103 protein-coding genes, 5 tRNA genes and 1 riboswitch are annotated in these 112,840 nt (G+C 72.8%); of the genes, 30 read left to right on the top strand and 78 right to left on the bottom strand.

The window, feature by feature from the left end:
* A partial coding sequence (locus ACGFZP_RS18835) for a hypothetical protein (protein WP_392934018.1) occupies positions 1-665 on the top strand: 665 nt, incomplete at its 5' end.
* A gap of 112 nt (positions 666-777) precedes the next feature.
* Here the strand turns inward: ACGFZP_RS18835 and ACGFZP_RS18830 are convergent.
* Both ACGFZP_RS18830 and ACGFZP_RS18825 read right to left on the bottom strand, forming a co-directional pair.
* Positions 778-1,413, bottom strand: coding sequence for a GNAT family N-acetyltransferase (locus tag ACGFZP_RS18830; RefSeq protein ID WP_392934015.1), 636 nt, complete (start codon positions 1,411-1,413; stop codon positions 778-780).
* A gap of 135 nt (positions 1,414-1,548) precedes the next feature.
* Positions 1,549-2,361, bottom strand: coding sequence for a hypothetical protein (locus ACGFZP_RS18825; RefSeq protein WP_392934012.1), 813 nt, complete (start codon positions 2,359-2,361; stop codon positions 1,549-1,551).
* A gap of 178 nt (positions 2,362-2,539) precedes the next feature.
* On the opposite strand from ACGFZP_RS18825, the gene ACGFZP_RS18820 reads away from it, so the two are divergent.
* On the top strand, positions 2,540-4,666 hold the full coding sequence (locus ACGFZP_RS18820) for a tetratricopeptide repeat protein (RefSeq protein ID WP_392934009.1): 2,127 nt from the start codon (positions 2,540-2,542) through the stop codon (positions 4,664-4,666).
* 120 nt (positions 4,667-4,786) lie between these two features.
* Positions 4,787-6,928, top strand: coding sequence for a tetratricopeptide repeat protein (locus tag ACGFZP_RS18815; protein ID WP_392934007.1), 2,142 nt, complete (start codon positions 4,787-4,789; stop codon positions 6,926-6,928).
* A gap of 112 nt (positions 6,929-7,040) precedes the next feature.
* Here ACGFZP_RS18815 and ACGFZP_RS18810 read toward each other — a convergent pair whose 3' ends face one another.
* Positions 7,041-7,988 carry a zinc-binding alcohol dehydrogenase family protein gene (locus ACGFZP_RS18810; protein WP_392934004.1) on the bottom strand — a complete coding sequence of 316 codons (948 nt, stop codon included), beginning with the start codon at positions 7,986-7,988 and terminating at the stop codon, positions 7,041-7,043.
* A gap of 170 nt (positions 7,989-8,158) precedes the next feature.
* Between ACGFZP_RS18810 and ACGFZP_RS18805 the strand changes: the two genes are divergently transcribed.
* The 7 genes from ACGFZP_RS18805 (at position 8,159) to ACGFZP_RS18775 (ending at position 18,411) form a co-directional block, all read left to right on the top strand.
* Positions 8,159-8,623, top strand: a complete 465-nt coding sequence (locus ACGFZP_RS18805) for a MarR family winged helix-turn-helix transcriptional regulator (RefSeq protein WP_392934002.1) — start codon at positions 8,159-8,161, stop codon at positions 8,621-8,623.
* 112 nt (positions 8,624-8,735) lie between these two features.
* A complete protein-coding gene (gene fxsT, locus ACGFZP_RS18800; protein WP_392933999.1) occupies positions 8,736-11,114 on the top strand; it encodes an FxSxx-COOH system tetratricopeptide repeat protein in 2,379 nt (792 codons plus the stop codon).
* A gap of 218 nt (positions 11,115-11,332) precedes the next feature.
* Entirely contained in the window at positions 11,333-12,259 is a 927-nt protein-coding gene (locus ACGFZP_RS18795) for an NADP-dependent oxidoreductase (protein ID WP_392933996.1), read from the top strand.
* Positions 12,260-12,322: 63 nt separating this feature from the next.
* Entirely contained in the window at positions 12,323-13,258 is a 936-nt protein-coding gene (locus tag ACGFZP_RS18790) for an AraC family transcriptional regulator (protein WP_392933994.1), read from the top strand.
* Positions 13,259-13,361: 103 nt separating this feature from the next.
* Entirely contained in the window at positions 13,362-15,464 is a 2,103-nt protein-coding gene (locus ACGFZP_RS18785) for a tetratricopeptide repeat protein (protein WP_392933991.1), read from the top strand.
* Positions 15,465-15,582: 118 nt separating this feature from the next.
* A complete protein-coding gene (fxsT, locus tag ACGFZP_RS18780) occupies positions 15,583-17,928 on the top strand; it encodes an FxSxx-COOH system tetratricopeptide repeat protein (RefSeq protein ID WP_392933988.1) in 2,346 nt (781 codons plus the stop codon).
* Positions 17,929-17,988: 60 nt separating this feature from the next.
* The gene (locus ACGFZP_RS18775; RefSeq protein ID WP_392933985.1) at positions 17,989-18,411 is read left to right on the top strand and encodes a hypothetical protein; all 423 of its coding nucleotides are present in this window, start codon (positions 17,989-17,991) and stop codon (positions 18,409-18,411) included.
* 72 nt (positions 18,412-18,483) lie between these two features.
* Here ACGFZP_RS18775 and ACGFZP_RS18770 read toward each other — a convergent pair whose 3' ends face one another.
* Positions 18,484-19,722 carry an MFS transporter gene (locus tag ACGFZP_RS18770; protein ID WP_392933983.1) on the bottom strand — a complete coding sequence of 413 codons (1,239 nt, stop codon included), beginning with the start codon at positions 19,720-19,722 and terminating at the stop codon, positions 18,484-18,486.
* 56 nt (positions 19,723-19,778) lie between these two features.
* Between ACGFZP_RS18770 and ACGFZP_RS18765 the strand changes: the two genes are divergently transcribed.
* On the top strand, positions 19,779-20,780 hold the full coding sequence (locus ACGFZP_RS18765; RefSeq protein ID WP_392933980.1) for a helix-turn-helix domain-containing protein: 1,002 nt from the start codon (positions 19,779-19,781) through the stop codon (positions 20,778-20,780).
* Positions 20,781-20,936: 156 nt separating this feature from the next.
* On the opposite strand, the gene ACGFZP_RS18760 is transcribed toward ACGFZP_RS18765, so the two are convergent.
* The 3 genes from ACGFZP_RS18760 to def all read right to left on the bottom strand — a co-directional run bounded on the left by ACGFZP_RS18760 (position 20,937) and on the right by def (position 24,002).
* Complete coding sequence (locus ACGFZP_RS18760) at positions 20,937-22,382, bottom strand: RsmB/NOP family class I SAM-dependent RNA methyltransferase (protein ID WP_392933977.1); 1,446 nt, start codon at positions 22,380-22,382, stop codon at positions 20,937-20,939.
* Positions 22,383-22,477: 95 nt separating this feature from the next.
* The gene (gene fmt, locus ACGFZP_RS18755; protein ID WP_392933976.1) at positions 22,478-23,413 is read right to left on the bottom strand and encodes a methionyl-tRNA formyltransferase; all 936 of its coding nucleotides are present in this window, start codon (positions 23,411-23,413) and stop codon (positions 22,478-22,480) included.
* A gap of 43 nt (positions 23,414-23,456) precedes the next feature.
* Entirely contained in the window at positions 23,457-24,002 is a 546-nt protein-coding gene (def, locus tag ACGFZP_RS18750; protein ID WP_392933974.1) for a peptide deformylase, read from the bottom strand.
* A gap of 244 nt (positions 24,003-24,246) precedes the next feature.
* Between def and ACGFZP_RS18745 the strand changes: the two genes are divergently transcribed.
* Positions 24,247-24,849 (top strand): hypothetical protein, encoded by a 603-nt coding sequence (locus ACGFZP_RS18745; RefSeq protein ID WP_392933972.1) that lies wholly within the window; start codon positions 24,247-24,249, stop codon positions 24,847-24,849.
* Positions 24,850-24,933: 84 nt separating this feature from the next.
* On the opposite strand, the gene ACGFZP_RS18740 is transcribed toward ACGFZP_RS18745, so the two are convergent.
* The 14 genes from ACGFZP_RS18740 to pyrR all read right to left on the bottom strand — a co-directional run bounded on the left by ACGFZP_RS18740 (position 24,934) and on the right by pyrR (position 41,673).
* Positions 24,934-27,021, bottom strand: a complete 2,088-nt coding sequence (locus tag ACGFZP_RS18740; RefSeq protein WP_392933969.1) for a primosomal protein N' — start codon at positions 27,019-27,021, stop codon at positions 24,934-24,936.
* Positions 27,022-27,166: 145 nt separating this feature from the next.
* On the bottom strand, positions 27,167-28,375 hold the full coding sequence (metK, locus tag ACGFZP_RS18735; protein ID WP_392933968.1) for a methionine adenosyltransferase: 1,209 nt from the start codon (positions 28,373-28,375) through the stop codon (positions 27,167-27,169).
* A gap of 151 nt (positions 28,376-28,526) precedes the next feature.
* Positions 28,527-29,762 carry a bifunctional phosphopantothenoylcysteine decarboxylase/phosphopantothenate--cysteine ligase CoaBC gene (coaBC, locus tag ACGFZP_RS18730; RefSeq protein ID WP_392933965.1) on the bottom strand — a complete coding sequence of 412 codons (1,236 nt, stop codon included), beginning with the start codon at positions 29,760-29,762 and terminating at the stop codon, positions 28,527-28,529.
* A gap of 212 nt (positions 29,763-29,974) precedes the next feature.
* Entirely contained in the window at positions 29,975-30,241 is a 267-nt protein-coding gene (rpoZ, locus tag ACGFZP_RS18725) for a DNA-directed RNA polymerase subunit omega (protein ID WP_387952142.1), read from the bottom strand.
* Between the two features lie 37 nt (positions 30,242-30,278).
* Positions 30,279-30,836 (bottom strand): guanylate kinase, encoded by a 558-nt coding sequence (gene gmk, locus ACGFZP_RS18720; protein WP_392933962.1) that lies wholly within the window; start codon positions 30,834-30,836, stop codon positions 30,279-30,281.
* A 48-nt stretch (positions 30,837-30,884) separates the two neighbouring features.
* Positions 30,885-31,211 carry an integration host factor, actinobacterial type gene (gene mihF / locus ACGFZP_RS18715; RefSeq protein WP_030056187.1) on the bottom strand — a complete coding sequence of 109 codons (327 nt, stop codon included), beginning with the start codon at positions 31,209-31,211 and terminating at the stop codon, positions 30,885-30,887.
* 327 nt (positions 31,212-31,538) lie between these two features.
* A complete protein-coding gene (pyrF, locus tag ACGFZP_RS18710; protein WP_392933959.1) occupies positions 31,539-32,372 on the bottom strand; it encodes an orotidine-5'-phosphate decarboxylase in 834 nt (277 codons plus the stop codon).
* 124 nt (positions 32,373-32,496) lie between these two features.
* Entirely contained in the window at positions 32,497-33,597 is a 1,101-nt protein-coding gene (locus tag ACGFZP_RS18705) for a quinone-dependent dihydroorotate dehydrogenase (protein WP_392933956.1), read from the bottom strand.
* A gap of 117 nt (positions 33,598-33,714) precedes the next feature.
* Entirely contained in the window at positions 33,715-37,026 is a 3,312-nt protein-coding gene (gene carB / locus ACGFZP_RS18700) for a carbamoyl-phosphate synthase large subunit (RefSeq protein WP_392933953.1), read from the bottom strand.
* Complete coding sequence (carA, locus tag ACGFZP_RS18695; RefSeq protein WP_392933952.1) at positions 37,019-38,176, bottom strand: glutamine-hydrolyzing carbamoyl-phosphate synthase small subunit; 1,158 nt, start codon at positions 38,174-38,176, stop codon at positions 37,019-37,021. Before carA ends, carB begins: the two co-directional genes overlap by 8 nt.
* Entirely contained in the window at positions 38,173-38,739 is a 567-nt protein-coding gene (locus ACGFZP_RS18690; protein WP_392933949.1) for a hypothetical protein, read from the bottom strand. Before ACGFZP_RS18690 ends, carA begins: the two co-directional genes overlap by 4 nt.
* Positions 38,736-40,040 (bottom strand): dihydroorotase, encoded by a 1,305-nt coding sequence (locus tag ACGFZP_RS18685; RefSeq protein ID WP_392934677.1) that lies wholly within the window; start codon positions 40,038-40,040, stop codon positions 38,736-38,738. The genes ACGFZP_RS18690 and ACGFZP_RS18685 overlap by 4 nt, the downstream gene beginning before the upstream one ends.
* 26 nt (positions 40,041-40,066) lie before the next feature.
* Entirely contained in the window at positions 40,067-41,044 is a 978-nt protein-coding gene (locus ACGFZP_RS18680; protein WP_392933947.1) for an aspartate carbamoyltransferase catalytic subunit, read from the bottom strand.
* Between the two features lie 5 nt (positions 41,045-41,049).
* On the bottom strand, positions 41,050-41,673 hold the full coding sequence (pyrR, locus tag ACGFZP_RS18675; protein ID WP_392933944.1) for a bifunctional pyr operon transcriptional regulator/uracil phosphoribosyltransferase PyrR: 624 nt from the start codon (positions 41,671-41,673) through the stop codon (positions 41,050-41,052).
* A gap of 328 nt (positions 41,674-42,001) precedes the next feature.
* On the opposite strand from pyrR, the gene ACGFZP_RS18670 reads away from it, so the two are divergent.
* Entirely contained in the window at positions 42,002-42,505 is a 504-nt protein-coding gene (locus ACGFZP_RS18670) for a transcriptional regulator (RefSeq protein ID WP_031072501.1), read from the top strand.
* Positions 42,506-42,645: 140 nt separating this feature from the next.
* Here the strand turns inward: ACGFZP_RS18670 and ACGFZP_RS18665 are convergent, their stop codons facing one another.
* The 6 genes from ACGFZP_RS18665 to ACGFZP_RS18640 all read right to left on the bottom strand — a co-directional run bounded on the left by ACGFZP_RS18665 (position 42,646) and on the right by ACGFZP_RS18640 (position 48,158).
* Positions 42,646-43,623, bottom strand: coding sequence for a hypothetical protein (locus ACGFZP_RS18665; protein ID WP_392933941.1), 978 nt, complete (start codon positions 43,621-43,623; stop codon positions 42,646-42,648).
* 167 nt (positions 43,624-43,790) lie between these two features.
* On the bottom strand, positions 43,791-44,618 hold the full coding sequence (locus ACGFZP_RS18660; protein WP_392933938.1) for a thioesterase family protein: 828 nt from the start codon (positions 44,616-44,618) through the stop codon (positions 43,791-43,793).
* 127 nt (positions 44,619-44,745) lie between these two features.
* Positions 44,746-45,183 (bottom strand): transcription antitermination factor NusB, encoded by a 438-nt coding sequence (nusB, locus tag ACGFZP_RS18655; protein ID WP_350521226.1) that lies wholly within the window; start codon positions 45,181-45,183, stop codon positions 44,746-44,748.
* Between the two features lie 4 nt (positions 45,184-45,187).
* Positions 45,188-45,751: an elongation factor P gene (gene efp / locus ACGFZP_RS18650; RefSeq protein WP_392933936.1), complete on the bottom strand. Its 564-nt coding sequence runs from the start codon at positions 45,749-45,751 to the stop codon at positions 45,188-45,190.
* An 83-nt stretch (positions 45,752-45,834) separates the two neighbouring features.
* Positions 45,835-46,941 carry a M24 family metallopeptidase gene (locus ACGFZP_RS18645; protein WP_392933934.1) on the bottom strand — a complete coding sequence of 369 codons (1,107 nt, stop codon included), beginning with the start codon at positions 46,939-46,941 and terminating at the stop codon, positions 45,835-45,837.
* Positions 46,942-47,018: 77 nt separating this feature from the next.
* Positions 47,019-48,158, bottom strand: coding sequence for a HoxN/HupN/NixA family nickel/cobalt transporter (locus ACGFZP_RS18640; protein ID WP_392933932.1), 1,140 nt, complete (start codon positions 48,156-48,158; stop codon positions 47,019-47,021).
* Between the two features lie 32 nt (positions 48,159-48,190).
* A riboswitch (cobalamin riboswitch) is annotated at positions 48,191-48,385 on the bottom strand.
* Positions 48,386-48,480: 95 nt separating this feature from the next.
* On the opposite strand from ACGFZP_RS18640, the gene ACGFZP_RS18635 reads away from it, so the two are divergent.
* On the top strand, positions 48,481-48,882 hold the full coding sequence (locus tag ACGFZP_RS18635; protein WP_392933930.1) for an ArsR/SmtB family transcription factor: 402 nt from the start codon (positions 48,481-48,483) through the stop codon (positions 48,880-48,882).
* A gap of 71 nt (positions 48,883-48,953) precedes the next feature.
* On the opposite strand, the gene ACGFZP_RS18630 is transcribed toward ACGFZP_RS18635, so the two are convergent.
* Positions 48,954-49,433 (bottom strand): SRPBCC family protein, encoded by a 480-nt coding sequence (locus ACGFZP_RS18630; protein WP_392933928.1) that lies wholly within the window; start codon positions 49,431-49,433, stop codon positions 48,954-48,956.
* On the bottom strand, positions 49,430-49,909 hold the full coding sequence (locus ACGFZP_RS18625; RefSeq protein ID WP_392933925.1) for an RNA polymerase sigma factor: 480 nt from the start codon (positions 49,907-49,909) through the stop codon (positions 49,430-49,432). Before ACGFZP_RS18625 ends, ACGFZP_RS18630 begins: the two co-directional genes overlap by 4 nt.
* 171 nt (positions 49,910-50,080) lie before the next feature.
* Between ACGFZP_RS18625 and ACGFZP_RS18620 the strand changes: the two genes are divergently transcribed.
* Positions 50,081-50,542 (top strand): DUF3995 domain-containing protein, encoded by a 462-nt coding sequence (locus ACGFZP_RS18620; RefSeq protein WP_392933922.1) that lies wholly within the window; start codon positions 50,081-50,083, stop codon positions 50,540-50,542.
* Between the two features lie 96 nt (positions 50,543-50,638).
* On the opposite strand, the gene ACGFZP_RS18615 is transcribed toward ACGFZP_RS18620, so the two are convergent.
* The 8 genes from ACGFZP_RS18615 to mltG (ACGFZP_RS18580) all read right to left on the bottom strand — a co-directional run bounded on the left by ACGFZP_RS18615 (position 50,639) and on the right by mltG (ACGFZP_RS18580) (position 58,300).
* Positions 50,639-51,448: an Fpg/Nei family DNA glycosylase gene (locus ACGFZP_RS18615; RefSeq protein WP_392933920.1), complete on the bottom strand. Its 810-nt coding sequence runs from the start codon at positions 51,446-51,448 to the stop codon at positions 50,639-50,641.
* Positions 51,449-51,527: 79 nt separating this feature from the next.
* Positions 51,528-52,430 (bottom strand): AAA family ATPase, encoded by a 903-nt coding sequence (locus ACGFZP_RS18610; RefSeq protein ID WP_392934676.1) that lies wholly within the window; start codon positions 52,428-52,430, stop codon positions 51,528-51,530.
* Positions 52,431-52,581: 151 nt separating this feature from the next.
* Positions 52,582-53,010 (bottom strand): type II 3-dehydroquinate dehydratase, encoded by a 429-nt coding sequence (locus tag ACGFZP_RS18605; RefSeq protein ID WP_392934673.1) that lies wholly within the window; start codon positions 53,008-53,010, stop codon positions 52,582-52,584.
* Between the two features lie 8 nt (positions 53,011-53,018).
* Positions 53,019-54,107 (bottom strand): 3-dehydroquinate synthase, encoded by a 1,089-nt coding sequence (gene aroB, locus ACGFZP_RS18600; RefSeq protein ID WP_392933918.1) that lies wholly within the window; start codon positions 54,105-54,107, stop codon positions 53,019-53,021.
* Positions 54,100-54,621, bottom strand: a complete 522-nt coding sequence (locus tag ACGFZP_RS18595) for a shikimate kinase (protein ID WP_392933915.1) — start codon at positions 54,619-54,621, stop codon at positions 54,100-54,102. Before ACGFZP_RS18595 ends, aroB begins: the two co-directional genes overlap by 8 nt.
* The gene (gene aroC, locus ACGFZP_RS18590; protein WP_392933913.1) at positions 54,618-55,802 is read right to left on the bottom strand and encodes a chorismate synthase; all 1,185 of its coding nucleotides are present in this window, start codon (positions 55,800-55,802) and stop codon (positions 54,618-54,620) included. Before aroC ends, ACGFZP_RS18595 begins: the two co-directional genes overlap by 4 nt.
* A 190-nt stretch (positions 55,803-55,992) precedes the next feature.
* Positions 55,993-56,823 carry a shikimate dehydrogenase gene (locus ACGFZP_RS18585; protein WP_392933911.1) on the bottom strand — a complete coding sequence of 277 codons (831 nt, stop codon included), beginning with the start codon at positions 56,821-56,823 and terminating at the stop codon, positions 55,993-55,995.
* Between the two features lie 34 nt (positions 56,824-56,857).
* A complete protein-coding gene (gene mltG, locus ACGFZP_RS18580) occupies positions 56,858-58,300 on the bottom strand; it encodes an endolytic transglycosylase MltG (protein ID WP_392933909.1) in 1,443 nt (480 codons plus the stop codon).
* Here mltG (ACGFZP_RS18580) and ACGFZP_RS18575 point away from each other — a divergent pair.
* Positions 58,286-58,825 carry a hypothetical protein gene (locus tag ACGFZP_RS18575; protein ID WP_392933906.1) on the top strand — a complete coding sequence of 180 codons (540 nt, stop codon included), beginning with the start codon at positions 58,286-58,288 and terminating at the stop codon, positions 58,823-58,825. The two genes, mltG (ACGFZP_RS18580) and ACGFZP_RS18575, sit on opposite strands and share 15 nt — an antisense overlap.
* A gap of 148 nt (positions 58,826-58,973) precedes the next feature.
* Here the strand turns inward: ACGFZP_RS18575 and mltG (ACGFZP_RS18570) are convergent, their stop codons facing one another.
* The 5 genes from mltG (ACGFZP_RS18570) to ACGFZP_RS18550 all read right to left on the bottom strand — a co-directional run bounded on the left by mltG (ACGFZP_RS18570) (position 58,974) and on the right by ACGFZP_RS18550 (position 64,395).
* A complete protein-coding gene (gene mltG / locus ACGFZP_RS18570) occupies positions 58,974-60,230 on the bottom strand; it encodes an endolytic transglycosylase MltG (RefSeq protein WP_392933904.1) in 1,257 nt (418 codons plus the stop codon).
* A gap of 89 nt (positions 60,231-60,319) precedes the next feature.
* The gene (ruvX, locus tag ACGFZP_RS18565; protein WP_392933902.1) at positions 60,320-60,805 is read right to left on the bottom strand and encodes a Holliday junction resolvase RuvX; all 486 of its coding nucleotides are present in this window, start codon (positions 60,803-60,805) and stop codon (positions 60,320-60,322) included.
* On the bottom strand, positions 60,805-63,474 hold the full coding sequence (gene alaS / locus ACGFZP_RS18560) for an alanine--tRNA ligase (RefSeq protein WP_392933899.1): 2,670 nt from the start codon (positions 63,472-63,474) through the stop codon (positions 60,805-60,807). Before alaS ends, ruvX begins: the two co-directional genes overlap by 1 nt.
* Positions 63,474-63,914, bottom strand: a complete 441-nt coding sequence (locus tag ACGFZP_RS18555) for a DUF6167 family protein (RefSeq protein ID WP_392933897.1) — start codon at positions 63,912-63,914, stop codon at positions 63,474-63,476. The genes alaS and ACGFZP_RS18555 overlap by 1 nt, the downstream gene beginning before the upstream one ends.
* Positions 63,915-63,918: 4 nt before the next feature.
* Positions 63,919-64,395 (bottom strand): DUF948 domain-containing protein, encoded by a 477-nt coding sequence (locus tag ACGFZP_RS18550; protein ID WP_392933895.1) that lies wholly within the window; start codon positions 64,393-64,395, stop codon positions 63,919-63,921.
* A 228-nt stretch (positions 64,396-64,623) separates the two neighbouring features.
* Between ACGFZP_RS18550 and ACGFZP_RS18545 the strand changes: the two genes are divergently transcribed.
* Both ACGFZP_RS18545 and ACGFZP_RS18540 read left to right on the top strand, forming a co-directional pair.
* Entirely contained in the window at positions 64,624-66,837 is a 2,214-nt protein-coding gene (locus ACGFZP_RS18545; protein ID WP_392933893.1) for an ATP-binding protein, read from the top strand.
* 80 nt (positions 66,838-66,917) lie between these two features.
* Positions 66,918-67,211 carry a tetratricopeptide repeat protein gene (locus tag ACGFZP_RS18540; RefSeq protein ID WP_392934670.1) on the top strand — a complete coding sequence of 98 codons (294 nt, stop codon included), beginning with the start codon at positions 66,918-66,920 and terminating at the stop codon, positions 67,209-67,211.
* Between the two features lie 92 nt (positions 67,212-67,303).
* Here the strand turns inward: ACGFZP_RS18540 and rpsD are convergent, their stop codons facing one another.
* The 4 genes from rpsD to ppk2 form a co-directional block, all read right to left on the bottom strand.
* Positions 67,304-67,918 (bottom strand): 30S ribosomal protein S4, encoded by a 615-nt coding sequence (gene rpsD / locus ACGFZP_RS18535; protein ID WP_063346792.1) that lies wholly within the window; start codon positions 67,916-67,918, stop codon positions 67,304-67,306.
* Positions 67,919-68,270: 352 nt separating this feature from the next.
* Positions 68,271-69,620 (bottom strand): replication-associated recombination protein A, encoded by a 1,350-nt coding sequence (locus ACGFZP_RS18530; protein ID WP_392933891.1) that lies wholly within the window; start codon positions 69,618-69,620, stop codon positions 68,271-68,273.
* Between the two features lie 99 nt (positions 69,621-69,719).
* The gene (locus ACGFZP_RS18525; RefSeq protein WP_392933890.1) at positions 69,720-70,331 is read right to left on the bottom strand and encodes an antibiotic biosynthesis monooxygenase; all 612 of its coding nucleotides are present in this window, start codon (positions 70,329-70,331) and stop codon (positions 69,720-69,722) included.
* A gap of 118 nt (positions 70,332-70,449) precedes the next feature.
* On the bottom strand, positions 70,450-71,289 hold the full coding sequence (gene ppk2 / locus ACGFZP_RS18520) for a polyphosphate kinase 2 (protein WP_392933888.1): 840 nt from the start codon (positions 71,287-71,289) through the stop codon (positions 70,450-70,452).
* Between the two features lie 208 nt (positions 71,290-71,497).
* Between ppk2 and ACGFZP_RS18515 the strand changes: the two genes are divergently transcribed.
* A complete protein-coding gene (locus tag ACGFZP_RS18515) occupies positions 71,498-72,439 on the top strand; it encodes a LysR family transcriptional regulator (protein WP_392933885.1) in 942 nt (313 codons plus the stop codon).
* 23 nt (positions 72,440-72,462) lie between these two features.
* Here ACGFZP_RS18515 and ACGFZP_RS18510 read toward each other — a convergent pair whose 3' ends face one another.
* The 4 genes from ACGFZP_RS18510 to ACGFZP_RS18495 form a co-directional block, all read right to left on the bottom strand.
* Positions 72,463-72,969, bottom strand: coding sequence for a GNAT family N-acetyltransferase (locus ACGFZP_RS18510; protein ID WP_392933883.1), 507 nt, complete (start codon positions 72,967-72,969; stop codon positions 72,463-72,465).
* A gap of 92 nt (positions 72,970-73,061) precedes the next feature.
* Positions 73,062-74,852 (bottom strand): aspartate--tRNA ligase, encoded by a 1,791-nt coding sequence (aspS, locus tag ACGFZP_RS18505; protein ID WP_392933880.1) that lies wholly within the window; start codon positions 74,850-74,852, stop codon positions 73,062-73,064.
* A complete protein-coding gene (gene hisS, locus ACGFZP_RS18500) occupies positions 74,849-76,111 on the bottom strand; it encodes a histidine--tRNA ligase (protein WP_392933878.1) in 1,263 nt (420 codons plus the stop codon). The genes aspS and hisS overlap by 4 nt, the downstream gene beginning before the upstream one ends.
* 11 nt (positions 76,112-76,122) lie before the next feature.
* Entirely contained in the window at positions 76,123-76,830 is a 708-nt protein-coding gene (locus ACGFZP_RS18495) for an MBL fold metallo-hydrolase (protein ID WP_392933876.1), read from the bottom strand.
* A gap of 279 nt (positions 76,831-77,109) precedes the next feature.
* Here ACGFZP_RS18495 and ACGFZP_RS18490 point away from each other — a divergent pair, with 279 nt between their 5' ends.
* Together ACGFZP_RS18490 and ACGFZP_RS18485 are read left to right on the top strand one after the other, a co-directional pair.
* On the top strand, positions 77,110-77,946 hold the full coding sequence (locus ACGFZP_RS18490) for a peptidylprolyl isomerase (protein ID WP_392933874.1): 837 nt from the start codon (positions 77,110-77,112) through the stop codon (positions 77,944-77,946).
* 262 nt (positions 77,947-78,208) lie between these two features.
* The gene (locus tag ACGFZP_RS18485) at positions 78,209-79,438 is read left to right on the top strand and encodes a DUF349 domain-containing protein (protein WP_392933872.1); all 1,230 of its coding nucleotides are present in this window, start codon (positions 78,209-78,211) and stop codon (positions 79,436-79,438) included.
* 70 nt (positions 79,439-79,508) lie between these two features.
* Here the strand turns inward: ACGFZP_RS18485 and ACGFZP_RS18480 are convergent, their stop codons facing one another.
* From ACGFZP_RS18480 to pgsA, 16 genes are all read right to left on the bottom strand, one after another.
* Entirely contained in the window at positions 79,509-81,926 is a 2,418-nt protein-coding gene (locus tag ACGFZP_RS18480) for a RelA/SpoT family protein (RefSeq protein WP_392934667.1), read from the bottom strand.
* Between the two features lie 179 nt (positions 81,927-82,105).
* Positions 82,106-82,657 carry an adenine phosphoribosyltransferase gene (locus tag ACGFZP_RS18475; RefSeq protein WP_392933870.1) on the bottom strand — a complete coding sequence of 184 codons (552 nt, stop codon included), beginning with the start codon at positions 82,655-82,657 and terminating at the stop codon, positions 82,106-82,108.
* Between the two features lie 24 nt (positions 82,658-82,681).
* Entirely contained in the window at positions 82,682-83,794 is a 1,113-nt protein-coding gene (gene secF / locus ACGFZP_RS18470) for a protein translocase subunit SecF (protein ID WP_392933869.1), read from the bottom strand.
* A gap of 4 nt (positions 83,795-83,798) precedes the next feature.
* The gene (secD, locus tag ACGFZP_RS18465; protein ID WP_392933867.1) at positions 83,799-85,592 is read right to left on the bottom strand and encodes a protein translocase subunit SecD; all 1,794 of its coding nucleotides are present in this window, start codon (positions 85,590-85,592) and stop codon (positions 83,799-83,801) included.
* Between the two features lie 146 nt (positions 85,593-85,738).
* Positions 85,739-86,146, bottom strand: a complete 408-nt coding sequence (gene yajC / locus ACGFZP_RS18460; RefSeq protein ID WP_392933864.1) for a preprotein translocase subunit YajC — start codon at positions 86,144-86,146, stop codon at positions 85,739-85,741.
* 237 nt (positions 86,147-86,383) lie between these two features.
* Positions 86,384-87,460, bottom strand: coding sequence for a Holliday junction branch migration DNA helicase RuvB (gene ruvB, locus ACGFZP_RS18455; protein WP_392933861.1), 1,077 nt, complete (start codon positions 87,458-87,460; stop codon positions 86,384-86,386).
* 53 nt (positions 87,461-87,513) lie between these two features.
* Entirely contained in the window at positions 87,514-88,125 is a 612-nt protein-coding gene (gene ruvA / locus ACGFZP_RS18450) for a Holliday junction branch migration protein RuvA (RefSeq protein WP_392933859.1), read from the bottom strand.
* Entirely contained in the window at positions 88,122-88,694 is a 573-nt protein-coding gene (ruvC, locus tag ACGFZP_RS18445) for a crossover junction endodeoxyribonuclease RuvC (protein ID WP_392933857.1), read from the bottom strand. The genes ruvA and ruvC overlap by 4 nt, the downstream gene beginning before the upstream one ends.
* Before the next feature lie 138 nt (positions 88,695-88,832).
* On the bottom strand, positions 88,833-89,591 hold the full coding sequence (locus ACGFZP_RS18440) for a YebC/PmpR family DNA-binding transcriptional regulator (protein WP_392933855.1): 759 nt from the start codon (positions 89,589-89,591) through the stop codon (positions 88,833-88,835).
* Between the two features lie 78 nt (positions 89,592-89,669).
* Entirely contained in the window at positions 89,670-90,290 is a 621-nt protein-coding gene (pdxT, locus tag ACGFZP_RS18435) for a pyridoxal 5'-phosphate synthase glutaminase subunit PdxT (RefSeq protein ID WP_392933853.1), read from the bottom strand.
* Positions 90,291-90,385: 95 nt separating this feature from the next.
* Entirely contained in the window at positions 90,386-91,297 is a 912-nt protein-coding gene (pdxS, locus tag ACGFZP_RS18430; RefSeq protein ID WP_392933851.1) for a pyridoxal 5'-phosphate synthase lyase subunit PdxS, read from the bottom strand.
* A 172-nt stretch (positions 91,298-91,469) separates the two neighbouring features.
* Complete coding sequence (locus ACGFZP_RS18425) at positions 91,470-91,970, bottom strand: hypothetical protein (RefSeq protein ID WP_392934665.1); 501 nt, start codon at positions 91,968-91,970, stop codon at positions 91,470-91,472.
* Positions 91,971-92,044: 74 nt separating this feature from the next.
* Complete coding sequence (locus tag ACGFZP_RS18420; protein WP_392933849.1) at positions 92,045-92,410, bottom strand: 5-carboxymethyl-2-hydroxymuconate Delta-isomerase; 366 nt, start codon at positions 92,408-92,410, stop codon at positions 92,045-92,047.
* 110 nt (positions 92,411-92,520) lie between these two features.
* Entirely contained in the window at positions 92,521-93,705 is a 1,185-nt protein-coding gene (locus tag ACGFZP_RS18415) for a glycosyltransferase family 4 protein (protein WP_392933847.1), read from the bottom strand.
* A gap of 17 nt (positions 93,706-93,722) precedes the next feature.
* Positions 93,723-94,694: a phosphatidylinositol mannoside acyltransferase gene (locus ACGFZP_RS18410; RefSeq protein WP_392933845.1), complete on the bottom strand. Its 972-nt coding sequence runs from the start codon at positions 94,692-94,694 to the stop codon at positions 93,723-93,725.
* Between the two features lie 17 nt (positions 94,695-94,711).
* Complete coding sequence (gene pgsA, locus ACGFZP_RS18405; protein WP_392933842.1) at positions 94,712-95,359, bottom strand: phosphatidylinositol phosphate synthase; 648 nt, start codon at positions 95,357-95,359, stop codon at positions 94,712-94,714.
* A 391-nt stretch (positions 95,360-95,750) separates the two neighbouring features.
* Between pgsA and ACGFZP_RS18400 the strand changes: the two genes are divergently transcribed.
* Positions 95,751-97,829 carry an elongation factor G-like protein EF-G2 gene (locus ACGFZP_RS18400; RefSeq protein ID WP_392933839.1) on the top strand — a complete coding sequence of 693 codons (2,079 nt, stop codon included), beginning with the start codon at positions 95,751-95,753 and terminating at the stop codon, positions 97,827-97,829.
* A 17-nt stretch (positions 97,830-97,846) separates the two neighbouring features.
* Here the strand turns inward: ACGFZP_RS18400 and ACGFZP_RS18395 are convergent, their stop codons facing one another.
* Positions 97,847-98,272, bottom strand: a complete 426-nt coding sequence (locus ACGFZP_RS18395; RefSeq protein ID WP_392933837.1) for a thiol-disulfide oxidoreductase DCC family protein — start codon at positions 98,270-98,272, stop codon at positions 97,847-97,849.
* Positions 98,273-98,454: 182 nt separating this feature from the next.
* Here ACGFZP_RS18395 and ACGFZP_RS18390 point away from each other — a divergent pair, with 182 nt between their 5' ends.
* Positions 98,455-100,104 carry a hypothetical protein gene (locus ACGFZP_RS18390; protein WP_392933835.1) on the top strand — a complete coding sequence of 550 codons (1,650 nt, stop codon included), beginning with the start codon at positions 98,455-98,457 and terminating at the stop codon, positions 100,102-100,104.
* 62 nt (positions 100,105-100,166) lie between these two features.
* On the opposite strand, the gene ACGFZP_RS18385 is transcribed toward ACGFZP_RS18390, so the two are convergent.
* From ACGFZP_RS18385 to ACGFZP_RS18370, 4 genes are all read right to left on the bottom strand, one after another.
* A complete protein-coding gene (locus ACGFZP_RS18385) occupies positions 100,167-100,727 on the bottom strand; it encodes an HIT family protein (RefSeq protein ID WP_392933832.1) in 561 nt (186 codons plus the stop codon).
* A gap of 77 nt (positions 100,728-100,804) precedes the next feature.
* A complete protein-coding gene (gene thrS, locus ACGFZP_RS18380) occupies positions 100,805-102,784 on the bottom strand; it encodes a threonine--tRNA ligase (protein ID WP_392933830.1) in 1,980 nt (659 codons plus the stop codon).
* An 87-nt stretch (positions 102,785-102,871) separates the two neighbouring features.
* Positions 102,872-104,026, bottom strand: a complete 1,155-nt coding sequence (locus ACGFZP_RS18375) for a hypothetical protein (protein ID WP_392933828.1) — start codon at positions 104,024-104,026, stop codon at positions 102,872-102,874.
* A 31-nt stretch (positions 104,027-104,057) separates the two neighbouring features.
* A complete protein-coding gene (locus tag ACGFZP_RS18370) occupies positions 104,058-104,612 on the bottom strand; it encodes a DUF4365 domain-containing protein (protein ID WP_392933825.1) in 555 nt (184 codons plus the stop codon).
* Positions 104,613-104,759: 147 nt separating this feature from the next.
* On the opposite strand from ACGFZP_RS18370, the gene ACGFZP_RS18365 reads away from it, so the two are divergent.
* Entirely contained in the window at positions 104,760-105,527 is a 768-nt protein-coding gene (locus ACGFZP_RS18365) for an exonuclease domain-containing protein (protein WP_392933822.1), read from the top strand.
* A gap of 66 nt (positions 105,528-105,593) precedes the next feature.
* Here ACGFZP_RS18365 and ACGFZP_RS18360 read toward each other — a convergent pair.
* From ACGFZP_RS18360 to ACGFZP_RS18350, 3 genes are all read right to left on the bottom strand, one after another.
* Positions 105,594-105,665 (bottom strand) — tRNA-Val (locus ACGFZP_RS18360).
* A 209-nt stretch (positions 105,666-105,874) separates the two neighbouring features.
* Positions 105,875-105,946: transfer RNA gene (locus ACGFZP_RS18355), tRNA-Val, on the bottom strand.
* 124 nt (positions 105,947-106,070) lie between these two features.
* Positions 106,071-106,595, bottom strand: a complete 525-nt coding sequence (locus tag ACGFZP_RS18350) for a TIGR02611 family protein (RefSeq protein ID WP_392933819.1) — start codon at positions 106,593-106,595, stop codon at positions 106,071-106,073.
* Between the two features lie 194 nt (positions 106,596-106,789).
* Between ACGFZP_RS18350 and ACGFZP_RS18345 the strand changes: the two genes are divergently transcribed.
* Positions 106,790-107,203, top strand: a complete 414-nt coding sequence (locus ACGFZP_RS18345; RefSeq protein ID WP_030056266.1) for an SsgA family sporulation/cell division regulator — start codon at positions 106,790-106,792, stop codon at positions 107,201-107,203.
* Between the two features lie 369 nt (positions 107,204-107,572).
* The gene (locus ACGFZP_RS18340) at positions 107,573-108,142 is read left to right on the top strand and encodes a CGNR zinc finger domain-containing protein (RefSeq protein WP_392933816.1); all 570 of its coding nucleotides are present in this window, start codon (positions 107,573-107,575) and stop codon (positions 108,140-108,142) included.
* A gap of 96 nt (positions 108,143-108,238) precedes the next feature.
* Here ACGFZP_RS18340 and ACGFZP_RS18335 read toward each other — a convergent pair whose 3' ends face one another.
* Positions 108,239-108,700, bottom strand: a complete 462-nt coding sequence (locus ACGFZP_RS18335; protein WP_392933815.1) for a hypothetical protein — start codon at positions 108,698-108,700, stop codon at positions 108,239-108,241.
* A gap of 135 nt (positions 108,701-108,835) precedes the next feature.
* On the opposite strand from ACGFZP_RS18335, the gene ACGFZP_RS18330 reads away from it, so the two are divergent.
* Positions 108,836-109,336, top strand: coding sequence for a DsbA family protein (locus tag ACGFZP_RS18330; protein ID WP_392933812.1), 501 nt, complete (start codon positions 108,836-108,838; stop codon positions 109,334-109,336).
* Positions 109,337-109,343: 7 nt separating this feature from the next.
* Here ACGFZP_RS18330 and ACGFZP_RS18325 read toward each other — a convergent pair whose 3' ends face one another.
* The 3 genes from ACGFZP_RS18325 to ACGFZP_RS18315 form a co-directional block, all read right to left on the bottom strand.
* A complete protein-coding gene (locus ACGFZP_RS18325; protein WP_392933809.1) occupies positions 109,344-110,186 on the bottom strand; it encodes a GNAT family N-acetyltransferase in 843 nt (280 codons plus the stop codon).
* A 57-nt stretch (positions 110,187-110,243) separates the two neighbouring features.
* On the bottom strand, positions 110,244-111,074 hold the full coding sequence (locus ACGFZP_RS18320) for an aminotransferase class IV (RefSeq protein ID WP_392933807.1): 831 nt from the start codon (positions 111,072-111,074) through the stop codon (positions 110,244-110,246).
* Positions 111,075-111,145: 71 nt separating this feature from the next.
* Positions 111,146-112,195, bottom strand: a complete 1,050-nt coding sequence (locus ACGFZP_RS18315; protein WP_392933805.1) for a chorismate-binding protein — start codon at positions 112,193-112,195, stop codon at positions 111,146-111,148.
* Positions 112,196-112,528: 333 nt separating this feature from the next.
* On the opposite strand from ACGFZP_RS18315, the gene ACGFZP_RS18310 reads away from it, so the two are divergent.
* The 3 genes from ACGFZP_RS18310 (at position 112,529) to ACGFZP_RS18300 (ending at position 112,820) form a co-directional block, all read left to right on the top strand.
* Positions 112,529-112,601 (top strand) — tRNA-Gly (locus ACGFZP_RS18310).
* 40 nt (positions 112,602-112,641) lie between these two features.
* Positions 112,642-112,715, top strand: a tRNA-Cys gene (locus ACGFZP_RS18305).
* A gap of 33 nt (positions 112,716-112,748) precedes the next feature.
* Positions 112,749-112,820: transfer RNA gene (locus ACGFZP_RS18300), tRNA-Val, on the top strand.
* The last annotated feature ends 20 nt before the right edge of the window (positions 112,821-112,840 follow it).

Below are 112,840 nucleotides of genomic sequence, written 5' to 3'. Positions count from 1 at the left end.
ACGCGGGGCTGCCGGACGGCTCCTCGCAGGTGCTGGCGATCGGCAACGACGGCAACGTCTACCACCAGACCCGCTTCACCAACGGCAGTTGGAGCGGATTCGCCCCGCTCCCCGGGATCGGCACCCCGACCATGGCGGCCTGGGACGTCGCCATCGCCGGCCTGCCCGACGGGTCCGCCCAGGTGCTGGCGATCGGCAACGACGGCAACGTCTACCACCAGACCCGCTTCACCAACGGCAGTTGGAGCGGATTCGCCCCGCTCCCCGGCGTCGGCACCCCGACCATGGCGGCCTGGCGGGTGGCCCTCGCGGGGCTGCCGGACGGCTCCTCGCAGGTGCTGGCGATCGGCAACGACGGCAACGTCTACCACCAGACCCGCTTCACCAACGGCAGTTGGAGCGGGTTCGCCGCGCTCCCCGGCAACGGCACGCCCACCACGGCCGCGCGGACGGTCGGCATCGCCGGCCTGCCGGACGGTTCGTCCCAGGTGGCGGTGGTCGGCAGTGACGGCAACGTCTACCACAAGACCCGTTTCAAAAACGGCAGTTGGTCCGTTTTCGGCGCCGTCCAGGGCCCGTACGGCGCGAGCACCTTCCCGGCCCAGCGCGCCGCCATCGCCGGCCTGCCGGACGGCTCCAGCCAGCTGGTGGTCACCCGGAGCTGACCCGGGCACGCCCGGCCACCCGACGCGCCCACCTCGGCACCCGCCCCCGCCCCGGCAGTTCCCAGGGCAGGGGCGGGTGCGGACGGCGAACAGCTCACGCCCGGCCGACCGACTACCCCCGCGCCGAGCGGGCGGCGACGCGCTTCTCCAGCCGCGCCCGGCAGTCCGGCCACTCCTCGGCGGTGATCGAGAACATCGCCGAGTCCCGCAGCCGACCGGCCTCGCCCGGCGCCCACGACCGGGACCAGTTCCGCAGCACGCCCTCGAACCGCGCGCCCACCCCGCTGAGCGCGGCCCTCGAACGGCTGTTGCGCGCATCCGTCTTCAAGTCCAGGCGCGCCACACCCCAGTTCTCGAACGCGTGCCGGAACAGCAGCAGCTTGGACTCGGAGTTCACCCCCGTGCCCTGGGCCGACGCCGCGAGCCAGGTGTAGCCGACCTCGACCGCGAACAGTCCCTCGCCTTCACCCGGAGCCCAGACCCGCGGATCCAGGAAGGCCGTGGCACCGACCACCCGGCCCGTCGCCCGCTCCACCTGCGCGTACGGCACCACCGTTCCGGCTGCGGCCTTGGCCAGTTGGGACTCGACGTACTCGCCGACCTCGGCCGCCCTGGGCACCCAGGTGAACCGGTACCCGCTCCGCTCCTCCTCCGCCGCCTCGGCCAGGCCCGCCGTGTGGCGGCGGTCCAGCGGCTCCAGGCGCACCAGCGCGCCTTCAAGTTCCGGCCCCTCAAAGGCGAAAGCCATCGATCCCCACTCCGTGCCGCTCCGAGCGATCTTCACTGACGGCCCGAAGGCTGTCAGACCCGCCCCGACACGTCATGCGAATTACGGACCGGAACCACCAGCCCACCAGTCGGAGACACCCACGACGCCCACCGCTCAGGCGGACTTGGGGAAGTCCTTGCGCTTGATCTTGGCCCGCCGCCCGTCCGGGTGGTGGAACACGATCCCCTCGGCCAGGCTGCCCGGCGCGTACCGGCTCTCCAACTCGGCGAGGTAGTCGCGCAGTTCCCTGTAGCTGCGAGGCACGTCCCCGTATGCCGGGATCTCCAGGTTGAACGGCACACAGCGGTATTCGTCCAGCTGAAGCGGGTTGCCCTGGATCCGCGGCCCGAGCGCCTCGCAGGCGTGCTCGCCGTCCGGCCACCCGGCGACGTCGGTGTTGCGGGCCGCGGTCAGGATCCACCGGTCCTCGGGGCCGTGCTCGTCCGTGTCGACGTACCAGCCGTCCGTGATGCCCTGCTGCTTCTGCGCCTTGCTCGGGTTGCGCCGCTTCTCCACCCGCACCAGCCGCCCGGAGCGGGTGGTCAGCCGGACGTTGGTGCCGTCGAGCTTCTCGGTCGGCGTGCCCTCGCCGTCGAACACCCAGGCGCACTCGGCGCGGGGGCGGTCCACCACCCGGAAGTCGCCGTCCCGCTCGAACAGCGTGGGGATCTTCTCCATGACCTGCATGCCCTTTCTGACCTGGCCGACGAGTTCCTCATGGGTGATCGCCCCGCCGGCCAGTCCGGCGGCCAGTGCGCGGACCAGGTCCGCGACCGAGACCTCGGCCTCGACGGCGACGCGCTTCAGCGCCTTCTTCTCCTCGGGCGACACCCAGGCGACAAGACGGGACCACCCCTCGGGCGGAGTCCACCGCGCGAGCCGCTCCGGATCCTTGCGTGGGCGTCCGCGGCCTTTGACCTCATCCATGGCGGTCAGCGTAGGGATTCTTTTGATGTTGTGTCAATTGGCATAACAGAAAATAGCTGCCCTCTCGGAGCCGCCCAAGCGCCACCCACTCCCGCCACCGATGCCCCTCCCGCGCCCACCACCCCGGTGCGAGAATGGCCACCACTACGTCGGCCGACTTCTCCTCGGGGTGGATCTGTTGAGCGACACACCGGCCGTCACCGCGTCCGGCGCCAGGTCGGCCGCCGCCCAGCACATCGGCGCGGCCTTCACCGGCGACCTCCACATCGTGCTGCCCGTCGACGTCCTCAACGCCACCCGCACCATCACCATCGAGCGCGGTACCGGCAACCTCGCCCCGCGCCCGGTCTGCGTCGGCCGCGACGAGGACCTCACCTGGCTGCGCCGCGTCCTCACCAGCGACGGCAGCTCGGCCGTCACGCAGTCCCCCGCCGTCCACGGACTCGGCGGCATCGGCAAGACCACCCTCGCCCTGCACTACGCCCACCGCTACCGCGACAGCTACACCCTGGTCTGGTGGATCAACGCCGAGTCCCCGGCCCGCATCGAGCAGTCCCTCGCCGCGCTGACCATGCAGCTCTACCCCGCATGGGCCGACGCGGCGTCCGAACTGGCCCGCACCGCCTGGGCCACCACCTGGCTGCACTGCCACCGCGACTGGCTGCTGATCTTCGACAACGCCGAGGACCCGGCCGACCTGCGCCCCTACACCGGCGCCCTCGCCGGCGGCCACCACCTCATCACCACCCGCCGCGCCACCGGCTGGCCGCGCACCACCCCCACCCGGCCGCTGGGGACCCTCGCTCCCGAGGAGGCCGCCCAACTGCTCTGCGCCCACGCCCTCGGGGACACCGAACCGACCCCGGACGAGCTACAGGACGCCCGCCTGCTCGCCGCCGACCTCGGCCACCTCCCGCTCGCCCTCGACCAGGCCGGCGCCTACCTCGTCCAACACCCCACCGTCACCCTCGACTCCTACCGGCGCACCCTGGACAGCAAGTTGGCCAAGGCCGCCGACGGAGTCGACCCCGAACGCACCATCACCCGCATCTGGACGCAGACCCTCAAAGCACTCGAAGACCGCAACCCCCTCGCGATCACCGTGCTGAACACCCTCGCCTGGCTCGCCCCCGACGACATCCCCCTCACCCTCCTCCGCCACCTCGACACCGAGGAGCAACTCGCCGAAGCCCTCGGCCTCCTGCGCACCTACAGCATGGTCACCCTCACCCGCGACACCGTCGGCGTCCACCGCCTCGTCCAGACCGTCCTGCGCAAGCAACCCGGCCACCCCGGCCGGCTCGATGCCGAACACGCCCTCGACACCGCCCTCGACGCCCTCCCGGAACCCCCCGACCTCGCCCCGGCCCCCGACTGGGACCTCCTCATCCCCCACCTCACCGCCCTCGCCGACAGCACCCCGCCGGACCACCACGAGGACCGCGCCGGACTGCACTACGGCACCGCCGCCCAGTACCTCTACCGCCAAGGCCACGACGCCCGCACCATCCCGTTGCGGCGGGCCCACCTCAGGCAGTGCGAGCTGATCCTGGGCAGCCTTCACCCCTACTCCCTCTCCGCACGCAACAACCTCGGCGCGGCCCATCGAGCCGCCGGCGACCTCGAACGCGCCACCTCCCTCTACGAGACCACCCTCGCCCAGAGCGAGCAGGTCCTCGGCCACGCCCACCCCGACACCCTGCTCAGCCGCAACAACCTCGCCGCCGCGTACCAGCAGTCCGGCGACCTCGAACGCGCCATCCCCCTCTACAAGGCCACCCTCGCCCAATACGAGGAGGTCCTCGGCCACGCCCACCCCGACACCCTGCTCAGCCGCAACAACCTCGCCGACGCGTACCAGCAGGCCGGCGACCTCGAACGCGCCATCCCCCTCCACGAAGCGACCCTCGCCCAACGCGAGGAGGTCCTCGGCCACACCCACCCCGACACCCTCACCAGCCGGCACAACCTCGCCCACGCCTACACATCGGCAGGCGATCCCGAACGCGCCATCCCCCTCTACGAGACGACCCTCGCCCAACGCGAGGAGGTCCTCGGCCACACCCACCCCGACACCCTGATGAGCCGCAGCAACCTCGCGGGCACCTACGGACTGGCCGGCGACCCCGAACGCGCCATCCCCCTCCTCGAAACCACCCTCGCCCAGTGCGAACAGATCCTCGGCTCCACCCATCCCCAGACCGCCAACACGCGGAACAACCTCGACTTCCTCCGCCTGCAGCCCGCCCCGACCCAGCCCACCCGACCCCGCTGGTGGCAGTGGCGCAGGCGCAAGGCCGACTGACCCGCCGCCGCCCCCGATCCGCCCGATCCGGTGCGACAATGACCCCCGACCTTTCGGCCAACTTCTCCTCGGGGTGGATCTGTTGAGCGCCGCACGGGCCAGCACCAGGGCAGTCGCACCGTGACCGACCCCTACCAGCCGATCACGGCGGCGGGCGACCGGTCGGCCGCGGCCCACACCATCCACACCGCCGTCACCGGCGACCTCGTGCTGCCCCTCGACGTCCTCAACGCCGCCCGCACCATCGGCACCGAACGCGGTACCGGCAACCTCGCCCCGCGACCGGTCTGCATCGGCCGCGACGAGGACCTCGCCTGGCTGCGCCGCATCCTCACCAGCGACGGCAGCTCCGCCGTCACCCAGGCACCGGCCGTCCACGGCCTGGGCGGTATCGGCAAGACCACCCTCGCCCTGCACTACGCCCACCACCACCGGGACGCCTACACCCTGGTCTGGTGGATCAACGCCGAATCCCCGGCCCGCATCGAGCAGTCCCTCGCCGCCCTCGCCCGGCTCCTCTACCCCGCCTGGGCGGACGGGGCGTCCGAGCAGGCCCGCGCCGCCTGGGCCACCCACTGGCTGCACTGCCACCGCGACTGGCTGCTGGTGTTCGACAACGCCGAGGACCCGCAGGACGTCGCCCCCTACACGGGCGCCCTGGCCGGCGGCCACCACCTCATCACCACCCGCCGCGCCACCGGCTGGCCCCGCACCACCCCCACCAGGCCGCTGGGAACGCTCGCCCCCGAGGAGGCCGCCCAACTCCTGTGCGCCCACGCCTTCGAGGACACCGAGCCGACCCCGGGCGACCTGCACGACGCCCACCTGCTCGCCGCCGACCTCGGCCACCTGCCGCTCGCCCTCGACCAGGCCGGCGCCTACCTCGCCCAACACCCCACCGTCAGCATCGACGCCTACCGGCGCACGCTCGGCACCAGACTCGCCCAGGGCGCCGACGGCATCGACCCCGAACGCACCATCGCCCGCATCTGGACCCACACCCTCGCGGCGCTGGAGGAGCGCAACCCGCTCGCCGTCACCGTACTAAACACGCTTGCCTGGCTGGCCCCCGACGACATCCCCCTGAGCCTCCTCGACCACCTCGGCACCGAACAGGAGCTCGACGAGGCCCTCGCCGCACTGCGCACCTACAGCATGGTGGCCCTCACCCGCGACACCGTCGGCGTCCACCGACTCGTCCAGACCGTCCTGCGCGGCCAACCCGACCACCCCGGCCGCCAAGAGGCCGAACACGCCCTCTGCCAAGCCCTCGACACCCTCCCCGATCCCCTCGGCTACGACCCGGCCCCCGACTGGGACCTCCTCATCCCCCACCTCACCGCCCTCGCGGACACCACCCCGCCCGACTCCTACGACAACCCCGCCACCCGGCACTACTACGTCGCGGCCCAGTACCTCTACCGCCAAGGCCACGAGGCCCGGACCGTCCCGCTCCGGAGCGCCGACCTCGCGTACTGCGAGCAGTCCCAGGGCGAGCTCCACCCCGACACCCTGCTCAGCCGCAACAACCTCGCCTACGCCTACGAGTCGGCCGGCGACCTCGACCGTGCCATCCCCCTGTTCGAGACCACCCTCGCCCAGAGCGAGCAGGTCCTCGGCCACACCCACCCCCAGACCCTCACCGCCCGCAACAACCTCGCCAGCGTCTACGAGACGGCGGGCGACCTCGACCGCGCCATCCCGCTCTACGAAGCCACCCTCGCCCAGAGCGAGGAGACCCTCGGCCACACCCACCCCGACACCCTGCTCAGCCGCTGCAACCTCGCCTACACCTACTACGTGGTAGGCGACCTCGACCGCGCCATCCCGCTCCTCGAAACCACCCTCGCCCAACGCGAACAGGTCCTCGGCCACACCCACCCCGACACGCTGATCACCCGCAACAACCTCGCCAGCGCCTACGAGACGGCGGGCGACCTCGACCGCGCCATCCCGCTCTACGAAGCCACCCTCGCCCAGAGCGAGGAGACCCTCGGCCACACCCACCCGCAGACCCTCACCGCCCGCAACAACCTCGCCTACACCTATAGTTCGGCCGGCGATCACGGCCGCGCCATCCCCCTCCTCGAAACCACCCTCGCCCAACGTGAACAGGTCCTCGGGCCCACCCACCCCCAGACCGCCACCTCCCGCGACAACCTCGCCTCCGCCCTCCGGCAACGCGACGCCGACCAGCCCGTCCACCGCCTCCGCCGCCTCTGGCGGCAGTGGCGGCAGTGGCGCGGACGCAGGCCCCGCTGACCGGCCCGCTGCGCCCGCTCACAGGCGGACCGCCGGACGGGGAGGCGTCCTCAGGCACAGGCCGCAGCACCCCATGGATCCGGCAGGCCCCCGCCCCGTCCCCGGCGGCTCGTCAGGCGACGCGGATGACGCTCTTGCCGAGGATCGCCCCCTCGGCCAGGCGCTGGACCGCGACGGCAAGCTCCGCCAGGTCGTACTCGGCCGTGACGTCCACCTGCACCCGGCCGTCGGCGACGAGGCCGAGGGCTCGGCGGGCGCTGTCGGCCAGCCGCTCGGGGTGGGTGCGGCTGAGCAGGTTGCTGTTGTAGGTCAGGAGTGAACGACCCTGCATGAGCAGGTCGTTGGCGTCCGCGAGGACCGGTTCGTAGGTGGCGAGGTTGCCGTAGGCGACCAGGCGGCCGTGTGCCGCGAGCCGGTCGAGGCCGGACCGGCGGGTCGGACCGCCGACCGGGTCGAGGATCACGTCGAAGGGCTCGTCGTCCGGCCCGGCCGGGAGCTCCCCCCGCAGCACCAGCCGGGTGTAGCCGAACCGGGCGGCGTAGTCGGCCCGGGCGGCGCTGCCGACCACTCCGACGATCCGGTCGGCCCCGGCCAGTCGGGCGAACTGGGCGGCGAGCGTGCCGACCCCGCCGGCGGCCGCGTGGATCAGCACGCTCTCGCCGGGCCGGACGCGTGCGGCGGTGTTGACCAGGTCGTAGGCGGTCGGCGCGGCCCATCCGAGGCCGGCGGCGGTCCGCAGCGACAGGTCGCCGATGCCGAGGGCGAGCTCGGCGGAAGCCAGCACCACCTCGGCACAGGCGCCGGCGGTGGTCAGTGCGGTGACGGGCTCGCCGACGCGGTTCGGGTCGACGCCCTCGCCGGCCGCGGTGATGTGCCCCACCGCCTCGAAGCCGGGCACGAAGGGGCGCGGCACCGGAAAGTGGCCGTCCCGGACCATGATGTCGCCCCACTGGATCCCGGCGTAGGCGACGCGGATCGCCACCTGGCCGGGGCCCGGGGCGGGCTCGTCGAGGTCGACGACGCGGTAGCGGTCCTCGGCGTCCAGAATGACAGCCTTCATCGTTACATCCCCCTGCGCTGACTCAGTATCCTTATAGTCGAGACCGTAGATGTGTAAGGTACCTGTGTCAACACATGGATCTTCCATTGGGCGGGAACCGGCAGCCGGTCTTCGACAGCCGGAAGTCAGCAGGCAGCAGGCAGCAGGCTGAAGCCAACGGATGGGAGTACATGGTGGGATCCCCGGTCGAGGACGACCTCTGCACCCGGATCAGGCGGTCCGAGCAGGCGCTGATGGCGCACCACGAAGCGGTGCTGCGCACCTACGGACTGACCATGACGCAGTACACCGTGCTGCTGGCCCTCGCGCGCGAGGGCGGCCTGTCCGGCTCCCAACTGGCCCGCTCCTGCGGGGTGACCCAGCAGAGCATGAGCAGCGTGCTCGCCACCATGGAGACCAAGGGCCTGATCCGCCGCGACACGTCCCCGGTGCACGCCAAGGTACAGATCGCCAGCCTCACCGACGAGGGCCGGGCGCTGCTGGATCAGGCCTTCCAGGAGGTGGTCGTCCTGGAACGCGCGCTCAGGGAGGCGTTCACGCCCACCGAGCACGCCTCGCTCTGCGAACTCCTGGAACGGGCCACCACCGTGCTGGTGCAGCAGACCCGCCGCGCGGGCGCCCGGCCCGCCTCCTGAGCGCCCAGGCCCCGCCCCCATCCTGAGCTCCCCCGACCACCGCACCGGGGAGCGTCCCGGGTGCGAGAATGGCCGCCACGTCCTCGACCAACTTCTCCTCGGGGTGGACCTGTTGAGCGACACACCGGCCGTCACCGCATCCGGGGCCCATTCGGTGGCCGCGCACACCATCGGCAACGCCTTCGCCGGCGACCTCGTCCTGCCCCTCGACGTCCTCAACGCGGCCCGCACCATCGAGACCGATCACGGCACCGGCAACCTCGCCCCGCGACCGGTCTGCGTGGGCCGTGACGAGGACCTCGCCTGGCTGCGCCGCGTCCTCACCAGCGACGGCAGCTCCGCCGTCACCCAGGCGTCGACCGTCCACGGCCTGGGCGGCATCGGCAAGACCACCCTCGCCCTGCACTACGCCCACCGCTACCGCGACCACTACGCACTCACCTGGTGGATCAACGCCGAGTCCCCGGCCCGCATCGAACGGTCCATGGCCGACCTGGGCCTCCTGCTCTACCCGTCCTGGGCCGGCAAGGCCGCCGAACAGGAACGCACCGCCTGGGCCATCCACTGGCTGCACTGCCACCGCGGCTGGCTGCTCGTCTTCGACAACGCCGAGGACCCCGCCGACCTGCGTCCCTACACCGGCGCCCTGGCCGGCGGCCACCACCTCATCACCACCCGCCGCGCCACCGGCTGGCCCCGCACCACCCCCACCCGGGCCCTCGGCACCCTCGCGCCCGAGGAGGCCGCCCGACTCCTCTGCTCCCACGCCTCCGGGGACACCGAACCGACCCCGGGCGACCTCCGGGACGCCCGCCTGCTCGCCGCCGACCTCGGCCACCTCCCGCTCGCCCTCGACCAGGCCGGCGCCTACCTCGCCCAACACCCCACCGTCAGCATCGACACCTACCGGCGCACCCTGGACAGCAAGTTGGCGAAGGCCGCCGACGGCGTCGACCCCGAACGCACCATCACCCGAACCTGGACCCACACCCTCGCGGCGTTGGAGGAGCGCAACCCCCTCGCGATCACCGTGCTGAACACGCTCGCCTGGATCGCCCCCGACGACATCCCCGTCACGCTGCTCGGCCACCTCGACACCGAGGAGCAACTCGCCGAAGCCCTGGGCCTCCTGCGCAGCTACAGCATGATCACCCTCACCCGCGACACGCTCGGCATCCACCGCCTCGTCCAGACCGTCCTGCGCAAACAACCCGACCACCCGGGCCGCCGCGACGCCGAACGCGCCCTCGACACCGCCCTCGACGCCCTCCCCGAGCCCGAGCAGCACCGACCCGCCCCGGCCTGGGACCGGCTCGTCCCCCACCTCACCGCGCTCGCCGCCACCACTCCGCCCGACCACCGGGAGGACCTCGCCGCCCGGCACTACTTCACCGCCGCCCAGTACCTCTACCACCAGGGCCACGACGCGCGCACCATCCCGCTGCGGCACACCGTGCTCGCCGACTGCGAGCAGCGGCTGGGGGACACCCACCCCGACACCCTCACCAGCCGGCACAACCTCGCCGCCTCCTACGACTCGGCGGGCCACCTCGACCGCGCCGTCGCCATGTACGAGGCGACCCTCGCCCAGAGCGAGACGATCCTCGGCCACACCCACCCCCACACCCTCGCCACCCGGAACAACCTCGCCGCCGCCTACGAGTCGGTCGGCAGGGTCGAACTCGCCATCGCCCTGGCCGGGCAGAACCTCGCCCAGTGCGAGGCGGTCCTCGGCGAGACCCACCCCAACACCATCGCCGCCCGCAGCAACCTCGCCCACATCCACGCCTCCACCAACGGCCTCTCCCGTGCCATCCCCCTGCTGGAGTCCACACTCGCCCAGTGCGAGGCGGTCCTCGGCGAAACCCACCTCGACACCCTCGTCACCCGCAACAACCTCGCCACCGCCTACGCCACCGCGGGCGACCCCCACCGCGCCATCCCCATCTACGAGACCGCCCTCGAGCACTCCGAACAGATCCTCGGAACCGCCCACCCCCAGACCCTCGCCAGCCGCAGCAACCTCGCGCACGCCTACCGGAAGGCCGGCGACCTCGACCGCGCCGTCGCGCTGAGCGAAGCCAACCTCCCCCAGTGCGAGGCGGTCCTCGGCGAAGCCCACCCCGACACCATCGCCAACCGCAGCGACCTCGCCTTCATCTACTCGCTGCTGGGCAGGCTCGACCGCGCCCTCCTGCTCTACGAGACCGTCCTCGCCCAACGCGAACAGACCCTCGGCACAACCCACCCCGACACCCTCGTCACCCGCAACAACGTCGCCTACATCTGCCAGGAGCTCGGCGACCTCGACCGCGCCATCCCCCTGTACGAGAGCGTCCTCGCCCAGGCCGAGCAGGACTTCGGCCCCACCCACGCCAACACCGTCGTGACCCGCGAGAACCTCGCCCGCGCGCAGCGCGCCGGCCGCCGGTCGGGGCTGCGCCGCCGGCTGGCCCACTGGTGGCGCCGCGGACCAGACGCCTCCGGCTGACCGGCCCCCGAGGCCCGCGCGAATCGGACACTCAGGCGACTCGGGCGACTCAGACGCTCGGGCGACTCAGACGACCTGGAGGCTCAGACAGCAAGACGCTGGGACATCTTCGGGAGACAGAAGGATATTCATCAGATCGTTCGATCTTCCTAGAGTTGAGGACATCGAGAACGAAGCGGCCGGACGATCCGGCCGACCGATCACCAAGGAGTCCTCCCATGCGTGCAGTCGTCCAGAAGACCTTCGGCGGCCCCGAGGTCCTTGAGACCGTCGAGATCGAGCGCCCCACCCCGCTCGGCGGCGAGGTCCTCGTCCGCGTCCACGCGAGCGGCATCAACCCGGTGGACGTGGCGGTCCGTTCGGGCGGGTACCAGCTGCTGGGCGAGCCGCCGTTCGGCGTCGGCTGGGACATCTCCGGCGTCGTCGAGGAGGCCGGCCCGGGCGCCCGGTTCAAGCCCGGCGACGAGGTCTACGGCATGCCCTTCTTCCCCCGCGCCGCCACCGGGTACGCCGACTACGTCGCCGTCCCCTCGCGGCAGGTGGCCCGCAAGCCCGCCACGCTCGACCACGTCCACGCCGCCGCCATCCCGCTCGCCGCCCTCACCGCCTGGCAGGGCCTGGTCGACGCGGCCCGGCTGGGCGAGGGCCAGCGGGTCCTGATCCACCGTTCGGCCGGCGGCGTCGGCCACTTCGCCGTCCAGATCGCGAAGGCCCGCGGCGCCCACGTCATCGCCCTGGCGAGCGAGGCCAAGCACGAGTTCGTCCGCGGCCTGGGCGCCGACGAGGTGATCGACTACCGGACCACCGACTACACCCAGGCGGTGCGCGACGTCGACGTCGTCTTCGACTCGTCCTCCGAGGGCACCCGGGCCCTCGACGTGCTGAAGCCCGGCGGCACCCTGGTCAGCATCATGGAGCACTGGAACCAGCAGCTGGCCGCGGAGATCGAGGCGGCGGGCCGCCGATTCGCGGGCATCTCGGTCGAGCCCGACTACGCGTCCCTGGAGGCCATCGCCGCCCTCGTCGACGCGGGCCGCATCCGCCCGCACGTCACCGAGACCTTCCCGCTCACCGAGGCCGCCAAGGCCCACGAGCTGGTCGGGTCCGGCAGCGTCCAGGGCAAGGTCGTGCTCACCGTCGTCTGAGCGGCGTCCTACAGTGGAGACCGGACAAGGGGGCGGCGTCGGCCGCGGCAGGAGGGGGACGGCGTGGACATCCTGAGCGAGGCGCTGAGTTCGATGCGGACGGGACACCCCACGTCCGTCCGCACCGAGGGCCGCGCCCCCTGGGGCCTTCGCCTCCCCCCGGTCGCGGGCGCCGGGTTCCACGTGGTGCTGTACGGAACGTGCTGGCTGGTCCCGCTGGCCGACGCACCCGACGCGGAGCCGATCGCGCTGAGCCCCGGCGACGTGGTCTTCCTGCGCGACGGCCGCGGCCACATCCTCGCCGACCACCCCGCCACCCCGGCCGAGCCGGAGCGCCCGGAGCAGTACCGGCCGAGCACCCCGATCGGCACGGTCACCCTCGGCGGCGACGGCCCCCGGACCAGCCTGCTCTGCGGCAACTACCACCTGGACCAGGGCCGTCCGCACCCGTTGGTCCGTCAGCTGCCCGAGATCATCCACCTGCCCACCCGGCACGGGCGGCACCCCGAGCTCAGCGCGGCGGTCCAACTCCTCGGCACGGAACTGGAGAACCCCCGAATCGGCTCGACCGGCATCGTCCCCGCGCTGATCGACTCGCTCCTCCTCTACATCCTGCGCGCCTGGTTCGAGGACCAGCCCCCGGCCGCCGCCGCCGGCTGGGTCGCCGCGCTCGGCGACTCCGCCGTCGCCCCGGCGCTCTCCGCCATCCACGAGGCCCCCTCGACCCAGTGGACCGTCGAGTCGCTGGCCGACCGGGCGGGGCTCTCCCGCGCGGCCTTCGCCCGCCGCTTCACCACCATGGTCGGCGAACCGCCCATGGCCTACCTGACCCGCTGGCGGATGACCACCGCCGCCCGGCTGCTGCGCGAGTCCGAGACCTCGCTGACGACCGTCGCCGCGCGGACCGGGTACGGCTCCGAGTACGCCTTCGCGAAGGCCTTCAAGCGCGAGTACGGCCAGGCCCCCGGCGGCTACCGCCGCGAGGCGCGCGCCGCCTGAACCGGGCCCCGCGGGTGCGAGAATGGCCGCCGGACTTCGGCCGACTTCTCCTCGGGGTGGATCTGTTGAGCGCTGCACGGGCCGGCACCACGGCGGGCACACCGTGACCGAGCCGCACCAGCCGATCGCGGCGTCGGGCGACCGGTCGGCCGCGGCCCACACCATCGGCACCGCCTTCACCGGTGACATCGTGCTGCCGCCCGAGGCCCTCAACGCCGCCCGTGACATCCAGGCGCCGCCGTCCACCAGCAACCTCGCCCCGCCGCCGCACTGCGTGGGCCGCGGGTACGAACTCGGCTGGCTGCACGGCACCCTGAACACCAACGGTGGCACCGCCGTCACCCAGGCGCCCACCGTGCACGGCCTGGGCGGCATCGGCAAGACCACCCTCGCCCTGCACTACGCCCACCGTCACCGGGACGACTACACCCTGGTCTGGTGGATCAACGCCGAATCCCCCGCCCGGATCGAGCAGTCCCTCGCCGCGCTCGCCATGCAGCTCCACCCCGCCTGGGCCGGCCGGGCAGCCGAACCGGAGCGCGCCGCCTGGGCCGTCAACTGGCTGCACTGGCACCCGGGTTGGCTGCTGGTCTTCGACAACGCCGAACACCCCCGCGACCTCCGGCCCTACACCGGTGCCTTCTCCCACGGCCGGCACCTCATCACCACCCGCCGCGCCACCGGCTGGCCCCGGAGAGTCCCCACCCTGCCCCTCGGCACCCTCGGCCCCGACGACGCCGCCCAAGTCCTCTGCTCCTACGCCTTCGAGGACACCGACCCCACCCCGCGCGACCTCCACGACGCCCGCCTGCTGGCCGCCGACCTCGGCCACCTGCCGCTCGCCCTCGACCAGGCCGGCGCCTACCTCGCCCAGCATCCGACCGTCAGCATCGACGCATACCGCCGCACCCTGGACACCAAGTTGGCCAAGGCCGCCGACGGCATCGACCCCGAACGCACCATCGCCCGCATCTGGACCCAGACGCTGCTCGCCCTCGACGAGCACGACCCCCTCGCCGCGACCGTCCTGAACACGCTCGCCTGGTTCGCCCCCGACGACATCCCCGTCACCCTCCTCCGCCACCTCGGCAGCGAGGAGGAGCTCGCCGAAGCCCTCGGCGCCCTCCGCAGCTACAGCATGATCACCCTCACCCGCGACACCGTCGGCGTCCACCGCCTCGTCCAGACCGTCCTGCGCGAGCAGCCCGACCACCCCGGACGCACCGAAGCCGAACACGCGCTCGACCTGGCGTTCAACGCCCTTCCCGAGCCCCTCGACTACGGCCCGGCCCCGGTCTGGGACCGCCTCGTCCCCCACCTCACCGCCCTCGCCGCCACCACCCCGCCCGGCCACCACGACCTCCTTGTCAACCGGCACTACAGCACCGCAGCCCAACACCTCGACCGTCAGGGCCACAACGCACGCACCATCCCGCTACGGCAGGTGCTCCTCACCTACTGCGAGCAACTCCTGGGCGAAGCCCACCCCCACACCCTGACCAGCCGCAACGGCCTCGCCCTCGCCTACAGGTCGGCCGACGAGCTGGACCGCGCCATCCCCCTCTACGAAACCAACCTCGCGTATTTCCAGCAGGTCCTCGGCGTCACCCACCCACACACCCTGACCGGCCGCAACAACCTGGCTGCTGCCTACAGGTCGGCCGGCGACCTCGAACGCGCCATCCCCCTCCTCGAAACCACCCTCACCCAACGCGAACAGACCCTCGGCCACACCCACCCCCACACCCTCATCAGCCGAAACAACCTCGCCCTCGCCTACAGGTCGGCCGGCGACCTCGAACGCGCCATCCGGCTCCACGAAACCACCCTCACCCAACGCGAACAGACCCTCGGCCACACCCACCCCAGCACACTCCGAAGCCGCAACAACCTCGCCCTCGCCTACAGATGGGCCGGCGACCTCGAACGCGCCATCCCCCTCCTCGAAACCACCGTCACCCAACGCGAGGAGGTCCTCGGCCACACCCACCCCGACACCCTCGTCAGCCGCAGCAACCTCGCCCTCGCCTACAGATGGGCCGGCGACTTCAAACGCGCCATCCCCCTCCTCGAAACCACCCTCACCCAACGCGAGGAGGTCCTCGGCCACACCCACCCCCACACTCTCCGAAGCCGCAACAACCTCGCCCTCGCCCTCCAGCGAGCCCTTGCCAACCAGGCCGGCCACCACCAAGCCCCCGACTGACCCCGTCCACACCAGCCGACCCGGAACAGCCCCCACCCGGCCCCACCCCGCCCGGCCGCCCACCCCGGTGCGACAATGACGGCGAGAATCCGTCCAACCTCCGTCCAAGGTGGGTCCCTTGACAGCCGACGACCGCCCGGACGCCGCCCCGGGCCCGCGTTCCATCACCGCGCAGCACATCACCACCGCCATCACCGGCGACATCGTGCTCCCCGCCGAGGCGTTCAACACGGCCCGCACCATCGAGGCCCCGCCCGGCGCCGCCAACCTCGCCCCGGCCCCCGCCTGCCTCGGCCGCGAGGAGGAACTCGCCTGGATCCAGCGGACGCTGGCCTCCGACGGCGGCACCGCCGTCACCCAGGCCCCCGCCCTCCACGGCCTCGGCGGCATCGGGAAGAGCACGCTCGCCCTGCACTACGCCCACCGGCAGCGCCACGCCTACACCCTCACCTGGTGGATCAACGCCGAGTCCCCGGCCCGGATCGAGCAGTCCCTCGCCGGCCTCGCGCTCTTCCTCCACCCCTCCTGGGCCGCCCAGGCCGCCGAGCAGGCCCGCACCGCCTGGGCCTCCAACTGGCTTCAGTGGCACCCGGGTTGGCTGCTCGTCTTCGACAACGCCGAGTCCCCGCAGGATCTCGCCCCCTACACCGGCGCCCTCTCCGGCGGCCACCACCTCATCACGACCCGCCGCGCCACCGGCTGGCCCCGGGGAGTCCCCACCCTGCCCCTCGGCACCCTCGCTCCCGACGACGCCGCCCAAGTCCTCTGCTCCTACGCCTTCGAGGACACCGACCCCACCCCGCGCGACCTCCACGACGCCCGCCTGCTGGCCGCCGACCTCGGTCACCTGCCGCTCGCCCTCGACCAGGCCGGCGCGTACCTCGCCCAGGTCCCCACCACCATCGACGCCTACCGCCGCACCCTCGGCAGCAAGCTCGCCAAGGCCGCCGACGGCATCGACCCCGAACGCACCATCGCCACCATCTGGGCCCACACCCTCGCCACGCTCCGGACCAGGCACCCGCTCGCCGTCACCGTCCTCAACGCCCTCGCCTGGTTCGCCCCCGACGACATCCCCCTCACCCTCCTCGCCCACCTCGACGAGGCCGGGGACCAGGACGACCTCCACGAGGCCCTGGCGGTCCTGCGCACCTACAGCATGATCACCCTCACCCGCGACACCGTCGGCATCCACCGCCTCGTCCAGACCGTCCTGCGCGCCCAGCCCGAGCACCCCGGGCGCGAAGCGGCCGAGCAGGCCCTCGGCCGGGCCCTCGACAGCGCCCCCTCGATCGGCGCGGCCTGGGATCCCCTGATCCCCCACCTCACCGCCCTCGCCGCCACCACCCCGCCCGGCCACCGCCCGAACCCCGCCGCCCGGCACTACACCACCGCGGCCCAGTACCTCTGGGCGCAGGGGCTCGACGCCCGCACCATCGCGCTCCGCGAGGCCGATCTCGCCCACCGCGAGGAGACCCTGGGCGACACCCACCCCGACACGCTCGTCTCCCGTTGCAACCTCGCCGCGGCATACCACGAAGCGGGCGACCTCACCCGCGCCATCCCCCTGAACGAGACCGCGCTCGCCCAGTGCGAACAGGTCCTCGGCCCCACCCACAACGACACCCTGAGCAGCCGCAACAACCTTGCCAACGCCTACGAGACGGCCGGCCGCCCCGGCCGCGCCATCCCCCTGTACGAGGCCAACCTCGCGATCCGGGAGCAGGTCCTCGGACCAACCCATCCCGACACCCTCGTCAGCCGCTACAACCTTTCCACCGGCTACCACGCGGTCGGCGACCTCGACCGCGCCATCCCCCTGGCCGAGCAGACCCTCGCCCAACGCGAACAGACCCTCGGCCCCGCCCATCCCCACACCCTGAGCAGCCGCGGCCAGCTCGCCCTCGTCTACGCGTCGGCCGGCGACCTCCACCAGGCCATCGCCCTCTACGAGACCACCCTCGCCCACCAGCAGCAGGTCCTCGGCGACGCGCACCCGGACACCCTGAACAGCCGCCACAACCTCGCGTTCACCTACGCGTCGGCCGGCGCGCTCGACCGCGCCATCGCGCTGTGCGAGTCCAACCTCTCCCAGAGCGTGCAGGTCCTCGGCCCCGCCCACCCGGACACCCTGAACAGCCGCAACCACCTCGCCAGCGCCTACGCGTCGGCGGGCGACCTGGACCGTGCCATCCCGCTCTTCGAGGCCAACCTCGCCCAGAGCGAGCGGGCCCTCGGCGAAACCCACCCGCAGACCCTGGCCAGCCGCGCCAGCCTGGCCAGCGCCTACACGTTCGCAGGCGACCTCGACCGCGCCATCCGCGTCCTCGAAACCACCCTCACCCAACGCGAACAGACCCTCGGCGCCGACCACCCCGACACCCGGACCACCCGCGAGCGGCTCCTCCGCGCCCGCGCCCAACGGGACGCGGCCCACCCCGACGCCGGCGGCCGCCAAGGCTAGGGTCCCCGGGTGCCACAATGGACGCCCGACACTCGCCGACTTCTCTTCGGGGTGGACAGCTTGAGCACCGAGATCGCCGAACTGATGACCCAGGCCGGCCCGTACCTGTCAGCAGCCGTGAGCGCCTACGGCACCGCCGTCCTGACCCGGGCGGAGGACTCGGCCGTCGACGCGACCGCCAACCTCGGCCGCCGCATGCTGCAGCGCGTCTGGCGTCGCGGCTCCGCGACCGAGCAGTCGGCCCTCGCCGTGGCGGTCGAGGAGGCCGCCGCCGACACCGAGGACTCGGACGCGGCCGCCGCCCTCCGCCAGCAGATCAAGCGGGCCCTGCGCGAGGACGCCGAACTGCTCGCCGAGATCGCCAGGTTGGTCGCCGACCAGCCGAGGCCATCGATCTCGATCAACGCCATCGGCACCCGCTCCATCGCCGCCCAGCACATCGGCACGGCCATCACCGGCGACGGGCACCGCCCCGCGCAGTGACCGCGACTCGCCCGCTCCACGGAGTCCACCACCGCCGCGTCGAGCCATCAACCCACTGACTCCGCACACCCGTTACCGGCACTCCACCACAGCGGCGGACCGGCCGCCCACTCGCACCGCGCCCAGGTGCCGGGCGAGGGCGGCCGCCGCCGTCAGCGCGACCACCCCGCACACCCCGGGCCACCCGACCGCCCCGTAGGCCCGCGCCCCCGTCCAGGAGCCGAGGGTTCCGCCGAGGTAGCCGCAGGTCATGTACGCGGTGTTGAGCCTGCTCCGCGCGTCGGGGCGCAGCGCGTAGATCCGTACCTGGTTCGCGACCATCCCGCACTGCATCCCGAGGTCGAGCAGCAGCGTGCCCGCCACCAGCGCCGCGAGCCCGACCGTCCCGCCTGCGCCGCCGGCCAGCAGGACGACGGCCGAGCCGGCGACCGCGAGCAGGCAGACCAGGTTGACGGCGTCCGGCCCCCGGCGGTCCACCTGCCGTCCGGCGAACGGCGTGGCCAGCATCGTCGCCGCGTTGACCAGGGCGAGGGTCCCGACGGCCGGCGTGCCCAGGCGGTAGGCCGGGCCGGTGAGGAGCAGCGCGACCCCGGTCCAGACCGCGGAGAACCCGGCGAACACCGCGGCCTGGTAGAGGCAGGAGCGACGCAGTTCGGGCTCGGCGCGCAGCAGGCGCAGCGGTTCGGCGAGCAGCGCAGAGTAGCGCTGCCGCGAGGTCGGCGTGGTCGTCGGGAGCAGCCGGGCGAGCACGGCCGCGAGGAGGAGGGAGAGGGCGGCCGCCACCAGGTACGGCGCTCGCCATCCCAGCCACTCGCCGAGCGGTGCGCCGACGGTGCGGGAGAGCAGCATGCCGCCGATGGATCCGCTGAGCAGGGTGCCGCTGACCACTCCGCGGCGTTCCTCGCCGACCAGCCCTGCGGCCATCGGGCCGATGACGGGGGCGGCCACGGTCGCGGCGCCGGTCAGGACGGCGGCACCGGCCAGCGGTGGCAGGGCGGGTGCGGCGCCGGCGGCGGCCAGTCCGAGGCCGGCGAGGCCGAGCAGGGTGGCGATCAGCCGGCGGTGCGGGATCCGGTCGCCGAGCGGTACGAGGAGGAAGATCCCGGCCGCGTAGCCGAGTTGGGTCGCGGTGACGACCAGGGCCGCCGATCCGGGGGACACCTGGAGGCCTTCGGCGATCAGCGGGCTGATCGCCTGGGGGAAGTAGACGTTGCCCACGGCCACCCCGCAGGTGAGGGCCAGGAGCAGGATCATCCGGCGGCCGGTGAGTGCCTCCGCCCGCTCGGCGGGCTGTGCGGTTCGCTCTGTCATGCTCCGTAGTCCAGGCCACGGCGGCGCCCCGGCCAAACGATGTAGCTTTCCGCTTAATGATCCGTTTCCACCTCGACGTCGAGGACCTCACCGACACCCGGTTCGCGATCTCGCCCCTGCAGGAGGTGATGGGCAGCCTGTGGGCGTTGCGCGATCCGGGCCGCTTTCCGCTGCACCGGCCGTGGCGCGGGTCCGTGCTCGACCGGATCGACGCTTCCGACCTGCGGCTGCTGTTGTCTCTGGTCGGGGAGAGCCGCGCCCTGCCCGACTTCCTGACGCCGCGGCCGTCGACCTTCGCGCCCGTCTTCGAGGAGCAGTTGGCGGTCGTCCGCCGCACGCCGCTGGAGCTGGTCCGCCGCGACCTGCTGGCGACGCATGCGCCGGGCCCGCTCCCCGAGGCGCTGCGTGCGGCAACCGCCCCGGGGAGCGCGCCCGTTCGCGCGCTCCTGCACGCGCTCTGCGAACTCCTGCAGCGCTACTGGGAGCTGGCCCTGCGGCCGGTCTGGCCGCAGCTGCGGCTCGTGCTGGAGGGTGATGTCACTTACCGGGCACGGCAGTTGGCGACGGGTGGCGCGCGTCTGCTGTTCTCCGACCTGCACCCGAACCTGCGTTGGCACGGCGGCGTGCTGCACATCGACCGGATGATCGGCCGGCACCAGGTGGCGGCCGGCGGCCGGGGCCTGCCGCTGGTGCCGTCCGTGTTCGCCTACAAGCCGGTGCCGCCGCTCGACCGGGACGAGCCGCCGATGCTGACCTACCCCAGCCGCGGCATCGCGACGCTCTGGCCGGGCCCCGAGGCGCCCGCCCCCGAGGCACCCGCCCCCTCGGCGCTCTCGGCCCTCCTCGGCGCACCGCGCGCCCGGTTGCTCACCCTGCTGGCCGAGCCCCTGACCACCGGCGAACTCGCCCGCCGCCTCGGCGTCACCCCTAGCGCCGTCTCCCAGCACCTGCGCGCCCTGCACGCCACCGGCCTGCTGACCCGCATCCGCGACGGCCGCCACGTCCTCTACCGCCGCAGCCCCCTCGGCGACCAGCTGACCGGCCTCCCGAGCCCCTGACCACCACCGCGTCGCACACGCGGTCCGGTTCGCCGGGGCCTGCGGGCTCGGCCGCCCCGTCACAGGACGTCGGACCGGCCGGCCTCCCAGGACGAGGCCTCCCGGACGTCCCGTCACGAGACGCCCGGGAGGCCTCGCCGCCCCCGACCGACAGGGTCAGGCCGTACGGCGCAGCAGCGCCAGGTACATCGCGTCCGTGCCGTGCAGGTGCGGCCAGAGCTGGACGTCCGGCCCCTCGCCGAGGGACGGGACGCCGGGCAGGAGCGGCCGGGCGTCGATCCACTCGACCCGGCCGCCCTCGGCCCGCAGCACGTCGTCCACGACGGCGCGGGTCTCGGCGAGGTGGGGCGAGCAGGTGGCGTAGCCGACGACGCCGCCGATCCGGGTGGCATCGATGGCCGAGCGGAGCAGGTCGCGCTGGAGCGGTCCGAAGCCGGCGACGTCCTGCGGACGGCGGCGCCAGCGGGCCTCCGGCCGGCGGCGCAGCGCGCCCAGGCCGGAGCAGGGCACGTCCACGAGGACGCGGTCGAAGCCGCCGGACCGCCACGCCGGGCGGGTCCCGTCGGCGGCGATCACGGTGTAGGGCCCGGGGTTGCCCTCAAGGGTCCGCGCGACGAGCCGGGCCCGGTGCGGCTGCTTCTCGCTGGCGACCAGGGCGGCGCCGCGCTCGGCCGCGAGCGCGGCGAGCAGGGCCGCCTTGCCGCCGGGGCCGGCGCAGCCGTCCAGCCAGAGCCGGTCGGGGCCGTCCAGCGGTGCCGCCGCGAGGGCGAGCGCGACGAGCTGGCTGCCCTCGTCCTGGACGCCGGCCCGGTTCTCCTGGACCGCCGCCAGCGCGCCCGGGTCGCCGCCCTCGGCGAGCCGCAGCGCGAACGGGGACCAGCGGCCGGGCTCGGCCTCGGGGAGCGCGTCGGCCAGCTCGCCGACGGTGGCCCGGCCGGGGCGGGCCACCAGGGTGACCTCGGGGCGCTCGTTGTCGGCGCGCAGCAGCTCCTCCAGGGCGGTCCGCCCGGAGGCGTCGGGCTGCCAGCGGCCGAGCGAGTCCCAGAGCGCGGAGACCACCCAGCGGGGGTGGGAGTGGACGACGGCGAGGTGGTCCTCGGCGTCCTTGTCGTACGGCGGGGCGACCTTCGCGATCCACTCGTCCAGGTCGTGGGCGCTGATCCGGCGCAGCACGGCGTTGACGAACTTCGCCTTGCCGTCGCCGAGCACCACCCGGGCCAGTTCGACGGTGGCCGAGACGGCGGCGTGGGTGGGGATGCGGGTGGTGAGCAGCTGGTGGGCGCCGAGCGAGAGGACGTCCAGGACCGGCGGGTCGACCTTGCCCAGCGGGCGGTCGATGCAGGCGGCGATGATCGCGTCGTAGGTGCCCTGGAGCCGGAGGGTGCCGTAGACCAGCTCGGTGGCGAGGGCGGCGTCGCGCCGGTCCATGCCCTTCTGCTCGGCCTCGCGGAGCAGGGAGGGCAGGATCAGGTTGGCGTAGGCGTCGCGCTCGTCGACGGCGCGCAGCGCGCGGAACGCGACGATCCGGGCCGGGTCCTTCTTCGGACGGCGGTGCGGACGGGGGGCGCGCTGGGCGCCGGAGCCGGTGGTGGGCGTGGTCATGGAGTGCCTCAACGTGCTACGGGGGTTATCAGTCGAACAGTAACGCTAAATCCGGGCGCCGGCCGCCGGGCCCGGCCCGGGGGTCCCGGGCCCGGTCAGCCCTCGAACCGCTCGCCGGACTCGATCCGGGCGCCTCGGGCCCAGTCCGCGGCGCGCATCGGCTTCTTGCCCTGCGGCTGGACCTCGCCCAGCTCGATCTCGTGGCTGCCGGTGCCGACCCGCACGCTGTTCTTGGCGATGGCCAGCTCGCCGGGGGCGAGCGTGCTCGCGTCGGTCAGCAGCCTGACGGCGCCGGAGACCTTCAGCCGCTCGCCGCGGAACACGGTCCACGCACCCGGCGCGGGGGCGCAGCCGCGCACCAGGCGGTCGACCCGCAGGGCGGGGTGGGTCCAGTCGATGCGGGCGTCCTCGACGCTGATCTTCGGCGCGAGCGTGACGCCGTCGGCGGGCTGGGCGACGGCGTGCAGGGTGCCGTCGGCGATGCCGTCCATGGTGGCGGTGAGCAGCCGGGCGCCGGAGTGCGAGAGCCGGGTGAGCAGTTCGCCGCTGGTGTCGGTCGGGCGGATCTCCTCGGTGAGGATGCCGTACACCGGGCCGGAGTCCAGGCCCTGCTCGATCAGGAAGGTGGACGCGCCGGTGACCTCGTCGCCGGCCAGCACCGCGTGCTGCACGGGAGCCGCGCCGCGCCAGGCGGGGAGCAGCGAGAAGTGCAGGTTGACCCAGCCGTGCTTGGGGATCTCCAGCGTCCCGGGGCGCAGCAGCGCGCCGTACGCGACCACCGGGCAGCAGTCGGGGGCGAGTTCGGTGAGCCGGGCGACGAACTCGGGGTCGCTGGGCTTCGCGGGCTTGAGGATCTCGATCCCGGCCTCCTCGGCGCGCTGGGCGACGGGGCTGGCGACGAGCTTGCGGCCGCGCCCGGCGGGGGCGTCGGGGCGGGTGACCACCGCGACGACCTCGTGCCGGTCGGAGGCGAGCAGGGCGTCCAGGGCGGGGACGGCGACCTCGGGGGTGCCGGCGAAGACGAGGCGCATCAAGTGCCTTTCTGCTGAGGGATGTTCGAGGAGTGGGGCGGGGTCAGCGCGCTGCGCCGAAGGTGCCGTGCGGGGAGATCTTCACGACCGGGGCGGGGCCGCCGGCCCAGTCCGTCTCGCGGATCGCCTTCAGCGCGGCCTTGCGCTGCTCGCGGTCGAGGCGGTCGATGAAGATGATGCCGTCGAGGTGGTCGGTCTCGTGCTGGATGCAGCGGGCGAGCAGTTCGGTGCCCTCGATGGTCACCGGGTCGCCGTACATGTTGAAGCCCTTGGCGACCACGCCGTGGGCGCGCTTGGTGTCGTAGCGCAGGCCGGGCAGCGAGAGGCAGCCCTCGGGGCCGTCCTGCTCCTCGTCGGTCAACGCCAGGTCCGGATTGATCAGGTGCCCGGTGACGCCACCCACATGGTAGGTGAACACCCGCAGGGAGATGCCGAGTTGAGGTGCCGCCAGGCCGGCGCCGGGGGCGTCGAGCATGGTGTCGGTGAGGTCCTTGACGAGGTTGCGCAGCTCCTTGTCGAAGGTGGTCACCGGCTTCGCGGTGGCCCGCAGGACGGGGTCTCCGAAGATGCGGATCGGCTGGATCGCCACGGGGTACGGGCTCCTGTCCGTCGGGGGTCGCGGGCTGCTGGGCATCGGCTGGCCGTCGGCAAGTCTATGCAATCGCGACCGGTCCCCTTCGGTCGCGCCCGGGCATCTGGCATATCCCGAGTGGGCCCGCTGCGTGACCCCGGCCCCCGGTCCGGCGTTGGTCAAGTGAGATTGACCGGGGCCGGGGCGCACGGGACACCGCGCTCCGGCCGAGCTGAACCGTACGGAAGGTGGCACGTAAGCCATGGCCGAGCAGATCAACCACGACGCCCGGGCGCGGGCGAGCCTGCACCTGCTGGTGCGGGACATCGAGCGGGTGAGGCGGCAGGTCGACGCGCTGCGGACGCTCACCGCCCAACTGGGCAACGTCTACCGGCCCCGGCGGCCCAGCACCTCGGCCGGGTTCGTGGTGTACGGGCGGGCGCCCGCCCCGACGGTGCGCCTGGCCCAGGAGCTGCGCGAGAGCGTGGAGACGCTGGTGGCGGCGGCGGTCGAGTTCGACCGGGCCCTGGGCTTCTCATGGGACTCGGTGGGCTCGGCCCTCGGGGTCACCAAGCAGGCGGTGCACCGGCGGTACGGGATGCGCAGGCCGACCAGCGAGCTGCTGGCGGCGGGCGGGGTGCCGGCGGGCGGCGTACCGGGCGTGCCCGGGCCGAGTCGGCCGGACCGCTCCGAGGAGCTGCCCGGCCATGCTCCGGGCCACAGCCCGGCGGCCGGACCGGCCCCGACCGGCCTGGGCGCCACCGTCCCGGCGGCCCGGCAGGGCGGCCTGGACCGCAGCGCCCTCGACCGTGCCGGCCTCGACCGCGCCGGCCTGGACCGCACGGGCGTCCCGCTGCGCGGCTGAGCAGAGCGGACCCGACGGGTGGTCGATCGTCGACGGCCGATGATCGACCACCCGCAGCCGCCCCACCCCACGGGCCGCCCCACCTCACCCGATGTCCAGCGGATCGATCCGCACCTTCACCGGATCCGGCGTCCGCAAGGCGATCCGCGCGATCTGCGCCGCCTTCAGCGCCGCCGCCAGCGCCGCCCCCTGCCCGGGCGGCACCCGCAGCAGCGCCCGCTCCTGCTCCTCCCCCCGCAGCGCCGGAGCCTGCACCGGCCCCAGCACGTCCGCCTCGGCCGGCAGCCGCACCAGCCCCAGCAGGTCGGCCACCGCCGCCGGGCTCCCCGCCACCGAGGCCATCCGCGACACCGGCGGAAAGTGCAGCTGCGCCCGCTCCTCCAGCTCCAGCCCGGCGTGCCCCAGCGGATCCCACCGCACCAGCGCCTGCACCGGCCGCGCACCCGGATCGGCGACGACCACCACCGTGCCGCCCTCCACCGCCGGCCGCACCAGCGCGGCCGCGGTCAGCCAGAGCCGCAGCGTCTCCTCCCCCGCCCGCAGGTCGGGCCGCCCCAGCAGCGCCCAACCGTCCAGCAGCAGCCCGGCCGCATACCCGCCGCCGCCCTCGACCACCGGCTCGGCGCCCGGCGTGGAGATCACCAGCGCGGGCTCCGCGGGCACGGTCGCCAGCACCGCGTCCCGCCCCGAGGTCCGGACCGGGATCCGCGGAAAGGCCTTGCCCAGCTCCTCCGCCGTCCGCCGCGCGCCGACCACCTGGGCCCGCAGCCGGAACGAGCCGCACTCCTGGCAGTGCCAGTCGGCCTCGGCCTCCCCGCACCATCCGCAGCGCAGCGGCGCGTCGGCGGCCGCCGACTCCAGCGGGCCCTCGCACCGGCGGCAGCGGGCCGGCGTCCGGCAGCGCCCGCAGGCCAGCCGGGGCACGTACCCGCGCCGGGGCACCTGGATCAGCACCGGCCCGCCGGCCGCCAGGGCGTCCCGGGCGACCTCCCAGGCCACCGAGGGCAGCCGGGCGGCCTGCGCGGCCGCGTCCCGGTGCTGGTCGAGCTCGGTGACGGTCCGGACCCTGGGCGCCACCTGCCGCACGGTCTCCCGCTCGGCGGCCAGCGGCCGCGCCCAGCCCGTGTTCACCAGCTGGGCGCCCTCCACCGTCACCGCGTGCCCGCCGAGCAGCACGCCCGCGCCCTCCTCGGCCGCGCGCAGCAGCGCGACCTCGCGCACGTGCGGGTGCGGGGCGCGCGGGTCGCTGTGGCTGCCGTCACCGTCCGACCAGACGACGACCAGCCCGAGGTCCCGGACCGGCGCGAACATGGTGGCGCGGGTGCCGATGGCGGCCTGGACCGAGCCCCGGCTCACCGTCAGCCAGCGCCGGTAGCGCTCCTGCGGCCCGAGGTCGGCCGCCAGGGTGGCGTGCCGCCCCTCCCCGAGCAGCTCGGTGAGCGCCCGGTCGACCCGCGCCGTGGTCCGGCCGTCGGGCAGCACGACCAGCGCCCCGCGCCCGCTCGCCAGCGTCGCGGCGACGGCCCGCGCGATCTCGTACGGCCAGCCGGGCCCGGGCAGCGCCGTCCAGACGGCGCGCGGCGACCCGCCGCCGGCCAGCGAGGCCAGGAACTCCGCCCCCGCGGGGTAGCGCGACCAGCCGCCCGGCGGCGGGGCCTCCGGGCGCGACAGCGGCTCGGGCGAGGGCTCGGCCTCCGCCTTGGCGTGCCGCGGCGGTACGGCGAGCTGCAGGACGTCCGCCAGGGTGCCCGCGTACCGGTCGGCGACCGTCCGGCAGAGCCGCAGCAGCTGCGGGGTGAGCACCGGCTCGGGCGAGAGCACCTGGGCGAGCGGCGCCAGCGGCCCGGGGAAGTCGCTCTTCTCCAGCCGCTCGACGATGAACCCGTCGTGCAGTTCCCCGCCCTCGCGCTGGCCCTTGACCACGCGCGCCCCGAAACGCACCCGCACCCGGGCGCCGGGCCGGGCGTCCTCGGCCATCGCGGCGGGCACCTCGTAGTCGAAGAACTTGTCGATGGTCAGCAGACCCTTGTCCACCACCACCCGGGCCACCGGCAGGTGCTCGGCCCGTTTGGCACCGCGCCAGGTACGGGGCTTCGCCCGGCGGACCGTCTCCCGGATGAACGCCAGCTGCTCCGGCGCCCCGCCCTCGTCACTCCCCTGCGTGCTGCTCATCGCTCCCAGTACTACCAGGTCCCACCGACAGGGCCCGCCAACGGACCCCGTCGACACAACGCCGCAGGCGGCGGCCACCCCGGTTGCGGGGCGGCCGCCGCCTGCGGTCGGAACCACCTGCGGTCACGTCGGCATACGACGGACGTCAGTCCTGCACGGCCTTCTTCAGCAGCTCGACCCGGTCGGTCCGCTCCCAGGTGAAGTCCGGCAGCTCACGGCCGAAGTGGCCGTACGCCGCGGTCTGCGAGTAGATCGGACGCAGCAGGTCCAGGTCGCGGATGATCGCGGCCGGGCGGAGGTCGAACACCTCGGTGACGGCCTTCTGGATCGAGAGGACCGGCACGGTCTCGGTGCCGAAGGTCTCCACGAACAGGCCGACCGGCTCGGCCTTGCCGATCGCGTACGCGACCTGCACCTCGGCGCGGCGGGCGAGGCCGGCGGCGACGATGTTCTTCGCCACCCAGCGCATCGCGTACGCGGCCGAGCGGTCCACCTTGGACGGGTCCTTGCCGGAGAAGGCACCGCCGCCGTGGCGGGCCATGCCGCCGTAGGTGTCGATGATGATCTTGCGACCGGTGAGGCCGGCGTCGCCCATCGGGCCGCCGATCTCGAAGCGGCCGGTCGGGTTGACCAGCAGGCGGTAGCCGTCGGTCACCAGCTTGATGCCCTGGTCGGCCAGCGCCTTCAGCTCCGGCTCAACGACGAACTCGCGGATGTCCGGGGTGAGCAGCGAGTCGAGGTCGATGTCGCTCGCGTGCTGCGAGGAGACCACCACGGTGTCCAGGCGGACGGCCTTGTCACCGTCGTACTCGATGGTGACCTGGGTCTTGCCGTCGGGGCGCAGGTACGGGATGGTCCCGTTCTTGCGGACCTCGGACAGGCGGCGCGAGAGGCGGTGCGCGAGGGTGATCGGCAGCGGCATCAGCTCGGGCGTCTCGTCCGACGCGTAGCCGAACATCAGGCCCTGGTCGCCGGCGCCCTGCTTGTCCAGGTCGTCCTCGTCGCCCTCGACCCGGGCCTCGTACGCGGTGTCGACGCCCTGCGCGATGTCGGGCGACTGGGCACCGATGGACACCGACACGCCGCAGGAGGCGCCGTCGAAGCCCTTCTTGGAGCTGTCGTAGCCGATCTCCAGGATCTTGTCCCGGACGAGCTGGGCGATCGGCGCGTACGCCTTGGTGGTCACCTCGCCGGCCACGTGCACCTGGCCGGTCGTGATGAGCGTCTCCACGGCGACCCGGGAGGTCGGGTCCTCCCGGAGGAGAGCGTCAAGGATGGTGTCGCTGATCTGGTCAGCGATCTTGTCGGGGTGTCCCTCGGTCACGGATTCCGAGGTGAACAGGCGGCGAGACACAGCGCTCCCTGGGGTTGCAGCGGCTGCTGACTGAAGGCCCCCGGCGAACCGGGGACATCCGGAAAGACTTGATTCCTGGATTCTAACGGGCACCTACCGGCAACCGTCACCCGCTTCCATAAAGAGAGACTCGAGAATCACTAGTATCCGTTCACCCCGCGATCGCCGGGAGACGCTTCCCGATCAAATCCCACACCACATCGGCAAGCGCCTCCTTGGGACCCACCGGAACGGGTGTCTCACTACCGTCCGAGCCCAGAACCACGGCCTCGTTGACGTCCGTACCGAAGGCCTTGCCGTCGCCGACCTCGTTGACCACCAGCAGGTCGCAGCCCTTGCGGGCGAGCTTGGCGCGGCCGTTGGCGAGCACGTCGTCGGTCTCCGCCGCGAAACCCACGACCAGTTGGCCCGAACGGGGACGGTGCGCGGAGAGCTCGGCCAGCACGTCCGGGTTGCGCACCAGCGCGACCGGGGCCGGCTCGACCCCCTCGACCTTCTTGATCTTGCCGGTGGCGTACTCGGCGGGCCGGAAGTCGGCCACCGCCGCGGCCATCACCACGGCGTCCGCGTCCGCCGCCGCCGCCAGCGCGGCCTCCCGCAGCTGCAGCGCGGTCGAGACGTGCACCACGTCGACCCCGGCCGGGTCGGGCAGCTCCGCGTTGGCCGAGACCAGCGTCACCCGGGCGCCCCGGGCGGCGGCCGTGACGGCCAGCGCGTAGCCCTGCTTGCCCGAGGAGCGGTTGCCGAGGAAGCGCACCGGGTCCAGCGGCTCACGGGTGCCGCCGGCCGAGACCACCACGTGCCGGCCCGCCAGGTCGTCGCCGGCCCCGCCCCGGCGCAGCACCGCCCGGCAGGCGTCGAAGATCGCGCCCGGGTCGGGCAGCCGGCCCTTGCCGGTGTCGACGCCGGTCAGCCGCCCGACGGCCGGCTCCAGCACGATGGTGCCGCGGCGGCGCAGCGTCGCGACGTTCTCCCGGGTGGCCGGGTGCTCCCACATCTCGGTGTGCATCGCGGGTGCCAGCACGACCGGGCAGCGCGCGGTGAGCAGGGTGTTGGTGAGCAGGTCGTCGGCCAGCCCGTGGGCGGCCTTGGCCAGCAGGTCCGCGGTGGCGGGCGCGACCACGACCAGGTCGGCCTGCTGGCCGATCCGCACGTGCGGCACCTCGTGGACGCGGTCCCAGGTCTCGGTGGCGGCCGGGCGGCCGGAGAGCGCGGCCCAGGTCGCCTCGCCGACGAAGTGCAGCGCGGCGGCCGTCGGCACCACGGTCACCTGGTGGCCGGACTCGGTGAAGCGGCGCAGCAGCTCGCAGGCCTTGTAGGCGGCGATGCCGCCGCTGACGCCGAGGACGACGCGCGGGGCGTCCGTCCGGTCCGAAGTCGCGCTCATTTTCCCGCTTTCCTCCGCCTCTGGGACTTGGCTCACCCTACGACCCCCCGGCGATCGGCCGCACTGTGGTGGACCACACAGCCCCCGGGCATGCCGAAGGGCCCGGCGGAAACGATTCCGCCGGGCCCTTCCAAGCTCTACCGAGGCCACGGTCCACCTGTGTCGACCGGGCCTCGAAGGCCCCGGCCCTGCCCGGGTCCACCGGAAAGGGCTCAGGCCCCCTCGATCGCCTCGGCGGTCAGCATGCCCGCGTTGATCTCGCGCAGCGCGATCGACAGCGGCTTCTCGTGCACGTGGGTGTCGACCAGCGGGCCGACGTACTCCAGCAGGCCCTCACCGAGCTGCGAGTAGTACGCGTTGATCTGACGCGCGCGCTTGGCGGCGTAGATCACGAGGCTGTACTTGGAGTCGGTGGCCTCAAGCAGCTCGTCGATCGGCGGGTTGATGATGCCCTCGGGCGCGGTCATAGAAGAGGACACGCGAAAACCTTCCGAAAGGGTGGAAAAGACAGACAGGTCAGGCTACACCGAGCAAGGCTAGCAGTTCGGCCGCTACCTGTTCGACGGAGGTGTTGACAAGGGTCGTGTCGAACTCCTCTTCGGCGGCCAGCTCGACCTTGGCGGCCTCCAGACGCTTCTCGATCACGTCCTGGGCCTCGGTGCCCCGGCCGGTGAGCCGGCGGACCAGCTCGTCCCAGCTCGGCGGAGCCAGGAACACCAGCTGCGCCTCGGGCATCGACTCGCGCACCTGACGGGCGCCCTGCAGGTCGATCTCCAGCAGGACGGGCTCGCCGCGCTCCAGCTTCTCCAGCACCGCCGAGCGGGGCGTGCCGTAGCGGTTGCCCGCGAACACGGCCCACTCCAGCAGTTCACCGTTGGCGATCAGCTTGTCGAACTCGTCGTTGTCGACGAAGTGGTACTGGACCCCGTTCTGCTCGCCTGGCCTCGGGTGGCGGGTCGTCGCCGACACCGAGAGCCAGACCTCGGGGTGCTGCTTCCTCATATGAGCGACGACCGTGCTCTTGCCGACCCCCGAAGGGCCGGAGAGCACGGTCAGCCGCGGACGCTCACTCATGCACCGATTATCCCGGATCGCGGACGATCCCGGGACCACGGGGCACGGTCAGGCGGCACCGCCGCCGAACTCCCGCTCCAGGGAGGCGATCTGGTTCGTACCGAGGCCGCGGACCCGGCGGCTCTCACTGATGCCGAGGCGCTCCATGATCTGCTTGGCACGGACCTTGCCGACGCCCGGAAGGGACTCGAGAAGGGCCGAGACCTTCATCTTGCCGATCACGTCGTTGTCGGCCTTGCCGGCCTTGATCACCTCGTGCAGGGAGGCGCCGGAGTGCTTGAGCCGGTTCTTGACCTCGGCGCGCTCCCGGCGAGCCTCGGCGGCCTTGGCGAGCGCGGCTGTGCGCTGTTCAGGGGTAAGGGGCGGAAGAGCCACGCCGTTCACCTCAGGGTGTGGAAGGAAGGGATTGAGCTATGACTGGTTTGGTTCCCAGGGCGCCGGCCGCAGGGGAACCCAATGGCTCTGACCTGCGAGAGCAACGGTATTCGCGGCTCTTCGACGACCTATCGCCGGACACTACCCGGATTGCGGCGCCACGTCAGGAAAAGAACACGAAAAGTCCTGGTCAGCCAAGGCCGACCAGGACTTTACCGGGCAAAACGACCCCGATTCAGGCTCTTTCGAAGGGGCGATGTGACGGCGCTCACGTCAAGCCGTCAGGGCTCGCGCCACCCCGTCGCGCCACTGCGCAGGGTCACGGGGTCACTTCACGGCGTCCGCGTACTCGTCGACGAAGCGCTGCGCGGCCTCCCGCAGGGCCGGAACCGACGGCCCGTGCCGGAGCACGTCGCGGCTGACGCTCGGCACCACGTTGCGCACCGAGGCGCCGAACACCCGGGGCAGGTCCGCCATGGTCGCGCCCTGGGCGCCGATCCCTGGGGCCAGCAGCGGGCCGTTGATCGCCAGGTCCGCACCCGCGTCCGCGAGGGTCGCGCCCACCACCGCGCCGAAGGAGCCGAGCGGCTCGGCGCCGGCGTTCTCGGCGGCCAGCTGCCGCAGCACCGAGGCGGCCACCGACTCACCGTCCGCGCCGCGGGCGCGCTGCACCTCGGCGCCCTCCGGGTTGGAGGTGAGCGCCAGCGCGAAGACGCCCGCGCCGTTGGCCGCGGCCAGGTCGAGCGCCGGGCGCAGCGAGCCGAAGCCCAGGTAGGGGCTGACGGTCACGGCGTCCGAGAACAGCGGGCTCGCCGGGGAGAGGAAGGCCTCGGCGTAGGCGGCCATGGTGGAGCCGATGTCACCGCGCTTGGCGTCCATCAGGACGAGGGCGCCGGCCGCGCGGGCCTCCTCGACGGACTTCTCCAGGACGGCGACGCCCCGGCTGCCGAAGCGCTCGAAGAAGGCGGCCTGCGGCTTGAGCACGGCCACCCGGTCGGCCAGCGCCTCGACCACGGTGCGGCTGAAGGTCTCCAGGCCCGCCACGGAGTCCTCCAGTCCCCAGGCGGCGAGCAGGGAGGCGTGCGGGTCGATGCCGACGCACAGCTGGCCGCGGGTGTCGAGGGCGTGGCGCAGACGGGCACCGAAGGGGGCGAGGGTCATGACGTCCTTTCCGGGACGGTCGGCGGGGCGGTCACAGGTGGCGGGGCCGTGAGTGGCGCAGCCGTAGGTGACGGAGTCGTCAGTGGCGGAGCGGCCGTGGGCGCCGGGGCCCACGCCAGGGGTTTCAGGAGGCCTTGGCGCTGCCCACGGCGGCGGCCAGGTTGCGGAAGCCCCCGGCGCGGACCTTGGCGGAGAGGCCCTTGTGGATGCGGCGGCACCAGAACGGCCCCTCGTAGATGAAGGCGCTGTAGCCCTGGACCAGGTCGGCGCCGTGGACGATCCGCTGCCAGGCGTCCTCGGCGGTCTCGATGCCGCCGACCGAGACCAGCGTCAGCCGGCCCCCGGTCCGGGCGCGCAGGCGCTGCAGCACCTCCAGCGCGCGGGCCTTGAGCGGGGCGCCGGAGAGGCCGCCCATGCCGATCTCCTCGATCCGGGCGGCGCTCTCGCGCAGGCCCTCGCGGCCGATCGTGGTGTTGGTGGCGATGATGCCGTCCAGGCCCAGCTCCAGGGCGAGGTCGGCGACGGCGTCGACGTCCTCGTCGGCCAGGTCTGGGGCGATCTTGACCAGCAGCGGGACGTGGTGCGCGGTGGAGCGGTCGGCGGCCTCGCGGACGGCGGCCAGCAGCGGGCCGAGGTGCGAGACGGCCTGGAGGTTGCGCAGCCCGGGGGTGTTCGGCGAGCTGACGTTGACCACCAGGTAGTCGGCGTACTTGGCGAGGCGCTCGGTGGACTTCACGTAGTCCTCGATCGCGTCGGCCTCCTCGACCACCTTGGTCTTGCCGATGTTGATGCCCACGACGGGCGTGGAGCTGGTGTGCGGACGGGCCGCGAGGCGGGCGGCGACCCGGGCCGAGCCCTGGTTGTTGAAGCCCATCCGGTTGATCAGCGCGCGGTCCTCGACCAGGCGGAACAGCCTCGGTTCGGGGTTGCCGGGCTGGGCCTCGCCGGTGATGGTGCCGATCTCGACGTAGTCGAAGCCGAGCATCGACAGGCCGTCGATGCCGACGCCGTTCTTGTCGAAGCCGGCGGCCAGGCCGAACGGGCCGGGCAGGTCCAGGCCGAGGGCGGTGGTGCGCAGCGCGCGGTCGCGCGGGGCGAGGACCAGGCGGGCCAGGGTGCGCAGGCCGGGTACCGAGGAGGCCAGCCGGATCCAGAAGAAGGCGAGGTGGTGGGCCTTCTCGGGGTCCATCTTCTTGAAGACGAGGTCGAACAGGAGTTTGTACACGGCGAGTCCCAACGAAGGAGCGGGCGAAGTCCGTCGGAAGAAGGATGGGGGCGGCGACGGGCCGGGGCATGGAAGTGGGGGGCACCCGGCGGTTCGGTGCCCCCCACGGAGGTGGTGCTACTTGGCGCGGCCGGCGTTGATCAGCTCGGCGTGCTCCTGGAGCGACATGACCCCGACCTCGTCGCGCAGCAGCGCGTCGATGCCCTGGACGGCGGCGCCCATGGCCTGGACGGTGGTCAGGCAGGGCACGGCGCGGGCGACAGCGGCGGTGCGGATCTCGTAGCCGTCGAGGCGGCCGCCGGTGCCGTACGGCGTGTTGATGATGAGGTCGACCTCACCGTCGTGGATCAGCTGGACGATGGTCTTCTCGCCGTTGGGGCCCTCGCCCTCGCTGTGCTTGCGCACCACGGTGGCGGGGATGCCGCCGCGCTGGAGCACCTCGGCGGTGCCGGAGGTGGCGAGCACCTCGAAGCCGAGGCTGACCAGGGCGCGGGCCGGGAAGACCAGGTTGCGCTTGTCGCGGTTGGCGACGGAGACGAAGACCTTGCCCTTGGTCGGCAGCGCGCCGTAGGCACCGGCCTGCGACTTGGCGTACGCCGTGCCGAAGACCTTGTCGATGCCCATGACCTCGCCGGTGGAGCGCATCTCCGGGCCGAGCACGGTGTCCACGCCGCGGCCGTAGATGTCGCGGAAGCGGCTCCACGGCATCACGGCCTCCTTGACGGAGATCGGGCAGTCGGCGGGCAGCGTGCCGCCGTCGCCCTCGGCCGGGAGCAGGCCCTCGGCGCGCAGCTCGGCGATGGTGGCGCCGAGCGAGACCCGGGCGGCGGCCTTGGCCAGCGGCACGGCCGTCGCCTTGGAGGTGAACGGCACGGTGCGGGAGGCGCGCGGGTTGGCCTCCAGCACGTAGAGGATGTCGCCGGAGAGCGCGAACTGGATGTTGATCAGGCCGCGGACGCCGACGCCGCGGGCGATCGCCTCGGTGGAGGCGCGCAGCCGCTTGATGTCGTAGCCGCCGAGGGTGATCGGGGGCAGGGCGCAGGCGGAGTCGCCGGAGTGGATGCCGGCCTCCTCGATGTGCTCCATGACGCCGCCGAGGTAGAGCTCGGTGCCGTCGTAGAGCGCGTCGACGTCGATCTCCACCGCGTCGTCGAGGAAGCGGTCGATCAGCACCGGGTGCTCGGAGATCAGGCCGGCGTGCCGCTCCAGGTAGGAGGCGAGCGAGGCCTCGTCGTAGACGATCTCCATGCCGCGGCCGCCGAGCACGTAGGACGGGCGGGCGAGCACGGGGTAGCCGATCTCGTCGGCGATGGCCTTGGCCTCCTCGAAGGAGAAGGCGGTGCCGTGCTTGGGGGCCGGCAGGCCGGCGTCGCGCAGGACGCGGCCGAAGGCGCCGCGCTCCTCGGCGAGGTCGATCGCCTCGGGCTGGGTGCCGACGATCGGCACGCCGTTGTCCTTGAGCGCCTGGGCCAGGCCGAGCGGGGTCTGGCCGCCGAGCTGGACGATGACGCCCGCGAGCGGTCCGGCCTGCTGCTCGGCGTGGACGATCTCCAGGACGTCCTCCAGGGTGAGCGGCTCGAAGTAGAGCCGGTCGGAGGTGTCGTAGTCGGTGGAGACGGTCTCCGGGTTGCAGTTGACCATCACGGTCTCGTACCCGGCGTCGGCCAGCGCGAAGGAGGCGTGGACGCAGGAGTAGTCGAACTCGATGCCCTGGCCGATGCGGTTCGGGCCGGAGCCGAGGATGATCACGGCGGGCTTGGTGCGCGGGGCGACCTCGCTCTCCTCGTCGTAGGACGAGTAGAAGTACGGGGTCTTGGCGGCGAACTCGGCGGCGCAGGTGTCGACGGTCTTGAACACCGGGCGGATGCCGAGGGCGTGCCGGACCTCGCGGACGACGTCGGGGCGCAGGCCGCGGATCTCGCCGATCTGCTGGTCGGAGAAGCCGTGCCGCTTGGCGTGGCGCAGCAGCTCCGGGGTGAGCTCACCGGCCTCGGCCAGCTCGGTGGCGATCTCGTCCAGCAGGAAGAGCTGGTCGACGAACCACGGGTCGATCCTGGTGGCGTCGAACACCTCCTCCGGGGTGGCGCCGGCCCGGATGGCCTGCATGACGGTGTTGATCCGGCCGTCGGTGGGGACGACGGCCTTCTCCAGCAGCGCGGCCTTGTCGCCGACCGGGCCGACCCAGGTGAACTGGGAGCCCTTCTTCTCCAGCGAGCGCAGCGCCTTGTTCAGCGCCTCGGGGAAGTTGCGGCCCATGGCCATGGCCTCGCCGACCGACTTCATGGTGGTGGTCAGCGTCGCGTCGGCGCTCGGGAACTTCTCGAAGGCGAACCGCGGGACCTTCACCACGACGTAGTCGAGGGTCGGCTCGAAGGAGGCCGGCGTCTTCTCGGTGATGTCGTTGGGGATCTCGTCCAGGGTGTAGCCCACCGCGAGCTTGGCCGCGATCTTGGCGATCGGGAAGCCGGTGGCCTTGGAGGCGAGCGCCGAGGAGCGCGAGACGCGCGGGTTCATCTCGATGACGATGACCCGGCCGTCCACGGGGTCGACCGCGAACTGGATGTTGCAGCCACCGGTGTCGACGCCGACCTCGCGGATGACGGCGATGCCGATGTCGCGCAGAATCTGGTACTCGCGGTCGGTGAGCGTCATCGCCGGGGCGACGGTGATCGAGTCACCGGTGTGCACGCCCATCGGGTCGAAGTTCTCGATGGAGCAGACGACCACGACGTTGTCGTTCTTGTCGCGCATCAGCTCCAGCTCGTACTCCTTCCAGCCGAGGATGGACTCCTCCAGGAGCACCTCGGTGGTCGGCGAGAGGGTCAGGCCCTGGCCGGCGATGCGGCGCAGGTCCTCCTCGTTGTGGGCGAAGCCGGAGCCGGCGCCGCCCATGGTGAAGGAGGGCCGGACCACGACCGGGTAGCCGCCGAGGGTGTCCACCCCGGCCAGCACCTCGTCCATGGTGTGGCAGATGACCGAGCGGGCGGACTCGCCGTAGCCGATCTTGGCGTTGACGGCCTCGACGACACCCTTGAAGAGCTCGCGGTCCTCGCCCTTGTGGATCGAGTCGACCTTGGCGCCGATCAGCTCGACGTTGTACTTGGCGAGCACGCCGTTGGCGTCCAGCGAGATCGCGGTGTTGAGCGCGGTCTGGCCGCCGAGGGTGGGCAGCAGCGCGTCCGGGCGCTCCTTGGCGATGATCTTCTCGACGAACTCCGGGGTGATCGGCTCGACGTAGGTGGCGTCGGCGATCTCCGGGTCGGTCATGATCGTGGCCGGGTTGGAGTTGACCAGGATGACCCGCAGGCCTTCGGCCTTGAGCACCCGGCAGGCCTGCGTGCCGGAGTAGTCGAACTCCGCGGCCTGGCCGATCACGATCGGGCCGGAGCCGATGACCAGGACGGACTTGATGTCGGTGCGCTTAGGCACGCTGGCCCTCCATGAGCTTCACGAAACGGTCGAAGAGGTAGGCCGCGTCGTGCGGGCCGGCTGCCGCTTCGGGGTGGTACTGCACGCTGAAGGCGGGCACGTCGAGCGCCTGGAGGCCCTCGACCACATCGTCGTTGAGGCAGACGTGGGAGACCTCGACGCGGCCGTAGGGCGTGTCGCTCACCTTGTCGAGCGGTGCGTTCACGGCGAAGCCGTGGTTGTGCGCGGTGACCTCGACCTTGCCGGTGGTGCGGTCCTGCACCGGCTGGTTGATGCCGCGGTGGCCGTACTTGAGCTTGTAGGTGCCGAAGCCCAGCGCGCGGCCGAGGATCTGGTTGCCGAAGCAGATCCCGAAGAACGGGGTCTTGCGCTCCAGCACGCCCTGCGCCACGGCGACCTGGTGGTCGGCGGTGGCCGGGTCGCCCGGGCCGTTGGAGAAGAAGACGCCGTCGGGGGCGACCGCGTACACGTCCTCGATCGTGGCGTTGGCGGGCAGCACGTGCACCTCGATGCCGCGCTCGGCCATCCGCTGCGGGGTCATCGCCTTGATGCCGAGGTCCAGCGCAGCGACGGTGAACCTCTTCTCGCCGACCGCGGGCACCACGTAGGGCTCGACGGTGGCGACCTCGGCGCACAGGTCGGCGCCCTTCATCTCGGGCGCCTGCTGCACCCTGGCGAGCAGCGCGGCCTGGTCGGCCAGCGCCTCGCCGGAGAAGATGCCGCAGCGCATCGCGCCGCGCTCGCGCAGGTGCCGGGTGAGCGCCCGGGTGTCGATGCCGCTGATGCCGACGACGCCCTGGGCGACCAGCTCGTCGTCCAGCGAGCGGCGCGAGCGCCAGTTGGAGGCGACCCGGGCGGGGTCGCGCACGACGTACCCGGCGACCCAGATCTGCTTGGACTCGTCGTCCTCGTCGTTCCAGCCGGTGTTGCCGATCTGCGGGGCGGTCATCACGACCACCTGGCGGTGGTACGAGGGGTCGGTGAGGGTCTCCTGGTAGCCGGACATGCCGGTGTTGAAGACCGCCTCGCCGAAGGTCTCGCCGACCGCGCCGTAGGCCTGGCCGTGGAAGGCCCTACCGTCCTCCAGGACGAGCACGGCGGGCACGCGCTCCCGCCGTTGGCGCTGCGTGGTGGGGGCAGGTGCGGTCATTGAGCGGCCTCTTCCGTCTTCTTCGTCGTCGTACGTGTGGCAAGGTGGGCGATCGCCTCGACCCAGGCGGCGTGCTCGTCGGGGTGGTCGAACCGGAACCCGGAGTCCAGCTCGGTGCTCTCGTGCGTCCAGGTCACGACGAGCAGCCCGGCCGGGACGACCTTGCCGGCGATCCCGGAGTCGGTCCGGGCCCCGGCCAGCTGTCCGGCGGGGATCCAGAGGTCCACGTCACCGGGGCGCCGGACCAGCAGGCCGTCCTCGCCGAGGGTCAGATCGGCGCGGCTGCGGGTGCCCAGGCCGTGCGCGACGACCCGGTCCAGCCAGTTCCCGGCGGTGGTGCTGCCGTGGTACCGGCCGCTGGTCTCCAGGATGGTCCGGCCGGCGCCGTCCGGCACGGCGGGCAGCGGCGGGATGCCGGACTGCAGGGTGCGCCGCCAGTTCCAGCCCTGGCGCATCAGCCAGTAGACCAGGCCGATCACCAGCATCAGGCCGACCGCCCACCCGATGTACCCGGGCCAGTTGGCGACCTTGGCCTGCTCCTGGGCGAGGAGGGCGGGACTCATACGAGGCCGCCCTGCTCGGCCAGCTCGCCGGCCAGCACGGTGGCGGTGCCGCGCAGGAAGGTGGCGTGCACCCGTCCGGGCAGGTCGAGGCCCCGGTAGGGGGTGTTGCGGCTGCGGGTGGCGAAGCTGTCGGGGTTCACGGCACCACGGTACGCGGGATCGAACAGCACCAGGTTGGCAGGCTCACCGACCGAGATGGGCCGTCCGTGGCCGGCCAGCCGGCCGATCCGGGCAGGGCGGTGCGACATCCGGTCGGCGACGCCCTCCCAGTTCAGCAGGCCGGTGTCGACCATGGTCTGCTGGACGACCGACAGCGCGGTCTCCAGGCCGACCATGCCCATCGCGGCGACGGCCCACTCGCAGTCCTTGTCCTCGGCCGGGTGCGGCGCGTGGTCGGTCGCGACGGCGTCGATGGTGCCGTCGGCGAGCGCCTTGCGCAGCGCCTGGACGTCCTCTGCGGTGCGCAGCGGCGGGTTGACCTTGTACACCGGGTCGTAGGAGCGGACCAGCTCGTCGGTGAGCAGCAGGTGGTGCGGGGTGACCTCGGCGGTGACGTCCCAGCCCTTGGCCTTGGCCCAGCGGATGATCTCCACCGAGCCCGCCGTGGAGACGTGGCAGACGTGCAGGCGCGAGCCGACGTGCGCGGCGAGCAGCACGTCGCGGGCGATGATCGCCTCCTCGGCGACGGCCGGCCAGCCGCCGAGGCCCAGCTCGCCGGAGACCTGGCCCTCGTTCATCTGGGCGCCCTCGGTGAGCCGCGGCTCCTGGGCGTGCTGGGCGACGACGCCGTCGAAGGCCTTCACGTACTCCAGCGCGCGGCGCATGATGACCGCGTCGTCGACGCACTTGCCGTCGTCCGAGAAGACCCGCACACCGGCGGCGGACTCGTGCATCGCGCCGAGCTCGGCGAGCTTCTTGCCCTCCAGGCCGACGGTGACGGCGCCGACCGGCTGCACGTCGCAGTAGCCGGACTCCTGGCCGAGCCGCCAGACCTGCTCGACCACGCCGGCGGTGTCGGCGACGGGGAAGGTGTTGGCCATCGCGTGCACGGCGGTGAAGCCGCCCTTGGCGGCGGCCTGGGTGCCGGTGAACACCGTCTCGGCGTCCTCGCGGCCGGGCTCGCGCAGGTGGGTGTGCAGGTCGACCAGGCCGGGCAGGACGACCAGGCCGGTGGCGTCGATGTCGATGTCCGCCTCGATGTCGAGGCCGGTGCCGATCGCCTTGATGACGCCGTCGGCGAGGTGGAGGTCCTGCGGGTCGCCGCCGAGGATCTGGGCGTTGCGGATCAGGTAGGTGACCATGGTGTCGGTTCGCTCGCTTCGCTCGTTCACTGGGCGGTCTCGCTGGAGTCGGTGCGGGGGGCGTCGGCGAGGGTGGCTCCGCCGAGCAGCAGGTACAGGACGGCCATCCGGACGGAGACGCCGTTGGCGACCTGCTCGACCACCGTGCAGCGCGGTGAGTCGGCGACCTCGGCGGTGATCTCCATCCCGCGGACCATCGGACCGGGGTGCATCACGATGGCGTGCTCGGGCAGCTGCGCCATCCGCGGGCCGTCCAGGCCGTAGCGGCGGCTGTACTCGCGCTCGGTCGGGAAGAACGCGGCGTTCATCCGCTCGCGCTGGACCCGCAGCATCATCAGCGCGTCCGTCTTGGGGAGCACGCTCTCCAGGTCGTAGCTGACCTCGCAGGGCCAGTTCTCGATGCCGATCGGCACCAGCGTCGGCGGGGCGACGAAGGTGACCTGGGCGCCGAGGGTGGTGAGCAGGTGCACGTTGGAGCGGGCGACCCGGCTGTGCAGGATGTCGCCGACGATGGTCACCCGGCGGCCCGCGAGGTCGTGGCCGGCCCCCGGGTTGAGGTGGCGGCGCATGGTGAAGGCGTCGAGCAGCGCCTGGGTGGGGTGCTCGTGGGTGCCGTCACCGGCGTTGATGACGCTGCCGTGCAGCCAGTCGGACTGGGCCAGCCGGGCCGGCGCGCCGGAGGCGTGGTGCCGGATGACGACCGCGTCGGCGCCCATCGCCTGCAGGGTGAGCGCGGTGTCCTTGAGGCTTTCGCCCTTGGAGACGGAGGAGCCCTTGGCGGAGAAGTTGATGACGTCGGCGGACAGCCGCTTCTCGGCGACCTCGAAGGAGGTCTTGGTGCGGGTGGAGTCCTCGAAGAACAGGTTGACGACGGTGCGGCCACGGAGCGTGGGCAGCTTCTTGACGGCCCGTCCGGAGAGCTGGGCCAGCTCCTCGGCGGTGTCCAGGATCAGCAGCGCGTCGTCGCGGGTGAGATCGGCGGCGGAGACGAGGTGGCGCTTCACGCGGGCTACTCCGGGAGGTGCGGTTCGGACGGCTGGGAGGCCAGGGCCTGCGAGGAGCGGGCGGTGTAGTCGCGGTCGCCGACCAGGACGGCGTCCACGCCGTCGGTGTCGGCGAGGCGGACCTGCACGGCCTCGCGCAGCGAGGTGGGGAGGTTCTTGCCCACGTAGTCGGCGCGGATCGGCAGCTCGCGGTGGCCGCGGTCGACCAGGACGGCGAGCTGGACGGCGCGCGGGCGGCCGATGTCGTTGAGCGCGTCGAGCGCGGCCCGGATGGTGCGGCCGGAGAAGAGCACGTCGTCGACGAGGATGACGAGCTTGCCGTCGATGCCGCCGGACGGGATCTCGGTGTGCTCCAGGGCGCGCGCGGGCTTCAGCCGCAGGTCGTCCCGGTACATGGTGATGTCCAGGGTGCCGAGCGGGATCTCGGTGCCGGTGATCTGGGCCAGCCTGGCGTGCAGGCGGCGGGCCAGGTGGACGCCCCTGGTGTGGATGCCGAGCAGCACGACGTCCTCCGCGCCCTTGGCGCGCTCGACGATCTCGTGCGCTATCCGGGTGATCACCCGGGTGATGTCCGTACCGTCCAGCACCTGGTGCGGCGGCCGTGGCGTCGATTCGTGGTGTGCGGTCATGCCGAAGCGGACCTCCTTCCCCGCCTCACTGGACGGGCCTTAAAGGATGTCTGGAACGCCCCCGCCGACGCGGCGCGGGCTCCGGCCATGCTACCAGCGCGGCCGGCGGCAAATGGACCTCCACCATTCCGCTTCACCCGGTTAACGCCTTCGACGCGCCCCCGATGCGGGCCATTCGCACGACTGCCCCATTCGGCTTGACGCAACTACCTCACTCTACGTAACCTCACAGTGAGTTACGAGACTGGCGTCGAACCCACCGGTAACGACGTCGGCAATCGCCCGTGACCCACCACTGAACGCGAAGCAATCTCGTCCGGGGAGATCAATGTCCAGCGACTACGCGAAGCAACTCGGAGGCAAGCTCCGAGCGATCCGCACTCAGCAGGGGCTCTCCCTGCACGGTGTCGAGGAGAAGTCCCAGGGGCGCTGGAAGGCAGTCGTCGTCGGCTCGTACGAGCGCGGCGACCGTGCGGTCACCGTGCAGCGGCTGGCCGAGCTGGCGGAGTTCTACGGCGTCCCCGTGCAGGAGCTGCTGCCCGGCGGCACGCCCGGCGGCGCGGCCGAGCCGCCGCCGCGCCTGGTGCTGGACCTGGAGAGACTGACCCAGGTCCCCTCCGAGAAGGCCGGTCCGCTGCAGCGCTACGCGGCGACCATCCAGAGCCAGCGCGGCGACTACAACGGCAAGGTGCTCTCGATCCGCCAGGACGACCTCCGCACGCTGGCCGTGATCTACGACCAGTCGCCGTCGATCCTGACCGAGCAGCTGATCTCCTGGGGCGTGCTGAACCCCGACGCGCGCCGTGCGGTGCGCGAGGAGGAGGCAAGCTGACCGCTCGCCCCACCGGCTCCACCAGCAGGGACGCGTCAACGGATACCCGTAGGCGACCCGTGCAGGGCCTGCAGAAACGTCACGGCGCGGCCCCCGGCATTCCACCGGGGACCGCGCCGTCGCGCTTTCCACCGCGGCGCTCAGCAGACCGTGCCGAGGCTGAAGCCCGGCTCCGCCGGCACCCCGTCCAGCCGCACCGCGGCCGCGGTCGGCGCCCAGTCCTGACCGCCGCTCGCCCAGGCCCACGCGATCGGCCGGTACTCCCCGCAGGCCGCCGCCGAGCCCTGCGAGCCGTGCAGCACCGCCAGGCCGGGCAGCTCCCGGGCCAGGCCCGCGCAGAGCACCGCGCAGACCAGCTCCAGGTCCTCGTCGTTGATCCGGACGACGCCGTCCTCCCACTGCAGCACCCTGGCGGCGGCGGACAGCCGCCCGCCCGGCGCGTCCACCGCCACGCGCAGCTCGTAGACCCCGCATCCGGCCCCGACCAGCATCCGGCGGAAGACCTCGGCGCCGCGCTGGTAGGCCTCCCGGACCGACCGCGCCTGCACCGCCCCCGCGGCGTCCGTACCGGCGCCGCCGTCCGCACCTGCCACGCCGTCCGCGCCGCCCGTACCGGCCGGGCCCTCCGCGTAGAGGCCCCCGTCGAGCAGCAGGTCGGCGTGGCGCAGCGTCAGGCCGTTCTCCCGGGCCCGGGCCAGCCGCGGGAGGAAGTCCCCGGTCAGCTCCTCGCCCTGATAGGCCAGCAGCTGGGTCTGCAGCGGAGGGTTGACCAGGTAGCGGTCCCGGGCGGCCGGCTCGGCCGGATCGACCCCGTGCAGCAGGCAGAACTCTTCGAAGTCCTGCGGGTGGAACATCCGGGCCCGGACCGTGCGGAAGCGCCGCCGCGCCTCGGTGAGCAGCTCGGCGGTGTCGCGCAGGTAGTGGTCGTAGTCGGGGGCGTCGGACAGCTGCCAGGCCCGGGCCCGCTCGAAGTCGGCCTCGCTGGTCAGGATCCCGATGACGAAGGCCTGCTCACCGCGGTCGGCCCGGCGCCGCTCGTGCAGCGACCGCGCCCGGGGGCGGGGGCCTGCGGCGGCGGTGCAGTCGGTGGTGCGGCGGGCGCGGCCGTTGCGGCTCATCGAGGGCTCCTGGGGGCGGATGGCGGTCAGCGGCGGGGGTGCCGCTGACCGTTGTCCTCCCCAACCCCGCGTGCCGCACACGTACGGCGTGTCACAGGAATGTAACCGACGGTGAGCCGTGCGTGCCGGGCGCCCGGACCGGGCCCGGAGCCCCGCGCGGGGGCGGGTCAGGCCTGGCGCGGCACCCGGGCCAGCTGGCGGGACTGCGCGACCAGGCGTCCGGACTCGTCCCAGACCTCGGCGTCCTCCTCGAAGTAGCCGCCGGCCAGGTTGCGGGTCGCGTGCGTCACCCGCAGCCAGCCGGGCACCGGCCTGGCCCGCAGGTGGACGGTGAGCTCGACGGTGGGCGCCCAGCCGGGCATCCCGAGGTCGAAGGTGACGGGCGGCAGCGCGTCGGCGACCAGCAGGAGCAGCAGCGGGTCGGGGTCGCGGCCGTCGGCGAGCTTGAACCAGCCCTGGATCCGCCCGTTGCCGGACGGCTGTCCGAGCGCCCAGCCGACGGTCGCCGGGTCGAGTCTGAGGTCGAAGCGCTCCAGCAGCGCGGCCTGCTCGATCAGCTGGCGGGGGGCGTGCTCCATGCCGATGCACTGGTCCGGCGGCGGCAGCTGCGGCGGGGTCGCACTGGTGCGCACCTCGCCGTCGGCGGTGGCGAGGTCACCGTGGCTGGCGACCACCCGCAGCCGCTCCACGCCGTCCTGGCTGAGCGAGGCGGTGCCGGTGGACAGGCCGCGGCCGGTGCGCAGCACCTCGGTGCGCACGGTGGCGGGGCCCGGGCGGGAGGCCGAGAGGTAGTAGCCGCTGATCGAGACCGGGTCGGGGTGGTCGCCGTGCTCCAGGGAGAGCGCGTGGCCGGCCATCGCGAGCAGCAGTCCGCCGTTCACCCCGCCGCCGATCTGCCAGCCGGTGCCCAGGTCGCCGTCGTAGCGGCCGGGCTCGTCCGGGTGCGGGGTGAGCGCGATGCCCTGGTCGAACTCGCTGCGGGTCGCCGTGGTCATGGGGGTGGCCTGCCCTTCACTGCGGGGGTTACCGGTGAGTAGGGGCCCAACATACGCCACCCGGTTGAACGCACGACGGCCGCCGGACCACTTCCGGTCCGGCGGCCGTCGGCCGATGCGCGTCCTACTACCGCCGAATGCTCGGCTTCAGCTCCAGGAAGCGGGCGAGCAGGCCGTTGACGAAGGCCGGGGAGTCGTCCGTGGAGAACTCCTTGGCGATCTCGACGGCCTCGTCCAGGACGACCGCGTCCGGGACGCCGTCCTCCCAGATCAGCTCGTACGCGCCGAGCCGCAGGACGTTGCGGTCCACGATCGGCATCCGGTCGAGCGTCCAGCCCACCGCGTACTGCGAGATCAGGTCGTCGATCCGGCGGGCGTGCTGAACGTAACCCTCGATCAGCTCCATGGTGTACTCGCCGACCTGGGGGGTGCCCTCGTCGGGCTTGGGGTCCCGGGCGCGGGCCACCCAGTCGGCGAGGACCTGCTGCGGGTCGACCCCGCGGTGGTCGGCCTCGAAGAGGATCTGGAAGGCCCGCGTGCGGGCCTTGCTGCGTGCGGCCGACACGGACTTACTTCACCCGGCCGAGGTAGCTGCCGTCGCGGGTGTCGACCTTGATCTTCTCGCCGGTGACGATGAAGAGCGGGACGGCGATCTCGGCGCCGGTCTCCAGGGTGGCCGGCTTGGAGCCACCGGTGGAGCGGTCGCCCTGGACGCCGGGCTCGGTGTGCGAGATGGTCAGCTCGACCGAGGCCGGGAGCTCGATGTACAGCGGCGAACCGTTGTACATGGCCACGAGGGCCTCGAAGCCCTCGAGCAGGTACTTCGCGGCGTCGCCGACGACGGCGGGCTCGATCGTGGTCTGGTCGTACGTGTCCGTGTCCATGAACACGAAGTTCTCGCCGTCCTTGTACGAGAACTGCATGCCGCGCTTGTCGACATTGGCGGTCTCGACCTTGGTGCCGGCGTTGAAGGTCTTGTCGACGACCTTGCCCGTCAGGACCTCCTTGAGCTTCGTGCGCACGAAGGCCGGGCCCTTGCCGGGCTTGACGTGCTGGAACTCGACGACGGACCAGAGCTTGCCGCCCTCCAGCTTGAGGACCATGCCGTTCTTGAGATCGTTCGTGGAAGCCACGGGCGCACTAACTCCTGGATATAGCTGTCAAGGAACCAAGGGTTGCGTCCTGCCGCCCGCAGCAGCCGCACGACGGCCGCGGGTCACAGGGCGAGGAGCTCCTTGGTGGTGATGGTGAGCAGCTCGGGCCCGCCCTCTTCGAGGGGGCGCACCACGAGCGTGTCCTCGATCCGGACACCGCCCTTCCCCGGGAGGTGGACCCCAGGACCGACGGTGACCGGCACGCGGCTGTCCAGTTTACCCATGTCCGAGGGCCCCAGGCGCGGCGCCTCCCGGATCTCCAGCCCGATGCCGTGGCCGACCGGGTGGGGAGAGGCCTCGGTGTGCCCCGCGGCCTGGAGGATCTCCCGGGCGGCCTGGTCGGGTACGTACTGCTCCACACCCGGGCCGAGCGCCTCCCGGGCGGCCCGCTGGGCCCGGAACACCAGCCGGTGCAGCTCCACCTGCCAGGGCGCGGGCGCGGCCCCGATCACGAAGGTCCGGGCGGTGGAGACGCCGTAGCCGCGGTACTGGGCGCCGAGCACGACGGTGAGGAAGTCGCCCTCCTCGACCCGGCGGTCGGTGGGCTGGTGGGCCTGCTGCCCGGAGTGGCTGCCGGTGCCGACGGAGACCGGGAAGGCCGCCCGGTCGGCGCCGTGGTCGATCATCCGGCGCTCCAGCTCCATCGCGAGGTGCCGCTCGGTGCGGCCGACGAGGATCGACTCCAGCAGCTCGCCGAGCGCCTGGTCGGCGATCTCGGCCGCGATCCGCAGGTCGGCGATCTCGTGCTCGTCCTTGACCACGCGCAGCCGTTCGACGGCCTGCGCCAGGTCCGCCAGCCGGACGCCCTCGGCCAGCCCGGCCACCGCGCGGTGCCGGCTGACGGTCAGGTCGTGCTCCTCCACCGCCAGGTCCGCGACCCGCAGCCGGACGGCCGCGGCGGCCGCGGCCAGCACGGTGTCCGCGCCGGCGGCCACCGGCAGCTGGGTGAGGTCCTCGCCGATCGCGCGGTCCCCGGTGTCGTCCGGCGGCAGGTCGTCCGGCAGGGCCAGCACCACCCGCTCCCGGGTGAGCAGCACACTCGCCCCGCACGGCGGGCATCCGGTCAGGTACCGGACGTTCGCCGGCCGGGTGATCAGCGCCGCATCGGCCCCGGACGCACTGCAGTGCTCCCTCAGCCGCTCCCGCCGGCCCGCGTACGCATCAGCCATGCGTCGAGCCTACGGAGCCCCACCCCGATCCGCCCGCCGAGCAGACCCGACCGGGCAGCCCCCGCCGCCGGGCCGCCTCAGCCCTCCGTCGGAGCCGGGGCCTGGGCCCCCTCCGGGGACGGGGTCCAGCGCTGTTCGACCCTGGCCAGCCGCCAGTACGCGATCGCCGCTCCCCAGACCACCACGAAGAGGCCGACGAGCACGTAGCCGACGTTGTCCAGCGACAGCTCCGCGATCCACCCGCTGACCGGGTCGGTCAGATCCAGCTTCTCGTGCAGCACCCCGACCAGTTCGATGGTGCCGATGACGAAGGCCACCGCGATCGACAGCCCGGTGATGGTCAGGTTGTAGAACACCTTGCGCACCGGGTTGGAGAACGCCCACTGGTAGGCGAAGTTCATGAACGTCCCGTCCAGCGTGTCGAACAGGCTCATCCCCGCCGCGAACAGCAGCGGCAGGCAGACGATCGCGTACCAGGGCAGGCCCGCCGCCGCGCCGGAGCCGGCCATCACCATCAGCGTCACCTCGGTCGCGGTGTCGAAGCCGAGGCCGAGCACCATGCCCACCGGGAACATCTGGCCGGGCCGGGTGATCGAGCGGGTGGCCCGGTTCAGCACCCGGGCCAGGAAGCCGCGCGCGTTGAGGTGCTCCTCCAGCTCCGCCTCGTCGAACCGCCCGGCCCGCATCGACCGGAACACCTTCAGGATGCCCAGCAGGGCAACCAGGTTGAGCGCGCCGATCAGGTAGAGGAAGGCCCCGGAGGCGGTGGTGCCGACCACGCCGAGCCACTTGTGGGTGGCGGACTCGTCGTCCATCAGCGTGTTGGCCAGCTGGGCGCCGCCCGCCACCAGGGCGGCCATCAGGACCACCATCGAGGAGTGCCCGAGGGCGAACCAGAAGCCCACCGAGACGGGCCGCTTGCCGTCCGCCATCAGCTTGCGGGTGGTGTTGTCGATCACCGCGATGTGGTCGGCGTCGAAGGCGTGCCGCATGCCGAGCGTGTACGCGGTGACACCCAGGCCCACCCCGAAGACCTGGGTGCCGACCGCGTACTCCTGGGGGGCGACCAGGAAGACGAGCGTTCCGAAGGCCACCACGTGCATGGCCAGGATCACCCCCATGAGCCCTGCCGTGCGGATCGTGTCCTCCCGCCGCCAGCGGAAGGACGGCAGCACGGCGGACGGCGCCGGCACAGCGGCGGTTTCGGGCAGGGTCATCGTGGGATCACGCTCCAGCACCTCGTGGAATGACGTTCGTGAGATGCCGTGGCCGGTCTCCTGGCTTACGGGGCGTCCTTATCCGCCTTCCCAGGTGCGCGAGGCACCCAGTGGCGTCGTGGATACGGACGACTCCCCCCGATCACAGTGGCGAGGGCCGCTCCGGACTGGGGACCTCTGAAGGTCCGTCACCGGTCTTCCCGAGCACCACGGCGGGCAACACCGTAGGGCCCCCGCAAGCACCCTTGCAAGGCTGCGCACCTGCGCAGGTGTCCAGGATCACAGCCCGGCGGCCATCGGGGGCGGCTGCAAGAATGGGCCCATGCATCTCGTACCGGCCGACCGCGCGGGCCAGCGCACCATCGACGGGCACCGGGTCTGCGAGGCCATCGCCGCGATCGGCGACACCGCGCACGTCCGCTCCTGGGCCGAGCGGTTCTCCCTGCTCGCCGATCCCGGCCGGCTCGCCCTGCTGCTCGCCCTGCACCGGGCCGGCCCGCTCGCCGTCAGCGATCTGGCCGTGGCCACCGGGATGCGCGATCCGGCCGTCTCCCAGGCGCTGCGGCTGCTCCGCACGGCCGGCGCCGTCACCGGCGACAAGGACGGACGCGTGGTGCGCTACCGGCTCGTGGACGACACCATGCGCCCCCTGCTCGACGAGTGCGCCGCCGCCGAACACCACGAGCCCGTCATCGAGCAGCCCGGGCCGGCCGCCACGGGGTGACCCGTCCTCCGCCGCGCTCCCCGGGCGCCGTCCCTCCCGGGTGTGGACCAGGCCACTGAGCCGAACCGCCCTCAGCCCTCCCGGACCAGGCGTTCGAAGCGGCGCAGCGAACGGCCTGCCAGCGGCTCGGTGACGGGGTGGAGCGCGCGGCCGAGCAGGGCCGCGCCGGGCAGCCGGAACGCCCCGAGGAAGGCGAAGCGGGTGCCGTCCGGCTCGGGCCTCGCGGCCAGACCCCCGAGCAGGAAGCGGCTGCGCATCAGGCACCAGCCCGGCGCCTGCTCGACGTCGAAGCGGGCGCGCAGACGGGAGTGGCCGACCACCAGGGCCTGCCGGCGGCCCTGCGCCGGGCCCTCGCCGAGGCGGACCGACCGGATGTCGGGCAGCCAGCGCGGCAGTCGGCCCTCCAGGTCCGCGGCCACCGCCCAGACCTGGTCGAACGGGACGTCGATCACCGTCTCGTGGACGGCGCCGCCCGGGGTGGCGGCGGCGATGACGTGCAGACGGCGGACCGGGTCGAAGTCGGCCACCGGCCAGGGGATGCGCTCGGTCACTGCTGCCACGCCCTTCGGAAGCTGAGTCGGGCCCGGGACAGCCGGGACTTCACGGTGCCGGCCGCCACGCCCAGCAGGTCGGCGGTGGCCCGTTCGTCCAGGCCCTCGATGTCGCGCAGCACCAGGACGGCGCGGTGCTCGGGGGTGAGCCGGGCGAGGACGTCCTCGATGTCGGCGGCAAGCTGCGGATCGCCGGGGCGGGGCAGCTCGGAGAGGTCGGCGGGGACGCAGCGGGCGACCCTCCGCACGTGCCGGACCGCCTCGCGGACGGCGATCGAGCGGACCCAGCCGAACAGCGCGGCCGGGTCCTTGAGCTGGCGCAGCCGGCGGAACACCGCGATCAGCGCCTCCTGGGTCGCGTCCGGCCCGTCGTCCAGCGCGATCGGACCGCAGAGCCGGCGCACGTACGGCGTGACCAGCTCCAGCAGCTCGCTGACGGCCAGCTGGTCGCCACGCTGGGCGGCACGGACCAGCACGGCGGTATCCGTTGGGGTGTCGGGACCATCCACGTCCGATCAGAGGCGCCGAAACCGCCGGACGTTCCCTCGTCCGCACCGCTTTCCACTGTGACGCTCGCCACGGGAACGTCCGCCCGCCGGGGCGGCTCCTGTGGGGCGACACACTGCCGGGACACCTGAGGGGCCGTCATGAACCGCCGCCGTACCGCCGCGCTCGCCATCGCCACCGTGCTCGCCGCCGACGGGCTGCTGCACGTCTACTGGGCCACCGGCCGCACCTGGCCGGCGCCGGACACCGCGGCGCTCTCGCAGCTGGTGCTCAACGCCGACGTGCCGTTCACGCCGCGGGTGGTGCTGCCGCTCGCCGCGCTGCTGTTCTCGGGCGCCGCGCTGGTGGCGGCCCGCGGCGGGGTACTGCCCGCCACCGCGCGCCGACTGCCGGCCCTCGCCCTGCGGTGGGGTCCGCGCGCGGTGGCCGGCGGACTGCTCGCGCGCGGACTGGCGGGGCTGGTCTGGGCGGCCGGGATCGGCGCCGAGACCGACTCGGCCTTCTACCGGCTCAACCTGGCCGTCTACACGCCGCTCTGCCTGGCCGGCGCCGCGGCCGCGTGGACGGTGGCCCGTGGCGCCGGGCAGCGTGCGTCGTGCTGACCACCCCTCACCAGGTCCTGTTCGGCCCGCCCCCGGCACAGGGGTGTCCGGGTGCGCACCGGGCGGTCAGGACGCGCCCGGTCAGGACGCGCCCGGTCAGACCCGCTGGCAGCCCGGGCACCAGAACAGGTTGCGCGCGGCGTGCGCCTCCGTCCGCACGTCGGTACCGCAGACCAGGCAGGGCATCGCGGCCCGGCGGTAGACGTAGACCTCGCCGCCGTGGTCGTCGACCCGCGGGGGCCGGCCCATCGCCTCGGGGGTGTGCTCCGGCCGGACGGTGTCGATCCGGCCCGCGCCCGCCCCCTCGCGCATCAGGTCGACCAGGTCGGCCCAGATGGCGTCCCACTCGGCGCGGCGCAGGTCGCGCCCGGCCCGGTGCGGGCTGATGCCCAGCCGGAACAGCACCTCGGCGCGGTAGACGTTGCCGACCCCGGCCAGCACCTTCTGGTCCATCAGCAGTGCGGCGACCGTCGTGCGACTGCCGGATATCCGCCGCCAGGCGAGCTCCGGATCGGCGTCCGCGCGCAGCGGGTCGGGCCCGAGCCGGGCGGCGACGGCGGCCTTCTCGGCCCCGGTGATCAGCGCACAGGTGTTGGGGCCGCGCAGGTCGGCATAGCCCTCGTCGTTCTCCAGCCGGAGCCGGACCAGCCCCACCGGCTCGGGCGCGGGGCCCTGGGCGAAGGTGAAGCCGCCGTAGAGGCCGAGGTGGATGTGCACCCAGGCGCCCTCCTCGAACCCGAGGAAGAGGTGTTTGCCGGTGGCCTCGGCCTCGGCCAGCACCTGGCCGTCGATCACGGCGGCGTCGTCCGCGAACCGGCCCTGCGGGCTGGACACCCGGACGGGGCGGCCGCCGAAGGCCGTACGGTTCTCGGCGGCGAGACGGTGGATGATGTGGCCTTCCGGCACGGGCGTCGGCTCCCCCCGTTGGTTCGACTGGACGCGTCCATCATCGCAGTCGGCACCGACACTCCGGCCGGGCCGGCGGTCAGCGGACCGGGATCCCCCTCAGCCGGGCCAGAATGACCCGGTCCAGCTCGGCGGCGGTGGCGGCGACGTCCAGGTGGGAGTTGTCGATGATCGGCAGCCCCGAGTTGTACCAGCCCGCCATCCGCCCGTGGATCCGGGCCACCTCCTCGTCGCTGAGGCGGCGGTTGCCGCTGCGCCGGGCGTTGCGGCTGAGCACCGAGTCCAGGCTGGGCAGCAGCACCACGGGGATCATCCCGGGGCCGATGTGCCGCTTCCAGCCGCCGAGGCCGATCGCCGGGCGGTCGGGGAAGACGGCGTCGTCGATGATGCAGGAGATGCCGTTGGCGAGGTAGTTGCGGCAGGCGAAGCCGCAGGTCCGACGGGCCAGCCGGTACTGCGCCTCGGAGGCGTTGTTCCAGCCGGACTGCGGGTTGGCGAAGCCGGCCTGCACCCACTCGCGGACGTCGTCCAGGCTGATGTGCGCGGTCGGGGTGGGGCGGCGCTCGGCCCAGTGCCGGGCGACGGTGGTCTTCCCGGCGCCGGCCGGGCCGATCAGCAGGACGGCCAGCGGGCCGGCAGGCGTGTGCTGCTGCGGCGGGTGGGCCGGGAGCTGCACGGGTGCGCCGGAGGGCAGCAGGAAGTGCCCGGTCGACCCCGCGGGCACCGGCGCGCTCGGCGCCGGCCGGGCGGCGGCGGGCACCGGAACGCCGACGGGCGGGGCGGGCGGCGGCGGGACCGGCGGCACGGCGCCCGGGGGCACCGGACCGGGAGGCACGGCGCCCGGGGGCACCGGGGCGGGCGGCGCCGGCGGGTGGCCGCCGTACCCGGGCTGCGGCGCGGCGGTGGCGGTACCGGGGTACGCCGGGGCCGGCGGAGCGACGGGACGTGGGGGGAGCTCTCCACCCCCGGAGTACTGCGTCACGGTCACCTCCCGACATCTTTCAGCGGGGACACTACACGGCGGCCCGGCGGCGGGCACAGTCCGCCGCCGGGCCGACGCCGGGCCGTCGGCAGGCCGCTGACCAGGGCTCAGCCCCGGATCACCCGGGAGTCACCGGGGGGTCACCGGGCGGTCAGCGCGTGGTGAGCTGCTCGGCGAGGGCGCGCAGGGCCAGTTCGTACGAGCCGAGGCCGAAGCCGGCGATGGTGCCGGAGGCGACCGCGGCGATGACCGAGGTGTGCCGGAAGACCTCCCGCGCGTACGGGTTGGAGATGTGCACCTCGATCAGCGGCGCGGTCCGCTGGGAGGCGGCGTCGCGCATCGCGTACGAGTAGTGGGTGAAGGCACCCGGGTTGATCACCACGGGCACCCCGCCGTCGGCCGCCTCGTGCAGCCACTCCACCATCTGCTGCTCGGAGTTGGTCTCGTGCACCTCGACGTCGAAGCCGAACTCGCGGCCGAGCGCGGTGCAGCGCTCGACCAGCCCGGCGTACGAGGTGGCACCGTAGACGTCCGGCTCGCGGCTGCCGAGCCGGCCGAGGTTGGGGCCGTTGAGCACCATCACCCTGGTCACGCGGAGACCTCCGCGTAGGCCGCGACCAGCAGCGACGGGTCGGGGCCCTCCAGGACGGAGGTCTTGCCCAGACCGTCCAGGACGATGAAGCGGATCAGGTCGCCGCGCGACTTCTTGTCGATCTTCATGGCGTCCAGCAGCTTCGGCCAGGCGTCCGCACGGTAGGTCAGCGGCAAGCCGACCGAGCCCAGCACCGCGCGGTGGCGGTCGGCGGTCTCGTCGTCCAGCCGCCCGGCCAGCCGGCCGAGCTCGGCGGCGAACACCATGCCGATGGAGATCGCCGCGCCGTGCCGCCACTTGTAGCGCTCGTTGCGCTCGATGGCGTGCCCGAGGGTGTGGCCGTAGTTGAGGATCTCCCGCAGGCCGGACTCCTTGAGGTCCCCGGAGACCACGTCGGCCTTGACCTGGATGGCCCGCTGGATCAGCTCGACGGTGTGCGGCCCGGACGGGGTCTTCGCGCCCTCCGGGTCGGCCTCGACCAGGTCGAGGATGGCCGGGTCGGCGATGAAGCCGCACTTGATGACCTCGGCGAGCCCGGACACGTAGTCGTGCTTCGGGACGGTCTCCAGGGTGTCGAGGTCCGCCAGCACGCCCACCGGCGGGTGGAAGGCGCCGACCATGTTCTTGCCCTCGGCGATGTTGATGCCGGTCTTGCCGCCGACCGCCGCGTCGACCATGCCGAGCAGCGTGGTGGGCATGGAGACCCAGCGCACCCCGCGCAGCCAGGTCGCGGCGACGAAGCCGGCCAGGTCGGTGGTGGCGCCGCCGCCCAGCCCGACGACCACGTCGCTGCGGGTGAACCCGGTCTGCCCGAGCACCGACCAGCAGTACGCGGCGACCTCGGCGCTCTTCGCCTCCTCGGCGTTGGGCACCTGGAGGACGATCGCCTCGTAGCCCTCGCCGAGCAGGTCCTCGCGGATCGCGTCCGCGGTGGCCTCCAGCGCCTCCGGGTGGATGATCGCCACCCGCCGCGCCCGGGTGCCGATCAGCGGCGCCAGCTCGCCGAGCAGCTGGTGCCCGATCAGCACGTCGTACGGGTCGTGGCCGGCGCTGCCGCCGACGTGAATCCTGACGGTGTCAGTCATGGGGGGTCTTCAGCTCCAGTGCTTCCAGTACGGCGTCCGCGACCTGTTCGGGCGTGCGTCCGGCGGTGTCGACGACGGCGGTGGCCACCTCCAGGTAGAGGGGGCGGCGGGCCTCCATCAGCTCGCGCCAGCGGGCCCGGGGGTTGACGGCCAGCAGCGGGCGGGGGGCGTCCAGGCCGACCCGCTTGACCGCGTCGGCCAGCGGGACCTCCAGGAAGGCCACTGGCAGGTCGCGCAGCAGCGTGCGGGTGGCCTCGGCCAGCACCGCGCCGCCGCCGAGCGCCAGCACGCCGCCGTGGGACTCGGCGGCGGTGCGCACGGCCGCCGTCTCCAGCGCGCGGAAGTGCGGCTCGCCCTCGTCGATGAAGATCTCCGGGATCGGCTTGCCGGCCAGCTGCTCGATGTCGGCGTCGGTGTCCCGGAAGCCGACGCCGAGGCGCTCGGCGAGGGCCCGCCCGACGGTGGACTTGCCACTGCCGGGCGGGCCGACCAGCACCACCAGGGGTGCGGTCATCGGACGATCAGGTTGTCCAGGTAGCCCTGGACGTTGCGGCGGGTCTCGGAGACGTGGTCGCCGCCGAACTTCTCGCTCACCGCGTCGGCCAGCACCAGCGCGACCATCGCCTCGGCGACGATGCCGGCGGCCGGCACGGCGCACACGTCGGAGCGCTGGTGGTGGGCCTTGGCCGGCTCGCCGGTGCGCACGTCCAGGGTCTGCAGGGCGCGCGGGACGGTGGCGATCGGCTTCATCGCCGCGCGGACCCGCAGCAGCTCACCGGTGGAGAGGCCGCCCTCGGTGCCGCCCGAGCGGCCGGAGGTGCGCTTGATGCCCTCGGTGGTCGGCACGATCTCGTCGTGCGCCTGCGAGCCGGGGACGCGGGCCAGGTCGAAGCCGTCGCCGACCTCGACGCCCTTGATCGCCTGGATGCCCATCAGCGCGGCGGCCAGCCGCGCGTCCAGGCGGCGGTCCCAGTGCACGTGCGAGCCGAGGCCGACCGGGACGTTGTAGGCCAGCACCTCGACCACGCCGCCGAGGGTGTCGCCGTCCTTGTGGGCCTGGTCGATCTCGGCGACCATCGCCTTCGAGGCGTCCTGGTCCAGGCAGCGCACCGGGTCGGCGTCCAGCCGGGCCTCGTCGGAGGGCACCGGCAGCACGCCGGCCGGGGCCTTGGCGGCCGCCAGCTCCACCACGTGGCTGACGATCTCGATGCCGCAGGTCTCCTTGAGGTACGCGCGGGCGACGGCGCCGAGCGCGACCCGGGCGGCCGTCTCCCGGGCGCTGGCGCGCTCCAGGATCGGGCGGGCCTCGTCGATCGAGTACTTCTGCATGCCGGCGAGGTCGGCGTGGCCGGGGCGCGGGCGGGTCAGCGCCTCGTTGCGGGCCAGTCCGGCCAGCACCTCCGGGTCGATCGGGTCGGCCGACATGACCTGCTCCCACTTCGGCCACTCGGTGTTGCCGACCATGATCGCCACCGGGCTGCCCATGGTCTCGCCGTGCCGGACCCCGCCGAGGAAGGTGACCTCGTCCTGCTCGAACTTCATCCGGGCGCCGCGGCCGTAGCCGAGCCGGCGGCGCGCGAGTGCGTCGGCCACCACCTCGGTGGTGACCGGAACGCCCGCGGGCAGGCCCTCCAGCGTCGCGACGAGTGCGGGGCCGTGCGACTCCCCCGCCGTCAGCCAGCGCAACGTACCCAACGGAGCTCCTTCGTCAGCGGACCGGCCACGGCCCCTGCCGCGGCCCGTCCGGGCGTGCCTTCTCCCCTGAATCCTTTCATGCCCGGAGCACCCCCGGGCGCGGAGTCCGGGTGGCGGACGGCCACCGGCCGGGTGGCGGACGCCTCCCCCGCACGCGGCAGCCGCCGCCCCCGCGCGGCCGTCCCCCGCGCTACCGCCCGGCCAGGGCCGCCTCGCCCGCCGCGCGGACGGCGGCCAGCGGGCCCGGCGTACGGCCGGTGAAGCGCTCGCTCTGCAGGACCGCCTGGTGGACCAGCAGGTCCAGACCGCCCAGGACGGTCGCGCCGTGCTTCGCGCAGGCGGCGGCGAGGGCGGTCGGCCACGGGTGGTACAGCACGTCGAACAGTGCGCCCGGCTCGGCCGTCAGCTCCTGCGCGAAGCCGTCGGTGGCCCCCGCCGGGGTGGTGGAGACGGTCAGCGGGTGCGCCAGCGCCTCCGCTCCGCGCTCCCAGTCGGCCGTCCGGACGGCGACGCCCAGCCGCTCGCCCAGCTCGGCCATCTCCCGGGCCCGCTCCGGGCCGCGCACGTAGACCGTCACCTCGCCGGTGCAGATCTGGGCGAGCGCGGCCAGCGCCGAGGAGGCGGTCGCCCCGGCGCCGAGCACGGCCGCGGCCGGCACCTCGGTGATCCCGCGCTCGCGCAGCGCGTTCACCAGCCCGGGGACGTCGGTGTTGTCCCCGACCCGCCGCCCGTCCGCGGTGAACAGCACGGTGTTCACCGCGTCCACCGAGCGCGCGGTCGCGCTCACCTCGTCCAGCAGCGGGATGACCGCCCGCTTGAGCGGCATGGTGAGCGACAGCCCCGTCCACTCGGCCTCGTCCAGCCCGGCGAGGAAGCCGGGCAGGCCGGCCTCGTCCACCTCGAAGCGGTCGTAGCGCCAGCCGTCCAGACCGAGCGCCGCGAAGGCGGCCCGGTGCAGGTCCGGCGAGAGCGAGTGGGCGATCGGCGAGCCGAGGACGGCTGCCCGGTGCTTGTTGGTCAACGCTGCTTCTCCGTGAACGGCGGTGCGGTGGCGGCTACTTGGCGGTGGTGCAGTGACCGCCCACCTTGTCGAAGCCCTGACCGGCCGCCTTGCAGTACTGCTCGACGTAGCCGAAGTGCTCCTTGTCCGTCTCCGAGAACTCGGTACGGGTGGGGGACATCGCGATGAAGTACAGCCACTTGCCCTCGGCCGGGTTGAGCACCGCCTTGATCGCGTCGTCGCCCGGGTTGGAGATCGGCCCAGGCGGCAGGCCCGGGTTGATGTAGGTGTTGTACTTGTTGGACCCGTCCTGGATGTCCTTCTTGTCCAGCTGCTTGCGCCCGAGCGCGTACTGGAGCGTGGTGTCCATGCCGAGCGTGTGGTTGACGGTGGCGCTGGCCAGCCGGTTCTGGATGGTCCTGGCCATCTTGGCGAAGTCGGTCGGGTTGTTGCCCTCGCGCTGCAGGATGCTTGCCTCGATGAGCACCTCGTAGCCGTTCTTGAGGCCCGCCTTGGAGGCCTCCCCGTCCAGGCTCGCGTACTTCTCGGTGGCGTTCTTCACCATCTGCTTGAGCAGGTCCTCGGGCTTCATGCCGTCGGCGATGTTGTAGCGCGTCGGCCAGAGGAAGCCCTCGATGTTGCCGTTCGCGTAGGGCGGCAGGCCGAGGCCGGCCACCTGGGCCTTGGCGACGCCCGCCGTGGTGCCCTTCTGCAGCTTCAGCTTGTCGTCGATCTTGGCGTAGACCTCGGTGGAGTTGAGGCCTTCGGGCAGCACCAGGGCGGCGCCGCCGGCCTGGTCGACCAGGGCCTGGAAGGCGGACGAGGCCGACATCTCCTTCTTCAGGGCGTAGAAGCCCGGCTGGATGCCCTTGCACTTGGCGTCGTTGTCGCAGACGTTGGTGTAAGCCTTGACGCTCTTCACCACGCCGGCGTTCTTCAGCGAGATGCCCACCTGGCCGCCGGTGGCGCCCTGCTTGACCTCGATCTGGACGCTGCCGGTGCCCTCGCCCTTGAAGTCCGGCGGCGGGCCGAAGTGGTCCTGGTAGAAGCCGTAGCCCCACCAGCCGCCCGCCGCGACGCCGCCCATCAGGACCAGCGCGACCACCAGGCAGGCGCCGCCGTTGCGCCGACCGGACTTCTTGCCCTTCTCCTTGCGCTTCTTCTTGCCCTCGCGGGAGTTGTCCTCCTCGCCGAGGAAGCCGCCCTGCTCGTCCTCGGCGCCCTCGACGTAGTCGTCGTGGTGGCCGTCCCACTCCTCCTCGGCCGGCTCGGGCTCCGCCTCGACCGGGTGGCCGCCGGCCTCCAGCGCGGCGGCCTCGGCCTCCCAGTCGATGCCGTCCGGGCCGACGCCGGCCGGCTGCGCGGCCTGCGGCCGGCGCTGGGCCGGGGACTGCGCGCCGACCTGCGGCCGACCGGGCTGCTGCTGGCCCGGCATCGGCTGGCCCTGCTGCCCGGGCATCGGCTGCCCCTGCTGCTGGCCGGGGTGCTGGCCCTGCATCGGCTGCCCCTGCATCGGCTGGCCCTGCTGGCCGGGGTGCTGCCCCTGCTGCTGCCCCGCCTGCGGCGGGAAGCCCTGCTGCGGCTGCCCCTGCTGCGGGTACCCCTGGAAGTTCTGCTGCTGGCCGGGGAAGCCCTGCTCCCCCGGGAAGCCCTGCTGGGGGTAACCCTGCTGCTCGCCCTGGTACCCCTGCTGACCGGAGTAGCCCTGTCCCTGCTGCGGGTACCCCTGCTGACCGCCGTACTGCTGCTGCTGACCCTGCTGCGGCATCGGCTGTCCGTACTGCTGCTGCTGACCCTGGGCGCCGCCGGGGTAGCCCTGCTGGGCATAGCCCTGCTGGCCGCCGTACTGCTGCTGCATCTGCTGCCCGTAAGGCTGCTGACCCTGCTGGCCCTGCTGGGGATGCTGCTGCCACTGGCCGTCCTGCTGGCCGGGGACCGGCTGCTGACCGCCGTACCCCGGATCGCCGGGGTGCCACGGCTCGGAGCCCTGGGGGCCGTAGCCCCCACCCAGATCGGTCATTGATCCCCTTATACCGACGGAGACGGCCGGCGGATCGGACCGGCCGTCCGGGACGGCGTCCCGGATTGTTCTCGAACCGGCGTGCTACTGCATCGCCTGGAGGGAGACGTTACCGTACCGCAGAGCTGCCCCCGGCAGGGCGGACGCCGTCTCAGTGCCCCGCCGGATCCGGTGACCCACCCGTCGGGGCACCGCTCGGGGCTCCGGCCGAAGCCGCCGGGGAGGAGGCCGCCGCGGCGCTCGCCGACGCCGCCCGGACGGCGTTGAACTCCGCCACGTTGCGCTGCTGCACGTCGAAGCTGTCGGTGAACCGGGTGTCCCCCGGCTTCACGGTGACGAAGTACAGCCAGTCGCCCTGCGCCGGGTCGACCGCCGCCATGATCGCCTGCCGCCCCGGGTTGCCGATCGGCGTCGGCGGCAGCCCGGCGTGCTGGTAGGTGTTGTACGGCGAGTCCAGCCTGGTGTCGGTGACGGTGGTGTTCAGCGTCGAACGGCCGAGCGCGTAGTTGATGGTCGAGTCCAGCTGCAGCGGCATGTTCTTCGCCAGCCGGTTGTAGATCACCCGGGCCACCTTGGCCATGTCCTCGGTGTTGTCCGCCTCGCCCTGGACCATGCTCGCGATGGTCACCAGCCCGTACACGCTCTGCCCGAGGTTCTGGGCGACGACCTCCGCGTCGTCCCGGGCGAACTCCTTGCCCGCCCGCTCGACCATCTGCTTCAGCAGGTCGGCCGCGGTGGTGTCGTTGGTGACGCTGTAGGTCGCGGGGAAGAGGTAGCCCTCCGGGCTGCCGTTGGCGAACTCCGGCAGGCCCAGTTCGGCGCCCTGCTCCTGCGCGGTGCGCTGGGTGGTGCCCTCGGGAAGCTGGAGCTTCTTGTCGATCGCCGCGTAGATCTGGTTGCCGCGCCATCCCTCGGGGATGGTCAGGCCGTTGGCGTTGGCCGGGTCGACCAGGACGGCGAGCGCCGAGGCCGCCGACATCTTCTGCCGCAGCGTGTAGGTGCCGGGCTGGATCCGGCCGGCCGCGGCCGCACTGCCCTTCGCCGCCCGGGTGAACGCGAGCGAGCTGGCCACCACCCCGTTGCGCACCAGCGCGGAGGCGATCTGGGTCAGGCCCGCGCCCTCGGGCACGGACACCTGCACCTCGCCGCTGCCGGCGCCCGCGTAGTCGGCGGCGGCCGGCGGCCGCTGCTGGCCCTGCAGCCAGGTGTACCCGGTCAGTCCGGCCCCGCCGAAGACCACGATCAGGGCCAGCGCGGTCAACCCGCAGGCCAGTCCGTTGCGCCGACGGTGCGGATCGGGTGCATCGGAGCGCGGGCGGCGCGCGCCGGGCGGGCGGCCCTCGGGCTCCATCACCGGCGCACCGAGGTGGCCGGGGGTAAGCCCGGGCGTGAAGTCCTGGTCGGTCACTGCGCCCCCTCTGCGGTCCCGGAACGGAGCAAGGGGCCCGTGCGGACGCGTCCGCACGGGCCCCTCACCGGGACGTTAGAACAGAGCGGTCAGCCGACCGCCTCGACGCTCTCACCAGGAGGCCGCCCGCTCACCCGTTCGGACTCAAGGGCGGTCTGCAGGATCACCACCGCGGCGGCCTGGTCGACCACCGAGCGGCCCTTCTTCGCCTTGACCCCGGAGGCCCGCAGGCCGTGGGTCGCGGTGACGGTGGACATCCGCTCGTCGACCAGCCGGACCGGCACCGGGTAGAGCCGGTTCGCCAGCCGCACCGCGTACGCGCGGACCTTCTCCGCCGCCGGCCCCTCCTTGCCGCTGAGCGAGCGCGGCAGGCCGACGATCACCTCCACCGCGTCGTACTCCTCGACGATGGCGGCGATCCGGGCCTGTGACTTCACCCCTGCGGGGACGGTCTCCACCGGTGTGGCGAGCACCCCGTCGGGGTCGCAGGACGCGACCCCGATCCGGGCGTCACCGACGTCGACGGCGATCCGCCGCCCTCGCCGGAAGGGCCGCTCCTGCTCCTGGTCGAACATCAGGAGGCGCGCTCCGCGACCAGGCCGCGCACCGCGGCGATGGCCTCGTCGACCGCGGCCGCGTTGGTGCCGCCGCCCTGGGCGACGTCGTCCTTGCCGCCACCGCCGCCGCCGAGCGTCTTGGCGGCGACCCGGACCAGCTCGCCGGCCTTGATGCCGCGCCCGCGGGCGTCCTCGTTGGTGGCGATCACGGTGAGCGGGCGGTCGTTGGCCACCGTGAAGGCGGCGACCACGGCCGGGCGCGAGCCGAGCCGGCCGCGCACGTCCAGCACCAGCTTGCGCAGCTCGTCCGCGCCGACGCCGTCGGCGACCCGGGCGGCGACCACGGAGACGCCCTGCACGTCCTCGGCCGAGTCGGCGAGACCGGCGGCGGCCGCCAGCACCTTCTCGGCGCGGAAGCGCTCGATCTCCTTCTCGGCGTCCTTGAGCTTGGCGAGCATGCCCGAGATCTTCTCCGGCAGCTCCTCCGGGCGGCCCTTGACCAGCTCGGTCAGCTGGGAGACCACGGTGTGCTCGCGGGCCAGGAACTTGTACGCGTCCACGCCGACCAGCGCCTCGACGCGGCGCACGCCGGAGCCGATCGAGGACTCGCCGAGCAGCTTCACCAGGCCCAGCTGGGCGGTGTTGCCGACGTGCGTGCCACCGCAGAGCTCCTTGGAGAAGTCCCCGATGGTGACGACCCGGACCTCGTCGCCGTACTTCTCGCCGAACATGGCGATGGCGCCGGCCTTGCGGGCCTGGTCCATCGTCATGACCTCGGCGGTGACGTCCAGCTCGCGGGTCAGCACGTCGTTGATCTTCTGCTCGACGTCGACCAGCACGCTGCCGGGCACGGCGGCGGGCGAGCCGAAGTCGAAGCGGAAGCGGCCGGGGGCGTTCTCGGACCCGGCCTGGGCGGCCGTCGGGCCGAGCGCGTCACGCAGCGCCTGGTGGGTCAGGTGGGTGGCCGAGTGGGCGCGGGCGATCGCCCGGCGGCGGTCGATGTCGATGGTGGCGTACGCCGAGGCGCCGAGCACGACCTCGCCGAACAGCACACCGCCGGAGTGCACGATCACCCCGGGCACCGGCTGCTGCACGTCGCGGATCTCCACGACCGCGCCGGACTCCAGCCGGATCCGGCCGTGGTCGGCGAGCTGGCCGCCGCCCTCGGCGTAGAACGGGGTGCGGTCGAGGATGATCTCGACCTCGTCGCCCTCGGTGGCGGCCGGCGCCGGGACGCCGTCCACCAGCAGGCCGACCACGGTGGCCTCGCCCTCGGTGAGGGTGTAGCCGGTGAACGCGCTGGCGCCGGACTTGTCGGCGACCTCGCGGTACGCGGCGACGTCGGCGTGGCCCATCTTCTTGGCCTTGGCGTCCGCCTTGGCGCGGTCCCGCTGCTCCTGCATCAGCCGGCGGAACCCGGCCTCGTCCACCTGGAGGCCCTGCTCCTCGGCCATCTCCAGGGTGAGGTCGATCGGGAAGCCGTAGGTGTCGTGCAGCTTGAACGCCTGCTCGCCGGAGAGCACCGCGCCGCCGGACTGCTTGGTCTCGGTGACCGCGGTGTCCAGCAGGCTGGTGCCGGCCTTCAGGGTCTGCAGGAAGGCCGTCTCCTCGCCGGTGACGACCGTCTCGATGCGCTTGCGGTCGCTCTCCAGCTCCGGGTACTGCGGGGCCATCGCCTTGATGGCGACGTCCGTCAGGTCCTTGGCGACCACACCGGTGGCGCCCAGCAGGCGCATGTTGCGGATGGCGCGGCGCAGGATGCGGCGCAGCACGTAGCCGCGGCCCTCGTTGCCGGGGGTGACGCCGTCGCCGATCAGCATCAGCGCGGTGCGGATGTGGTCGGTGACCACGCGCAGCGAGACGTCCGACTTGTGGTCGGCGCCGTAGGTGTGGCCGGTCAGCTCGGCCGCCCGGTCCAGGATCATCCGGCTGGTGTCGATCTCGAAGAGGTTGTCGACGCCCTGCAGGATGGCGGCGAGGCGCTCCAGGCCGAGGCCGGTGTCGATGTTCTTGCTCGGCAGGTCGCCGAGGATCTCGAAACCGTCCTTGCCGTCACCGTGGCCGCGCTCGTACTGCATGAAGACCAGGTTCCAGATCTCCAGGTAGCGCTCGCCGTTGACCGCCGGGCCGCCCTCCTCGCCGTAGGCGGGGCCGCGGTCGTAGTTGATCTCCGAGCACGGGCCGCACGGGCCGGGGACGCCCATCGACCAGAAGTTGTCCTTCATGCCCAGGCGCTGGATGCGCTCGGAGGGCACGCCGATGACGTCGCGCCAGATCTGCTCGGCCTCGTCGTCGTCCTGGTAGACGGTGATCCAGAGCTTCTCCTTCTCCAGGCCGTAGCCGCCGTCCGCGACGGAGCCGGTGAGCAGCTCCCAGGCGAACTTGATGGCGCCTTCCTTGAAGTAGTCGCCGAAGGAGAAGTTGCCGCACATCTGGAAGAAGGAGCCGTGCCGGGTGGTCTTCCCGACCTCCTCGATGTCCAGGGTGCGCACGCACTTCTGAACGCTGGTGGCGCGCGAGAACTGCGGCTTGACCTCGCCCAGGAAGTACGGCTTGAAGGGCACCATGCCGGCGTTGACCAGCAGCAGGGTGGGGTCGTCGGCGACCAGGGACGCCGACGGAACGACGGTGTGGCCGCGCTCCTCGAAGAAGCGCAGCCAGCGGCGGCGGATCTCTGCCGACTCCATTAGTGGTCCTTCCGGTTCGGGGTACCGCCCGGCTGCGGCAGTGCGCGGCGGGGCGTCTTTTCGATGGCTGGGGTGGTCCGGGCACCGTCGGACGATGCGCGGGCACTGCTGGACGGAGGCAGGGCGGCGGCCGGGCTGCCGGGCGCCGCCGAGATAGCTCGGTACTGCGGCTCACCGCGCAGGACCCTGCGGCGCCGGGGCTCCACGACGGCGGTGCCGTCCAGTCCGAGGTCCTCGCGCAGCTGCTCCTCGCGCTCGGCCATGCCGGCCTTCACGTCCTGCGCGAACCGCTTGGCCGCGTCGCCCAGGTGCAGCGCACTGCGCGCGGCGGTGCCGGAGAGGCTGTCCGGGGTGAGCCGGTGCACGGCCTCGTTGGCCTTGTTCATGGCCCAGACGGTGGCGCCGGCGCCGACCGCCATCCAGAAGATGCGTCGAACCATGCCGTCAGCCCCTCACCGCGCGCCGGACCCTGGCCAGCAGGCCGCCCCTGGGCGCGGTCGCGGCGCGCACCTCGGCCCGGATCAGCCGGGCCAGCTCCTCGCGCTCGCCGGGCTGGGTGGGCAGCGGAAGGGTGCCGTTCTGCTTGGCGACGGCCTTGCGGACGCCGTAGCTGAAGGCCGCGACCTTGACCAGCGGCCCGCCCAGGGTGGCCGCGACGGTGGAGGAGAGCGCGTTGGCGTTGGCGGCGGCGTCCTGCACGTTGGCGGTGATCTCGTCGACCCGCTCCAGCTGCTCGTTGGCGCTGCGCACGGCGGCGCCCGCGTCGGTCAGCAGCGGCACGGCCTGCTCGGTGACCGCGGAGACCAGGACGGTGGCCTCCTTCAGCACCCGCGAGAGCCGTACCAGGACGACGGCGAGCAGGGTGACCAGGACCGCCCAGAACACGGCGACGAGCAACCCGGCCAGCTCTCCCACGGACACCTTGTGCGCTCCCTCGCCTTGCCGTTCTCCAAACGGAACCCTATCGCGCCCGGGCCGGCTTTCCGGACCGGGTTATTCGACGGCGGGCCGTCCGCGAACCGGTCGGGTGTGCGAACGGCGCGCGTAACCTACCCGCTGGTCACCTCGTTCTGCCAGACGGGTCGGCGGATGCCCGGCCCACGGCTCGTTCGGACCGCGACGGTTCGGGCACGGACACGGGAGCAGCGGTTGGCCGGCGACTCGACAGCACGCCCTCGGGAGACGACGCAGCGGCCGCCGGATCCCGCGCCCGGCGGCCTGCCCGCGGAGGTCACCAGCTTCGTCGGGCGCCGGGAGGAGCTGGCCGCGCTGGCCGGACTGCTGGCCGGCGCCCGGCTGGTGACGGTGACCGGGCCGGGCGGGGTCGGCAAGAGCCGGCTGGCGCTGCGCGCGGCGGCCCGGGCGGCGGGCGCCTTCCCGGACGGCGCCTGGCTGGTCGAGGTCTCCCCGGTCCAGGATCCGCTGCTGCTCGGCCACGCCGTCCTGGAGGCGCTGCAGCTGACCGACGGCACCGCGCGGCCGCCGCTGGACATCCTGGCCGAGCGGCTCACCGGGCACCGGCTGCTGATCGTGCTGGACGGCTGCGAGCACCTGGTGGCGGCCTGCGCGGAGCTGGCCGACGCCCTGCTGCGGGCGGTGCCGGGCCTGCGGGTGCTGGCGACCAGCCGCTCGGCGCTGCGCTCGGCGGGCGAGCACCTGCTGACCCTGGCCCCGCTGCCGGTCGGCCCGGGCGCGCCGCCGGACGCGGTCCGGCTGTTCGCCGACCGGGCCCGCGCGGTCCTGCCCTCCTTCGAGCTGACGCCCGCCACCACCGAGGGGATCGCCCAGCTCTGCCACCGCCTGGACGGCATCCCGCTGGCCGTCGAGCTGGCCGCCGGGCGGCTGCGCGCGCTGTCGGTCGAGCAGATCACCGCCCGGCTGGACGACCGCTTCCGGCTGCTCACCGGGGGCGCCCGGACGGCCCTGCCACGACATCAGACGCTCCGGACGACCATCGGCTGGAGTCACGAGCTCTGCACGGTGCAGGAACGTTTACTCTGGGCCCGCCTCTCGGTCTTCGCCGGCGGCTTCGACCTGGAGGCCGCCGAGTACGTCTGCGCCGGCGAGGGCATCGAGCCGGACGAGATGCTCGACCTGCTCGCCGAGCTGGTCGACAAGTCGGTGGCGCTCCGCGAGGACGGCCCCTTCGGGGTCCGCTTCCGGCTGCTGGACACCCTGCGCGACTACGGCGGCCAATGGCTGCGCGCCGCCGGCGACGAGCAGCGGCTGCTGCGCCGCCACCGCGACTGGTACCTGGGCGTCGCCACCTGGGGCGAGGTCGAGTGGTTCGGCCCCCGGCAGGCCGAGACCGCCGAGCGCACCGGACTCGCCCACCCCAACCTCCGTGCGGCGCTGGAGTTCTGCCTGGCCGAACCGGGCGAGGAGCAGCTCGCCCTGCTGCTGGCCGGCACGCTCTGGTTCTACTGGGTCGGCTGCGGCCACCTCGGCGAGGGCCGGCACTGGCTTGACCGCGCGCTCGCCCTGGACCCCGAGCCGACCGAGGCCCGCGCCAAGGCGCTCTGGGTGACCGGCTACATGGCCACCCTGCAGGGCGACCTCGGCTCCGCCCGCCCCGCCCTGGAGGAGTGCCGCCGCCAGGCGCTGGACACCGGCGACGACCGGGCGCTGGCCTACGCCGTCCACCGGCAGGGCTGCGCCGCCCTGATCGGCGACGACCCGGTCCGCGCCGCCGAGCTCTTCGAGGAGGCGCTCTGGCACTACCGGACGATCGGCGAGCTCAACAGCAACGTCCTGATGGCCATGTTCGAACTCGGCATCGCCTACCTGTTCCAGGGGGACCAGGAGAGCGGGGCGCTCTGGCTCGGCCAGGTCCGCGAGCTGTGCGAGGAGCACGGTGAGCAGTGGGCGTACGCGTACGCGCTGTACGCGCTGGCGTACTCGCACTGGCTGAACGGCGACATCCGGCTGGCCCGGTCCTGCGCCCGGGAGAGCGTCCGGCTCAACCACCTCTTCCACGACCTGCTGGGGATCGTGCTGGCGATCGACCTGCTCGCGCTGCTGGAGACCGAGCCCGCCGGTCCGGGCCGGCCCGGCGATCTGCGCGAGGCCCGGGTCCTGCAGGGCGCGGCGCACCGGATCTGGCAGGCGGTGGGCAAACCCTTCTTCGGCTCGCGCACCTTCAACGGGCCGCACCGGGACTGCGAGCAGCGGGCCCGCGCGGGGCTGACCGAGCAGGAGCTCGCGGACCTCTTCGAGTGCGGCGCCCGCCTCGACCTCAACGCGGCGGTCTACCGGGCGCTCGGCGGCGGCCACCCGGACGACCCGAGAGTGCAGTCGGGGCCCTGCCCGCCGCCGCCCGCGCCGGAGCCCTCGCCGGTCAGGAACAGCCGACGGAATAGTTGAAGATTGTCCATTGCTGGAGGGGGCGAGTACCACCGAAAGGAGCGACCGTGGCCACCTACAGCACCGCCGACGAGTACCGCATGGCGACGTTCTACTTCGACTCCAAGGCCTACGCGGACGCCGCCCGCATGCTGGAGGGCGTCCTCGCCGAGGAGCCGGCCAACCTGTCCGTGCGGCTGCTGCTGGCCCGGAGCTACTACCACTCCGCCCAGCTCTCCCGGGCCGAGGCCGAACTGCGCCGGATCCTGGACGCCGACCCGGCCGAGGCCTACGCGCGGCTGATGCTCGGCCGCACCCTGGAGCGCCGGGGCCGCGCCGAGGAGGCCCGCCCGCACCTGCGGCTGGCCGCCGCGATGACCGGCGAGGGCGCATAGCCCGTACGCCGTACGCGCGAAAAGGGGCGAGCCCCCGCCGCCTCGAAAGGCGGCGGGGGCTCGCTGGGTACTGCAGGTGAACCGCTCGCGGGTCAGCGCGAGTAGTACTCGACGACGAGCTGCTCGTCGCAGATCACCGGGACCTCCTTGCGCTGCGGCGCGCGGTCCAGGCGGAAGGCCAGGGCCTTCAGGTTGACCTCGAGGTACTTCGGGGTCTGGCCCTCGCCCGCGTAGCCACCCTCACGGGCGACCTGGAACGGGACCTTCTCCTTGCTGCGCTCGCGAACGGTCACGACGAAGCCCGGCTTCATCTGGTACGACGGCTTGTTGACCTTGCCGCCGTTGACCTCGATGTGGCCGTGGACGACCATCTGGCGGGCCTGGTAGATGGTGCGGGCAATGCCCGAACGCAGCACCAGGGAGTCCAGACGGGTCTCCAGCTCGGCGACGAGCGCCTCACCGGTCTTGCCCTCGGCCTTCTTCGCGCGGTCGAACGCGCGCGCCATCTGCTTCTCGCTCAGGTCGTACTGGGCGCGCAGACGCTGCTTCTCAAGCAGACGGACCTTGTAGTCCGAGTTCTGCTTGCGGCCACGGCCGTGCTGGCCGGGCGGGTACGGGCGGGCCTCGAAGTACTTGACGGACTTCGGGGTCAGCGGCACGCCGAGCGCACGCGCGATCTTGACCTTGGGACGCTTCTGGTTCGCCATGAACCAAACCTTCCTTGCTTATGAATACGGCTTCACCAGGTGTTGACGGAGGTCGCTCCTCGCGGTCCGGAGAATAACCGCGCCACCCATGGGTGGACCGGTCAGCCGCTCTCCGAGGCCGGGCACGGAAGTGCTTGCACACGAGTGGCCCACCGAACCTGGGTTGGTGGGCTGCACGCGACACCGAAACGGTGCGCGACGCTCCTCAGGGCTCCCCCGGAGGGGGCCCGCGGCCGGTGTCCCGCTGGTGTGGCCGGTCGGCTGGGTCTCCCCTGCCGCCGTCCCGGGACATGGCACTCCGCACGAGTATACGCTGCGATTCGCCTGCTCCCGCCCGGGGCAGGGGAGACGCTCACTCGCCCCTGAGCCGGCCCCTGGTCCACTCCACGATGTCCGCGTACCGGGCCTCCCCGCCGTGCCGGGTCGGCCGGTAGTACGCCTTGCCGTGCACCGCGTCCGGCGCGTACTGCTGCGCGGCGATGCCCTCCGGCAGGTCGTGCGGGTACTGGTAGCCCTGGCCGTGGCCGAGCTTGCCCGCACCGCCGTAGTGCGCGTCCCGCAGGTGCGGCGGCACCGCGCCCGCCATGCCCTGCCGGACGTCCGCCAGGGCCGCGTCGATCGCCAGGTAGGCGGCGTTGGACTTGGGCGCCAGCGCCAGCGCGATCGCCGCCTGGGAGAGGATGATCCGCGCCTCGGGGAAGCCGATCAGCGCCACCGCCTGGGCCGCCGCCACCGCCGTGGGCAGCGCCGTCGGGTCGGCCAGGCCGACGTCCTCGCTGGCCGAGATCATCAGCCGCCGGGCGATGAACCTCGGGTCCTCCCCCGCCTCGATCATCCGGGCCAGGTAGTGCAGCGTGGCGTCCACGTCGCTGCCGCGGATCGACTTGATCAGCGCGCTGGCCACGTCGTAGTGCTGGTCGCCGTCCTTGTCGTAGCGCACCGCGGCCTGGTTGACGGCCGTCTCGGTGGTGGCGAGCGTGATGACCGCCTCGCCCTTCTCCAGCGCCGCCCCGGCCGCCGCCTCCAGCGTGGTCAGCGCCCGCCGGGCGTCCCCGCCGGCCAGCCGCACCAGGTGGTCCTCGGCCTCCTCGGACAGCTCCAGCGCACCCTCCAGGCCCCGCTCGTCGGCCACCGCACGCCGCAGCAGGGCGCGGACGTCGTCGTCGGTCAGCGACTCCAGGGTGAGCAGCAGCGAGCGCGACAGCAGCGGGGAGATCACCGAGAAGTAGGGGTTCTCGGTGGTCGCCGCGATCAGGGTGACCCAGCGGTTCTCCACCGCCGGCAGCAGGGAGTCCTGCTGGGCCTTGGAGAAGCGGTGGATCTCGTCCAGGAAGAGCACCGTCTCCCGTCCGCTCATCCCGACGGCCCGGCGGGCGCCGTCGATGACCGCCCGCACCTCCTTGACCCCGGCGGTGATCGCCGACAGCTCGACGAAGCGGCCCTCGACGGCCTGGCTGATCACATGGGCGAGCGTGGTCTTCCCGGTGCCGGGCGGGCCCCAGAGGATCACCGAACTGGTGGCCGCCGGGCCGCGCGAGCCCGAGACGAGGCGGCGCAGCGGCGAGCCCGGCTTCAGCAGCTGCCGCTGGCCGGCCACCTCGTCCAGGGTGCGCGGGCGCATCCGCACGGCGAGCGGGGCCCGCCCCGGCTCCTTGGCCTGGCGTTCCTCGGCGGCGGCGGTGAAGAGGTCCGGTTCGTCCACACCGGAAGCCTATGCGAGGGCGCCGACAGACCGGCCCGGCCGGCGGGGTTCTGGGGAGCGGTCTTCAAGCCCCCGCAGGCGGGGGCTTGAAGACGGGCCCTACAGCTGCGGCACGTCCAGCAGGACGACCTCGAACTCCTCCAGCGAGCGCAGCGTCGCCCCGCCGGCGCTCACGGCCTTGGCCCGGGCCGCCGCGAGCGGGCCGCGGGAGGCGTCCAGGGCGGCCCGGTCGGCGAAGAGGAGGCCCACCGCACCGCGCTCGTCCTCGGCGTTGAACAGCATGGAGCCGCCGAGGAAACCGTCGACCCGCTGCATCGCGGGCAGCACCCCCTCGCGGAAGGCGGCGGCCAGCCGGTCGGCCTGCGCGCGGCCGACGTCGAACCTGGTCATCCGGAACCAGGAGCCCGGACCGGCCTGGGCGGGCCGGGCGGCGACCACGGCCTCCCAGGAGTCCTGGGCGACCGTCCCCCCGAGCGGTGCCAGCAGCTCCGCGCGCCGGCCGCGCAGCTGCTCGTCGCTGTCCCGTTCCGCCTGCTCGCTCTCCCACCAGGAGCCCATGGTGATGATGCCGAGCTCGCGGTTGGCGAACAGGCCGTAGCCCCGGTAGCCGGGCTGGCCGGACAGCAGCCCGACCGCCTCGGCGCGGAGCCCGTCGAGGGTCTGGTCGAGCCTGGCCGGGTCACCGGTCGCGTAGACGGTACGGACGAACATGGGCGGGTCTCCTGACATCCGGCGGGCGCCGCGGTGGGCGTCCGCGCGTGCACGGGCACGTCCATCGCACGCCGGGGCGGCGCCACCGGCAACGCCGCGGGGCCGTTCGGAGGACCCGCTAGGGCCTGTCCGGGCCGAGGCCCGCCGCGTGGTCCGGCACGTACGTCTGCAGGTCGCGCGGCGGCCGCTGGTAGCCGCGGGGCTCCGGGCGGGCCGGCAGGTCGACGGCCGGCGGGAGGACCTCGCGGTACGGGACGGTGGAGAGCAGGTGGGCGATCATGTTGATCCGGGCCCGGCGCTTGTCGTCGCTCTCCACCACGTGCCAGGGCGAGTCCGGGGTGTCGGTGTGGACGAACATCTCGTCCTTGGCCCGCGAGTAGTCCTCCCAGCGGCTGATCGACTCGACGTCCATCGGGGAGAGCTTCCAGCGCCGCATCGGGTCCTCCAGCCGGGCCCGGAAGCGCCGCTCCTGCTCGGTGTCGCTGACCGAGAACCAGTACTTGCGCAGCAGGATGCCCGCCTCGATCAGCATCCGCTCGAAGGTCGGGCACTGGTGCAGGAACTGCCAGTACTCCTCGGGCGTGCAGAAGCCCATCACCTTCTCGACCCCGGCCCGGTTGTACCAGCTGCGGTCGAACAGGACGATCTCGCCGGCCGCCGGCAGCTGCTCCACGTACCGCTGGAAGTACCACTGGGTGCGCTGGCGCTCGGTGGGGGCGGGCAGGGCCGCGACCCGGGCGATGCGCGGGTTCAGGTACTCCGTGACCCGCTTGATCGCGCCGCCCTTGCCGGCCGCGTCGCGCCCCTCGAAGACGACCACCAGCCGGGCGCCCTCGGCGCGCACCCACTCCTGGAGCTTCACCAGTTCGTTCTGGAGCCGCAGCAGCTCCCGCTCGTACGGCTTCCTCGCCAGTCGCTCGGACGCGGTCGGGTCCTCGTGCTTCGCCTTGGCTGACACCCGGGCGCCTCCGTTCGGCTCGTCCTGATGAGCACTCACGGTAGGCGCTGCGGACGGCCCGCGCAGGTCGTGGGCGTCGCGCGGCACCGGCGGCCCCCTGAACCGCCGCTGCCGCGCTCCCCCGATGCGCCCGGCCCTGGGGCCGAGTGATCAACCTTGGCCCACACCTGCCCGACCGGTCCAATATCCCGTTCCATAACCTAGGGGCATGGATGTCGACACCCGGCTGCTGCGCAGCTTCGTCATGGTCTGCGAGGAGGGTCAGCTGACGGCCGCGGCAGCGCGGCTGTTCGTCTCCCAGCCGACGCTGACCAAGCAGATCCGCCAGCTGGAGGCGCTGCTCGGGGCCGAGCTGTTCGAGCGCTCGCGCCGGGGCATGACGCCGACCCCCACCGGGCAGGCGCTGGCCGAGCACGCCGGTGCGCTGCTGGCGGGTTGGGAGGAGGCGCTGCGGGCGGCCCGGGCCGCGGCCGCCGAGCAGGGCTCGACGCTGCGGGTGGGCTTCGAGGGCGGGATCATCAACATGATGAGCCGGCAGACGGTCGTGGACTTCTCCCGGCGGATGCCCGGCTGGCAGGTCGAGCTGCGGCAGAACAACTGGTTCGACCCGACCTCGGGCCTGGCCACCGGGGAGATCGACCTGACGCTCTGGCACGCCCCGCCCTGGCTGGCGGAGCAGTACAACGTGGCCGTGCTCGGGGAGGAGCCGCGCTGCGCGGCGCTGCCGGCCGGGCACCGGCTGGCCGGCCGCGCGGTGATCGACTTCGAGGAGCTGCTGGACGAGCCCTTCGTGGCGATACCGCACGAGTCCGGCCACTGGCGCGACTACTGGCTGGCGGCGCGGGAGCGGGGCGGGCGGCCGGCGCGGATCGGCGCGGTGGCACACAATGCCGACGAGTGGCTGGCCGCGGTGGTGTGCGGCCAGGGCATCGGCTTCGCCCCGGAGACGATGAGCCGGCTGGCGGCGCGGGAGGATGTCGCGTACCGGCCGGTGCGGGGGCTGAGCCCGAGCCAGGTCGGGCTGTACTGGCCGAAGGAGCGGCAGTCCACGCCGGCGATGGCCGCGTTCGTGCGCAGCTGCCGGGCCACGGTCGGGTTCGGCGCCGGTCGGGCCGAGCGGGACCAGGGGACGCTCCGGACCTCGGTCTAGGGCCCCTCTTCCGAAGAGAGGGCCTAGACCGTCTCGAAGGGCTCCGGGTACTGGCACCGGCCGCGCGGGTCGCCGTCGTAGGCGGGCAGCACCAGCGCCTGGAAGTAGGCCTCCGGCACCTCGAACGGGCCGGTGACCTCGTGCCGCTGGGCGGGGATGAAGCCGAACCGGCCGTAGTAGTCCGGGTCGCCGAGGACGATGACCAGTTTCTCCCCGGCCTCCTCGGCGGCGGACAGCGCGGCCCGGACGACCAGCTCGCCGACGCCCTTGCGCTGCCACTCGGGGGCGACCGCGACGGGTGCCAGCGCGAGGCCCTGGCCCTGGCCGACCTGCAGCCGGGTGAGCAGCGCGTGGCCGACCACCAGGCCGGAGCCGTCCACCGCGACCACCGACAGTCCGGGCAGCCAGGCCGGGTCGCGGCGCAGCGCGTCGACCAGGTCCGCCTCGTCGGGGCCGGGGAAGGCCGCCATGTGGACCCGTCTGGTGGCGGGCGCGTCCTCGGGACACTCGACTCTGGTGCTGACGTTCATGGGGGGACCCTCTCTGTGTCGCACGCCGTTGTGGACCGGCCCCGGACGGCAGGTGCGCCGTCCGGGGCCGTGAAAGGTTAGCCGATCCGGCGTCAGTCCTTGGGCTGGGCCTCGGACTTGGCGTCCTCGCGGACCTTCGGCTGGGCGTCCACGCCGGCCTCGCGGCGCTGCGCGGGGGTGATCGGGGTGGGGGCGCCGGTCAGCGGGTCGCCGCCGGTGGACGTCTTCGGGAAGGCGATGACGTCGCGGATGGTGTCGTAGCCGCCGAGCAGCGTGACGATCCGGTCGAGGCCGAAGGCGACCCCGCCGTGCGGCGGCGGGCCGTAGTTGAAGGCGTCCAGCAGGAAGCCGAACTGCGAGGCGGCCTCCTCCTCGGACAGGCCGATCGCGTCGAACGCCCGCTTCTGCACGTCGCGCTGGTGGATACGGATCGAACCGCCGCCCAGCTCCGAGCCGTTGAGGACCAGGTCGTAGGCGTTGGAGAGCGCCGCGCCCGGGTCGGTGTCGAAGGTGGCGAGCGACTCGGCGGTCGGGGCGGTGAACGGGTGGTGCACCGCGTGCCAGCCCTGGAACTGGCCCTTGTCGTCCTCGATCGGCTCGAACATCGGGAAGTCGACGACCCAGAGGAAGGCCCACTGGGACGCGTCGATCAGCTCGCAGCGGCGGCCGATCTCCAGACGGGCGGCGCCGAGCAGCTCCTGCGAGGGGCGCTCCTTGCCGGCCGCGAAGAAGATCGCGTCGCCGTTCTTGGCGCCGGCCGCGGCGGCCAGGCCGGCCAGGTGCTCCTCGGAGAGGTTCTTGGCGACGGGGCCGCGCAGCTCGCCGGTCTCGGCGTCGATGACGACGTAGGCGAGGCCGCGGGCGCCGCGCGCCTTGGCCCAGTCCTGCCAGGCGTCGAGCGCCTTGCGGGGCTGCGAGGCGCCGCCGGGCATCACCACGGCGCCGACGTACGGGGCCTGGAAGACCCGGAAGTCGGTGCCCTTGAAGTACTCGGTGAGGTCGGTGAGTTCCTGTCCGAAGCGGACGTCCGGCTTGTCGGAGCCGTAGCGGGACATGGCGTCCGCGTAGGTCATCCGGGGCAGCGGGTTCGGGACCTCGTAGCCGTGCACCTCGCGCCAGATCGAGCCGATGATCTTCTCGCCGAGGGCCAGGATGTCCTCCTGGTCGACGAACGAGGCCTCGATGTCCAGCTGGGTGAACTCCGGCTGCCGGTCGGCGCGGAAGTCCTCGTCGCGGAAGCAGCGGGCGATCTGGTAGTAGCGCTCCATGCCGGCCACCATCAGCAGCTGCTTGAACAGCTGGGGCGACTGCGGCAGCGCGTACCAGTGGCCGGGCTGCAGGCGGACCGGGACGAGGAAGTCGCGGGCGCCCTCGGGGGTGGAGCGGGTGAGGTACGGCGTCTCGATGTCGAGGTAGTCGTTCTCCTCCATCACCCGGCGGATGATGTTGTTGACCTTGGAGCGCAGCCGCAGGCCCTTGGCCGGGCCCTCGCGGCGCAGGTCCAGGTAGCGGTAGCGCAGCCGGACCTCCTCGTTCACCGTGCCGGGCTCGTACTCGGCGACCGGGAACGGCAGCGGGGCGGCCTCGGAGAGCACCTCGATCTCGCTGACCACGACCTCGACCGCGCCGGTCGGGATGTCCGGGTTCTCGTTGCCCTCGGGGCGCACGCGGACGTCGCCGACGACCTTGACGCAGTACTCGGCGCGCAGGCCGTGCACCGAGTCGAGGTCGCGGACCACGATCTGCACGGTGCCGGAGGCGTCGCGCAGGTCGATGAAGGCCACCCCGCCGTGGTCTCGGCGGCGGGCGACCCAGCCGGCCAGGGTGACGGTCGTTCCGGCCTGCTCCGCGCGGAGCGTGCCCGCGTCGTGCGTGCGGATCACAGCTGCTTCTCCTTCAGGGTGGTGACGAGTGCTTCGAGTTCGACGGGGGTCTGCTCGCCCGTGGTCAGGTCCTTGACCTGGACGACACCGGCGGCGAGATCCCGCTCCCCGGCGAGGACGGCGAAGCGGGCACCGGAACGGTCGGCGGACTTCATGGCGTTCTTGATGCCCTTGACGCCGAAGGCGAGGTCGGTGGCGACGCCGGCCCGGCGCAGCTCGACCACCTTGGCGAACAGGACGTTCTTGGCTTCGTCGCTCAGCGCGACGGCGTACACGGAGGTGGCGGACGGCAGGTCGAGGACGATGCCCTCGGCCTCCATCGCCAGGAAGGTGCGGTCCACGCCGAGGGCCCAGCCGACGGACGGCAGCGCGGGGCCGCCGATCATCTCGGAGAGCCCGTCGTAGCGGCCGCCGCCGCCGATCGCGGACTGCGCGCCGAGGCCGTTGTGCACGAACTCGAAGGTGGTGCGGGTGTAGTAGTCCAGCCCGCGGACCAGCTTGGGGTCGTCGGTGAAGGCCACGCCGTTGGCGGTGAGCAGCTCGCGGACCTTCTCGTCGTAGGCCTTGCACTCCTCGCAGAGGAAGTCGCGCAGCATCGGCGCGCCGCCGAGCTGGGCCTGCACCGACTCGCGCTTGTCGTCCAGCACGCGCAGCGGGTTGATCTCGGCCCGGCGGCGGGTGTCCTCGTCCAGGTCCAGGCCGGCCAGGAACTCGACCAGCGCCGCGCGGTAGACCGGGCGGCACTGCTTGTCGCCGAGGCTGTTGAGCAGCAGCGAGTAGTCGCGCACGCCCAGCGAGCGGAAGGCGTCGTCGGCCAGGATGATCAGCTCGGCGTCCAGCGCCGGGTCCTCGGCGCCGATCGCCTCGGCGCCGACCTGCGAGAACTGGCGGTAGCGGCCCTTCTGCGCCCGCTCGTAGCGGTAGTAGGAGCCGGAGTACCAGAGCTTGACCGGCAGGTTGCCCTGCTTGTGCAGGTTGGCCTGGAGCGCGGCGCGCAGCACCGAGGCGGTGCCCTCGGGGCGCAGCGCGAGCTCGTCGCCGCCCTTGGTGGTGAGGTTGTACATCTCCTTGCTGACGATGTCGGTCGACTCGCCGACACCGCGGGAGAACAGCTTGACGTCCTCGAAGACCGGGGTCTCGATGTAGCCGTAGCCGGCCCTGCGGGCGGGCGCGGCGATCGCCTCGCGGATCGCCAGGAAGGTCGCCGAGCTCGGCGGCAGCAGGTCGTAGGTGCCCTTGGGGGCGGTGAAGGTGCTCAACTTCTCTTCCGTCACATTCCTCGGCGCGGGAAGGCCGGAGCGCCGAGCGCTCCCGCCGCCTGCCTGAGGTAGGGGTTGGTGGCGCGCTCACGGCCGATGGTCGTCTGTCCGCCGTGGCCGGAGAGGACCACGGTCGTGTCGTCGAGGGGCAGGCACACCCGGGCCAGCGACTGCATGATCGCCTCGCTGTCCCCGCCCGGGAGGTCCGTGCGCCCGATGGAGCCGGCGAAGAGCAGGTCGCCCGAGAAGAGCACCGGGGGGAGGTCCCCGGCACCGGGCGTCCTGAACGTCACCGACCCCTTGGTATGGCCGGGCGCGTGGTCGACGGTGAGCTTCAGGCCGGCCAGCTCCAGCACGCTGCCGTCGGTGAGCTCGCGCACGTCGTCGGGCTCGCCGACGGTGAGCTCGCCCATCAGCTGGGTGCCAAGCGAGCGGCCGAGCGCCTTCTCCGGGTCGGCCATCATGTAGCGGTCCTCGGGGTGGATCCAGGCCGGGACGCCCTTGGCGCCGCAGACGGGGACGACCGAGGCGATGTGGTCGATGTGGCCGTGGGTGAGCACGACCGCGACGGGCTTCAGCCCGTGCTCGCGGATCAGCTCGTCGACGCCCTGGGCGGCCTGGTGGCCGGGGTCGACGATGACACACTCCTCGCCGGGCCCCGGTGCGACCAGGTAGCAGTTGGTGCCCCAGGCTCCAGCGGGGAATCCGGCGATGAACACGCGCGTCCTCGGTGACTCGGTCGACAGTGGCGGCCACAGCATGCGGCTACACGATGTGATGTAAAGGCAGCCTACCGGCGGTCCGGGTCCGGTTGCGAACCAGATCCGCATGACAGGTTCACTTCGCCCTGGCAGGTTCACCCCGTTCTTACGGCGCCGGTCCCTACACTTGGCTCGCTGATGCTGATGCGATGATCCGCATCAGCATCCGTACCCGCCCTCCTCGCCCGCCATCGGGCCGGAGGGGACGACAAACACCCACGTAGGAGACACGGCCCGGTGGTCACCAGCGAACAGCGGCGGCGGCAGCTCGCCCGCGAGAAGTACGAGCGCCAGGCCGAGCGCCGGGCCGAGGCGCAGGCCGCGCGCAGGCGCCGCAACACGATCCTCGGCGCCTCGCTCGCCGTGGTCGTGCTGGCGGGCGGCGGCGCGTTGGTGGGGACGGGCGCCTTCGACTCGGACGACAAGAAGGACACCGCGTCCGGTGCGCAGGCCGCGCCGACCGCGACCGACGCTCCCGCCGCGCCGACCCGCAAGCCGGTCGAGGGCTGCGCCACCCCCGCTCCGGGCGCGCCGAACGGCAAGCAGTGGCAGGCCGAGCCGGCCATGACGGTGGAGGCGGGCGGCACCTACACCGCGACGCTGGACACCAACTGCGGCAAGGTGACCATCGCCCTGGACGCGGCCAAGGCGCCGCACACGGTGAACTCCTTCGCCTTCCTCTCCGCCGAGCAGTACTTCGACCACACCAAGTGCCACCGCCTGACCACCGGCGGGATCTTCGTGCTGCAGTGCGGCGACCCGACGGCCAGCGCGACCGCCCCGGGCGGCACCGGCGGTCCGGGCTACAAGTTCGCCGACGAGAACCTCACCGGCGCGACCTACCCGGCCGGCACCGTGGCGATGGCCAACTCCGGCCCGGGCACCAACGGCAGCCAGTTCTTCCTGGTTTACAAGGACACCAAGCTCGACCCGGCGTACACCCCGTTCGGCAAGATCACCGGTGGCCTGGACGTGCTGCAGAAGATCGCCGCCGCGGGCACCCTGGACGGCGGGACGGACGGCCCCCCGATGGCCGACATCACCCTCAACACGGTGGCCACCGCGAAGGGTTGAGCATTGCCGGGGCCGGCCCGCCGTCGCCGTGAGGCGGCTCCGGGACCGGCCCCGGAGCGAAATCGCCCGGCTCGGATGCGGACAGCACCGGGCCTGGTCGCCTATGTTGGCGTTGTATAGGGTGCCCAGACCCGCCGGCCGTCACCCTCGGCAGCACAGCACGGCGGACGGGACGGCGGACTCATCGGTCCGCCGCACATCAACTGTGGACGACGTACGCGTGCGCCCCGGCGCGGGCGCGACGTCATGTGGAGGACGCGCTATGAGCAGCGACCCGTGGGGCCGTGTCGACGAGCAGGGCACGGTCTACGTCAGGACGGCCGACGGCGAACGCGTCGTGGGTTCCTGGCAGGCCGGCTCGCCCGAGGAGGCCCTCGCCTACTTCGAGCGCAAGTACCAGGGCATCGAGGTGGAGATCGGCCTGCTGGAGAAGCGGGTGCGCACCACCGACCTGGCCGCCAAGGACGCCCAGACCGCGCTGGAGCACCTGCGCGCGCAGGTCGCCGAGGGGCACGCGGTGGGGGACCTGGACGCGCTGGCCAAGCGGCTGGACACGCTCGCCGGTGAGATCGAGAGCCGTCGCGAGGAGCGCAAGGCGGCCCGCGCCAAGGCGCAGGACGAGACCCGCACGGCCAAGGAGTCGCTGGTCGCGGAGGCCGAGCGGCTCGCCGAGTCCACCCAGTGGCGGGAGGCCGGGGACCGGCTGCGCGCACTGGTGGACACCTGGAAGGGCCTGCCCCGGCTGGACCGCAAGAGCGACGACGAGCTGTGGCACCGCTTCTCGCACGCCCGCTCGGTCTTCTCCAAGCACCGCAAGGCGCACTTCGCGACCCTGGACGCCGAGCGCGACCAGGCCCGCGCCGTCAAGGAGCAGCTGGTCACCGAGGCGGAGGCGCTCTCCTCGTCCACCGAGTGGGGTGACACGGCGGCCCGCTACCGCGACCTGATGGGCCGCTGGAAGGCCGCCGGGCGCGCGCAGCGCGACATCGAGGACGAGCTGTGGGCGCGGTTCCGCGGTGCGCAGGACGTCTTCTTCCAGGCCCGCTCCGCGGTGTTCAGCGAGCGGGACGCCGAGCAGGTCGAGAACCAGAAGCTCAAGGAGGTGCTGGCGACCGAGGCCGAGGCGATCCTGCCGATCACCGACCTGAAGGCCGCCAAGGCCGCGCTGCGCGAGATCAACGAGCGCTGGGAGGCGATCGGGCACGTGCCGCGCGACGCCCGTCCGAAGCTGGACGGCCGGCTGAACACGGTCGAGCGGGCGATCCGCGAGGCCGAGGACAGCGAGTGGAAGCGCTCGAACCCGGAGGCCAAGGCCCGTGCGGCCGGCATGGTCGGCCTCTTCCAGGCCAAGGCCGAGAAGATCCAGGCCGACCTGGACAAGGCCCGCGCGGCCGGCAACGCGAGCAGGGCCGCCAAGCTGGAGTCCGAGCTGGCCGGTGTGCAGACCCTGCTGGAGCAGGCGCACCGCAGCCAGGAGGAGTTCACCGGCTGATCCTGCGCCGCCGGATCCGACGAAGGGCCCCACCGCCGAGGCGGTGGGGCCCTTTCGCCGTACCGGTGGCCTACTTGCGGGCCGAGGTGACCCGGTAGACGTCGTACACGCCCTCGACGCCGCGGACGGCCTTCAGGACGTGGCCGAGGTGCTTCGGGTCGCCCATCTCGAAGGTGAAGCGGCTCATCGCGACCCGGTCGCGGGAGGTCTGCACCGCCGCCGACAGGATGTTGACGTGCTGGTCGGAGAGGACCCGGGTGACGTCCGAGAGCAGCCGCGAGCGGTCCAGGGCCTCGACCTGGATGGCCACCAGGAAGACGGAGGACTGGGTGGCCGCCCACTCGACCTCGATCATCCGCTCCGGCTGCTGGCTGAGCGCCTCGACGTTGACGCAGTCGGCGCGGTGCACCGAGACGCCGTTGCCGCGGGTGACGAAGCCGACGATCGGGTCGCCCGGCACCGGGGTGCAGCACCGGGAGAGCTTCACCCAGACGTCCTCGACGCCCTTGACGATGACACCCGGGTCGCCCTTGGCCCGGCGGCGGACCGCCCGGCGGGTGTCGTGCGTCGGGGTGGCGGTCTCCGCGAGGTCCTCGGTGGCCCCCTCCTCGCCGCCGAGCGCCTGCACCAGCTTCTGCACGATGTTCTGCGCGGCGACGTGTCCCTCGCCGATCGCCGCGTACAGCGAGGAGATGTCCGGGTAGCGCATCTCGTGCGCCAGGGTGACCAGCGAGTCGCCGGTCAGGATCCGCTGGATCGGCAGGCCCTGCTTGCGCATCGCGCGGGCGATGGCCTCCTTGCCGTGCTCGATCGCCTCCTCGCGGCGCTCCTTGGAGAACCAGGCCCGGATCTTGTTGCGGGCGCGCGGCGACTTGACGAAGCCCAGCCAGTCCCGGGAGGGTCCGGCGTTCTCCGCCTTGGAGGTGAAGACCTCGACGCTGTCGCCGTTCTCCAGGGTCGACTCCAGCGGCACCAGCCGCCCGTTCACCCGGGCCCCTATGCAGCGGTAGCCGACCTCGGTGTGGACGGCGAAGGCGAAGTCCACCGGGGTGGCGCCGGCCGGCAGCGCTATGACGTCGCCCTTGGGCGTGAAGACGAAGACCTCGTTGTTGGAGAGGTCGAAGCGCAGCGACTCCAGGAACTCGCTCGGGTCCTCGGTCTCCTTCTGCCAGTCCAGCAGCTGCCGCAGCCAGGCCATCTCGTTGACGGCGCCGGCCTTGTCGTCCTTGCGGGTCTGGGTCGGGGTGTCGGTGCGCACCTTGGAGGCTCCGGCCACCGCGCGCTGCTTGTACTTCCAGTGCGCGGCGATGCCGTACTCGGCCCGGCGGTGCATGTCGAAGGTGCGGATCTGCAGCTCGACGGGCTTGCCGCCCGGACCGATCACCGTGGTGTGCAGCGACTGGTACATGTTGAACTTGGGCATCGCGATGTAGTCCTTGAACCGCCCCGGCACCGGGTTCCACCGCGCGTGGATGGTGCCCAGCGCCGCGTAGCAGTCGCGGACGGTGTCGACCAGGACCCGGATGCCCACCAGGTCGTAGATCTCGGCGAAGTCCCGGCCCCGGACGATCATCTTCTGGTAGACCGAGTAGTAGTGCTTCGGCCGACCGGTGACGGAGGCGGTGATCCGGGCGCCGCGCAGGTCCCCCTGGACCTGGTCGATGACGGTCGCCAGGTACTCGTCCCGCTTGGGGGCCCGCTCGGCGACCAGGCGGACGATCTCGTCGTACATCTTGGGGTAGAGGATCGCGAAGGCGAGGTCCTCCAGCTCCCACTTGATGGTGTTCATCCCCAGCCGGTGGGCCAGCGGGGCGTAGATCTCCAGCGTCTCGCGGGCCTTCTTCTCCTGCTTCTCCCGCTTGAGGTAGCGCATGGTGCGCATGTTGTGCAGGCGGTCGGCCAGTTTGATCACCAGGACGCGCGGGTCCTTGGCCATCGCGACGACCATCTTGCGGACGGTCTCGGCCTGCGCGGCCTCGCCGAACTTGACCCGGTCCAGCTTGGTGACGCCGTCGACCAGCAGGGCCACCGAGTCGCCGAAGTCCTTGCGCAGGGTCTCCAGGCCGTAGTCGGTGTCCTCGACGGTGTCGTGCAGCAGCCCCGCCATCAGCGTCGCGGCGTCCATGCCCAGCTCCGCCAGGATGGTCGCGACGGCCAGCGGGTGGGTGATGTAGGGGTCGCCGCTCTTGCGCTTCTGGCCGCGGTGCCACTTCTCGGCGACCGCGTACGCCTTCTCGATCTCCCGCAGCAGGACCGGGTCGGCCTTGGGGTCGTTGGCCCGGATGGAGCGGAACAGCGGCTCCAGGACGGGGTTGAGCACGCTGGAGCGCTGACCGCCGAGGCGGGCCAGGCGGGCGCGCATGCCTCCGGAGGAGGAGGGCCTGGTGGCCGGAGCCACCGGACGCGAGGAGGTCGGCGCCGGGCGTGCCGGGGTGGCCCCCGAGGGCGTGGGACGGTCTTCGGGGGCGGCCGCTGCGGCCGTGGGCACAACCTCGTCGGGCAAGGACACTCCTCGGGGCACCGGGCCTGCCCCTGGCACCGGTCACACAACCGGGAGGGGATGAATCTTCATGGTACCGAGCCGGGCGCTCCGGTGTTCAGCCGCCCGGGTCCGGACACGCGGAGGGCGGCGGTCGGATGATCCGACCGCCGCCCTCCGTTCCCAGCTCAGACCGTGACCAGCGTCTCCAGCGGGGCGCTGCCCAGGTGCCCGGCGAGCCGCGCGCGGCCGTCCAGGAAGCCCAGCTCCATCAGGACCACGACGCCCGCGAGCTCGGCGCCGGCCTCCTTCACCAGGTCCAGCGACGCACCGATGGTGCCGCCGGTGGCCAGCACGTCGTCGACCACCAGCACCCGCTCACCGGGAGCGAAGGCGTCGCACTGCACCTCCAGCGTCGCCGAGCCGTACTCCAGCTCGTACGAGCGCCGGAACACCTCGCCGGGCAGCTTGCCCTGCTTGCGGATCGGCACGAAGCCGAGCCCGGCCGCGAAGGCCGCCGGAGCCGCCAGCACGAAGCCGCGCGCCTCCAGGCCCACCACCTTGGTCGCACCGAGGGCCTGCGCCCGGTCCGCCAGCGCCTGGACGAGGGCCGCGAAGGCCTCGGCGTCGGCCAGCAGCGGCGCGATGTCCTTGAACAGCACACCCTGCTTCGGGTAGTCCGGGATGTCCCGGATCCGGCTGTCCAGCAGCTCGGCCAGTGCGGTGTCGGCGGTGGTCACAAGAGGTCCTTACGGTCGGGCGGGTCAGCGCTTGCCGGACGAACGGCCCTTGGCACGCGAGGTGCCGGCCGCACGGCCACGCTGACCGACCATACCCGCGGGCAGGTCCTCGTCGGCGAACTCCTCGCCCTTCGGCGTCTCGTCCGAGCCGGCCTCGGCGGCCGCCTTGGCGTCCGCCGCACGGCGCTGCGCGACCCGCTTGGCCAGCGCCTTCATCTCCGGCTGCTCCTCCTTGAGCTGCGCCAGCAGCGGGGTGGCGACGCAGATCGAGGAGTAGGCACCGGCGGCGAGGCCGATGAACAGCGCGAGCGAGATGTCGTTCAGGGTGCCGGCACCCAGGAGGCCGCCGCCGATGAACAGCAGCGCCGCCACCGGGAGCAGGGCGACCACCGTGGTGTTCAGCGAGCGCACCAGGGTCTGGTTGAGACCCGCGTTGGCGGCCTCGCTGTAGGTGATCTTGTTCTGCTTGGTGAGCCCCTTGGCGTTCTCCTTCACGGTGTCGAAGACGACCACCGTGTCGTAGAGCGAGTACCCGAGGATCGTCAGGAAGCCGATCACCGTACCGGGGGTGACCTCGAAGCCCACCAGGGCGTACACGCCGATGGTGATCAGGAGGTCGTGGATGAGGGCGACCAGGGCGGCCACCGCCATCCGCCACTCGAAGGCGATCGCCAGGTAGATCGTCACCAGGATCATGAAGATGATCAGGCCGGTGAGCGCCTTGTGGGAGATCTGCTCACCCCAGCTGGGACCGATCACCTGGGTGTCGATCTCGGCGACGGGGACGCTGATCTCCTTGGACAGCTTGTCCGTGAAGACCGACGAGGAGACCTGCTCCTCGGAGCTGATCTGGATGCGGATCTTCTCGCCGTTGTCGACGGACTGCACCAGGGGGTGCGAGTGGACGATCTTGTCCACCGCGTCCTGCGCCTGCGAGATCGACAGCCCCGGCTTGGAGACCGTGTAGACCGAGCCGCCCTTGAACTCGATGCCGAGTTTCAGGCCCATGGCCAGGCCGACCGCCGCGACCAGGACGATCACACCGGAGATGCTGTACCAGAGCTTGCGGCGCCCGACGAAGTCGAAGCTGACCTCGCCCTGGTAGAGCCGGTGGCCCAGATTGGAGAAGCGTGACACGGTGTCAGGCCTCCTTCACGGCGGAAGCGGACGGGCTACGGCGACGGGTGCTGCGCAGCGGCGGGCGGGCGCCCAGCCGCTTCGGGTCCAGACCGGACCACGGGTGGCCGTCGGAGAAGAACTTCTTCCGGGCCAGCAGGGTGATCAGCGGCTTGGTGAAGAGGAAGATCACCACGACGTCGAGCGCGGTGGTCAGGCCCAGCGTGAACGCGAAGCCCTGCACCTTGCCGACCGAGACGAGGTAGAGCACCGCGGCGCAGAGGAAGGACACGAAGTCCGACACCAGGATGGTGCGCCGGGCGCGCGGCCAGGCCCGCTGGACGGCCGGGCGCAGCGGGGCGCCCTCGCGGACCTCGTCGCGGATGCGCTCGAAGTACACGATGAAGGAGTCCGCGGTGATACCGATCGCGACGATCGCACCGCAGACGGCCGGCAGGTTCAGCGCGAAGCCGATGCCCGCGCCGAGCAGGCTCATGATCGAGTAGGTGAGGATCGCCGAGACGATCAGACCCGCGATCGAGACCAGGCCCAGGCCCCGGTAGTAGACCAGCGAGTAGAGGACCACCAGCAGCATGCCGATCAGGCCGGCGATCAGGCCCGCCTTCAGCTGGTCGCCGCCGAGCTGCGGCGAGACGGTGGTGACGTCGCTGGTGGTGAACTCCAGCGGCAGCGCGCCGAAGCTGAGCACGTTGGCGAGGTTCTGCGCCTCGGTCTGGGTGAAGCTGCCGGAGATCACGCCCGAGCCGCCGGGGATGGCGCCGCGCACGAGCGGGTGGGAGACGACCTGGCCGTCCAGCACGATGGCGAACTGGTCGGTCGGGCTGGGCTGGCCGGCCAGCTTGCCGGTGATCGCGGTGAACGCGTCGCCGCCCTTGCCGTTGAACTGCAGCTGGACCTGCCAGCCGCCGCCCTGCTGGGTGTCGATGGTGGCCTGCGCCTTGGAGACGTCCGAGCCGTAGACGGCGACCGGGCCGAGGGCGAGCTTGTAGTAGAGCCCCTTCTCGTCCTTCTGGGTGCAGGCGACGGCCGGCTTGTCCACGCCCGTCTGGTAGTTCTTCCGCTGGTCCAGCTGGGAGCAGTCGATGCGGGCGAACTCGGCCGCCAGCTCCGGCGGCACGGTGCCCGAGGTCATCGCGGCGGTCAGGTCCGGGTTGGCCGCCGGAGCGCTGGGCGCGGTGCTCGGAGCGGTGCTCGGAGCGGTGCTCGGCGCGCCGGAGGCGGCCGCGCTCGGGGTGGCGTCGGCGGCGAGCGCCTCGCCGACCGCGCGGCCCTGCTTGGTGGCGCTGGCGCTCGGCGCGGCGGCGGTGGTACCCGCCGAGGCCGAGGGGGTGGCCGTGGGGGCCGCACCCGGGGCGGCACTGCCGCTAGCCGTGGGGGAGGCGGTCGGGGCCGGGACCTGGATGCCGCTCGGGGCGAGGGCGAGGACCGGGCGGAAGAACAGCTGGGCGGTGGTGCCGACCTGGTCGGCCGCCGTCTGCTTGTCTCCACCCTTGGGGATGTTGACGATGATGTTCTTGTCGCCCTGGGTCTGGACCTCCGCCTCGGAGACACCCATCCCGTTGACGCGCTGCTCGATGATCCCGGTGGCGATGTCCATGCTGGACTTGTTGATCGCCTTGGGGTCGGTCGACTTCGCGGTCAGCGTGATGCTGGTGCCGCCGGCGAGGTCGATCCCGAGGCGGGGCTTGGTGTTGCCCGTCCCGAACATGAGGGCGACCAGTCCGACGGTGACGACCAGGATGAGGGCCAGCGCCCGCCCTGGGTAGCCGTCGCGCGGGCGCGACTTGGGTGTTGCCACCTTGCTCGTTTCTCCCTGTCCATGCCACCTCCCCTACCGGACCCCCGTCCGGCTCGTGGCGGGACGGGGGCATGGCGGGAGCGCGGCCCTGAGGTCCTGTGGGCTCGCGGCACTGCGCCGCGCGGCCGGGCTGGTGCCCGACCGTACTACTTGCTCGCGGGAGCCCCGCCCTCGGCATCGCCCTTCTCGGCGCTGTCCTTGGTGAGCGTCAGCGGCTTGTCCTCGGCCTGCTCGGCCTCGGCGTCCTCGGCATCGACCTCGGGGAGCTCGTCCTCGGCGGGGCGACCGTTGATGATCGCGTCGTACTCCTGCGGGTCCAGCACGGCCGCGACCGCACTCTTGGTGAAGTGGCTGATCACGCCGGGGGCGATCTCCAGCTCGACGGTCTCCTCGTTGACCGCCTTCACCTGGGCGTACAGGCCGCCGATGGTGCGCACTCCGGCCCCGGGCTCCAGCGCGGTCTGCATGCTCTGCATCTGCTGCTGGCGCTTCTTCTGCGACCGGAACATGAGCACGATCGCGATGATCGGGAGGAGAAGGATGATGAGGTTCACTGCAGCCAGGGTCCTTTACGGGCCGCCGGCCGGCGGCCTGTGTGGTATTGGTCGGCCCGTCAGGTGAGAGGGGCGGTCCGGCGGAGTCTAGGCGACCCCGAACTGATCGGACAACGCCAAGCATCGCATCCTGCCGCCGAAAGTGGCGAGCCTCGGCCTGCACAGTTTCCTCGGACTTCTTCCCCGACTTCCGCCCGCGGACCTCTCACGGGCTCCCGCCGGGCCGGCGTCACCCGTTCAGCCCACGTCCCCCGGGAAGAGTTCCGGCTGGGCCGGCACCGCGCCGCGGATGGTCTGGACCGGCGGGGTGAGGCCGAGGTGCTGCCAGGCGGCGGCGGTGGCGATCCGCCCGCGCGGGGTGCGGGCGAGCAGGCCCTCGCGGACCAGGAACGGCTCGGCGACCTCCTCGACCGTCTCGGCCTCCTCCCCCACCGCGACCGCGAGCGTCGACAGCCCGACCGGGCCGCCGCCGAACAGTCGCAGCAGCGCGTCCAGCACCGCGCGGTCGAGCCGGTCCAGCCCGCGGGCGTCCACCTCGTAGACCTCCAGCGCCTGGGCGGCGATCCCCGGGGTGACCACGCCGTCGTGCCGGACCTGGGCGTAGTCGCGCACCCGGCGCAGCAGCCGGTTGGCGATCCGCGGGGTGCCCCGGGAGCGGCCGGCGATCTCGGCGGCGCCGGCCGGGTCGATCTCGACGTCCAGCAGGGCGGCCGAGCGGTGCACCACCCGCTCCAGCTCGGCGGGGGCGTAGAACTCCATGTGCCCGGTGAAGCCGAAGCGGTCGCGCAGCGGCGGCGGCAGCAGGCCGGCCCGGGTGGTCGCGCCGACCAGGGTGAAGGGCGGCAGCTCCAGCGGGATGGCGGTGGCGCCGGGCCCCTTGCCGACGATCACGTCGACCCGGAAGTCCTCCATCGCCATGTAGAGCATCTCCTCCGCCGGGCGGGACATCCGGTGGATCTCGTCCAGGAAGAGCACCTCGCCCTCGGTCAGCGAGGAGAGGATCGCCGCCAGGTCGCCCGCGTGCTGGATCGCCGGACCGGAGGTGATCCGGATCGGGGCGCCCAGCTCGGCCGCGATGATCATCGACAGGGTGGTCTTGCCGAGCCCGGGCGGGCCGCTGAGCAGCACGTGGTCGGGGGCGCTGCCGCGCTGGCGGGCGGCCTGGAGCACCAGGGACAGCTGCTCGCGCACCCGCTCCTGGCCGATGAACTCGTCCAGCAGCTTGGGCCGCAGCGCCGCCTCGACCGCCTGGTCCTCACCGTCGGCGGCGGCCGTGACCAGCCGGTCGGCCGGGTCGGAGTCGTACGGGCTCATCGGTGCGGGCTCCAATGTCGACAAGGGGACAGGTGGTCAGATCGGCAAAGACGTCAGCGGGTGCGGTTCAGGGTGCGCAGCGCGGCCTTGAGCAGCGCGCCGACGTCCGTCCTGGGCTGCGCCTCGGCCTCGGGGGTGACGGCGGTGACCGCCTCGTCGGCCTCCCGCGGGGCGTAGCCGAGGCCGACCAGCGCGGCGTGCAGCTGCTCGCTCCACGGCGCGGGCCCGGCGGCGATCGGCTTCTGGGCGGGGACGCTGCCGTGCGGGGCGCCCAGCTTGTCCTTGTACTCCAGCAGCAGCTTGGCGGCCTTGGCCTTGCCGATCCCGGGGACGGCGATCAGCGCCTTCTCGTTCCCGGCGGCGACGGCGGCCCGCAGCTCGTCCGGGCTGTGCACCCCGAGCATGGCCTGCGCCAGGCGCGGGCCGACCCCGGGCGCCGCCTGCAGGATCTCGAAGACGGCGCGCTCGTCGTCGTCCGCGAAGCCGTAGAGGGTGAGCGAGTCCTCCCGGACCACCAGGGAGGTGGCGAGCCGGGTGGGCTCGCCCGGCCGCAGCCCGGCCGCGGTGGCGGGGGTGCACTGCACGGCCATCCCGACGCCGCCGACCTCGACGACGACGGTGCCGCCGGAGATGGCGGCCACCGGGCCCTGGACGAAGGCGATCATCGTGCGGCTCCTCGGGAGGCTCGGTAGGCGGACGGCCGGGCCGGTGCGGCCTTGGCCGGCGCCGCCTTGGCGACGGCGGCGGCGATCCGGTCGGTGGCACCGCCGCGCCAGATGTGGCAGATGGCCAGCGCCAGCGCGTCCGCGGCGTCGGCGGGCTTGGGCGGGGCGTCCAGCCGCAGCAGCCGCTGCACCATGCTGGTGACCTGGGCCTTGTCGGCCCGGCCGGAGCCGGTGACGGCCGCCTTGACCTCGCTGGGGGTGTGCAGGGTGACGGGGATGCCCCGCCGGGTGGCGCAGAGCATCGCGACGGCGCTGGCCTGCGCGGTGCCCATCACGGTGCGGACGTTGTGCTGGGCGAAGACCCGCTCGACCGCCACCAGGTCCGGCCGGTGCTCGTCGAGCCAGCTCTCGATGCCCTGCTCGACCAGGAGCAGCCGCGGCCCGATGTCCGCCTCGGCGGGCGTGCGCACCACGCCGACCCCGACCATCTTCAGGGGCCGGCCGGGCGCGCCGTCGACCACCCCGATCCCGCACCTGGTCAGCCCCGGGTCCACACCCAGTACCCGCACGTCAGCCCCGCCTCTCGGTAAACCCGCCGCCCGCCCCCGGGCGCAGCGACCTGCGAAGGCTACCGCCCGGGTCGGACAACGGCTCGAACGACACCGGCCCGGTGGTCCTGGGACCACCGGGCCGGGAGGTGGGAGCGGTCACTCGGAGTCGAGCTGCGCACCGACCTCGTCGCTGATGTCGAAGTTGGCGAAGACGTTCTGCACGTCGTCGCTGTCCTCCAGGGCGTCGATCAGCTTCAGGATCTTGCGGGCGCCCTCGACGTCCAGCTCGACCTGCATGCTCGGCAGGAAGTTGGCCTCGGCCGAGTCGTAGTCGACGCCGGCGTCGACCAGCGCGGTCCGGACGGCGACCATCTTGGAGGCCTCGGAGACGATCTCGAAGGACTCGCCGAGGTCGTTGATCTCCTCGGGCTCCTGGTCGAGGACGACCTCGAACAGCTTGTCCTCGTCCACGCCGTCCGACTTGGGGACGATCACGACACCCTTGCGGGTGAAGAGGTAGGACACCGAGCCCGGGTCGGCCATCGATCCGCCGTTGCGGGTCATCGCGACGCGCACGTCGGAGGCGGCGCGGTTGCGGTTGTCGGTGAGGCACTCGATGAGGACGGCCACACCGTTCGGGCCGTAGCCCTCGTACATGATGGTCTGGTAGTCGGCGCCGCCGGCCTCCAGACCGCCACCGCGCTTGACGGCGCGGTTGATGTTGTCGATCGGGACCGAGCTCTTCTTCGCCTTCTGGATGGCGTCGTACAGGGTCGGGTTACCGGCCGGGTCGGGACCACCGGTGCGCGCCGCCACCTCGATGTTCTTGATCATCTTGGCGAAGAGCTTGCCGCGCTTGGCGTCGATCACGGCCTTCTTGTGCTTGGTCGTAGCCCACTTAGAGTGGCCGGACATCGCCAGCTCCTTTACGTCGCCAAAGGGAAATGAACAGATGAGATCTTACCGGTGTCGTCACCGGTGGACCGCACACGGTCAGCGTGCGGCGGCGAGGTGCTCCTCGACCATGGCGACGAAGTAGCCGTGCACCCGGTGGTCGCCGGTCAGCTCGGGGTGGAACGAGGTCGCGAGCAGGTTGCCCTGGCGCACGGCGACGATCCGGCTCTCCGGGCCGTCCGCGGCCGGCAGCTCGGCCAGCACCTCGACACCGGCGCCGACGGCCTCGACCCAGGGGGCGCGGATGAACACGCCGTGCACCGGGCCGCCGTCCAGGCCCTTGAAGTCGACGCCGGACTCGAAGGACTCGTTCTGGCGCCCGAAGGCGTTGCGCCGCACGGTCATGTCGATCCCGCCGACGGTCTCCTGGTCGTCGCGGCCGTCCAGGATCTTGTCGGCCAGCATGATCATGCCCGCGCAGGTGCCGTAGACCGGCATACCGGCGGCGACCCGCTCGCGCACCGGGTCCATCACGCCGAACAGCAGCGCCAGTTTGGACATGGTGGTGGACTCCCCGCCGGGGATCACCAGCGCGTCGACCTCGGCCAGCTCCTCGGCACGGCGCACCGGGCGGGCCAGCGCGTCGGCCTCGGCCAGCGCGACCAGGTGCTCGCGGACGTCGCCCTGCAGGGCGAGGACGCCGATGACTGGAGTGCTCACGGTCTCAAACCTCTTCGATCGTTACTTCGTGTGTACGTGGCGCGGCCCGCCGCGCGCCGAGGCGCTGCGGCGGGCCGACGCTGGTCGCGGACTGGTTACCAGCCGCGGTTGGCGTAGCGCTCGGTCTCGGGCAGGGTGTCGCAGTTGATGCCGACCATGGCCTCGCCCAGGTTGCGGGAGGCGTCCGCGATGATCTTCGGGTCGTCGAAGAAGGTGGTGGCCTTGACGATCGCGGCGGCACGCTTGGCCGGGTCGCCCGACTTGAAGATGCCGGAGCCGACGAAGACGCCCTCGGCGCCCAGCTGGCGCATCAGCGCGGCGTCGGCCGGGGTGGCCACACCACCGGCGGAGAACAGCACGACCGGCAGCTTGCCGAGCTCGGCGACCTCCTTGACGAGCTCGTACGGGGCGCGCAGCTCCTTGGCGGCGGCGTACAGCTCGTTGTTGTCGAAGCCGCGCAGCTTGGCGATCTCGTTCTTGATCTGGCGCAGGTGGCGGACGGCCTCGACGACGTTGCCGGTGCCGGCCTCGCCCTTGGAGCGGATCATGGCCGCGCCCTCGGCGATGCGGCGCAGGGCCTCGCCCAGGTTGGTGGCACCACACACGAAGGGGGTGGTGAACGCGAACTTGTCGGAGTGGTTGACCTCGTCGGCCGGGGTCAGCACCTCGGACTCGTCGATGTAGTCGACACCGAGCGACTGCAGGACCTGGGCCTCGACGAAGTGGCCGATCCGGGACTTCGCCATGACCGGGATGGAGACCGCGGCGATGATCTCCTCGATCATGTTCGGGTCGGACATCCGGGCCACGCCGCCGTCCTTGCGGATGTCCGCCGGGACCCGCTCGAGCGCCATGACGGCCACAGCGCCGGCGTCCTCGGCGATCTTCGCCTGCTCGGCGTTGACCACGTCCATGATCACACCGCCCTTGAGCTGCTCGGCCATGCCGCGCTTCACCCGGGCGGTGCCGATCTGCGGCTGGTCTGCGGTGGTGGGGGTGCTGGACACGTGAGACCTCACTCGAAGATGAACCAGTGCTATCGCCCTATGGTAGGCGGAAGAAACGGCCCCTCCATGCGCCACCAAGTCCAGCGCGGCCGACGGGATACGACAAACAGGCCGGATCCGGACGCACCGCTCCACCCCCCGCCGCCAGGGCATGTCCGGCAATGTCCGGACCTTACGCCGGGGCCCCCTCAGGCGTCAGGGCCGGCGGAGGCGTGTCGTCCATCTCGAAGGCCATCGGGAACGGCGCCTTGCCCGCCAGCCGGAAGTAGCGCACCAGCCGGTGCTCGCGCACCGCCCGGGCCGCCCGCACGGCGTCGTTGTGGAACCGCCGGGCCAGCGGCACCCGGCGGACCGCCGCGGTCAGGTCCTTCACGGCCTCCTCGCCACCCGGCTCGGCGACCAGCACCGCGACCTGCTCCGGCTCGGCGAGCACCGCCCGCAGGGCCAGGCTCAGCTGGCTCTCCGCCACCTCGCGGTGCTCGTCCTCCGCCTGCCGGGCCGCGTGCGCCGCGTCCAGCAGCAGCAGCGAGGCCGCCGGGTCCAGCAGCGAGGAGGTCGCCAGCTCCATCGCCACCGAGGCCCGGCGGACCAGCTGCGCGTCCAGCGCCGCCCGTGCGGCGTCGATCCGGGCGTGCAGCCGGTCCAGCCGACCGGCCGTCCAACTCAGGTACATGCCGAACAGCACCACGGCCACGCCGGCCCAGATCCAGGTAGTCACGGGGCGCTACGCTACCGGGTGCCGCGAGGTCAGCCCTCGATGGTGGCGCTGCGGTAGCTGTCGCGGTCGATGTCGGAGATGTTCACCGCGGTGAACAGCCGCCCGCCCGGCGCCGGCCGGATGTGCTCGGCCAGCAGCGCCTGGACGGCGTCGCCGAGCGCCGCCTTCGCCTCCGGGGCGCGGCCCGGGAAGATCTGGAACTCCACGTACACCTGCTCGTCGGCGCCGGTGCTCTCGCCCACGACGAAGTCCTCGGTCCGGCGGAACAGCGTCTTGCACGCCTCGGGCCGCGCGTCGATGGTCTTCACGGCGAGCCGGTTGATCGCCAGGCCCAGCGCCCGGCGGTCGAAGGAGCCCTCCAGGCCCGGCGAGTAGTCGACGGAGATCTGCGGCATGGGATACCTCCACGGGTCACGGTGATCTGTACGGTCCGGCAGACCCTAACCACCGGCGCCCGCGGTTGCTTCCCCCCGTTGGGGGAGCAACCGGCGCCGCCGGGCGCGCCTCAGTCGCGGGCCAGCCCGAACCGGCCGCGCCGCCCGGTGCGCTCGTCCTCCCCGACCACGGCCGCCGCACCCGACGCGACCGTCTCGTACACCGCCAGGATGTCCGCGCCGACCGTCGACCAGTCGAACCGCCGGACGTGCCGGGACGCCGCCTTGCGCAGCTCCTCCAGCCGGCCCGGGTCCCCCAGCAGGCGCAGCGCCGTACGGGCCAGCGCGTCCGCGTCCTCCACCGGGAACAGCTCGCCGGCGGCCCCGCCGTCCAGCACCTGCTTGAACGCGTCCAGGTCGCTGGCCAGCACCGGCGCGCCCGCCGACATCGCCTCGACCAGGATGATCCCGAAGCTCTCGCCGCCGGTGTTCGGCGCCACGTACAGGTCGACGCTGCGCAGCAGCCGGGCCTTCTCCCGGTCGCTGACCATGCCGAGGAACTCCACCTGCCGGCGGACCTCGGGCGCCAGGCCCGCGACGGCCTCCTCCTCGTCGCCCTTGCCGGCCACCAGCAGCCGGACCCCGGGGCGCTCGGCGAGGATCCTCGGCAGGGCGGCCAGCAGCGTCGGCAGGCCCTTGCGCGGCTCGTTGATCCGGCCGATGAACCCGATCGTGCCGGGCTCGCCCGCGGCCGCGCCGCCCGTCCAGCGGGAGTCCGGCTCGGCCTCCGCGAAGAAGCCGACGTCCACGCCGTTCGGGATCACCACCGCGTCCCCGCCCAGGTGCTCGACCAGGGTGCGCCGCGCGTACTCGCTCACCGCGATCCGGGCCCGCATCTTCTCCAGCCCCGGCTGGAGGATCGGCGAGGCCGCGATCATCGCCCGCGAGCGCGGGTTGGAGGTGTGGAAGGTGCCGACCATCGGCCCGGACGCCGACCACGCCGCCAGCATCGACAGGCTCGGCGAGGCCGGCTCGTGGACGTGCAGGATGTCGAAGCGGCCCTCGTTCAGCCAGCGCCGCACCCGGGCCGCGGACAGGATGCCGAAGCTCAGCCGCGCCACCGAGCCGTTGTACGGCACCGCGACCGCCCGCCCGGCCGAGACGACGTACGGCGGCAGCGCCTCGTCGTCCTCGGCGGGCGCCAGCACCGACACCTCGTGGCCGAGGCCGATCAGGTGCTCGGCGAGGTCCCGGATGTGGAACTGCACGCCGCCGGGGACGTCCCAGTCGTACGGGCAGACGATGCCGATCTTCACTGCTTCCTCATGCTCCTTCAGGGCCCGGAGGCCTCGGCGGCGGGCTCGACGGCCCGCTCTGCGGCGCCGGACGGCTCCGCGGCGGGCGCCTGCGCCGTCCCACGGACCGGCAGGTCGGCCAGCCAGAAGCGCTGCAGCATGTGCCAGTCCTCGGGGTGCTCGCGGATCCCCTGCTCCCAGATGTCCGCCATCGCCTGCACCATGACCTGGGTCTGCTCCTTGCGGTCCCCCTCGGCGGGCACCGGGATCTCCGGGTTTATCCGCGCCCGCAGCACCCGCCCGTCGTACCAGAGGGTGGCCGGCATCAGCGCCGCGCCCGTCCGCTGGGCCAGGGCCGCCGGACCGGCCGGCATCCTGGTCGCCTCACCGAAGAACGACACCTCGACGCCGGCCTCCGAGAGGTCCCGGTCGCCGACCAGGCAGACCAGCCGGCCCGCCCGCAGCCGGCGGGCCATCGTGCCGACCACCGACACGCCGCTGCCGGTCAGCGCCAGCACCTCCATGCCCAGGCTCTCCCGGAACTCCACGAACCGGTCGAACAGGCGCTCCGGCTTCAGCCGCTCGGCGACCGTGGTGAACGGGTACCCCTCCAGCGCGACCCACGCGCCCGCGAGGTCCCAGTTGGCCATGTGCGGCAGCGCCACCACCACACCGCGGCCGGAGTCCAGTGTCGCGCGCATCTGCTCGGAGCCCTCGACCTGGACGTCCCGGGCGATCCGCTCGCGGCTCCACACCGGCAGCCGGAAGGACTCCATCCAGTACCGCATGTACGAGCGCATCCCGGCCCGCGACAGCTCGCGCAGCCCGGCCTCGTCCAGCTCGGGGCGCACCCGGCGCAGGTTCTTCTCCAACTGCAGCACCCGCGGCCCGCGGCGACGCCACGCGGTGTCCGCGAGCCGCTCGAACAGGGCGCGCGCCACCGGCTCCGGCAGATGCTTCAGCACCGCCCAGCCCAGCGCGTACGCCGAATACACCAGTCGGTCCTTCACCGAAGGCCCGCCCCCCTTCAGCTCCCGGCCGCCATCCGGTCGGCCTCGAACGCCTCACGGCGCACTGTCAGCATCCGCTGGAAGACCGTCACCAGACTGCCCGCCGCCACCAGCCACAGCGCCACCGGCAGCAGCCACTCCACGTACGGCACCCCGAACGTCGCCAGGCCCGCGACCCCGGCCGCGACCAGGCTGATCACCAGCCGCTCGGCCCGCTCCACCAGCCCCGACACGTCGCACGGCAGGCCCTGGCTCTCCGCCCTGGCCTTGGTGTACGACACCACCAGGCCGCTCGCCAGGCAGAAGATCGCCACGGCGCACAGCAGGTTGTTGTCACCCTTGCCCGCGTACCACATCGCCAGACCGCCGAAGATCGCCGCGTCGGCCACCCGGTCCAGCGTGGAGTCCAGGAACGCGCCCCAGCGGCTGGTCCGGCCCAGCTGCCGGGCCATGTTCCCGTCCACCAGGTCCGAGAAGATGAACAGCGTGATCGTGATGGTGCCCCAGAAGAACTCCCCGCGGGGGAAGAACACCAGCGCACCGGCCACCGAACCGGCCGTACCGATCAGCGTCACGGCGTCCGGGCTCACGCCCAGCCGGATCAGGAACGCGGCGAACGGGGTCAGGACACGTGTGAAGAAGGCACGCGCGTATTTGTTGAGCATGGCCTTCCCGACCGCTCCGATCTCCCTGGTACCCGCCTGCGGCCCAAGACGCGGCAGGCGGCCGGACGGATCAGCCCATCCGGCGCACCCATCGTATCCACGCCGAACGACACCCTCCGCCGCACCGCACCGCCCACCCGGCCCCACGGGTGCCCGCCCGCCACCCCCGGCACGCGGCCACACACGAACGGTGACCACCCGGGCCGTCCCGCCCGCGCCCCCGCCACCCCCGTCCACCAGCCGCGTCGCGCGCAGCGTGCGGCGAGGTGCGCGCCCCGGCGTCGTCCCGCAGGCGGGGGCTTGGAGACGGACCCTAGACTTTTCACGACAGTCCGGCCGCCGCCAGGACACCCCCGGCGACCGGCCAGGCGCGACGGGAGGAGACCCCCCGATGCCCGACCGCAGCACCGCACGAGCCGGCCAGGCGCCCACCGTCGCCGACCCCCGGCACCTGCGCAACGTCGTCCTGATCGGCTGCAGCGGCGTGGGCAAGACCACCCTCGCCGAGTCACTCGCCCTCGCCGCCGGCGCCGTCAACCGCCCCGGGCGCATCGCCGACGGCAACACCGTCTCCGACCACGAGGACATCGAGCACCAGCAGCAGCGCTCCGTCCAGCTCTCGCTGCTCCCCCTCGAATGGAACGGCATCAAGGTCAACCTGCTCGACCCGCCCGGCCACCCCGACTTCGCCGCCGACCTGCGCGCCGCCCTGCACACCGCCGACGGCGCCGTCTTCGTCGTCTCCGCGACCGAGCCGATCACCGCCCCCACCCGCGCCCTGTGGCGCCAGTGCGCGGCCGAGTCCATCCCCCGGGCCATCGCCGTCGCCAAACTCGACGTCGCCCGCAGCAGCTTCGAGGACATCCTCACCGCCTGCCACGACGCCTTCGGCCTGGGGCCCGACACCCTGCGCCCGCTCTTCCTGCCCGTCCACCAGGGCGACCGCCCCACCGGCACCGTCGACCTCCTCACCGGCCGCGGCTACGGCGAGGCCGGCCAGGAGGTCGACGCCGGCCAGGCCCCCGGGGCCGGCCCGGCCCGGGAAAGCCTCGTCGAGGCCATCTCCGGCCAGGACGACACCCTGATGGAGCGCTACCTCGCCGGCGAGACCCTCGACACCGACGCCCTGGAGGCCGGGCTGCGCCGCGAGGTCCTCGCCTGCGCCCTCCACCCCGCCCTGCCCACCACCGACAGCGGCATCGGCGCCGCCGAACTCCTCGACCTCATCACCACCGCGTTCCCCGACCCCACCGAACGCACCCGCCCGGGCCCCGACTGCGACCCCGACGCCCCGCTCGCCGCCCAGGTCGTCCGCGTCACCAGCGACGCCTACGTCGGCCGGGTCAGCCTGCTGCGCATCTACGCCGGCACCCTGCACCCCGACACCCACATCCACCTCACCGGTCCCGAGCACTCCGGCGACCACCAGGAGGGCGACGAACGCGTCACCGGCCTCACCAGCCCCTTCGGCAAGCTGCAGCGGCCCGTCCCGCACGCCCTCGCCGGGGACCTGGTCAGCGCCGCCAAACTCACCAGCGCCCGGTCCGGCGACACCGTCCACGAACCGGGCCACCCCGTGAAGCTCGACGGCTGGACCCTGCCCGAACCGCTGCTCCCGATCGCCGTCGAGGCCCACAGCAAGGCCGACGACGACAAGCTCTCCCAGGCCCTCAACCGCCTCACCGCCGAGGATCCGGCGCTGCGCCTCGAACAGAACCCGGACACCCACCAGCTGGTCCTCTGGTGCACCGGCGAGGCCCACGCCGAGGTCGTCCTCGACCGGCTCCGCGGCCGGCACGGCGTCCACGTCGACACCGTCGAACCCAGGGTCGCCCTGCGCGAGACCTTCGGCACCGCCGCCGCCGGCCACGGCCGGCTGGTCAAGCAGTCCGGCGGCCACGGCCAGTACGCCATCTGCGAGCTGGAGGTCGAGCCGCTGCCCGCCGGCTCCGGCTTCGAGTTCCAGGAGCACGTGGTGGGCGGCGCCGTCCCCAAGCACTTCATCCCCTCCGTCGAGAAGGGCGTCCGCGCCCAGCTCGCCAAGGGCGTCTCCACCGGCCACCCGCTCGTCGACGTCCGGGTCACGCTCACCGACGGCAAGGCGCACTCGGTCGACTCCTCCGACTCCGCCTTCCAGGCCGCCGCCGCCCTCGCCCTGCGCGACGCCGCCGAGCACGCCGTCATCCGGCTGCTGGAACCGGTCGCCGCCGTCAGCGTCCTGCTCCCCGACGACTACCTCGGCGCCGTACTCGGCGACCTCTCGGCCCGCCGCGGCCGCGTCCTCGGCACCGAGACCGGCGGCCCGGGCCTGACCCTGCTGCGCGCCGAGGTCCCGGAGCTCGAACTCGCCCGCTACCCGGTCGACCTGCGCTCACTCACCCACGGCACCGCCGAGTTCTCGCGCGCCTACCTGCGCCACGAACCCATGCCCGCCGCGCTGGCCGCCCGCCTGGCGGACAACGACGGGTAGGGCGGCGGGAGGGGCGCCTACCGCCTGGGCAGCGCGCAGGCCGGCGTGCCGCCCGGCATCCGGTGCCGGTTCTTCGACACCCAGCGGTACACCGCACCCGCCAGCGGCCGCACCGGCGCCAGCGCCAGCGCCCCGCCCAGGTACGCCCACACCCCGCCCGAGCGCATCAGCAGCCGGGCCACCGCCTGCGCCCCGCCGTACACCCGGCCGGCCGGAGTGATCCAGAGCACCTCGCGCTCCGCGCGCTCCCAGGACACCTCTCCGCGCCCCCCGGCCCTCGCGTCCAGCGCCGCCAGGTCCGCGAACTGGAACGGCACCCCCTCCCAGCCGCCGGATGCCAGCGTCTGCCGCAGATACCGCTCCGCCCACGTCTCGCACGTCGTGCAGAACGAGCAGTCCCCGTCGAAGACCAGTACCGGATCCTTCACCGCAGTTGCCTCCATGCGCCCATCGTGCACCACCGCCCACCGCCGTCCGGCCACCGGGTTCCGAACCGGCGAAACCTGGGCATCATGGCCCACAGGCCCACCGCGGCCGGATCGTGACGCCTCTTCAGACGATCATCCGCGCGGCACCACCACGGCACGGTAGCCTGCCGCTGACAAGGGGAGGAGGGGACGCCACCGTGACGACACTCGACATGACCCCGGGTGCGCAGATACCCCGGACCGACGCCGGCCCGCAGACCGCCGTCACCCAGGCGCTCTCCTCGGCCGCCTACCGTGACAGCCCGATCTCGGACTTCGTGAAGCAGGTCACCGCCGCCACCGAGAAGAAGGGGCGGTTCGCGCTCTTCCAGCCGAACCTGGGCGAGGCCTTCAGCCGGGCCGTCATCGCCCGCACCCTCGGCGCCGGGCGCAAGCCCATCGTGCCCTCCTTCGGCACCGACACCCGCCAGATCGTCGAGCACTGCCTCGCCGCCCAGGAGCTGCGCGACTCCCGCGACCGCAGCCTCACCACCATCACCGTCGTCACCGGCGTGCTCTTCCTCCCCGGCACCCTGATCTGGCTCGCCGCCTTCCAGCTGCGCGCCTGGCTCCGGAAGGACAACGCCAAACAGGCCGGCCTCTACGGCACCCTCGCGCTCGTCGCCGCGGCCGCCGTCGCCGTCCTGCTCGCCGTCCGACCGCCCCTCGGCGGCCCGCTCGGCCTCTACCTGCGCATCGTCATGCTCGCCCCCGTCATCGGCTGGTACCTCGCCAAGCGGATCGTCCTGCGCTCCACCGAGGACCTCCGCGCCCGCTGGCAGGCCCTCGTCGAGGGCACCGCCGTGGCCGCCACCGTGCCGCAGGCCGTCCCCCGCGACGACCTCGACAAGAAGGCCACCGACCTGCGCGCCAAGCTCGGCCGGCTCGAAGCCGAGCAGGAGACCAACATCCAGCACTACGCCGGGCCCAAGGGCATCCTCGGCGTCGGAAAGCGCTGGGGCGAGTGGCGGATGGTCGACGTGCTGCGCCCCGCCGAGGGCCACGCCGACTTCCGCGCCTTCCACCCCTGGGACCTCGTCCGCAAGATCGCCGGCCACCTCAAGGGCCTGGGCATCAGCGAGGTCGCCAACAGCGGCATGACCAACGTCTCCGTCAAGCAGTGGGTGGTCCTGGAGGTCGGCGAGGGCGCGGACGAGATCGGCCGGCCCGGCGGCGCCGACATGGACGGCGACCGGATGCGCGATTTCGCCATCCAGTCCGTCGCCGACAAGCAGACCTTCGCGGGCGGCGGCCCCCGGCACTACCTCGCCACCCAGTTCATCACCTTCGACGGCAAGCTGATCATCACCTTCACCGTCACCGTCACCCTGCTCGCCAACACCCTGACGGTCGCCGTAGCCGGCTACGCCCTCGGCCCGGTCAACGGCCTCTTCTTCGACAAGCCCAAGCCGAAGGAGCGGACCGAGCCGAAGACCGGCAAGTTCTGGGAGGAGCGCACCATCCAGCTCCCCCTGATCGACAACGACGAGGTGGTGCGCCAGGCCGTCCGCGCGCCCTTCATGCGCGCCCCCGGTCTGCTGGCCTGGCTCGGCGGCGGCCTCGGCCTGCCCGAGCCCTTCGGCCTGCGGCACGCCTGGGCCTCGCCGCCCTGGGGCAGCCGGTTCATGACGGACAACGCGCTCAACGCCTCCGTCCCGGTGCTCAGCGCCGTGCACGCGGCCACCCTGGAGTTCCTGGACGAGCACGACCTGGACACCGAGCGGTTCTTCAAGAACCGGGCCTCGATCATCAAGTCCGAGGCGCAGGGCAGCCGGCCCTACAACGTCGACCGGTTCGACGCGGGCTGAGCGGACATGTGAAGAGGGGCCCGACCGGATCTCCGGTCGGGCCCCTCTTCACATGTCCGGGCTCAGTCCTGCGGCCAGACCTCGGCCAGCATCTTGCGGGTGTCCGCCAGCAGCTGCGGCAGCACCTTGGTGTGGCCGACCACCGGCATGAAGTTGGTGTCCCCGCCCCAGCGCGGCACCACGTGCTGGTGCAGGTGCGCCGCGATCCCGGCACCCGCCGCGGCGCCCTGGTTCATCCCGATGTTGAACCCGTGCGCCCCCGAGGCCGAGCGCAGCGCCGTCATCGCCTTCTTGGTGAACACCGCCAGCTCGGCGGTCTCCCCCGCGTCCAGGTCGGTGTAGTCGGCGACGTGCCGGTACGGGACCACCATCAGGTGGCCGCCGTTGTACGGGTACAGGTTGAGCACCGCGAACACGGCACTGCCGCGCGCGATCACCAGCCCGTCCTCGTCGCTCAGCGACGGGATCGAGCAGAACGGGCAACCGTCGTCCGGAGCCGGGCCGGTGGGCTTGTTCTCGCCCTGGATGTACGCCATCCGATGGGGGGTCCACAGGCGGCGGAAGCCGTCCGGCTCGCCGACGCCCCGCTGCAGTTCCGGCTCAGTCGTCATGCTGATCAGCATATTCGCACGGGGTGGCTTGCAAAGCAGTGCGGGGCAGACTCCTCGGAAGCCTGCCCCGCGAACCGCCGTCTACGGCATCACACCTGGATGCGACGCTCCACCGCGTCCACGATCTCGGCGACCGCGTCGGCCACCGGGACGCCGTTCTTCTGCTCGCCGTTGCGGTAGCGGAAGGAGACCGCGCCCGCCTCGACGTCGTCGTTGCCGGCGATCAGCATGAACGGGACCTTGGTCTTCTGGGCGTTGCGGATCTTCTTCTGCATCCGGTCGTCCGAGGTGTCCACCTCGACCCGGATCCCGCGCTTCTTCAGCTCGGCCGCGACCTCCAGCAGGTACGGCACGTGCTCGTCGGTGATCGGGATGCCGGTCACGGTGACCGGGGCGAGCCACGGCGGCATGGCGCCGGCGTAGTGCTCCAGCAGCACCGCGAAGAAGCGCTCGATCGAGCCGAACAGCGCCCGGTGGATCATGACCGGCCGCTGCCGCGAACCGTCCGCGGCGGTGTACTCCAGGTCGAACCGCTCGGGCAGGTTGAAGTCGAGCTGGATGGTGCTCATCTGCCAGGTGCGGCCGATGGCGTCCTTCGCCTGGACGGAGATCTTCGGGCCGTAGAAGGCCGCGCCGCCCGGGTCCGGCACCAGCGGGAGGCCCTGCTTCTCGGCCACGGCGGCGAGGACCGCGGTGGCCTCCTCCCAGGTGTCGTCCGAGCCGACGAACTTCTCCTCGTCCTTGGTGGACAGCTCCAGGTAGAAGTCGGTCAGACCGTAGTCCCGCAGCAGGTTGAGCACGAAGGTCAGCGTCGAGTCGAGCTCCTCCGCCATCTGCTCACGGGTGCAGTAGATGTGCGCGTCGTCCTGGGTGAAGCCGCGGGCCCGGGTCAGACCGTGCACCACACCGGACTTCTCGTACCGGTACACCGTGCCGAACTCGAAGAGGCGCAGCGGCAGTTCACGGTACGAGCGGCCGCGCGCGTCGAAGATCAGGTTGTGCATCGGGCAGTTCATCGGCTTCAGGTAGTAGTCCACGCCCTCGTCGAGCTGCATGGGCGGGTACATACCGTCGGCGTACCAGTCCAGGTGGCCGCTCTTCTCGAAGAGCTTCCCCTTGGTGGCGTGCGGGGTGTAGACGAACTCGTAGCCCTCCTCCTCGTGCCGCCGGCGCGAGTAGTCCTCCATCGCGCGGCGGATGATGCCGCCCCGGGGGTGGAAGACGGCGAGGCCGGAGCCGATCTCCTCGGGGATGGAGAAGAGGTCGAGCTCGTTGCCGAGCTTGCGGTGGTCGCGCTTCTCGGCCTCGACCAGGAAGTCCAGGTGCGCCTTCAGCTCGTCCTTGGTCGGCCACGCGGTGCCGTAGATGCGCTGGAGCATCGGGTTCTTCTCGCTGCCGCGCCAGTAGGCGGCCGCGTTGCGCATCAGCTTGAACGCCGGGATGTGCCGGGTGCTGGGCAGGTGCGGGCCGCGGCAGAGGTCGCCCCAGCACAGCTCGCCGGACTTGGCGTCCAGGTTGTCGTAGATCGTCAGCTCGCCGGCGCCGACCTCCACGTTCGCGCCCTCGCCGGCGGTCGCGGCGGAGCCCTTGAGGCCGATCAGCTCCAGCTTGTACGGCTCGGCGGCCAGCTCCTCGGTGGCGGCCTCGTCGGTCACCACGCGGCGGGAGAACTTCTGGCCCTTCTTGATGATCTCCTGCATGCGCTTCTCGATGGCCTTGAGGTCATCGGGGTGGAACGGCTTCTCGACGTCGAAGTCGTAGTAGAAGCCGTCCTTGACCGGCGGGCCGATGCCGAGCTTGGCCTCCGGGAAGAGCTGCTGCACGGCCTGCGCCATGACGTGCGCGGTGGAGTGGCGCAGGATGTCCAGGCCGTCCTTGCTGCCGATCGCGACCGGCTCGACCTCCTCGCCGTCCTGCACGGCGTACGCGAGGTCCTTGAGCTGGCCGCCGACGCGGGCGGCGATGATCGAGCGGTCGTCCGCGAAGAGCTCGGCGGCCGTAGTGCCCGTGGTCACCACGCGCTCTTCCCGATCGGGTTCGCGGTTGATGATTACCCGGACGTCCGTCACCGGTCTCTCCTGACGTGCTGGATTCATAGGACGCAACACTGCGCTGCGCGTGACGATGGTACCGAGAGCACCACCCCCGCCGTGCACCTACGCCCCCTGTCCCCCCTCCCCCAGCCCCTTGAGCAGCCGCTCCCGCTCGGCGTCCTCCAGCCCGCACGGTTCCAGGCCGCGCGGCTGCGCGAGCCGGCGGAAGCCGCCGCGCCGCTCCAGCCGGCCGCTGACCCGGACCGGGGTGCCCGCCAGGTGTGCCTCGGCGGCCAGCCGGTAGGCGGGGTCGGGCAGCCTGAGCCGCACCTCGGCGACCTCGGCCCCGCCGAGCACCCGCATCCGGACGGTGCCCGGGCCGGCCGGGTCGGCGCGCTTGAGGCGCACGACCACGCCGACCAGGGTGACCGCGACGGCCGGCTCGATCCGCTCCAGCAGCGCGGCGGCCTCCTCCAGGGCGGGCAGGTCCCCCGGCGAGAACTCCAGGGCGATCCGCCGGTCGCCGAAGCCGCCGGGCGTCCCGGCGGCGGCCGACCACGCGACGGACAGCTGCGCCGCCGTCGCCCCGCGCACCAGGTCCGCGACGGACTGCACCAGCTCGCGGCTGACCCCGGCCTGCACCGCATTCTCGAAGGCCTCCGGCCCGCCGCTGACCCGCCGGTAGTCGACGGCGTCGCGCAGCGCCTCCAGTGCGCGGACCAGCGTGGTCACCGCCGCCCGGCCCTCGGGCGCGGGCGTGTACGCGGTGAGGCCCGCGCCGCCCTCCACCACCAGGACCCGCTCCAGGAAGTCCTTGGCCCAGGCGTCCAGCCGGGCGCCGAAGTACGCGGCCCTGGTCCGCCCGGCCTTGGCGCCCGCGGCGAGCATCCCGCGCGCCGCCTGGTGCAGCCGCTCGGCGCCGTCCCAAGGCGCGGTACCGGCCGGCCCCGGCAGCTCGCGCCGCCAGTGCAGTTCGTCGCCGGGGACGGCGAGCGCCAGCAGGATCGAGCGGGCGGAGGGGCTGCGCGAGTGCGACAGCGCGGTGACGGCGTCGGCGAGCAGCTCCACGGCGTCGTCGAAACCGTCCCCCGCGGGCACCAGCAGGCTCGTCCCCGGGTCCGTGTCGTCCGGCGGCGTCCAGCGGCCGTACCGGGCGGACGGGCCGCCGCGCCGCACCCAGCCGTGCCGGGCGAGCAGCGTGCAGAGCACCGCCGGGTCGACGGCCGCCGGGTCGGGCAGTGCCCGGGCGCCGTCGGGCGGCCCCTGTGGCAGTGTCATCGTCCTGCTCCTCCCCGCCGGGGCGGGGCCGTCACGGGCTGCCGCCCGCACCGACCCGCGCCATGATGTCGCACAGTGCGCGGTCGTCGAAGACCTTCGCGGTGGGCACCCGGACGTTGGTCCGCCGCTGCCCGGTCACCGGGTGGCCGGCCAGGTTGACCCAGTAACAGCAGTGCCGCAGCTCCAGCGCGTCCGGCCGGGCCGCCAGCCAGCGGTCGACCCGGCGCGGCAGCAGCATCACCACCAGGATCTTCGGCACCGCGACCCGCACCCGGGCCAGCTTGCGCAGGTGCTCGTTGTCCAGGGTGAAGCCGAAGTGCGGTCCGGCGGGCTCGGGGGCGATCTGCTGGGTGGCCTTGAGCTGGATCTTGATGGTCACCTCGTCGTCCACCTGGTGCGCCCGGGAGCCGTGGCTCACGTGCCAGTCGATGCCGTTGTCCGGGAACGGCTGGGACAGCGAGCAGCCCGCCGCCGCCACCACCGCGTGCAGGTACCCGACCTGCAGTGTCTCCATGCAGGCCGTCACCGCCAGATCGCCCCGCAGGACGGCCGCCGCCTCCTCGGGCTGCGGCTGTGTCAGCGCCATCGCCCCGTTGCCTCCCCCGGCCCCGGGCCCGTCCGGATTCGAACAGGACACCCGACCGGAGCATCCCCGGCCAGGGCTCGGCCAAACGGTTGAACGGGCGTCAGGAGCGGTATCACCCCCACGGAACGCAGCACCTGAGGGGCAGTCATGCAGCAGCACTGGTTCACCGGCCCGCTCGCCTCCTTCGACACCGAGACCACCGGCGTGGACGTCGAGACCGACCGGATCGTCTCGGCCGCCCTGGTCGTCCAACCCGCCCCGGGCGCTCCCCCGCAGACCTCCGCCTGGCTCGCCGACCCTGGCGTGCCGATACCGGACGGCGCCCGGGCCGTGCACGGCATCTCCGACGAACACGTCCGGGCCCACGGCCGCCCGGCCCGTACGGTGGTGGCGGAGATAGCCCGCGCCCTCGCCGAGCAGTCCCGCGCCGGGCGCCCGCTGGTGGTGATGAACGCTCCCTACGATCTGACGCTGCTGGACCGCGAGTTGCGCCGCCACCGCGGCCTGTCGCTGACCGACGCGCTGGGCGGCGGAGGGCTGCTGGTGCTCGACCCGCGGGTGCTGGACAAGCACGTGGACCGCTACCGCAAGGGCCGCCGCACACTCACCGACCTGTGCGCGCACTACGGGGTGGAACTGGCCGGGGCGCACGACGCGGCCGCCGACGCGACGGCGGCACTGGACCTGGTCCGGGCGATAGCGACCCGCTACCCGGTGGCCCTGGGCGGGCTCTCGGCGGCCGAACTGCACCTGCGGCAGGCGGTCTGGCACGCGGCACAGGCCCGGGGGCTGCAGAACTGGTTCGACCGGACGGGCACGCCGGAGCGGGTGGACCTCTCCTGGCCGCTGCGCCCGGCCCGGTGCGGCTGCGGCCGGCGGCTGTCACCGGAGCACAGCTGCGAGGTCGCGGCGTAGCGGCGGGCGCGCGGACACGCAACAGGCCCCGACCGGTTTCCCGATCAGGGCCTGTGTGCTGTCCGGTGGGCGATACTGGGATCGAACCAGTGACCCCTTCGGTGTGAACGAAGTGCTCTCCCGCTGAGCTAATCGCCCGGGCAACGAGAAGAAGACTAGCACCATTCGGGGGGTGCCGTACAACTCGCACCACCCGGCACCCGGCCGGCACATCCGCAGAAGTCCGACTCCGCACGGAAGATGACTGCGCCTCAGCCCGATTCCGCACAACTGCCGACGGATTCCGGAAATACATGTGAGGCCCAGTCGATAATCGACTGGGCCTCACATATCACAATGCATTCCGGTGGGCGATACTGGGATCGAACCAGTGACCCCTTCGGTGTGAACGAAGTGCTCTCCCGCTGAGCTAATCGCCCGGGTGCAGGGAAAACATTACCGCATCCCGCGGGGTGCTCCGAACACCCCGCGGCCGGGCCCCGGCCACCCGGACGGCCCCGGGCGGATCACCCGGACGGCCCACACCGGTGGCGCCGGGCGGGCTCAGCCGCCGTTGATCTTCCAGGGCATGACCAGCCCGTACTTCCACAGGTACCAGCCGCCGAGCCCGGCGATCACCGCGAGGCCGATCGCGGTGAGGGTGAGGTTGCGTCGGCGCACCCTCGGGTCCATCGCCTTCTGGGCGGCCTCGGCCACCTTGCGGCGGGTCCAGCGCAGGGCCAGCTGGGCCCAGACGAACTCGGTGGCCCAGATGCCCATGCCCAGGAAGATCACCACCCAGCCCGGCCCGGGCAGCGGCAGCATGATCACGCCGAGCACCACCACCGCCAGGCCGGCCAGGAAGATCACCACCTGCCAGCTCAGGTGCAGCGGCCGGGAGCGGCGGATGAAGTGCGGCGCGCGCGAGCCGAGCGCCCGCCCGCCGTCGACGTCCGACCCCTCGCCCCCGCCGCCCTGTGCGCCGTTCTCCGCTCCCCTGTGCGCCCCCGTCTCCTCCGGCACCGTCGCCTCCCCCGTTCTCGTGATCTCGCCCGCGTTCCCGCGCGCCTTGTCGCTTCGCACAGTCATGCCAGGAAACTAACCGAGAAGTGGTGCGGTAATGCCCCGACAGGCACTCCGTGCCGATTCCGCAATGCGCCGTAAGGGGTACGACTCGCCCCCGAATCGGGACAGAGGGGTTTACATCGGTCTTGGGGGTGGGATGGTCCGTTCGCCGACGTGCGATTCCCCGAGCGCACACTGAGCGAAAGGCCATGGCGCTTATGAACACCACGGTCAGCTGCGAGCTGCACCTGCGCCTCATCGTGTCCAGCGAGTCCTCACTGCCCGTCCCCGCGGGCCTGCGCTACGACACCGCCGACCCCTATGCCGTGCACGCCACGTTCCACACCGGCGCGGACGAGACCGTGGAGTGGGTGTTCGCCCGAGATCTCCTTGCGGAGGGGCTGCACCGACCCACCGGTACCGGCGACGTCCGGGTGTGGCCGTCGCGCAGCCACGGGCAAGGGGTGGTCTGCATCGCCCTGAGCTCTCCGGAAGGAGAAGCCCTGCTGGAAGCCCCGGCCCGGGCGCTTGAGTCGTTCCTCAAGCGGACGGACGCCGCGGTGCCCCCCGGCACCGAACACCGCCACTTCGACCTCGACCGGGAGCTGTCCCACATCCTCGCTGAAAGCTGAATTCGACCGGAGGCGGTCACGCCCCGCCGGCGGCGGGGCCGTACCCCCTGCCGTCACCGCAGCCGTCCTACTCGGGGGCACGGCAGCAGACTCAGCCGCGCACGACGCGGTCTCGGGGCCGGTGACGGCCCGCCCCCCACCGGGGCGGGCCGAAGCACCACAGGCGCCCGGCACTGGAGCCGGCCATCCGTACGGGTGGCCGGCCTCGCTGCCGGGCGCCACTGGTTTCCGGGGCCGGGCGAACGCCCTGACGCCTTCCGTACGTTCCTTCGAAAGAAGCGGCCGCCCTACGGGCGCACGGCCCGGTAAGGTCTGGAGTGACCGTAGACGCGGGGTGCCGACGGCCCCCTCCGCGCGAGGAGCCCCCACGTGCTGATCACCCATGACACCGAGTGCGCGCTGAGCATCCTCGTCGAGCTGCTCAACACCGCCCCCGAGGTGTGCGGCACCGAGCTGCTGCCCGACGTGGCCGCGCTGGACGCGTTCGTGATCCGCCAGGAGATCAGCGAGATCGACTCGCTCACCGCGGACGACCTGCGCAGCGTGCACGAGCTGCGGTCCCGGCTCCGCGAGGTGTTCGGCACCGAGTCCACCGCGGAGGCCGCCGAGCTGGTGAACGCACTGGTCGCCGCCGCCGGCACCACGCCCCGGCTGACCAACCACGACCACCACGGCTGGCACATCCACTACTTCGCACCGCACGCCGCGCTCGGCGACCACCTGGCGGCCGAACTGGGCATGGCGCTGGCGTTCATCCTGATGGCCGGCGAGCGTGAGCGGCTGCGCCGCTGCGAGGCGCCGGACTGCGCCCGCGTCTTCGTGGACCTCTCGCGCAACCGCTCCCGCCGCTACTGCGACAGCCGCACCTGCGGCAACCGGCTGCACGTGGCCGCGTACCGGGCCCGGCAGCGGTCGGCGGAGGCCGTGCCCTCCGCCTGACCGTCGCGGGCCGGCACGGCTCGTCGGTCACGGCTCCTCGGTCACGGCCGCTCGGTGGCGGTCACACCGGTGGCGGTCACGGCCGGGCGGGCAGCGTCAGAGGCCGCGGCGGCGCAGGATCTCCTCGATGTCGGCGAAGTCGCCGAGTCCGTCGTCCGACTTCCCGGCGGGCTTCTTCGGCGCCTTGGGGGCGGCCTTCCCCGGCTCCGGCGTGGCGGTGACCGCCGGCCGGGCGGGGCCCGCGGCCGCCGCGGCGGCCGGGCCCGGCGCATCGCCCTCGACCGCGTGGCGCCGACCCACCCGGCGGGTGGTGACCAGCAGACCGGCCGAGACCGCCAGCAGTGCCAGGCCCGTCCAGACCCGGGGGTCGAACACCAGGTCCGTCGCCCAGTCGGCGAGCTCGCCGCCGATCGTCCGCGCCACCGGGAACAGGCCCGACAGATAGAGCCCGGCCGGCAGCAGCGCCACCGCGAACCAGCGGGTCGCGGAGAGCAGGCGCCGCCGGTAGGCGCGCAGCCCGGCCATCGCCACCCCGCCCGCCGTGAGCGCGAATGCCACCGCCGCCGTCAACACGGCCGCACTCCGACCCTGGCGTGCGGCCTTATGGTCGTCCTGGTCATCGGACCTCCCGTCGGTCTGGGCCTCGGGGCACACCGTGCCTGGCACGGTGCCCACTAGTGGAACACTGAGGGCATGATCGAAGGTTCCCTCCCCCGCCTCGAGTTCTGGTGCGAGCTCCAGTGCCCGGACTGCCGCACCGCACTGGACGACGTACGGGCGCTGCGCGCCGCGTACGGCGACGCGCTCCCCATCGAGCTGCGGCACTTCCCGCTGGAGAAGCACAAGCACGCCTACGCCGCCGCACAGGCCGTCGAGGAGGCGTTCGAGCAGGGCCTGGGCTGGCCGTACGTGGAGGCGCTGCTGGCCCGTGTCGAGGACCTGGACGCGCGCGGCGAGCAGGTGCTGCTGGAGGTGGCCGCCGAGGTCGGGGTGGACGCCGAGGAGGTGGACACCGCGCTGATCGACGGCCGCCACATGCTGATCGTGGACGCCGACCAGGCCGAGGGCAAGGCGATCGGCGTGACGGGCACGCCGACGTACGTGATCGCCGGGCAGCGGCTGGACGGCGGGCAGAGCCAGGACGGCCTGCGGGCCCGGATCACCGCCATCATCGAGGCGGCGAAGGCGTCCTGACGACCGGTCAGATCAGCGTCTTGCCGTAGACCCGGTTGGTGATCCGGAAGCCGAGCGAGTCGTAGAGCCGGATCGCGACCTCGTTGCCGGAGAAGACGTTCAGTCCGAGGTCGTGCACTCCGGCGGCCAGGCACTCGCGCTCGGCGAGCAGCATCAGGGAGCGCCCGTGGCCTCGACCCCGGTGGGCCTCGGCGACCTCGACCACCATCACCCAGGCGAGCGGGCCGCCGCCGGGCAGGTCGCGGACCCGCAGGGCCAGCCAGAGGGCGCCCAGCGGGTCCGGTCCGGCGCCGTGGAGCCGGCGCAGGACGACGCCCGGGGTGTCGGCGCCCTGCGGCAGCAGGTGCACGTGGTCGGCGTCCGACTTCGCACGGGCCTGCTGCTCGCTGAGGCCGGAGGAGAGCAGGTCGTGGATGTACCCCTGCTTGGCCTGCTCCAGCCAGCCGGGGAACCCCTCGGCGTCGATCCGGCGCGCCGAGACGCCAGGCGGCAGCTCGGGCGCGGTGGTGAGCCGCTTGGCCATGTTCCGCATCCGCTCGGTGTAGCCGAGCGTGGCGGCGAGGCCGCGCGCGGGCTGCGCGGCCTCCGGGATGTCCGCGTCCACCCGGGAGCAGCCCCAGCCGCGCAGGACCTCCTCGGCGGCCAGTGCGCCGAACGTTCCACGCCCGCGACCGCGCCCCTCGCGGACCTCCAACTCTGAGATCTCCCCCCAGAGTTGGGGCCCGCGCGGAACGGTGGTGGTGCGCAGCGCGCCGACCGGGCGGCCGTTCGCGCAGATCTGCCAGCGTCTGGTGCGGCCGCCGGCGGCGGTGGGTGTCTCCGGGCCCTCGGGGCGCAGCGTGGTGGTCATGTCGGGGTCCCTTCCCCACCGTGCGGGTGTTCTATCCGCCGTCGCCGCTCGGCCGTGTCACGGGTCGAGGTCGTCGCCGCTGCGCTCGGTGAAGACGGCCATGGCCTTGGCGGTGACCGGCCCCGGGCCGGGCAGGTCGCGGTCGTCGACCCGGGAGACGGCCTGGACGTCGCGCAGGGTGGAGGTGAGGAGGATCTCCTCGGCGTCCTGGAGTGCGGAGAGCGGCAGGTCGACCTCCTCGGCGCCGCACCAGTCGATGACGAGTTGGCGGGTGATGCCGGCGAGGCAGCCGGAGGCGAGGGTGGGGGTGACCAGGCGGCCGCCGAGGACGAGGAAGACGTTGGAGCCGGTGCCCTCGCAGAGCAGTCCGGCGGTGTTGGCGAGCAGGGCCTCGGAGGCGCCGGCGCGGTGGGCGGCGGCGAGGGCGACGACGTTCTCCGCGTAGGAGGTGGTCTTGAGGCCGGCGACGGCGCTGTGCTCGTTGCGCCGCCACGGGACGGTGGCGACGGCGGTGGCGTCGGGGCGCTGGGCGGCGGCGGCGATGGCGACGACCAGGGTGGGGGTGTCGTCGCCGCGCTCGGAGCCGAGCGGGGAGCGGCCGCCGGTGTAGGTGATGCGCAGGCGGCCGAGCGGCATGGGGTTGGCGGCCAGGACCTGTTCGCAGCCCTCGCGGACCAGCTCGTGGTCGGGGTCGGGCAGGCCGAGACCGCGGGCGGAGCGGGTGAGCCGGTCGAGGTGGCGGGTGACGGCGAAGGCGCGGCCGTCGACGGCCTTCATCGTCTCGAAGACGCCGTCGCCGGTGGTGAGTCCGTGGTCGAGGACGGAGACGGCGGCGGCGTGGGAGTCGACGAGGGAGCCGTTCACCCAGCTCGTGGTGGGGATCTGCATCGAGGGTTGCTCCTCGTGGGAGTGGGCGGGGCGGCGGAGCCCGGGCCCTAAGGCGTGCGCCGCGTCCCGCTTCAGTCGGTTTCGGTGCCCGACGCTATCGCGACCAGGCGGGCGGCCTTCAGCTCCGTCTCCGCCCACTCGCGCTCGGGGTCGGACTCCCAGGTGATTCCGGCGCCGGTGCCGAAGCGCAGCACGGGTGCGCCGGGCTCGGTCCGGTCGATCCAGAACGTGCGGATGCCGACGGCGAGTTCGCCCTCGCCGCGGTCGGCGTCGACCCAGCCGACGGCGCCGCAGTAGGGGCTGCGGGGGGCGGTCTCCAGGGCGTCGATGATCCGTAGCGCACTGGACTTGGGCGCTCCGGTGACGGATCCGGGCGGGAAGGTGGCGTCGAACAGGTCGGGCCAGCCGACGTTCTCGCGCAGGGCGCCCTGGACGGTGGAGACCAGGTGGACCAGGCCGGGGTGCTTCTCGACGGCGCAGAGGTCGGGGACGGTGACGGTGCCCGTCTCGCAGACCCGGCCGAGGTCGTTGCGGACCAGATCGACGATCATCACGTTCTCGGCGTGGTCCTTGTCTAGCAGGTCGGCCTCGGTGCGGCCGGTGCCCTTGATCGGGCCGGAGGAGACGGTCCGGCCGTCGCGGCGCAGGAAGAGCTCGGGCGAGGCGGTGGCGATCTCCACGCCGTGCCGGGGCAGCCGGATCGTTCCCGCGTAGGGCGCCGGGTTGCCGTGGGCGAGCAGGCCGGTGAGGGCGTCGATGTCGGTGCGGGCCGGGTCGGGCAGTGGTGCGGAGAGCACCCGGCAGAGGTTGGCCTGGTAGACCTCGCCGGCGGCGATGTGCTCGCGGATGCGGCGGACCCCTGCGGTGTAGGCGTCGTGGTCGAGGGAGCTGTGCCAGCTGTCGGGCTCCGGTCCGAGCCAGCCGGCGCCGGCCGGGGGCGCGGGGTCGGGGCGGACGTCGTCGAAGCGGGCGCAGGTGAGCCGGCCCTCGAAGTCGTAGGCGACGGCCCAGTAGCCGGTGGAGTCGAGGGCGGCCGGGTCCGAGGTGACGTCGCGCAGCCCGGTGGCGAGGCGGCCGCCGAAGCGGGCGAGCGGGCTGTGGGAGGCGGTGGGGCCGGACACGGTTCTCCTGCGCGGATATCGGTGCGTGGTCGCCGCGCGGGGGTGGACGCGGGGGCTGCGCTGGTGGCTGGGCTGCGGTGCCTGAAGTGTAGGTCGGGGGTGCGGGCCGGGGGCGTGCGCCGGGTGGGCCGGCCGGGGCGTCGTGCAGGTGTGCGCCGGGTGGCCTGCGGGTGTCACTGAGGGTGGCCCTGCGGTGCCGACGGGACAGGCCTGCGCGGACACCCCCGCGGCACGCTGCGGGAACGGATTTTTAGCTGGCCCGGGAATCCGCTAGAGTTCAACACGTCGCCAGGGAGCGCAGCCGGGAAAACCGGTGAAGCCCCCGGGAGACAGGCGGACGTGGCTCAGTTGGTAGAGCATCACCTTGCCAAGGTGAGGGTCGCGAGTTCGAATCTCGTCGTCCGCTCGATGGAGAACAGTGTAAGATCGTTCTTCGAGTGTTGCCTGGTGGAGTGGCCGAGAGGCGAGGCAACGGCCTGCAAAGCCGTCTACACGGGTTCAAATCCCGTCTCCACCTCCAAGAGGTTCCCCGGTCCGGCCGGGAGACCTCCCCGCGCGATTAGCTCAGCGGGAGAGCACTACCTTGACACGGTAGGGGTCACTGGTTCAATCCCAGTATCGCGCACGTCGGGCCCTTCGGGGTCT

Origin of the sequence: Kitasatospora sp. NPDC048239, from assembly GCF_043202015.1 — a bacterium.
Taxonomy (GTDB): Bacteria; Actinomycetota; Actinomycetes; order Streptomycetales; family Streptomycetaceae; genus Kitasatospora.
The sequence above is the reverse complement of the archived record's forward strand: the minus strand, read 5'-3'. Positions and strand labels throughout refer to the sequence as shown.

Bases quoted from the DNA above. Each gene is read 5' to 3' on its own strand.
- ACGFZP_RS18830 (WP_392934015.1), bottom strand. From the start codon at position 1,413: ATGGCTTTCGCCTTTGAGGGGCCGGAACTTGAAGGCGCGCTGGTGCGC.
- ACGFZP_RS18825 (WP_392934012.1), bottom strand. From the start codon at position 2,361: ATGGATGAGGTCAAAGGCCGCGGACGCCCACGCAAGGATCCGGAGCGG.
- ACGFZP_RS18810 (WP_392934004.1), bottom strand. From the start codon at position 7,988: ATGAAGGCTGTCATTCTGGACGCCGAGGACCGCTACCGCGTCGTCGAC.
- ACGFZP_RS18805 (WP_392934002.1), top strand. From the start codon at position 8,159: ATGGTGGGATCCCCGGTCGAGGACGACCTCTGCACCCGGATCAGGCGG.
- ACGFZP_RS18795 (WP_392933996.1), top strand. From the start codon at position 11,333: ATGCGTGCAGTCGTCCAGAAGACCTTCGGCGGCCCCGAGGTCCTTGAG.
- ACGFZP_RS18770 (WP_392933983.1), bottom strand. From the start codon at position 19,722: ATGACAGAGCGAACCGCACAGCCCGCCGAGCGGGCGGAGGCACTCACC.
- ACGFZP_RS18765 (WP_392933980.1), top strand. From the start codon at position 19,779: ATGATCCGTTTCCACCTCGACGTCGAGGACCTCACCGACACCCGGTTC.
- ACGFZP_RS18760 (WP_392933977.1), bottom strand. From the start codon at position 22,382: ATGACCACGCCCACCACCGGCTCCGGCGCCCAGCGCGCCCCCCGTCCG.
- fmt (WP_392933976.1), bottom strand. From the start codon at position 23,413: ATGCGCCTCGTCTTCGCCGGCACCCCCGAGGTCGCCGTCCCCGCCCTG.
- ACGFZP_RS18745 (WP_392933972.1), top strand. From the start codon at position 24,247: ATGGCCGAGCAGATCAACCACGACGCCCGGGCGCGGGCGAGCCTGCAC.
- ACGFZP_RS18740 (WP_392933969.1), bottom strand. From the start codon at position 27,021: ATGAGCAGCACGCAGGGGAGTGACGAGGGCGGGGCGCCGGAGCAGCTG.
- coaBC (WP_392933965.1), bottom strand. From the start codon at position 29,762: ATGAGCGCGACTTCGGACCGGACGGACGCCCCGCGCGTCGTCCTCGGC.
- gmk (WP_392933962.1), bottom strand. From the start codon at position 30,836: ATGAGTGAGCGTCCGCGGCTGACCGTGCTCTCCGGCCCTTCGGGGGTC.
- pyrF (WP_392933959.1), bottom strand. From the start codon at position 32,372: ATGACCCTCGCCCCCTTCGGTGCCCGTCTGCGCCACGCCCTCGACACC.
- carA (WP_392933952.1), bottom strand. From the start codon at position 38,176: ATGACCGCACCTGCCCCCACCACGCAGCGCCAACGGCGGGAGCGCGTG.
- ACGFZP_RS18690 (WP_392933949.1), bottom strand. From the start codon at position 38,739: ATGAGTCCCGCCCTCCTCGCCCAGGAGCAGGCCAAGGTCGCCAACTGG.
- ACGFZP_RS18685 (WP_392934677.1), bottom strand. From the start codon at position 40,040: ATGGTCACCTACCTGATCCGCAACGCCCAGATCCTCGGCGGCGACCCG.
- pyrR (WP_392933944.1), bottom strand. From the start codon at position 41,673: ATGACCGCACACCACGAATCGACGCCACGGCCGCCGCACCAGGTGCTG.
- ACGFZP_RS18670 (WP_031072501.1), top strand. From the start codon at position 42,002: ATGTCCAGCGACTACGCGAAGCAACTCGGAGGCAAGCTCCGAGCGATC.
- ACGFZP_RS18665 (WP_392933941.1), bottom strand. From the start codon at position 43,623: ATGAGCCGCAACGGCCGCGCCCGCCGCACCACCGACTGCACCGCCGCC.
- ACGFZP_RS18660 (WP_392933938.1), bottom strand. From the start codon at position 44,618: ATGACCACGGCGACCCGCAGCGAGTTCGACCAGGGCATCGCGCTCACC.
- ACGFZP_RS18645 (WP_392933934.1), bottom strand. From the start codon at position 46,941: ATGGCTGATGCGTACGCGGGCCGGCGGGAGCGGCTGAGGGAGCACTGC.
- ACGFZP_RS18640 (WP_392933932.1), bottom strand. From the start codon at position 48,158: ATGACCCTGCCCGAAACCGCCGCTGTGCCGGCGCCGTCCGCCGTGCTG.
- ACGFZP_RS18635 (WP_392933930.1), top strand. From the start codon at position 48,481: ATGCATCTCGTACCGGCCGACCGCGCGGGCCAGCGCACCATCGACGGG.
- ACGFZP_RS18620 (WP_392933922.1), top strand. From the start codon at position 50,081: ATGAACCGCCGCCGTACCGCCGCGCTCGCCATCGCCACCGTGCTCGCC.
- ACGFZP_RS18605 (WP_392934673.1), bottom strand. From the start codon at position 53,010: ATGGTGCTCAACGGCCCCAACCTCGGCCGGCTCGGCAGCCGCGAGCCG.
- aroB (WP_392933918.1), bottom strand. From the start codon at position 54,107: ATGACTGACACCGTCAGGATTCACGTCGGCGGCAGCGCCGGCCACGAC.
- ACGFZP_RS18595 (WP_392933915.1), bottom strand. From the start codon at position 54,621: ATGACCGCACCCCTGGTGGTGCTGGTCGGCCCGCCCGGCAGTGGCAAG.
- mltG (WP_392933909.1), bottom strand. From the start codon at position 58,300: ATGCAGGGCCAGCACCCCGGCCAGCAGCAGGGGCAGCCGATGCCCGGG.
- ruvX (WP_392933902.1), bottom strand. From the start codon at position 60,805: ATGTTCGACCAGGAGCAGGAGCGGCCCTTCCGGCGAGGGCGGCGGATC.
- alaS (WP_392933899.1), bottom strand. From the start codon at position 63,474: ATGGAGTCGGCAGAGATCCGCCGCCGCTGGCTGCGCTTCTTCGAGGAG.
- ACGFZP_RS18555 (WP_392933897.1), bottom strand. From the start codon at position 63,914: ATGGTTCGACGCATCTTCTGGATGGCGGTCGGCGCCGGCGCCACCGTC.
- ACGFZP_RS18540 (WP_392934670.1), top strand. From the start codon at position 66,918: ATGGCGACGTTCTACTTCGACTCCAAGGCCTACGCGGACGCCGCCCGC.
- rpsD (WP_063346792.1), bottom strand. From the start codon at position 67,918: ATGGCGAACCAGAAGCGTCCCAAGGTCAAGATCGCGCGTGCGCTCGGC.
- ACGFZP_RS18525 (WP_392933890.1), bottom strand. From the start codon at position 70,331: ATGTTCGTCCGTACCGTCTACGCGACCGGTGACCCGGCCAGGCTCGAC.
- ACGFZP_RS18515 (WP_392933885.1), top strand. From the start codon at position 71,498: ATGGATGTCGACACCCGGCTGCTGCGCAGCTTCGTCATGGTCTGCGAG.
- ACGFZP_RS18510 (WP_392933883.1), bottom strand. From the start codon at position 72,969: ATGAACGTCAGCACCAGAGTCGAGTGTCCCGAGGACGCGCCCGCCACC.
- ACGFZP_RS18485 (WP_392933872.1), top strand. From the start codon at position 78,209: ATGAGCAGCGACCCGTGGGGCCGTGTCGACGAGCAGGGCACGGTCTAC.
- ruvB (WP_392933861.1), bottom strand. From the start codon at position 87,460: ATGAGCCCGTACGACTCCGACCCGGCCGACCGGCTGGTCACGGCCGCC.
- ruvA (WP_392933859.1), bottom strand. From the start codon at position 88,125: ATGATCGCCTTCGTCCAGGGCCCGGTGGCCGCCATCTCCGGCGGCACC.
- ACGFZP_RS18440 (WP_392933855.1), bottom strand. From the start codon at position 89,591: ATGTCCGGCCACTCTAAGTGGGCTACGACCAAGCACAAGAAGGCCGTG.
- ACGFZP_RS18425 (WP_392934665.1), bottom strand. From the start codon at position 91,970: ATGTACCTGAGTTGGACGGCCGGTCGGCTGGACCGGCTGCACGCCCGG.
- ACGFZP_RS18420 (WP_392933849.1), bottom strand. From the start codon at position 92,410: ATGCCGCAGATCTCCGTCGACTACTCGCCGGGCCTGGAGGGCTCCTTC.
- pgsA (WP_392933842.1), bottom strand. From the start codon at position 95,359: ATGCTCAACAAATACGCGCGTGCCTTCTTCACACGTGTCCTGACCCCG.
- ACGFZP_RS18400 (WP_392933839.1), top strand. From the start codon at position 95,751: ATGCCCGACCGCAGCACCGCACGAGCCGGCCAGGCGCCCACCGTCGCC.
- ACGFZP_RS18395 (WP_392933837.1), bottom strand. From the start codon at position 98,272: ATGGAGGCAACTGCGGTGAAGGATCCGGTACTGGTCTTCGACGGGGAC.
- ACGFZP_RS18385 (WP_392933832.1), bottom strand. From the start codon at position 100,727: ATGCTGATCAGCATGACGACTGAGCCGGAACTGCAGCGGGGCGTCGGC.
- ACGFZP_RS18375 (WP_392933828.1), bottom strand. From the start codon at position 104,026: ATGACACTGCCACAGGGGCCGCCCGACGGCGCCCGGGCACTGCCCGAC.
- ACGFZP_RS18370 (WP_392933825.1), bottom strand. From the start codon at position 104,612: ATGGCGCTGACACAGCCGCAGCCCGAGGAGGCGGCGGCCGTCCTGCGG.
- ACGFZP_RS18365 (WP_392933822.1), top strand. From the start codon at position 104,760: ATGCAGCAGCACTGGTTCACCGGCCCGCTCGCCTCCTTCGACACCGAG.
- ACGFZP_RS18350 (WP_392933819.1), bottom strand. From the start codon at position 106,595: ATGACTGTGCGAAGCGACAAGGCGCGCGGGAACGCGGGCGAGATCACG.
- ACGFZP_RS18345 (WP_030056266.1), top strand. From the start codon at position 106,790: ATGAACACCACGGTCAGCTGCGAGCTGCACCTGCGCCTCATCGTGTCC.
- ACGFZP_RS18330 (WP_392933812.1), top strand. From the start codon at position 108,836: ATGATCGAAGGTTCCCTCCCCCGCCTCGAGTTCTGGTGCGAGCTCCAG.
- ACGFZP_RS18325 (WP_392933809.1), bottom strand. From the start codon at position 110,186: ATGACCACCACGCTGCGCCCCGAGGGCCCGGAGACACCCACCGCCGCC.
- ACGFZP_RS18320 (WP_392933807.1), bottom strand. From the start codon at position 111,074: ATGCAGATCCCCACCACGAGCTGGGTGAACGGCTCCCTCGTCGACTCC.